The sequence below is a fragment of the Parasediminibacterium paludis genome (assembly GCF_042651445.1).
Taxonomy (GTDB): domain Bacteria; phylum Bacteroidota; class Bacteroidia; order Chitinophagales; family Chitinophagaceae; genus Parasediminibacterium; species Parasediminibacterium paludis.
In genome coordinates, this window is sequence record NZ_JBHSDC010000012.1 from 115,344 (window position 1) to 230,686 (window position 115,343).

A 115,343-nucleotide genomic window follows, 5' to 3' on the forward strand; every position below is an offset into this window, starting at 1 on the left:
GCTACAGGTTATATGGAAAGACGCCGCAACCTAAACTATGATGAAATCTATGACCAAGTAGTGTTAATTAATCAACAAAGCGAAGCCGCATATCAAAAAAAGCTCTCAAACATTGTATTTATGGGTATGGGCGAACCATTACTTAACTATAAAAATGTACTAAAAGCCATAGAACGCATCAGTGCAGATGATGGTTTAGCCATGAGCCCAAAACGTATTACAGTCTCTACCGCAGGTGTAGCTAAGCAAATAAAGCAACTTGGAGACGATAAAGTAAAGTTTAAATTGGCACTTTCTTTACACGCAGCTAATGATAAGAAGCGTAATGAAATTATGCCCATAAACGAAAGTAATAATATCAGTGTATTAATTGAAGCTTTAAATCATTTTTACAAGCAAACAGGTAACGAAATTACTTTTGAATATATTTTGTTTCAAAACTTCAACGATAGCCAGAAAGATGCTGAAGAACTAATCAAAATCTATCGCCAAGTACCAGCCGATTTAGTGAATATTATTGAATACAATCCTATCGACGCTTTCAAATTTCACAAGCCAGACGAAGACACCATAGACGCATTTATGACCATTTTAGAGAAAAATAGAGTAAATGCAAGGTTAAGACGTAGCCGTGGTAAAGATATTGATGCGGCTTGCGGGCAGTTGGCCAATAAAGGGTAAAAGCGTATTTAGAAGATTAACTTATACGAATAACAAAAAATAAAAAAGCGGTTGTAAAGATTTACAACCGCTTTTTTTTCACAAAATTTCTAGCATTATTAGTAGCCAGGATTTTGCTTCATATTAGGATTAGGATCCAACTCAGCTTGAGGAATTGGGAATAATCTTCTTGTATCAGAATAAGGCAATGATAATGCAATTGAAGAGAAATTTGAAGATCTATTAATATCTAATTTCAATCTATTCATATCACCGTAACGATCACCTTCAAAAGCAAGTTCTTTTCTTCTTTCTGTGATAATATCACTTAACAATTGTGCGCCAGTTGAAGTATAACCAGTAAAACTGGCATCTCTTCTTGTAGCCACATAGTTAAGATACATTCTTGCAGAGGTCTCATCCCCCGGTAAAGAAGCTTCAGCTGCAATTAAATAAACATCGCTTAAACGCATGATTTTAGTATCATCAGGGTCAGCTGATCCATTACCATTTTTATATTTCTGAACAAATGTAGCAGCAAGACCACCACGAGTACCTGTAGTAAAACCAGCTGTTTTGCGAATATCAGTAGCTGAATATAAATTGTATAAATCATCTGCACATAACAAATCGCCATAACCACTTTGGTTGTAGATATTAGTTAATGCGTCAAAACCATTGTTATTTAAGCCATCAGAAGATACTTCGAAGAGCGTTTCTAATTTATCTGTTCTAGCTACACCACTTCCCCAATAAGATGCCCAGTTTGAAGTTGTGATGGCTGTGAAACCACTATTGTTGATAACGTCAAGTGCTGCTGTTTTAGCATTTGCATAATCGCCTTTGTACAAGTATACTTTCGCTTGTAAAGCTCTTGCTGCGTATTTGCTGTAGAAAATTGAAGAACTAAACATTGTTATATTAGCATATGCCTTGTCTAAATCACTTAAAATTTGCGCATATACATCTGAAACTGTGCTTCTGGCGGCTTTTTGCGTAACATCAGCAGTTAAAATAATTGGTACACCCAAAGAAGTAGGTGCATCAGTATAAGGTTTAGCAAAGTATCTTACTAAATAAAAATAACAAGTAGCTCTGATGGCATAAGCCTCACCTTTATATTCTGCAATATTAGCTGATCCCGTTAAAGGAGAATTGATAATATTATTAGCTCTTAAAATGGTGTTATAGGCAGCAGTCCAAAAACCACCAACATTTGCATCGGCAACTGTAATAGCATATGTATTAAACTGAATATATCTACCAGAATTTTTTACTGATACATAGGCATTATCGGCATATTCATCACCAGCTACAGGTACTGTTCTACCGAATAAGTCTGTCGCACGCATACCTTGGTAAGCACCATTTAAAGCTACTTTTAAATCCGTTTCAGTTCCTAAGGCCTGTGCAGGAGACAAAGAAGTGTATGGTGTTAATGCTAGGAAGTCTTTTTTACAACTTGAGAATAACCCAAGGAATAATAAAAAGACTATAGATTTATTAATTATTTTTTTCATTGTGTATTTTTTTATGTTCTGATTAATGGTTATAAACTGATATTAAGACCCGCAACAACAGTTTTTGGTATAAATACTTCTAGGTTTGTAGCACTACCAACACCTTGTTCAGGATCGAAAGGCATTTTAGAATCCTTAACCCATGTCCATAAGTTTGAACCTCTTACATAAAAATGAACTGAACCAATGTGTAATTTTGTAGATACTGATTTTGGAATATCATAACCAACAGTAATATCTCTTAATCTAATGTAGTCACCTTTAGCTAAGTAGAACGTTGAGAAATTCTGAGCGTTTTTATTACCGCCGTATATGTATTTGGGAATATCTGTAATTTGACCAGGTGTAGTCCATCTATCAAGCACTCTTTGTACTTTATTAAAGCCACCACCGAAACCTGCACCATCATAATAGCTACCCCATGTATCACGCACGTAGTTACCAAAGTTAAAGTAGAAGTTGGCACTTAAACTAAATCCTTTATATTTAAATGTATTACCAAATCCACCAAAGAATTTAGGTGAGCCCGAGTTATACACTTGACGAAGTGCGTTGTTGTAAACATTAGTTTTAGTAGTTTTTGTACCATCTACATACCAAAGTGGATCACCATTTGTAGGATCTACGCCTGCATATAATCTAGTATAAAAACTTTGGAAATCATAACCTACACGACGAATAAAGTTACCAGACAAAATATCCGCACCACCTGGAAGTGCAGTAACAGTATTTTTGTTGTTTGCAATATTAAAAGTCACATCCCATTCAAAATTTTTGCTTTGTACTGGAATAGCATTCACAGCAAACTCAACACCCTTGTTTTCCATTGCACCAATGTTATCCGGGAATGAAAGATAACCTGTACTTGGTGGTACTGGAACATTCAACAACAAAGACGTTGTTTTACGATTATAATAATCAAAAGTTACAGTTAGTCTATTTTTCAAGAATCCAATATCAACACCAAAATCAAGTGGTTTGTTAACCTCCCAAGTTAAGTTTGGATTACCAGGTTGTGTAGTACTTGGCGCACTACCTGGGTTAGAATTATAGTTTGAACCGTAGCCATATAAAGGCAAAGCCAAGTAGTTGCCTATGCCAGCAGAGTTACCATTTAAACCATATGATGCTCTCAGTTTTAATTGACTGATGAATTTGACACTTTCCATAAATTTCTCACGATCAACATTCCAACTTCCACCGATTGACCAGAAATTACCGTACTTCTTGTTTACACCGAAAACTGAAGCACCGTCATTACGGAAACTACCAGAAATGTTATATTTTTCTTTGTAGCTTATGTTAGCTTGAGAAAATGCACCAACAATTGCATTATCAGAACCGGTAGAATTTGCAGTAATTGGTGTAGCACCGATAGATGCAACTGTTAATTGTGTTGTTGGAGGGAAATTAGAGTTACCTACTTGGGTAAAATAACCTTTATTTAATTGAGACTCATAACCAACTTTTACATTCACAGCTAGATCACCAGAGCGTAAGAATTTCTTCGAGTAAGCCAAAGTATTTGCCCAATCCCAGTTAGAATAGCGTGTATAATATGAGAAAGATCTACCATTTCTGCTAAAACCATCACCGTAGAATGGGTTATTATATTGCTCTTCTTCCAGAGTATTGTAGTCAAGACCAAATTGTGATCTGAAAGTTAAGGTTGGTAATATTTTATATTCACCAAACACAGAGCCTCTCAAGCTTAACCCTTTTAATTGTCTTTTGTCTAAAGCTGCAATTGCAATTGGATTGTATAAAGAACTAACACCAGTACTAGGATTAAAGTCAGATGTATTATAGTTCAATGTACCGTCAGGTTTGTATGGAGATAAACCAGGCAATAAGAAGAAAGAACTCAACACTGGATTACCAAAAGCACCACCATTTAAAGGCGTATTTTGTTTTGTAACACCACCATTTAAATTAAATCCAAGTGTTAATTTATCAGTAGCCTTATTTTCTAAACGTATATTACCTGACCATCTTTTAAAATCAGTTGCAATAACGGTACCGTCTTCTTGGTGATAACCGCCCGACATGAAGAATATAGTTTTATCATTACCACCACTGGCACTTAAATTATACTCATGTTGTTGGCCATTTCTTGTTACTGCACCCAACCAATCAGTATTTACCGGAGCAGGATAGGTAAGCGTAGTAGCAAAGTTCGAATTAAATAATGCATCAACTGTGGCAGAAGTTGCATAGCCTGCATTAATTAAACCTTCTTTGGTAATCGTTGCGTATTGGCTAGCATTTAAAGGTTGATAGGCATCGTTTTTATACGCTGTATTTGATTGTCCAGTATAAGCGTCTGCTCTAAACTTAGTAGCGCCAGATTTACCTTTTTTTGTTGTAACTAGAATGACACCATTAGCAGCACGGCTACCATAGATTGATGCAGAAGCCGCATCTTTCAATACAGTGATATCTTCGATATCATTTGGATTTAAAGTACTCAATAAATTAGAACTAGTAGCTAAGCTAGAAACTTGCCCAGTATTTACAACTACGCCATCCAATACCCATAAAGGATCATTATTTGCAGAAATAGACCCAAAACCTCTAATAACTATGTTTTGGTTAGATCCTGGCGCACCAGTGGTAGAAGATGATTGTAAACCAGCAACGGTACCTTGTAAAGCTTTGTCAACAGATGAGAATGGCTTATCCTCAATTTGAGCACTTTTAACTGTTGATTGAGACCCAGTTAAAGTAGTTTTCTTTTGTGTACCATAGGCTACTACAACTACCTCATCCAAAGTAGTATTTGTAGATTTTAATGATACAGAAAGAACGCCCGATTTAATCGCAACATCTTGCGAAAGAAAATTTACAGAAGAAATTACCAATGTTTTCGCAGTGGCAGGTACAGCTACCGAAAAACTACCATCTGAAGATGTGGTAACACCTTTTGTAGTTCCTTTTACAACAACAGATGCATTTGCAACTGGTGCACCTTTCTCGTCAGTTACTTTACCAGTAACTGTCTTGTTTTGAGCCATGGCTAGTGTTGTAAACACTACCATAACCAAAAGCGTCAGAAATTTTCTCATTTAAACTTGATTTTTGGTTAAAAAACTTGTTATATTATCAATTAGTTATTTGATTCTTAACGAAATGTTAAGAATGCCAAATATAAAAGGATAAGACAGAAATTGTTAACGAAATGTTGCAAACACTTACTTAGTAAAAAGCTTAGAAAAAAGCCATTTTAGATAAAATTTATTAAAGGCAATGATTATTATCAAAATCGTAGGCTTAGATGACCAAACTTAAAATATTTTCAAAAAATAGGGCAATAAAAATAATTACCCTTCACGATGCAATATTTTTTAATTTGATGGTCATTTATCATAAGCAAGGCTTAAATATGTTTATTATGTAAATCATAAGCAGATATATTAACAATTAGACTTAATAAAATATATTTTACATGCAATCTTAATACATTAAATATATTTTAATACAAATTATCTTTATTTAGTTATATTTATTGGTAATAATTGCTTTATAAAACGGACTAGGTTAAATTTGGTAAAAGATAAATACACTAAGATTTATATCATTCTCTTAACCCGCTTGAATCTTGGGTAATGAAACTTCTGTTTTCATTAATTAGATACAAATATTTCATTACGATATTAACAGATGCGATGCATTTTGTTTTATTAGTGGATCATAAGATTAGCCCAATCAGTATTACTAAATAAAAGATATAATTGTCTTGAGACTTACATATCTTGAAACGACTAATAAAAATAGGCTGTCTCATATTTTGAGACAGCCTATTATATTTAAGATAAAAAATATAAGCTATTTACTAATCTTTCTTTTGCCCATAGTTCTATTATGGAACTCAATCTGCTTAAAGATTTAAGATACGATTACTTTTTGAAAATCTCGGTTACATTACGTCCTGCACCAGAAGTATTTGTATACGAAAAATTAATCGTGTATATCTTGTTAATTGGATCAGCAACAATTGTTGGTCCACTTATTAAACTACCCAAACCAGCGTTACCGTAACTTGCAGGATCGATAGTTGCAGTAAAGTTACTTAACACCCCTCCATTATTGGTAAAGTCTATGATAAATACCAATCCATTTCCACCACTTTGCACCGACACTTCTGTTGGATTGTTTGCTGAGAATACATTAGAATAGAATCTATCATAAGATGGTGAACCAGAACCGGCCGCATTGTTAAAACGAATCCATTCTTCATTATAAGCACCTGCTATTGGATTCCCAATAAAATGGAAATAAATTGTACCAAAATTTCCACTAATATTATTCCCTTGAGCATCTGTAATGCTTATCGGTAACATATAGTTTTGCGTAGGATCTATTTTGCTTGGAAAAAATACCATAGGTATTAAAGACGAATAACTCTGACCAGCTTTAATAGTTACAGTTGTAGCCTTAAACGAATAGATACTGTCTGGACATTTTGTATATTTAACTGAACTTGTTGCATTGTAAGATGCAAGCGCAGCAGCATCATAAGCCAATGTAACTGTAATATCCTTTGGTGCAACATTTGTTGCTGCATAATTTGCATGAAAATAGAAGGTGTCAGAAGGGTCGGTAGAAGGATAACTCAATGCCAACTGACTGAAGTTCACTAGACCGCCTTCAAGAATTGATACCGTTGGTTGTAATCCATCAACAATTGTCCCTTTATTCACGTCTTTTACACAAGATGTGAAAGAAACAATCACCAAGACAACGACACTAAGCCATAAATTAATTGTATGTTTTTTCATTGTAAAGTATTTAAATATGAATTAGATTCGCCAACTTATGGCATCCAGAAAATTTTTGAAGTATGATGATTGATAGTGCCTTGGCTACCAACATTGGCGGCATTTGTTTGGTATTCACTAGCAGGGTATAGTATTCTTACAGGAATAGCTAACACATCTACATAAGGTGATACCGATAGGGGTACATCAGCAGGTAAACCTAATCTACGATAGTCTGCCCAAGCTTCAAATGGCGTTACAGTATTCATAGCCATCCATTTTTGTCTAATAATACAGGCCAATCTTTGCGCATCTGTGGTACATGCATCATAATTAGTATTTACATTACTTTGCGTGTAATAGCTTGCTGCACTACCTGCACCCAAATAACTAAATGATGATTGCACACCATTTTGAAATAATGCGGATGGTGAATTAGATATTAAACCTTTCAAACCTGCTTCTGCTTGTAGAAAAAAACTTTCAGCACCACTAATCAAAACTGCTGGTTGACTAGCTGATTTTAAAAGACCTGGACCAAAAGTAGAAGCTGAATTAGCCGCGTGGTTAGTAGCTGAACCGATTACGTTACCTTGATAAATACCTCCATTTGACGTAGGCGCGTATAAATATTGGTAGCGTGGGTCATTGTTGCTCATGCAAAAGCTAATTGGGTATTGGTTCGCACGCCAGAAATCACCGATATAAGTTCCTGCAGTATTAATACAGAAACCGTAAAATGGATTTTGTTGCCCACTATTATTAGCATATCCTGGATTCACAGCAGCATCAGAACTTAAAAAGCCACCACCATTTGCAGTAATTTTTGCAATTTGTGATTGGATATAGCTAGTTCTACCAGCCATTTGCGTTTGACGCATCAAAATTCTTAATTTTAATGTATTGGCAAATTGAATCCATTTACCATTATCGCCGTTAAACAAAACATCACTGTTAGAAGCGGCAACAGCATCTGCTCTTTTAAAAAGTGTTACAGCAGTGTCTAATCTAGCTGCAATATTTTCATAGATCGCTTGTGCACCGTCGTAACTAGGTTGAATAACATTTGTACCTTTAAATGCTTGGCTATAAGGTACATTATTAAACATATCTACCAATTGTTGAAAAACAAAAGACTTCATAACGATGGCCGTTCCTTGGTAAAAACTTTTACTTTGAGTTTTTGCAGCCTGTTCGATATAATCATAATCTTCTAAATTATGGTAAAAACTAGTCCAGATACCATCACCAAAACTGGTCGTTTGTCTGTAAGATGCCAAGTCAGATGAACTAATGGCATAGCTACCACTTGGACACCAATAACCCAACCATTCACTTACAAAAGTGTAATCAATAATTTGTCCAGAAGCGGTAGCGGTTAATGCTTGAGGCAGTACCAATTCAGGCGTTGTATTTGTAGCAGAGTTAGGGTTATTATTAATATCAAAATAACTTTTTGAACAACCTGCACCGACCATTATTATAAGAGCCGATAAACATATTGTGAGCAGTTTCTTTTTCATTGTTAAAATATTTAATGATTGTCAGTGTTAAAATTAGAATATTACAGTTAAATTAAATCCGTAGAACTTTGTTGGAGGCAATTGGTTGATATTTGTCAAACCAGTTGCATTGCCTGAGGTATTAGCAAATTCTGGATCCGACCATACATTACCTTTCGCTTTCCAAGTAGCCAAATTTCTACCTACCACTGATAAATTAATGCCATTCACTGCTTTCAAAGGTGCTAACCATTTTCTAGGGAAACTGTATGTTAATGAAATTTCTCTCAATTTCCAAAAATCAGCACTATTTACATAGTTGCTACCTGCTGTATTCCAAACGTTCGCCCAAAACAAGTTGTTACCATCTTGAGTAAGTATATTGGTATTTGCAACATATTTACCACCAGATAAATAACTGGAATTAGGAATCACAAATGGTTGACGACCAGATTGTGCTGAATAAGCAGACACGCCTGTAAAATCTAAACTAGAACCAAGGCTATTATAAATTACTGCACCAAATCTGCCGTCAGCTACTACATTTAATGTAAATCCTTTGTAACTAACGCTTGATGTAATACCTACTTTAGTTGGCGCATTAGCTGTTCCGAATAATTTTAGTTTTGGATCTAAAGTTGGGTAACCTGTAAGTGAACTTACAATAATTCTACCTTGATCATCGCGTTGCCAGTCGTTGGTTTGTACTTGTGCATAAGGTAAACCAACTTGTGCAATTGAATTACCACCTATTACTACTTGTGTAAGACCATATTGAGAACCTGCATCTACAACTGTGTTTTTGTTGTAAGAAAAGTTCATACCAACATCCCATCTAAATCCACTTTTCAATTGTACTAATGGGGTTACTTTCAAATCTAGTTCTATACCTTTATTATCCATTTCTCCTGAGTTAACAAAGGCTGAAGTATAACCAGTTGTTGAAGAAATACCAATTGGTATGGTTTGATTTTTAGTGACAGTACTGTAATAGCTACCAGAAAATTTAATTCTACTTTTAAAGAATTCTAATTGAAGATCAATTTCATTATCTGTACTAATTTCAGGTTTAATATTGGGGTTAGCATAAGAACCGTTTACTGAATAACCCGCTACACTACCGAAAGGAAATCCTGCACCAGGATTGAACGTATTTTGTAAAGCATACGCACCGATACTTACTTGAGCAGTTTGGCTATGTGCCACACTTATTTTACCAAAATTTAATAAATTTTGGTTTTTGAAAAAAGGAATAGCATCTGTAAATACAAAGGCCGCATCAACTGATGGGTACAGATAAGATCTGTTTGAAGCAGATAAAACACTGTTCCAATCGTTTCTCAAAGAACCGTGAACAAATAAATAATTCTTATAACCTAGTGTTAAATCCCCAAACACACCCAAAACACGTGTTTGTTGTATTTGCTCGCCAACCACAGGATTACCAAGACGGTTACTAATATTGTAAAAATCAGGTATTACTAAAGCACTTGCAGAGCCGCTGAAAAGTCTTAATGTTTTGTCAATTAAGGATGTACCAGCAATGAATTTTACATCAACGTTACCAAATTTTTTGTGTGCAGAGGCTAAGAAATCGCTAGTTAATCTTTGGTTGAAACTTACTGCATCACCTTGAGATGGTGATAATTTCTTAACACCAGAAGGGATATTACCAGAACCTAATGTATCTGCAATAGCCCAAGAAGCGAAGGTATAGCCAGCTTGCGTGTATTTATTATTATAATCATTACGAACAATACCCGCTTTGTAATTAAGTGTCAACCATTTAAATGGTGTAAGCGTTAAAGCAATATTACCTAAGATATCATTACTTTTTTCATCCAATCTTGTTTGATCAATCTGCCACCAAGGATTACCATAATAAGCGTTGAAGTAACCATCAGGTGAAGCAAATGGATTGTTTTGCCAATCTCTATATTTTCTAAGATCCACATTTGGAGGCGTATTGATAACTGTCCAATAAACAGGTCTATTTTGGAAATAAGAACCACCACCAGTATAACCGCCACCAATGCCAGAAGTACCATACGTAAATGGTACGTTTGTGCCAGGTGTTGTATTAGTGTGTGTTAAAGTATACCCTAATGTGTATTCAGCCTTGAAAATACCACTTTCTCTTGAACCATTAATACGGATAGTGTTTCTGTGATTTACATCTTTAGGCAAAACCCCCGATGTGTTTACATCTTGGAAAGACAAGTAAAATTTGCTCTTGTCATCACCAGCTGCATAAGAAATATCGTTAATAGTAGAAACGCCAGTATTGAAGAATTTTCTCTTAGCATCTGGAATAGCAGAATAAGTAGTTGAATCTTGTTGAATTGTATAAGAACCATCTGGTTTATATACTCTAATAGGGGCACCTATTGGCACTTTTTGACCATTAAAACGAGGACCATAGCTTTGATTTTCATAAGGTACATAATATACACCTGGTTGGCTACCAGGGATTGATATGATACCAGGGTAAGCATTAGGATCATTTTCACCGCCAAATTGACCAAATTCATTTTGCAATTCTGGCATGTAGGAAATAGATTCTAGGTTAACAGTGCTACTAAGCGTAACACGTGGTTTTCCTTTTGCACCTTTTTTGGTTGTCACAATAATTACACCATTCGATGCAGCAGAACCATATAAGGCAGATGCAGAAGCACCTTTTAGAACGGTAACATTTTCTACATCATTTGGGTTCAAAGAATTGATATAAGAAATTTCTGTTTGAATATCGTCCACAACCAATAATGCTTGGTTATTTCCTAAGAAAGATCTATTGCCTCTTAAAGTAATACGTGTATCAGGCTTTACACCATTGTTCACAAGGTTAATTTGTAGACCAGAAACTTTAGCCGCTAAACCAGTTGCGATATTCGTACCTTGCGCTTGGGTCAATTCACTTGCAGAAACCTTTGCTGTAGAATAACCTAATTCTTTAGGCTGCCTTTTTACACCCAAGGCTGTTACAACAACTTCTTCCATTACCGACTCACTCGCTGAAAGTGTTACCGAAATATTGCTACCTGATCCAACTTTAATGCTAATAGGTGTATAATTAACTGCTGACACTGTTAAAACATCCCCAGTTTTTGCCGACACTTTAAAATTACCATTTTCATCAGCCGATACACCCTTAGGAGTGCCTTTAACTAAAATTGTTGCAGAAGGAACAGGTTTGCCTACCTGATCAATCACCTTACCTGTGACGGTACGGATTTGTGCGAATGTGGCTGTTGCGCTAAGAATGATAGCCAACAGAGCTAAAATTTTTCTCATGTAAACTTGATTTTTGTTAATTAATGATTCAAATTGCCTGGCAGTTAACATATTATTAATAAATTATTAACGTTACAAATATATTAACTAATGGCAAAAATTGTTAAAAAAATGTTGCAGCAGTTTTAAAAAATAATATTTCACCTCTTAAAAGCCTTTGTTACCGATTAGCTATTTTAACAATAAAATAATGCAGGCTAGCTGAAAAATAAAAGCAAAAAAAATCATATACTAATAAATTATATGCATTTATTGGTGATATTAACTATTAATAAACGCTTGTTTGAATTGAACCAAACTTTTTAATCCTCTTTAAATATCTTTGCAACATGAAAATTTTAGATGGCAAACTAGCCGCAGCCTCGGTAAAGCAGATTTTAAAAGCAGAAGTTGATATATTACTACAAAATAATCAGCGTAAACCTCATCTTGCCGCTATTTTAATAGGAAATAATGGTGCTAGCGAAACTTATGTGGCTAGCAAAGTAAAAAACTGCGAAGAAGTTGGCTTCGAGTCGTCTCTTATACGCTTTGAAAATAATATTACTGAAGAACAATTGTTATCGAAAATAACAGAACTTAACAACGATAACACCGTTGATGGCATTTTGGTACAACTGCCTTTACCAAAACACATCAGCGAAGCTAAAGTGATAGAAGCCATCAGCCCTGCCAAAGATGTAGATGGCTTTCACCCCGTAAGTGTAGGCAAGTTGGTGCAAGGCTTACAAACATTTATTCCTGCTACACCTTATGGTATTATGTTAATGCTCGAACATTTTAATATTGAAACCAAAGGCAAGCACGCCGTGGTGATTGGTCGCAGCAATATTGTAGGCCGCCCAATGAGCATTTTACTCAGCAGTAATCACCCTCAAGGCAACAGTACGGTTACACTTTGCCATAGCCACACACCTAATTTGCAAGAAATTTGCTTACAAGCAGACATTATCGTAGCCGCCCTAGGCAAGCCTGGCTTTGTAAAAGCAGAAATGGTAAAAGACGGTGCTGTGATTATAGATGTGGGTATTACACGTGTGGAAGACGCTACAGCCAAAAAAGGTTTTCGCATTAAAGGCGATGTTGATTTTGATGAGGTTGCACCAAAATCATCTGCCATTACGCCTGTACCAGGTGGTGTAGGCCTTATGACCATTGCTGGTTTACTTAAAAATACGCTACAGGCTTACAAAAACAATAGTGTTAATTAATAATTAGCAATTGATTCCATCCATATAATCACATTAATAGAATTAGGTTAATTGCCGCAACTCTTAACATTTGGTAATTATTGATTTTTTTTAATTCGTGTGATAAGAATTATGTTACCAGCGTTCGCCTTAGTATTTGGCTTCGTTGCATAGCAATACCGATAGCTATCGGTATGCACGTTCATTTCTTTGTGCAGCAATGTATAACTTCGCGCCTTAAAGCGACCATTGACTATTGACTATTGACTATTCACCATTCACACTAATGCAATCACAAATTATCAATCATACCTCACAAATCTCAAATTCATTACCTGTAATGGAAAGCTTCTACACCATTCAAGGTGAAGGCTTTTACCAAGGCAGTGCAGCCTATTTTATTCGCTTAGGCGGCTGCGATGTGGGCTGTGTTTGGTGCGATGTAAAAGATAGTTGGGATGCTTCAAAACATCCACAACTAACTATTGATACGATTGTAAAAAAAGCAGTTGAAGAAGTCAACCAGCCAGCTACCAGTCACCAACAACTTGCAACGGTTAACTCGGTTCTCGCTGTAGTCACTGGCGGCGAGCCGCTTATGCACAATTTGGATGCATTAACTGAGGCTTTACATCAAAAAGGCTTTCATACCAATATAGAAACCTCAGGCTCTTCGCCCTTAAGTGGCAGTTGGGATTGGATTTGCCTCTCACCAAAAAAATTTAAAGCACCATTGCCAGAAGTAGTGCCTTTTGCCAATGAACTGAAAGTCGTCATCTTTAATAAACACGATTTTGCTTGGGCAGAAACTTATGCAGCGCAAGTATCGCCTACTTGTAAGCTATATCTGCAACCAGAATGGGACAAAGCCGCAACGGTTACACCTTTAATAATAGACTATATAAAAGCAAACCCAAAATGGGAATTGAGTTTGCAATTACACAAATACATCAACGTACCTTAAGCCTGTATTTATCAATTATAGCTGCTTGCATTAAGTATTTTACTGCATGCAAGCAGCTACAGCTTCTTGCAACAACCAAAATTATTCTTGCAAGCACCTACAGCCTCTTGCAAGCTATTGAATATGCTATATAATGTCTTTATACGCCTAAATAATGTAAAAAATCATCATTTATCAATCAAAATTCTTTTAACAAGCACAACTCATCTCTTTTTCCGAAATTGCTGCTTTATATAGTTATGAAGCCATTCTTTTTAATACTAGCCATCGCATTGTCATATACCAGTTTTTCGCAAACCTACAATCCAGATAAGGTTAATAAAAAGGCGCTGCTGGTTTACCAAAAAGCCATGGAACATCTTGGCTATGGCGAATACAAAGAAGCCATTCCAGACCTTGAAAAGTGCATTGCCATTGATAAAAATTATGTAGATGCTTATTTATCATTAGCAGGGGCTTATGGCGAGCTAAAAAACTACAAAGCCGCTATTGCCAATTACGAGCTTGCTAGAGAGAAGGATAGTATGTATTTCAAGTTATACAATTTGCCCTACTCTATTAATCTTGCTGGCGAAGGCAGATTTGAAGAAGCGTTAGCGGCCATCAATGCCTTTGCCACCACGCCAAACCTTGGTGAACGAAGCCTAAAAAGCTTAAAATACCGAAAAGACTGCTACACATTTGCCATTAACTATCAACAAAAACATCCCCCCAACAACTACATTTTTAATCCAATTAATCTTGGCGATAGTATTAATACCGAGCGCTCAGAATATTTTCCTTCATTAACTGTAAATGATAGCTTACTAGTATTTACCCGCAGAGAAGGCGGTGGCGAATATTTTTACAAAGCCAATATTACTAACCCTGAAGTGTTACCTAAAGCTGTAAAAATTGCTGGCGATATTAACGATGAGCCTTTTAAAGGTGCCATCAGTGTTTCTGCCGATGGCGAATGGATGATTTTTGCTGGCAATATTGGCAATAATTCGCACGATAATTTCGACTTATACATTTGCTATGCTACGCCCACTGGCTGGAGCGAACCACAAAATCTTGATTCTAATATCAACACAGGCTATTGGGAAAGTGCACCAAGCCTTAGCCCAGATAAACGTGCATTGTATTTTAGCAGTAATCGCCCTGGCGGCTACGGTGGCGCAGACTTGTATGTAAGCTACCGAGACGAAAAAGGCAATTGGAGTAAAGCCATTAATATGGGACCAGATGTAAACACCCTGGGCGACGAAACGGCGCCTTATATCCATGCAGATAACCAAACCTTATACTTTACCTCCAGCGGTTTGCCGGGCTATGGTGGCACAGATATTTTTATTATGCGCAAAGGGTTGGGAGGCGCTTGGAGCATACCTGAAAATTTGGGTTACCCAATTAATACTATAGAAAATGAAGGTAGCCTTGCCGTAGCGCCAAATGGCGTAAGTGCCTACTATGCTAGCGATAGAAGCGATTCTAGAGGCGGTTTAGACTTGTATAAATTTGACCTAAGAGCAGATGTGCAACCTTATAAAACCTTGTATGTAAAGGGTTTTGTGTACGATAAAAGTAGCAGCAAAGGCTTGCCAAGCAATGTAGAATTGATAGATAACAATACTGGTAAAACCTTGATGAATGTACAAACCGACGAAACTGGCTTTTATTTTGTAACCTTACCTGTAAAGAAAGATTACACATTTGCCGTAAATAGAAAAGGCTACTTATACTTTAGTAAACTGTACGAGCTTTCTAGCAAAATAGCAGACAGTATTTATAAAGAAGATATTTATCTACAACCGATAGAACTGAATAAAATTACAACGCTTAACAATATTCAGTTTGAAAACAACTCATACCAATTAAAAGCGGTAAGCAAGATTGAATTGGATAAATTATTACAATTATTAACCGATAATCCTACCATTAAAATTGAAGTAGATGGCCATACAGATAATGTGGGCAAAGCAGAAGATAATTTAAAACTTTCAACCAACAGAGCAAAAACGGTGGTGGATTATTTAATTGAAAAAGGTATTGCACCGCAACGCCTACAATACAAAGGTTTTGGCGCAACCAAACCACTTGCAGATAACGCTACTGAAGCAGGTAGAAGCACTAATAGAAGAACAGAATTTACAGTTGTTGGGATGTAAATAATTTGCCATTAATGATACTTATATTATCTTCATCATATTATGACGAATGATATTTTACACCAAATAGCGTTAACGCAGGTTATTGGTATTGGTGCAGTGCAGGCAAAACAATTGATAGACCATTTTGGTGATGCGAATTCAATTTTTAAAGCATCCAAAAAAACACTTAGTAGCATAGAAGGGATTGGTGAAGTAAGAGCTAAAGCCATTAAAGATTTTGATGATTTTAAATCTGCCGAAGCAGAAATTAACTTTTGCCACAAACACCATATCAATCCGCTGTTTTTAAAAGACATTGATTACCCGCAACGTTTGCTACACTGCTACGATGCACCTACCGTTTTGTATTACCGTGGTAACGCAAACTTAAACAATACCAAAATCGTCAGTATTATAGGTACAAGAAGCAACAGCGACTATGGCAAGCAAATAACAGAGCAAATAATAGAAGCGTTACAACCATTGAATGTATTAATAATCAGTGGTTTAGCTTTTGGCATTGATGCAATAGCGCATAAATCGGCAGTGCAAAACAACTTATCTACAGTAGGGGTTTTAGCGCATGGCTTAGATACCATCTACCCCGCACAACATAAATCATTAGCCAAAGACATACTGTTAAACGGTGGCTTATTAACAGAATTTCCCAAAAGTACAAAGCCCGACAAACACAATTTTCCACGCAGAAATCGGATTGTTGCAGGCATGGCAGATTGTACCATTGTTATTGAAACGCAAGCTAAAGGCGGTAGCATGATTACTGCAGAACTAGCATATAACTATAATAGAGATCTTTTTGCTGTACCTGGAAAAATTACTGATACTAAAAGTAGTGGTTGCCTAAAATTGATTCAACAAAACAAAGCAGCCATATTTACAGATGTCAATCATTTAATAGAAACGATGGGCTGGGAAACCAAAGCGCCAAAACCTAAAAAACAGCGTGAACTATTTGTAGCACTCACACAAGATGAACAAACAATTGTAAATATTTTGACTGCAAAAGAACTAGTAGGTATAGATGACATTTACCCACAATCCGGACTAAGTAGTAGTTCAGTTGCAGCTGCTATGTTGGGTTTAGAACTACAAGGCTTAATTATTTGCTTGCCAGGAAAAATGTATAAACTGGCGTGATAGTTACTGGTTGCCAGTTGCCAGTTAAGCCGTTATAATTTTATTAGTTCGATATAACAAACCAGTAACATGTAACCTGTAACTGAAAAAACTTCATTTGCCACATATTCTCTCTGCTTTTATCTTTGCCTATGGCAACAATAAAATCTCCCGCAAAAAGCAATAGCAGTTCTCGCTTATTTGGTGTTGGTTTAACTTTCGATGATGTTTTGCTTATGCCTGCTTACAGTCAGGTATTACCTCGTGAAGTTAATATCCAATCGCATCTTACCAAAGACATTTTGTTAAACGTACCAATGCTGTCAGCAGCTATGGACACCGTTACTGAAGCTAATTTAGCCATCGCATTGGCACGTGAAGGCGGCTTGGGTATTTTACACAAAAACATGTCTATCGAAAAACAAGCTGAACAAGTACGCAAGGTAAAACGAAGTGAAAGTGGTATGATTATCGACCCAATCACTTTACGTGAAACAGCTACTGTTGCCGATGCTTTGAAGTTAATGAGAGAAAACCGCATTGGTGGTATACCCATTGTTGATGCCAATCAAAAATTAGTTGGTATTCTTACTAACCGTGACTTACGTTTTGAGACCGCCAACCGCAGTAAAAAAATTAAGGAGGTTATGACCAAAGACAACCTTATAACTGCACCCGAAGGCACCGATTTAAGAAAAGCGGAAAAAATATTACAACAATATAAAATTGAAAAATTACCGGTTGTAACTAAGCAAGGTATTTTGGTAGGTTTAATTACTTACCGAGACATTTTGCAACTGAGCAACAACCCAAATGCTGTAAAAGACGGCTTTGGTAGATTGTTAGTAGGTGCAGCTTTAGGTATTACCAAAGATTTAATGGACCGTGCAGCAGCCCTACAAGCTGTAGGTGTAGATGTAGTCACTTTAGACAGTGCGCATGGTCACAGCAAAGGCGTTATAGATGCCTTAAAATCTTTAAGAAAAAACTTTAAAAAACTACAGATTATAGCAGGCAATATTGGTACTGCAGAAGGCGCTTTAGCCCTTGCAGCCGCTGGTGCAGATTGTGTGAAAGTTGGTATTGGCCCTGGTTCTATTTGTACCACACGTATTGTAGCTGGCGCAGGCGTACCGCAGCTCACAGCTATTATGGAAGCTTCTAATGCGTTAAAAGGTAAAAACATCCCTGTTATTGCCGATGGTGGGATTCGCTACACGGGCGACATGGTAAAAGCACTTGCTGCTGGTGCTAATATGGTAATGATGGGTAGCGTATTTGCAGGTGTAGAAGAAAGCCCTGGTGAAACCATTATTTACGAAGCACGTAAGTATAAAGAGTACCGTGGTATGGGCAGCTTAGGCGCTATGAGTCAAGGTAGTGGCGACCGCTATTTTCAAGATGTAGAAGACGATGTAAAGAAATTTGTACCAGAAGGAATTGAAGGTAGAATAGCTTATAAAGGGCCACTTAGTGAGGTTGTATACCAATATGTAGGCGGCTTACGTGCAGGTATGGGTTATTGTGGTGCGCAAGATATTAAGGCATTACAACAAGCTACTTTTGTTCAAATTACCAATGCAGGTATGCGTGAAAGCCATGCACACGATGTAGATATTACCAAAGAAGCACCAAACTATAGTAGAAAATAAATACGTCAAAAGTCAATCGTTAATAGTGAATATTTGTTGACCAGCAGTAGTATTTCAATTATACTAAGTTGCAAGTTTATACTGAGTTTACGAAGTACCTACTTGTACATTTAGATACTTTATTCAGCTTTCTTTATGTCATGTTGAGGAACGAAACATCTGCTAGCCAACGGTCAGATTCTTCGTTCCTCAGAATGACAAAAAAATATGCAAATACAACTTACAAATACAGGCAAGCGTTACAATCGGGATTGGATTTTCCGACAATGTACCTATACCTTTCATGCGGGTAATTCGTATGCTATTATTGGCCCAAATGGTAGTGGTAAAAGTACTTTGTTACAGACCATTGCAGGTGCCATCAATCCAAGTGAAGGCAGTATTGCATTTTCTGTGGACGGTCGACCGTTGACTGTTGACAATTTCTACCAACACATCGCCTTAGTAGCCCCCTATTTAGAAGTAATAGAAGAAATGACAGCTACTGAGTTTCTACAATTTCATGCAGCCTTTAAACCTTTATTACCAAACATCACCATCGCTGAAATTATTGCCATCATTGGCTTAGAGAAAAATGCCAATAAGCAAATTCGATATTATAGTAGCGGTATGAAACAGCGTATCAAGCTAGCGCAAGCTATTTTTTCAGATACAAATGTGCTATTGCTTGACGAGCCTTGTACCAACCTAGACGTTACAGGGTATAAGCTCTATAACGATCTTATTAGCACTTATTGCAGCCATAAACTCATCATTGTAAGTAGCAACGACTTAAAAGAATATGGCTTTTGCAAATCGCAGATTGCAATTGCAGACTATAAATAGACTACCTCAAAAACTTCCAATAAAACATAGGATTCAGCAGATGCGCTGTAATAGTCTTGGTATTTAACAATAACCCTAGTTGTGCTTCTGCATTTTTACGAGTCGTAATAAAGTTTAGCCACTTCAATATTAGTTTAGGAAAAAAGCGACTACCCATTGCAGGCGCCATTAGTCTGCTTAGTTTTAAACTATCATCTATCTTTTTATACACTTTGTGGTCGTATGCTTTTAACATGGCTGCGCTAAAATCATTTTGCGCTAGCGCAATAGCAGCTTGCTCTGCAGCAATTTTGCCACTAATCATCGCTTGTGGTATGCCATTCCCAGAAATCAAATCTATTAAGCCGCCAGCATCACCCGCAAGCATGTATCCTTCACCAGAAATAGGTCTTTTTTTTGTACCTAAGTGCAAGGCGCAGCCTTCTAATTTTCCTACCTGTTCGGCATGTTTAAAACGCTCTTTTAAAATAGGATGCGTGTTGACAGCATCCCAAAACAACGCATTTAAATTGTGCCCGGATTTCTTCACCATATCGCTACGCATCACAATGTTTACATTGGCCAATCCATTATTAAAAGGCCCTATATACAAGCCGCCCGGCATCAATTTTTCCATAAAAAACATTTCACCGTAATCTGGCATGGTACTGTTGGTTACATTGGTAAAATACCCACGAATACCCAGCGCAGTGTGTTTGTCGTCTCTTGCAAGATTGCCTACTGTAAACGGTAAAGAGGCTGAAGAACCTGTTGCAATAATCAACAACTTTGTTCTGATGATTGGCTCTTTTTTTACATCTAATAGTAACCATTCTTTGGTATTCACATCTTTTTGCCAATTAGAAATCGCAGTATTTGGCAAATAATCAATCATGCCTGTCGCCATAATTTTCTCGTGCAACACATTGTCAAATTCAATACGTGGCATCGCAATACAAGTAGGCAGATGTTCTATATTTTTCAGCTTTACAAAAGGAATATTTAGCGATCTACCATTGGGTGTATGCACCAATGTGCCTTTGATGGCTTGGTATTTACTGGCAAAATCAGTTTGCAACACCAATTCGGGATCAATTTCATGTAATATACGTACGGCTTGACCACCTACAATATCTGCACAGGCTTTTACTCTAGGATGTTCACCCTTATCTACCAGCAACGCTTTAATGCCCTTTTTTGCTAAAAAAAGACTAGCAACCTGCCCTGCTGGTCCAGCACCAATAATTGTAATTGCCGAATATTTTACCATACAAATACCTTTAAATAGATTGCTAACAAAAGCCCTACAGCTAGGTGAGCAGTTTCCAATAAAACATTGGGTTTATTAATGTAGCGGCTACATTTTTGGTATACAACAAGCTACTTAATTGCACTTGTGCCCCTTTACGAGTGGCAATAAAATTAATTGCGTTCGTAGCTCGGTTAAGTATAAAATCATTGCCCATAAATGGCGATAACAATTTACCCAACTTTAAATCTTTGTTTATTTTCTTGTAAACGTTTGCATCATATGCTTTTAAAGCCGCTGCGCTAAAATCGTTGCTAGCTAAGGCTTTAGCTGCTTGTAGCGCTGCAAACTTACCGCTAATCATTGCCTGAGGAATACCATTGCCTGACATCAAATCTATCAAACCACCAGCATCGCCGGCCAATATATAACCATCACCAGAAATAGGTCTCGTTTTGGTGCCTAAATGTAAAGCACCACCTTCTAATTTACCTATTTGTTCTGCATTTTTAAACCGTTCTTTTAAAGTTGGGTGCAATTCAATTGCCTCCCAAAATAACTGTTTTAAATCTATATGATTGCGCTTGGCTACATCGCTACGCATTACCACATTGACATTGGCTATACCATTGTTAAACGGCGCTATGTAAAAACCACCTGGCATCATTTTGCGGTGCAAAAACAACTCTGCATGATTGGGATAATCAGCATTACCAATATTTTTAAAATAACCACGAACACCTATCGCAAAATGCTTATCTTCTTTCGATAAATTACCAACAGTATATGCCAAAGATGCTGAGGAGCCAGTAGCAATAATCAGCAGTTTACTTTGCACTATAGCTTGTTTGTGTGCATTAAGAAGCGTCCATTCACCAGTAACGCTATCTTTTTCCCAACCTGTAATAACAGTATTATCTAGTGTTTCTATCAATGGGCTTGCAACTATTTTCTCATGCAGCCAATTGTCAAAATCTGCCCTAGGCATGGCTATACATGTAGGCAAATGTTCTAATTTATTTAATGGTAAGAAAGCAATATCTAACTGACTACCATTTGGGGTATGTAGCAATGTGCCATTTATCCTCAAATATTTATCAGTAAATACTTTCTCTAAAGGTAGATTTTCATCTAATTCGTATAAAACTCTGATAGCTTGACCGGTTACCACATCTGCACAAGGCTTAGATCTTGGGTGCGCTCCCTTGTCTATTAACAATGAGCCAACACCTTGTTTTGCCAAAAACAGTGCTGCCATCTGCCCCGCAGGACCTGCACCGATAATGGTTATAACTGATTTTTTGGCTGTGCTCATAATCTTATAGAAATTCCATCACTTCAATAAACGTTTATCCAATGCAATAAGTTTTGCATTTGTTCAAAATAATGGCAATTTCTTCAAATAAAGGTTATTCGTTGAATACATTTAAGTCTTTACCTGCGACTTGCTATCAACAAATTCAAGTCGGTGTATTTTAGGTCAAACTTTTGGCTAATGTAAAAATCTGTCAATGCGCCTTTGAACAAATAAATACCTTCTCGTAAATTAATATTGTGCCATATCATTTCATCAAGCCCGCCATTATCGCTAATGTCAAGCATTAACGGCATTAACACATTGCTAATAGCTTGGCTAGCTGTACGTGCAAAACCACTTGGAATATTGGGTACACAATAATGTATCACATCATGCTTTACAAATACCGGATTTTCGTGGCTTGTTAATTCACTCGTTTCAAAGCACCCACCTCTATCAATAGCCACATCTAAAATAATACTACCCGGTCGCATGGCGGCTACCATTTCTTCGGTTACTACAATCGGGGCTCTACCACTTTCGTTACTCAAGGCGCCAATAGCAACTTCACAGGTTTTTAATTGCTTTGCCAAGATACGTGGCTCTAAAACGCTCGTCCAAACTCGATGACCTAAATTGTCTTGCAGTTGTTTTAAACGATAGATATTATTATCAAATACTTTTACGCTAGCCCCTAATGCTAAGGCATTTCTAGTAGCTGTTTCGCCCACAATACCTGCTCCTACAACTACTACTTTGGTAGGTGGTATACCGCTAATACTTCCTAGCAATACACCTTTGCCTTTATTAAAACTACTTAAATATTGACCAGCAATAAGCATCAATGCACTACCTGCTATCTCGCTCATGCTGCGCACTATTGGGTAAGTGCCACTATCATCTTTTAAGTTTTCGAAACTGATGGCTGTAATTTTTTTCTCCATCATTTTCTCAATAATACAAGCTTTTAAAGCAGAGTGGTGTATAGGAGAAATGATGGTTTGATTCATTTGCAGTAAGCCCATATCTTCTTCTACAACTGGGGCGCTTTTTATTAACAACTGCGCCTTGTACACTTCTGCTTTATCATACACAATTTTTGCACCTGCCTCGCTATATTCATTGTCTTTATAATGACTAGCAAGCCCTGCATTGCTTTCAAGCATAACATGATGGCCATTACTTACCAATACGCCAACTGCTTCGGGAGTAAGTGCAATACGATTTTCTTGAAACGCAAATTCTTTTGGTATCCCAATATCTAGTTTTGCTCCTTGCGGTTTTACATCCAACGTTTCTTCTAGCGTCTCGTAACTAAAAGATGTAGAAATATATGGTTTGGTAGTAGCCATTGATAATAAAAAATTATATAAGTTCGAGCAAGTTACTATTGAAATTTGATTAATGCACCGCGCATGATAATAATTTAATGAATTGTCATTTGTCTAGTACCTACGTCTAGCAATTGAATGGTAATATTTAGTACATCATTAGGCAATAAATCAGGGGCTTTTTCGGGCCATTCCACAAAGCATAAATCGCCCTGTTGTAATGCATCTTCTACACCTGCATTAATGGCTTCTTCTTCACTTTTTAGACGATACCAATCCATGTGATAAATTGTAGCAAATTGAGGACTTTTATACGCATTTATAATGGCAAATGTTGGACTACTAACCATATCTGTTACTTGCAATACATCGCACAAAGCATGTATAAAAGTGGTTTTTCCAGCACCCATAGGTGCGTAAAAAGCCCAGACTTTTTTGTGACCAAATTGGGCTAATACTTGGCTTGCAACATCATGAATTTGTGAAATATTATAGACTACAACCATGTAGCGAAGATACAATGTAGGCCAAAAGTTACTAGTATAAAACTTGCTGATTGTCGATAACTGATAAATGTCATAATACTTACTGTAAACGCTTGGTAATATTGGGTAAATTTGTAGCACTTATTCGCTGCATAGTTATAGTAGGCACTTAGAAATATCAGCTAGTTCCGAAGATAACTATGTGAAAAAATTTAATATTATGGATAAAATATTGTGGAAAGTAGAAGGGATGACTTGCAGTAACTGCGCTTTAAGCGTTAGTAAAGTGCTGCAAAAACAAGGTATGCAGCAAGTGCAGGTAAATGCTATAACTGGCGATGTGAGTTTTGAAACCTTAGACGCAGCAAACATGCTTACAATAGCTAAGAAAAATATTAACGAGCTAGGCTATCATGTGGTTGATGATAGTGTGGTTGCGGTAGAAAAAAAGAAACCATTTTTAGGGACTTACTTAGAAAAATTTTGGTTTACACTACCTTTTACGCTGGTATTAATGACTGCGCATTGGGCAATGTATTTTCATGTTCATTTTTTACACAACGCATGGCTGCAAATGGCTATTTGCTTGCCCGTATTTATTGTGGGCATGAATTTCTTTGGACGCAGTGCTGTAAAGAGTTTGCGTAAAGGCATACCTAATATGAATGTACTGATTGCGCTAGGCTCATTAGCAGCTTTTGTGTACAGTTTTATTGGTACTATTAATGGTAATGAAACCCAAATATTTTACGAAACTGCTGCTTCAATTATTTCTTTAGTGTTTCTGGGCAATTGGATGGAAGACGCATCTGTTGAAAGTACCCGAAAAACAATTAAAGAACTCACAAAGCAACATAAGGTAATGGCTAATATGATTGCCTATGATGATGCCCATAACGAGAACATTTTTCCCATAGAAAATACCTTTTTAAAAACTGGTGATTTGGTATTAATAAAGTCTGGTGAGCAAGTACCGCAAGACTGTAAAATACTCAGCGGCGAGGCAGAAGTAAATGAGGCAATTATAACCGGTGAAAGCGTACCAGTATTTAAAAAGCAAGGTGATATTTTAATTGGTGGTAGTGTACTAGCTAACGGCAATGTAAAATGTTATGTTACTGCCACTGGTAAAGACACCATACTTAATGGTATTGTAGAACTGATGAAGCAAGCACAAGGCCAAAAGCCACCGATGCAATTATTGGCAGATAAAATAAGCGCCATTTTTGTGCCTACAGTGGTGAGTATTTCGGTGGTAACCATGGTGGTGAACTACTTCTTTTTACATATAGGTTTTGGAGATAGTTTAATGAGAAGTATTGCAGTATTGGTGATTAGTTGCCCTTGTGCGATGGGCATTGCAACGCCCGCTGCTATTGCAGTTGGGCTAGGTAGGGCTGCCAAACATGGTATTTTATATACCAAAACAGACAGTATGGAATTATTTGCACAGATTAAGCAAATAGTGTTTGACAAAACAGGTACTTTAACTTCTGGCAAATTTCAAATTTCAAATTTCAAGTCAGACATTGAGGAAACAGATTTTAAAAAGCTAGTCTATTCTTTAGAGAAATTTTCTAATCACCCAATTGCTAAAAGTATTGCTGCAGCATGGAAAACGCAAGAAGTTTTAAGGTGGCAAAACATTGAAGAAATAAAAGGGCTTGGCATGAAAGCTAGCGATAAAGAAGGCAATATTTATTGGATTGGTTCGGCTAAAATAGACGCACGAATTACAGATACAAGTCACCATTTATATGTAACCAAAAACAATACAGTAATTGGCTGGATAGATATAGCTGACGAAGTAAGACCTGAAGCAAAAGCAGTTATTAATTACTTTAAAAGCAAAGGCATTACTACCATTTTGTTAAGTGGCGACAGCCAAACCAAGTGCGAGCAAGTAGCTAAACAATTAGGTGTTGATAAAGTGATTGCGGAACAAACACCACAACAAAAACTAGATGTGGTAGAAGCATTATGCAAGACTGCCCCAACTGTGATGGTAGGTGATGGTATAAACGATGCGCCAGCATTGGCAAAAGCTACTATCAGTGTGAGTTTGAGTGCAGCTTCTCAATTAGCCATACAAAGTGCATCGGTAGTATTAATGAACAATGGCTTACAAAAATTACCGATTGCTATGCAACTTGGTGAGCATACACACAATACCATAAAAGGCAATTTGTTCTGGGCATTTTTCTACAATATTATTGCCATACCATTTGCAGCTATAGGTTTATTTACGCCTACTGTAGGTGCATTGCTTATGGGTCTAAGCGATGTAGTATTAGCATTAAATAGTTTAAGATTGAATTGGAAGAAAGTAGCTTCGATTTGAAATTTATGATTTGAATATCACCTTTTCACTTTTACTTTTCACTATTTGGCTACACCACATCATATATTACAACAATATTGGCAACACAGTAGTTTTCGGGGTGAGCAAGAAGCCATTATCACCGCTGTACTTGCGCAAAAAGATTGCCTAGCTTTACTACCTACAGGTGGCGGTAAATCTATTTGCTTTCAAGTACCAACGATTCTAATGGATGGGCTTTGCCTAGTAATCTCACCATTAATAGCTTTAATGAAAGATCAAGTTGAAAATCTAAAAAAGCGAGGCATTCAAGCGTTGGCGATACATAGTGGCATGAATTTTTACGAAGTAAAAGAAACACTTGAAAAAGCGGCAAGTAGGGAGTATAAATTTTTGTATGTATCGCCTGAAAGGCTAGAAACAAATTTGTTTAAAGACTTTGTACATGCGATGCAAATATGCTTGATAGCAGTAGATGAAGCGCATTGTATTAGCCAATGGGGTTATGATTTTAGACCATCTTATCTTAATATTCATAAGCTTCGTGAAGCTATTGATAAAGTTCCCATTATTGCGCTAACCGCTTCAGCAACGCCTACGGTACAAAAGGATATTATTTGTAAATTACAACTTACTAATGCACAAATTTTTAAACAAAGTTTTAATAGACCCAATTTATCTTACGCAGTATTTAATGTAGATAGTAAAATAAATAAAATAGTTACTATTTTAACCAATGTACCGGGCAGTAGTATTGTGTATTGTAGAAATAGAAGCCAAACCAAATTGGTGGCGAATTTACTATCACTGCAAAACATTTCGGCAGATTATTACCATGCAGGTTTAAGCAATAACGAACGAAACGAAAAGCAACAACTGTGGATTAGCAATAAAACAAGGGTCATGGTTTGTACCAACGCTTTTGGCATGGGTATAGATAAGCCCGATGTACGTACTGTAATTCATTATGATACACCTGACTGCTTAGAAAATTATTATCAGGAAGCTGGCCGTGCGGGTAGAGACGGCAAAAAATCTTACGCAGTTTTACTATACGATAATAAAGATATAAAACGCTTAGATGCATCGTCAGACAGCCGTTTTCCAATAATGGATAATATAAAACTTGTATATCAAGCGCTGGCGGATTTTTTACATATACCCGTAGGCGCTGGAGAAGGCATGTATTACAATTTTGATTTAATCAGCTTTGCTAGAAATTTTCAGTTGAACATTATTATGGTTATGGCAGTACTCAAAGCATTGGAACAAGAAGGTTATATCAGTTTTAATGAGTCCGTATTTTTACCATCCAAAGTACAGTTTGTTGCGCCTAAGGATATACTAAACGATATAGAAAAAAGTCACCCTAAGTTAGATCCTGTGGTAAAATGTTTATTGCGCAGTTATAGTGGCATCCTCGATAATCAAATATCTATCAGCGAGAAACAAATAGCAAAATTAATACACTTTTCAGAAACTGATGTGAGAGATACATTAGAACAACTGCAAGCCTTTGGTATTATACAATATATTCCACAAAAGGAAAGTCCACAACTTCATTATTTTACCAACCGAGCACCTGCTCAATATTTGGTATTTAATCAAGTTGCTTATCAGCAACGTAAGCAGATTTACCAGCAACGTGTAGATATGATGTTACAATATTTACAACTTACTAAGCAATGTAGAAGTGAATATATTTCAAAATATTTTGGTGATGGTGCGGCACAAGCTTGTGGTATTTGCGATATTTGCTTAGCTAATAAAAGCAATACGTTATCAACAAGAACTTTTATGAATATTCAACAGCAAATAATGCAGATATTGGATACTAATAAAAAAATCGATATAACGGTATTATTAACTCAATTGCATCAAATTAATAAGGATCATATTTGGCAAGTATTATCTTTTTTACAAGATCAAAAAATTATCAACATCAATACACAAAGTATTATACAAACAATTAAGCAGCCTTATCAATAATTTTACCGATATCAATACAACTGAATCGGGTATATTTTGTTAGGGAGTGCACAATTTTACCATTTCAAGTATCATTTATTAAACCTATAGCATTGATTCCTATCTACCATAATATGTCAAAAAAATGTTTTTTTTCGCTATTATTTATACTCACTACTGCTACCATTTGGGCACAGACGACTGCTACAGATACAATTAACTCAATAGATACTAAAGATTTGGGGGATGTATTTCATGGAATATTTCATAAAAATAAAATACACCCAAATGAAGGAAAACCAAAAAAGTATTATGCGTCTTTCATTCCTGCAGCTGGCTACTCACTACAAACTGGTTGGGCTGGTGTTGTGAGTGGTAATCTCGCATTTAAAACTTCAAACAGCGCTTCTCAAAAAGTATCGAGCATTACTACAAGTGTTACGTATTCGCAATATAACCAAACCATCATTCCGTTTATTGCAAATATCTGGACAAAAAATAACAACCTCAATTTCACCACAGACATTCGCTATATACAATACCCTTCTGATATTTATGGACTCGGCGGGCGTACAGATCCGAATCAAGGCTATACTATCAATTTTACAGGTTTAAAATTTCACCAAACCGTACAAAAAGAAGTTGCTAATAACTTGTATATAGGTTTGGGGTATTATTACGACCAATATTGGGATATTCAAGCATTAGATTCTCTTAGAAAAAACATTGCGCGTCGCCTATCTAACAAGTTGGGTACCTCAGAGATTAGTTCGGGTTTTGCTTTTAAATTATTATATGATTCTCGTCTTAATCAAATTAATCCGCAACAAGGTATTTTTGCCAATGTGGTTTACAGACCCAACTTTACTTTTATGGGCAGTGACGAGAACTGGCAATCATTATTAATTGACACGCGTACCTATACCACATTTCCTAAAAATTCGCACAACGTACTCGCATTTTGGGGGCTAGCATGGCTTACGGTTGGTGGCATTACCCCACCCTACTTAATGTTACCTAGTGTAGGTTGGGACGACAGTTACAACACAGGTCGTGGCTACATACAAGGCAGGTTTAGAGGATCAAATATGTTTTATGCCGAAACAGAATATCGTGCTAGACTTAGTAATAATGGCTTGTTGCATGGTGTACTATTTTGTAATCTAGAAAAATACTCTTCTGATTTATCGGCCACTTATGCCACCGTAAAACCTGGCTACGGATTAGGTATTCGCTTAAAACTTAACAAAACTTCTGGCACCAATGTCTGCCTAGATTATGGCTTTGGTAATAATGGCTCAAGAGGTTTTTTTGTCAATATTGGCGAGGTATTTTAAATCGAAAATTTGAGACATCGTTACTACATCATTTATCAATAAAAATTAACCGAAATTGACGCACTATTCAATCTCGGTTATTTATTGCAATCATCATTACTACTTGTGTTATACCTTTTCTGTTATAATAGATGGCGCTGCTTGGGTTGGCTTTACCAATGGCAAACCTTTTAAAGCCCTTACTAACATTACACTTACCAAAACAAAATAAATAGCCGATACCATGATAATACCACTTGACTTTCTAAAAATAAAATAACCCGCCAAAGGCAATAGCTGCAAAGCATGCATACCAAAGAAATGCGCAATACGTAAGTCGCCATACTGCTTACTCCAGTTAACAATGGGCAAGCCTTCGCTACCATCTGCAGCACCAATGGTATGGGATAATCTTGCACCCATCATACCACCTTCAAATGCAAAGATGACAAAGCAAATAATGCCTAAACGGATACCCCATAAATAGCCCAAAGGAATGGTTGCAGGTTGTATGGTAAAAAACTGATAGCCAATATAAAGCGTCCACGCAGTTAATACAGTAATAGCTATACCCATAAGCATAAACAAGCTTCTGTACAAAGCCGATGAGATATTGAAATGCGATAACCTACCATTGGCAGCTTGCCAAGTAATAATTATCAATTCAATGCTCATCACTATTACTACCATTAAGCTATAACTATTGGCAATACTAGGTTGCTGTAATTCAAATACAAGCCATCCCATAGTAAAGCAAAACAGCCACACGCTGAAAAAGAATTTCATGGGCTTTATAAAAGCATTGATATGATTAACCTGAATATTAGTTGTTTTAGTAAATAAGGCACATACAATACCGCCTACAAAACATAGTAAACCATACCAAAAAAGTAAGGCATTGCGCTGCTGTAATTCATAAATCCATTGCATATTATTACGTTTGGGTTGATGATAAATTTGTTAGAATTATATTTCGTACAATATGTCTTGCAACATCCAGTTTACTCGACTCTGTGCTTGTTTCTTTGAAATGCAAACATGCAGTAGTACAACTTATTTTTCGTTGATAAATATCAAGAAGAGTTTCTTGCAATATTTATTGATAAATATCAATAGACTTGGTCATCATTTTTTTACGAATGCGGCTAAGGTGTTCTGGCGTTACACCTATATAAGAAGCAAGCATGTATTGTGGCACTCGTTGCAGTAATTCTGGTTCATTTTTAATGATGTTCTCGTAGCGCTGTTCTGGGGTTAACAGCAATAATTCGTTGCTTCTATCTACTATCCATATAAACAATTGTTCGGCTATTACCCTACCAAACATTTGGTACACAGGATAGTGCTTGTACAAAAATTGCATATCATCATAACTTAAGCAATGCAATTCTGCATCTTCTAGTACTTCTAAGTTTTCGAATGCAGGTTGTCTTTTTAAAAAACTATCGTAAGAAGAGACATATTCACTAGCCCCAATAAAGCCTGTAGATATGTCTTTACCATCAATCAATTTGTAAAAGCGCAAAAAGCCCACATTAATAAAATATACATAGTTGCACACCTCACCTTGCTTGACTATGCAGTCGCCTTTTTTGTAGGTTTTAATAGTCAATCGCTCTTCCAATACTTGCCAATCCGCCTGAGTAAGATGCGGCATCATGCGATAATAGTAGGCTTTGATGTTGTGGAACATGACATTAAAGCTAGTGAATAAAATAATTAGTACAAGGAAATGGTTGGGCAAGTGTACCTATGGTTAAAGAAGTGTTGAGAAGGCGCTTTCGAGCAGATGTCACACCTATTCCTTATTGTTAGATAGTTTTTAATATTTATTACTTCAATAAGGTTACGCATTAGCACTTCCTAGATACTAGCGTTAGCGGAAAAGTGACTACCCTACTCACTCAAAGTGACTTCTTTGCTACTTAAAGTGGCTCCATCGTCACTCAAAGCGTCTCCTGAGAAACTAAAAGTGACTACCCTACTCACTCAAAGTGACTTCTTTGCTACTTAAAGTGTCTACCTCGTCACTCAAAGCGTCTCCTGAGATACTAAAAGTGACTATCCTACTCACTCAAAGCGTCTCCTGAGATACAAAATGTGACTATTGTACTCACTCAACGTTGCATCATAGCTGCAAATTATAATAGTTATGACAAAAAAGCCTATTCCCAGTGATGGTAATAGGCTTTTGTATAAAGTAATATCTATTTACACCAATGCTAAATCTAGCACTTGCTGCATGTTTTTTACATAATGAAACGTAACACCTTTAATAAACGCACTTTCTATTTCTTCTACGTCTTTCTGGTTTTGCCAGCACATAATTATTTCTTTTAGGCCAGCACGTTTAGCAGCCAATACTTTTTCTTTAATACCGCCTACTGGTAATACTTGCCCACGTAGGGTAATTTCACCAGTCATAGCAAGGTAAGGTTTTACTTTACGGCCAGTAAATGCAGAGGCCAAAGAGGTAAGCATGGTAATACCTGCGCTTGGGCCATCCTTTGGTGTAGCGCCTTCCGGCACATGCACATGAATGGTTTTCTTGCCAAAGTCTTCTACGTCTATGCCATATTTTTTAGCATTGGCTTGTAGTAGCGTCAAGGCAGTAATGGCACTTTCTTTCATCACGTTGCCAAGGTTGCCAGTAAGTTTTAGCTCGCCTTTACCACCATCGCTTAATACGGTTTCTATAAATAAAATATCGCCGCCTACATACGTCCAAGCCAAACCTACCACTACGCCCGGCATGTTTACCGTTTTGTAGATATCGTTACTATATCTGGCAGAACCTAAAATATTTTCTACATCATCGGCAGTAATGGGGCTTTTTACTTTCTCATTTAGTACCAATTCTTTGGCTTGGTAGCGCATAATGCTGGCCAATTGCCTATCTAGCTCACGTACACCGCTTTCTCTGGTATAGCTTTCTATTATTTTTTCTAATACTTTGTCGGCTAGTTTTAGGTTTACTTTACCCAAACCATGCGCTTCTTTTTGCTTAGGCACCAAGTGTCTTTTAGCAATTTCAACCTTCTCTTCTACTGCATAGCCGCTTAAGTCTATAATTTCTAAACGGTCACGCAAAGCTGGTTGTATGTTTTGCAAATTATTAGCGGTAGCAATAAACAGTACTTTACTCAAATCGTACTCAAGTTCTAGGTAGTTATCGTAAAAAGTGTTGTTTTGTTCTGGGTCTAGCACTTCTAGCAATGCAGATGAAGGGTCGCCTCGGTGGTCGTTACCTATTTTATCTATTTCATCCAAAATCATGACTGGGTTGCTGGTTTTGGTTTTGCGAATGTTCTGCAAAATTCTACCTGGCATGGCACCAATATAGGTTTTTCGATGACCACGAATCTCACTTTCATCGTGTAGGCCGCCCAAGCTTACACGTACATATTTGCGCCCAACTGCATGTGCAATGCTTTTACCCAACGATGTTTTACCAATACCTGGAGGGCCTACAAAGCATAAAATAGGGCTTTTCATATCGCCTTTTAGTTTTAATACGGCCAAGTATTCTAGGATGCGGTTTTTAATTTTCTGCATCCCATAATGGTCTGTATCAAGTACTTTTTTAGCATTATTTAAGTCGTAATTATCATCGGTATATTCTTCCCAAGGCAGGTCTAGCAATAGATCTAAGTGGTTGTACACAATAGAATAATCTGGTGTAGACGGGTGCATTCTTTCCAACTTTTGTACGTTGGTATTAAACAAGTTTTTGGCAGCTTCAGGCCATTTTTTGGCTTCAGCTTTCTTCTTCATGTCGGCTACTTCGCGTTCGTTGCTGTCGCCGCCAAGCTCATCTTTAATGCTTTTTAGTTGCTGTTGCAAAAAGTAGTCACGCTGTTGCTTGTCTATTTCTACACGGGCTTTGTTGGTTACTTTATCTTTTAGTTCGGCAAATTGTAGCTCTCGTTGCAGTAAATGCACCAATTTTTCGGCCCGCTCGGTCATATCGTGCATCTCAAGCAGGGTTTGCTTTTCAGTTAAATCTGCATTTAGGTTACTACTTACAAAGTTGATTAAAAAGCCTGCACTTTCTATATTTTTAAGAATAATACCTGCTTCGGTAGGCATATTTGGCGATAGCTGAATAATTTGCGTAGCCAAATCTTTAATACTGCTTAAATAAGCCTCAAAATTTTCGTTCTCGGGCTTTTCGTCATCCGCAAGTAGCTGTATACTCGCTTTAAAAAAAGGATCGTCGCTAAGCATTTTTACTAGCTCAAAACGCTTTTTACCTTGAATAATAATGGTAGTGCCGCCATCGGGCATTTTTATGAGCTTAATAATTTTTGCAACGGTACCAATGCTACACAAATCTTTCGCATCAGGATCTTCGATATTGGTATCTTTTTGAGAAATAACACCAATTAATTTATCACCTTTATATGCCTCATTTACAGCTTTAATACTTTTATCTCTGCCCACAGTTATTGGTAGTACCACACCTGGAAATAAAACGGTATTTCTTAATGGTAGTATCGGTAATTCATCAGGAATTATTAGGTTTTTATCTTCTGCATCGTTCTCATTTATAGGAATAATTGGCATAAAATCCGATTCATCTTCACCTGCAAAAAAGCGCTTGTTTTTAGTCATGTTCGTTTATGTTTCATAATAGGGTTGGTTAGTCAAGTTGTCACAAACCAAACGTATTATTATAAAAAAATTGAGAGTGCTAAGTAAAACAATATTAGTGCCACTGCAATATTATGTATAACGATGGTACAAAATGGCGGATAATGTTACAAGGCTGATGACACATTAAATTAGGTAAAAGCTTGTAAAAGAGACTAGCTTAGCTTTAAAATCATAGCACATTATTACATTAGTTTAATCTGCGACCAAAAAATGAAGGCATCGTGTAAAAACACAATGCCTTTGCCTGAAAAACCTAAAATCCAAAACCTAAACCTAAACCTATAGTTTAAAACCAACGCCTAATTGTAGTTGCTGGCTTTTCCATTTATTTTGATCACTTACATCGTTAATATTAGATAAGCCCACATTATATCTTCCATAAATACGCAATACACTAAAATTCAATTGTACACCACCTACCATACTGAAGTCGCCACTTTTGAAAGCTTGCTGACCATTTTGCAATACGGTATTGTCCTTATTCAATAAAATAGCAAATTGAGGGCCTAAATTCAAGGTTATCAACTTGCCTACATTGTATCGCAACAATACTGGTATAGACAAATAATTAAGTATAATATCTTGACCAGAAGGAAGATTCGTACCAATAGCACCAATACCGCTAACCGTTTTACTAGTAGATTGTCCGAATAATACTTCAGGTTGAATACCGAATTTCTTATTAAAATCAGCTTCTATAAATACACCGCCTTGGTACGATAATTTGTAGCCATCTTCAAAAGATTGACCATCTATTTTAGTACCATTAGCGCCAATTTTAATACCAGCTTTAAGACCTTGTGCATGTACCGATACTGATGCTAGAAACAAAGCAAGCATTGCAACGATTAACTTTTTCATGTGCTTATTTTTGATGTTTAACGGATATTTTCCAATGATTGTGCCAAAGCCCTTTAAAGCATTGTGAAAATATTTTTTTAATAAGCGGTCAACCGTTCAGCATATACGGTTGTTTGTTGAAAATAGATTTAAGTAAGATGAAAATTAATTTAACAACTGTAGATACTGACCGCATTATAGAAATGGCTTGGGAAGACCGCACCCCTTTTGAAGCTATTGAGTTTCAGTTTGGATTAAGCGAAAAAGAAGTGATTGCTTTTATGCGTGCTAACAGCAAGCCTAGCAGCTTTAAAATGTGGCGAAAACGTATGGCTGGTCGTAGTACCAAGCATAGAGAATTGCGCGTAGCTGGTGTAGATCGCTTTAAATGCACGATGCAAAAAGCAATCAGTATGAATAAGATAAGCAAACGATAAAATATCAATAGTCAATAGTGCATTACCAAATAAAAAGGAGAGCTAAAAAGTATTAACTTTAGTAATCCTAATTATTGACTATTGACTATTGACTATTGACTATTGACTATTGACTATTGACTATTGACTATTGACTATTGACTATTGACTATTGACTATTGACTATTGACTATTGACTATTGACTATTGACTATTGATTATTGACTATTGACTATTGACTATTTCTTCCCATTTTTAAACACAGGCACTTCTACACCAACGCTTAATTGCATATTTTTCCAAGTATCTCTATTGTCATAATTATTAATATTAGCTAATCCATAGTTATAACGTGCATAAAATAGAAGATCAACTAAATTTATTTTGACACCACCTACAACTGAATAGTCAAGTGTTTTAAAGCTTTTTGACCATTTCTAAATAATGCCTCATTACTATAAACAGCAGCGCTAATTTGTGGGCCAAAATCTAGTGAAAATGTACCATTTAGCTTATAGGTAGCTAAAAAAGGGACACTGATATAACTAATACTTGCTGTACCGTCGCTTACGGTGTTTTGTAAATTGTAATATATTTTATCAAAATCTGCAGATTTCTTTGCTGACACCTGATTGAGCAATAACTCGGTCTGGAAACCCCATTTGTCATTAATGCGTTTACTTAAAAAAGCACCTACTTGGTAAGCTGGCTTATACGATCCGCTAAAACTATTGGCATAAATATTGGTAAAATTGATACCACCTTTTACACCTACTACACTTTGGGCATTTACACATAACTGATTGGTTAACAGGAACACAAGCGTGGCTAATACTGTTTTTTTCATTGCTTATTTTTTGGCAAAAGAAGTAAAATAAATTTTTGTTAAAACGACTTTAACGGCTTTATAACAGTAATTTCTGTTAACGAAACCTTATAATAAAAACGCTGCATTGAGCAGCGGTTTTATTCCTGTAAAATAATATGATTCACCGATTTACACCAATTCAATTACCGTAATTTCTGGCAATATACCCACTCTACCAGGGTAACCAATAAATCCAAAACCTCGATTGACATATAATTTTTGTTGTCCTTCCTCGTATAAGCCTGCCCATTGCTTATACATCCATTTAACAGGACTCCATTTAAAATATGGGGTCTCCAAACCAAACTGCATACCATGTGTATGACCAGATAACATTAAATCAATATCTTTATACTCCTTAGTTACTTGATAATCCCAATGGCTGGGATCGTGGCTCATTAATATTTTAAAAGGAATTGCTTCTGTACCAGGATAGGCATCTTGCATTCTGCCATATTTTGGGAAACGACCTTTTGCACCAAAGTTTTCAATACCTAGTAATGCAATTTTTTCACCATCTTTCTCAAAAATGGTATGCTCATTCATCATCAATTTCCAGCCTAATTGCGCATGGACCCTTTTTAAATTCTCAAGGTTTTGTTTTTTGGCAGACTCACTAGGCCAAGCTACATAATCGCCATAATCATGATTGCCTAATGTACTAAACACACCCATTGGCGCTTTTAAGCGATCAAACACATCTATATAATCGTGCATTTCTTCATATCTATCATTTACCAAATCGCCAGTAAATAATATCAAATCAGGCTTTTCTTTTAGTATCATATCAACGCCATGGTTTACAGCCGCTTTATCATTAAAACTACCACTATGTATATCGCTGATATGTACAATTTTGAGCCCCTTAAACGCTTTTGGCAAATTACTAAACGCTATTGGCACACGCGTAACTTGGTATTTGTATTTATTGCTGAAACCGTATAACAAAGTACCAAACAAACCGCCACCAATACCTAAGCCTATCCAACTTAAAAAAGTAGAGCGTGGAATATTATTGTCTGACGCCGCAGTATCAACTTTTGAGGTTGAAACCTTGTTGAACACAAAAGCAAATAGCCTACGAATATCATCAATCAGAAAGAAAGTAGAACCGACCATTTTAGCCAAAAACAGGCCTACCATTATAGCAAAAACATAATTTCTGAAAATCTTATTGGTTTGTAAAGCCTGTATATATGGTAATGATAATAAGCACGCCAGTGTTGCTATAGAAATACCCCAATATGCGATTTGTATTATCCATTTTGCTCTGTCTGTTGAGTTTTGGCTAACAGTTTTTATAGCTTGATAGACATAAAAATCAAATAGTAACATTAAAAAAGCGATAATCCACCACGTACTTGCATTTCTCATAAAGACTATTGTTCAATTAAACGATTAAAATTGATGATAAATATTTTACAATGATACATCAACAGTTTGCCTAAAAGATTGTTGTTTTGTTATCATTGTTTTTAAAAACTATAAAATCAACATTGTATGACACTCACTTATTTTGGTCAATCTTGTTTTCAGGTAGACGTACAAGGCAAAAAAATATTGTTCGACCCATTTATTTCGGGTAATCCTTTAGCTACCAATATTTCAGCAGACAGCATTGAGGCTGATTTTATTTTCGTGTCGCATGGCCATAATGACCACGTTGCAGATTTAATTAGCATCGCACAACGCACCAAAGCTACAGTTGTTTGCGCAGCAGAAATTGCTGGTTGGCTAGGCGGAAAAGGCGTAGAAAACGTGTTGATGATGAACCACGGTGGTTATATCAATTTTCCTTTTGGTAAAGTGCGTGGTGTAAGTGCTATACATTCATCTACGATGCCCGACGGTGCTAGTGGTGGCAACCCAATGGGTTTTGTATTTAGCACACCTGAGGGCGATTTTTATTACGCAGGCGATACTGCACTGACAATGGATATGCAATTAATTCCGCTTTGGGCCAATTTAAAATTCTCTGTAATGCCAATTGGCGGCCATTTTACAATGGACGCAGTTGATGCCATTCATGCAACTGGATTTGTGAAATGTGACACTGTAGTGGGTGTACATTATGACACTTTCGGCTATATTACAATTGATAAAGCACAAGCTTTAGCAGATTTTGAGAAAGCAGGTAAAAAACTGTTGTTACCTGCCATTGGCGAGACAATTAGTTTGTAGGAACCTCTGTCAAACAAATACAATACAAAACGGGTACGAAACAACGTTTCGTACCCGTTTTGCTTTTAAGTTACCAACACCTTCACAATTACCTTCGCTTGAAGTTGCAAATAGCTGTGTAATCTTTTACATTTGCCACCTTGTGTTATTGTTTGTCACGGAAATTATCGGACATTGTGGGCTAAGTTTAGCTGAGAGACAACTGTGAAAGTCCTGTCTCAAGAGTGATGATGTCGGGGTGCCAACGAAAAAGGTAGGCATGCAACGTAACAAAAACCTAATAGATAACTAACTGTTGGTTAAAAAAATACAATCTGCGCAATGGCAAGAATTATTGGTGTAGCAAATCAAAAAGGCGGTGTAGGTAAAACCACATCAGCCATAAATGTAGCAGCAAGTTTTGCTGTACTAGAATATAAAACCTTATTGGTAGATGCGGATCCACAGGCCAATAGTACCACTGGTACTGGCTTTGACTTGCACAATATTACCAATAGCTTGTATGACTGTATGGTAAATAATACCAAAGCAGAAGATGTGATTTTAAAAAGCGAAATACCGCATTTAGATGTTTTACCCAGCCATATAGACTTGGTAGGCGCTGAAATTGAGATGATTAATTATCCTAACCGTGAAAATGTGATGAAAAACATTTTAGACGCTGTTAAGGATAAATATGATTTTATAGTGATTGATTGCTCTCCATCCTTGGGTTTAATTACAGTAAATGCTTTGGTGGCTTCTACTAGTGTTATTGTGCCAGTTCAGTGTGAGTTTTTTGCTTTGGAAGGCTTAGGCAAATTGTTGAATACTGTGAAAATTGTACAAAGTCGCTTAAACCCGGAATTACAAATTGAAGGTATTTTAATGACCATGTACGATGGTCGCTTGCGCTTGTGCAACCAAGTGGTAAGTGAGGTGCGTAGGCACTTTGATGATATGGTTTTTAGCACCATCATTCATAGAAATACCCGCCTTAGCGAAGCACCTAGTGTGGGCAAACCTGTTATTTTGTACGATGCAGAAAGTAAAGGCACAGTAAATTATTTAAACCTTGCCAAAGAAATTTTGCAAAAGAATGAAATGACGAAAATGACCAACGAAGAAAGAATACTTGAATAACCAGTAGACGGTTAACGGCCAACCGGTAACCGATAACGCGTAATTTATAAAAAAAGAATGGCTTCTCCGAAATTAAATAAAGATGCAATAGGTAAAGGCTTACGTAGCTTATTGCAAAATATAGATACCGACTTACAAACTACCGAAGGCAAATTAAAAACTGAAGTGGTGGAAAAAGTTACCACCTCCACTCGCGTTCCGCTTAGCGATATTAGTGTAAACCCTAAGCAACCGCGTAGAGATTTTGATGAAATAGCATTGAACGAATTAGCTGCTTCAATTAAAATACATGATATTATTCAACCATTAACGGTAACGAAACTTGCCGATGGAAAATATCAATTAATAGCTGGTGAACGTAGATTTAGAGCAAGTAAAATAGCTGGCTTGATTGACGTTCCTGTATATATCCGTCAGGCAAATGATACCGAGCTATTAGAATTAGCATTACTTGAAAATTTACAGCGTGAAAACCTAAATGCGGTAGAAATTGGTCTTAGCTACAAGCGCATGATGGAGGAGCTAAACTACACGCAAGAGCAAGTAGCGGAGCGTATGGGCAAAGAACGTAGTACGGTGACCAACTACATTCGTTTATTGAAATTACCGCCAGATATTTTAATGGCTGTACGTAATGGCAGTCTTAGCATGGGTCACGCGAGAGCTTTGATTAATATAGATACAATCGATAAGCAATTATTTGTATACAACGAGGTGAAAAACAAAAACCTTAGTGTAAGACAAACGGAGGAGTTGGTTCGTAAACTTTATAAAGATAAACCAATTGTTAAACCTACTGCAATTAACAGCTTACCGCCAGCTTATAAAAAAATTGAAGATAATTTAGCATCTCATTTTAGTACCAAAGTAACAATGGTACATAACAAAAACGGCTTTGGCAGCATTACATTAGAATATTTTTCGCTTGAAGAATTGAACAAAATTTTAGAGCAAATGAATGTTGTAATAAGCTAAACCATCATCAATTGTACTGATAAATATTTATGGGCAATAGTCAATGGTCAATAGTGAATAGTTCGTGGGCGATTGCAAGGTTTAGATGTCAACCTAGTAGCTATTGGGTTTTAAATCTAAAATTAGCAATTTTGGCTTGCTGTTTACTTATTGGCTTCCGTTCAGTGGCACAAACCGACAAGCAAATGCTGTCACAATCATCGATGTTTGGACAGCAAGATAGTACCTTAAAGATCACCGCTAAGCCAATAAAACTACCTAAAGATTCAACCAATATTTCAAAAGCCGATACACCAATAGTAAAAGCAAAACCAAAACACGATCCCCGCATTGCTACAAGACGCTCTTTAATTTTTCCAGGCTTAGGTCAAATATATAATAAGGAATATTGGAAATTGCCTATTGTGTATGGCGCAATAGCAATACCCACCTATACCTATATTTTCAACGACAATTATTACAAAGAATTACGTTTTGCCTACAATGCGAGATACAAAGCTGCTGTAGGTACTACTGCAGCAGATAGCACAGACTATAATGGTTTGGCTGCTATTTACAAAAAAGTAGACGTTGCAAGTATTCAATCTGCGCGTAACGCAGCTAGAAAAAATAGAGATTATTCTATCCTTTGGTTCTTTATTGTTTGGGGCTTAAACGTTGCAGATGCTACCGTTTTTGGTCATTTAAAAAACTTTGATGTAAGCGACGACCTTACTTTAAACATAAAACCAACACTTAATCCAACCACAAGAGGGCCAGGTGTAAGTTTGGTAGTAAGCTATAAAACGCCAACTCGTAAGATGAGTAGTGTGCTTCGTCAATAGTGAATGGCAAAAATTAAACAGTACAATCTCAACTTTCAAATTTCAAACTTAATTCCAATGAAAATTGCATTAATAGGATACGGTAAAATGGGGAAAGCCATTGAAGCTATAGCAGTAGAAAAAGGCCATACGATAGCTTTTAAGTTTGATATATCTAATCAAGAGGCGTTTACTATTGCAAACCTGCAACAATGTGATGTAGCTATTGAATTTACAAGCCCGCATAGTGCAGTTGATAATCTTAAGAAATGCTTTGAGGCGGGTGTACCAGTGGTTTGTGGTAGTACAGGCTGGCTGGCACAATGGGATGCCGTAACAACTGATTGTGAATCAAAAAACGCTGCATTGGTATATGCGAGTAATTTCAGCATTGGCGTTAATCTATTCTTTGAACTAAACAGCTATTTAGCCAAATTGATGCGTCATCATCCAAACTATGATGTGTCGCTTGAAGAAATACATCACACCGAGAAAAAAGATGCACCAAGTGGTACAGCGATTACTTTAGCAGAGCAAGTATTGGCACATATTACCCGCAAAAAAGCTTGGGTAAACCATATTAGCGATAATATTGAAGAACTTGAAATTATTAGTGAAAGAATAGACCCCGCACCCGGTACACATAAAATAAAATACCATTCTGCAATAGATGATATTGAAATTATTCATACCGCACACAACCGCCAAGGTTTTGCTAGTGGTGCCATTTTAGCTGCAGAATTTATTGTGGGCAAAAAAGGTATTTACAGTATAAAACAAGTACTTGGATTATAATATTTTTATCAAAAAAACATTAATATCATGCAAAATCGTCCATTAGGTAGTCAAGGTATCATTACATCGCAATTAGGTTTGGGTTGTATGGGTATGAGTGAATTTTATGGTAATAAAAACGATGCAGAGAGCTTGTTGGTATTGCAGCGTGCTGTAGAGTTAGGTATTATTTTTTGGGATACTGCGGATATGTACGGCCCATTTATTAATGAAGCATTAGTAGGTACAGCTTTAAAACTCGTAGGCCGACAAAACATCACGTTAGCGACCAAATTTGGTATTGTACGTGATGCCACTAACCCCACTGTTAGAGGCATAGATGGTAGTCCAGCCTACGTGCAATCGGCTTGTGAAGCAAGCCTAAAGCGATTAGATGTAGAGATGATTGATCTATATTATTTGCATAGAAAAGACCCTAACACTGCCATTGAAGATACCGTAGGTGCCATGGCGAAATTAGTAGCGCAAGGCAAAATACGTGGTATCGGCTTAAGTGAAGTTTCATCAGAAACCCTACGTAAAGCGCATGCCGTGCATCCTATTTCAGCAGTGCAAAGTGAATACTCATTATGGACAAGAGACCCCGAGGATGATGTGTTGGCCACTTGTAAAGAATTAGGAATTGCTTTTGTGGCCTATAGCCCACTAGGTCGTGGCTTTTTAACTGGTCAAATAAAACAATTTGAAGATTTTGGCGCAACAGATTACCGCCGTTTCTCACCGCGCTTTCAAGGCGAGAACTTTCATAAAAACCTAGCTTTAGTAGCTAAAATTGAGGAAATAGCTGCTACAAAAGGTTGTTCGCCTTCCCAATTAGCATTGGCTTGGGTAATGGCGCAAGGCGATTATATTTTCCCAATTCCTGGCACAAAACGCCTACAATATTTAGAAGAAAATGCAGGCGCTTTAACAGTCAACTTATCAGCGACTGACCTTGAGAATATTGATAGCATTTTTGGCAAAGATGCGGCTGTAGGTACACGATACCCGGAAGCAATGATGAAGAGTTTAAACGCATAGCTTAATAAACAAGTTACTTTAGTTAAAAACCAAAGTATTTATACCAACGTCCGAAGTTGAAAGACTCGGACGTTTTTGTTTAGTGTCTATGAGTACTACCGCAAAACCTACACAACTTCTTTTTTAGCGCATAGATAAGTGAAAAGACATGACTAATCCATGCATCTACATGGTTTGTTTAAATACATAACAAGATTCAGAATCTATTTACTATCTCAGAAAAGCTTGCGCCAATGCAGAGGACGGTTTTACTACCCTAGAAAAGCTCGCGCCGTTGCGGCGGACGCATTTACCATCTCAGAAAAGCTTGCGCCAATGCAGCGAACGGTTTTACTACTACAGAAAAGCTCGCGCCGATGCGGCGAACGGTTTCACTGTTCGCATAAAATGTGTTTTTATTTAATAAATAGCTAAAAACTTGTTAAATGTATATGCAATATTTATATACAAAAACAAATTGCATAACATTGCTATTCACTAAAAAATTATGATATGATTGCAGCCATTGACGTTAAGAAATTGCGTAACCCAGAGTATTTACAGTTTAGCAAAGACATGCTACAAATTATTAACAACAGCGGACCTGCCGCCCTTCAGGTAGTAGCACCTTACAATGCATTTGCTACGATTACCACTGAAATAGATAATTATTACAAGATAGCGCAGGGAAGCGAAATAACCGCGGAGATGTTGCTAATTGATGAGCGTCGTGATAAAGCCTTGGTAGGTATTTCTAAAATGGTAGATAGTATGACCTACTATTTTGATGAAGCCAAGCAAGCTGCTGCTACAACCCTATCAAAAGCGCTAGAACTATATGGCAAGGGTATTGCAAAACAGAATTATCAAGCAGAAACCGAAACCATTACCAGTATGGTACGCGATTTAACCACCAAACCCAATTTGGTGGCTGCGGTAACAAAGTTAGGCTTAACAGATTGGGTAACAGAAATGCAAACAGCTAACTCCCTCTTTAACACTACTTTTATAGCGAGAGCAGAAGAATTGGGAACGAACAAGGTGGAAAGTGTGAGCAGTAAACGTGCTGAAAGCACTGCGCTTTACTTTAAACTACGTGACAAAATAAATGCCCAATATATTATTAACGATGGTGCTGATCCTTTTAAAACGGCTATCAGCAAAATTAATAGCGTAATAAGCAGTTATCAAAACCTAATAACGCATAGAGCTACTAAACATTTTGATATTTCGGGTAAAGTAACAGATGCTGCTACTGGCAAGCCACTAACTGGTGTACAAGTAGCTGACGGCACGAATATTACTACTACCGATTACGATGGTAAATATGGGTTTGCCAAGTTGGCAAATGGGATATATGAGCTCACATTTGCTTTAGCGGGGTATAAAACAGCCTTCGCTTCACCTAAATTTATTGGTACACCACTAGTTGTAGACCAAATTCTAGAAAAGGTGTAGACCAACCTTGAAAATTAAATGATTAGTGTAGTTTCCTATTTACCATACCTAGTTTTTAAATGAGGATGGGGTTTCGTTAAAACAGCTATGTGTATTAACAAAAAAAACTGTGCAGTATTGCACAGTTTTTTTGTTAAGAACTATCGTAGTGATTGTATTGTCTTAAAAATAATAAAAGCCTAATAATGCTGTAGGGAAAATACCTAATAGAATAATAAGCGCTGCTACAGCAATTAAGCCCAATTTAAAACTGCCTTTTATTTCTGAGGTTTCAGCATTACCGTCTTTAAAATACATTGCTTGTATAACTCTGAAATAATAGTATACACTCACAGCGGCAAATAATACTGCGATGATCACTAATACCACAGAACCACCATTTTTAATAGCAGATGCTAGCATATAATATTTGGCAAAAAAGCCAGCCGTTAGAGGAATACCTGCTAGCGATAATAAGAAAATAGTATTGGTAGCTGCTAGAACAGGTTGTGTTTTTGCAAGACCATTGTATCCATCTAAGCTATAATCGTTCATTTTAACAAGTATAGCAAATATGCCAATTGTAGCGAAACTATAAGCTGCTGCATATAATAGGATACCTTCTCGCGCTAAATCGTTACTGCTATACAAAGCAAATAACATAAAACCGGCTTGCGCTATACTTGAGTAGGCCAACATACGTTTCACACTTTGCTGAAACACTGCTGTTATATTACCAATAAGTAAGGTAGCAGTAATAATTACAAATAGAATAATTTTCCATGATGGCCCTAAATCTTCAGCTTTAGCTTCAAACAATCGTATAAATGCTATAAAACCCGCCGCTTTAACGATAGTAGCCATGAAAGACGTAAACACACTTGGGGCACCGTCATATACATCAGGCGTCCAAAAATGAAAAGGTGCAGCTGATACCTTAAACGCCATTGAAATAAATAATAATAATAAACCTACTGGTGCTAAAATACCAGCATTGGTTAAGCCAAGGGTTGTTTTTACAGCAGAGCTTGCTAGACCAAAATTACCAGTAGCGCCATATAACAAAGTAATACCCATTAACATGATACCAGTAGAAAAAGAACCCATTAAAAAATATTTCAAAGAGGCTTCGTTGCTTTTTAAATTCTTTTTCTCAGCACCAGTTAAAATGTAAAGTGGTATAGATAGAATTTCGATACCAATGAAAAACATTAATAAGCCATTAAAGCTAGAAAGAATGCTTACGCCGCATAAAACAAAGAAAATCAAGGCAAAATATTCGGCAGCATTTTCACCTACTTTCGTAATATCATCGCCACTTAATATCAAATAAGCAAGTGTAGCAACAAAAGAAATAGTATTAAAAAATAATCCGAATTTGCTAAAACTCAATAGGTCTTTAGTGTCGATGGTAATGGCGTAAATACCGTAAGTTTCTAATAAATTGCCTAACAGTAATACTAATATTGCAGCAATAGCGACATTTTTAATGGCAGATTTATTTGTAGTAAAAATGCCGCTAAACATCATTACTATTCCACATAAAGCTGATAAAATAATTGCATTCATAATAAGTAACCCCAAACCCCTAAAGGGGCTTTTAAGCCTGATACCTAAAAGGTTTCGGCATATTATTAAAAATATATTTAAGCGCCTTTCTAAATTCTTATTAACTAAGGTGCAACTTTCGTTAATGCTATCATTGGCTGTGGATATACACCTAAGCCAATAATGACGAATACCAAGATAATCAATACTAATTGCACATTACCTTTGATATCAGTCGCATTTACAGTAATCTCTGTAGTATTACCATAAAATACTTTCTGTACCATATTTAAGGTATATACAGCTGCTAGAATAATACTAATACCAGCTACAGCAGCTATCCAAATATTATATTGGAACAAACCATTAAACATTAAAAATTCACCTACAAATGCATTGGTTAATGGTAACGCAACATTGGCAAAAGCCAACACAACTAACAAAATAGCTAGAGAAGGGGCTTTTTGCGCTAAACCACCTAAATCACTAAATTTTCTAGTACCTAAATGTTGCTCAATAACATCAGCAACAATCCATAAACCAATCACATTAATACCATGGTTAAACATTTGAATCATAACACCTTGCAAGCCAATACTCTTCATGGCGAAAATAGCGGCACACATTAACCCAATATGACCGATAGAAGAGTACGCAATCAAACGTTTAATGTCATCTTGTTTTATAGCAATAAATGATGCGTACAACATACCAACAACGCTCAATAAGATAATAACTAAACCAAATTTTTCCACTGCTAATGGAAATAAAGGTATTACCCAACGAATGACTGCATAAATACCCATTTTAACCATTACGCCACTCAATATCATTGTCACTGCTGTAGGCGATTGTTCATATGCATCTGGCTGCCAAGTATGTAGTGGGAAAATTGGCATTTTGATAGCAAACGCAATAAAAAACAACCAAAACCCTAAGTTTTGCTGGGTAGCGGTCAGTTTTAAAGCATAGAAAGATTTGATAGCAAATGAATGATCAGGCGTTAAATTGTATAAGTACAAGATACCTACTAACATCAATAACGAACCTATAAACGTATAAACGAAGAACTTAAACGTTACAGCAATCCTTTTTTCGCCACCCCAAATAGAGGATAAAAAATACACTGGGATTAAGGCTAATTCCCAAAAGAAATAAAATAATAAACAGTCACTAGCTAAAAATACACCTAGCAAACCTGCTTGTGTAAGTAACATTAGCCCATAAAATACATTCGCATTTTTATAGTCATTGTTATAAACAGCTGCAAAAACTACGGGAAGAGAAATAGTGGTTAAAAGCGCAAGCATTTTTGCCATGCCATCTAAATGCAATGAGAAGCTGCTACCCAATACAGGCAACCAATCAGCTTCGTAATTAAGTGCTTGCTTGGAAAATACAGACATTAATCCCACAACAAGTGTTGCAATAGAAGCGATTAAAGCGGTGTTTTTAGCAGTACTACCATTTCTCAATAAAAAGGTAAGTAAACCACTTACAACAGGGATGCATATTAATAATAAAGGAACCATATTTATTGAAAGAGTTAGTCTGCTGAATTAAAATAATTTATTTATAAAGGTGATGATGGTGGCATCATTAATCCAAATGAAAAGAATCACGATCATAGATAAAACCATCATTAAAATATAAGCACCTACTTGACCACTTTGTACCAAACGCAACTGGCGTGACGAATAATTAACCAGTTTACCGACACCATTTACAGCACCATCAATACCGCTCTTTTCAACTACATTTTTCAAAAAAGTAGAGAATTCGTTCAGAGGATTAACTATAATGGCATTGTACAATTCGTCTACATACCATTTATTTTCTAATATTTTTCCTAGACCAGTTTCTTCAGAGGTTGTTGCTTCGTACTTTCCAAACTTATTCCAAGCGAATACAATAGTAACTAGCACCAAAGCGGTAACTACACCCATCATTAATAATTCTTGTGAATGGTTGACAGCATGGGTTTCTACCAAAGCAGTTGATCCAGCAAATATTGGTGCTAAATAATGTTCCAACCAATGACTATTTTTTGCAAATACTTCTGGTATACCAATAAACCCACCAACTGTAGCTAGAATCGCTAATACGATTAAAGGGAACGTAATTGCCGATGGACTTTCATGCAAGTGATGTTCTTGATCATGCGTACCTCTGAATTTACCTAAGAAAGTCATTGCATATAATCTAAACATATAGAAGGTAGTCATTAAAGCGCCAGCTACACCTAGATAATATAAAATTGGATTTTTCTCGTAAGCTGCAGCTAAAATTTCATCTTTAGAAAAGAAACCTGAAAAAGGTGGCACACCAGCAATAGCCAAACAACCTAGTAAGAAAGTGATGTTAGTGATTGGCATAAACTTCTTCAAGCCGCCCATTTTTCTAATATCTTGCTCGTGGTGCATGGCATGAATAACCGAACCTGCACCTAAGAATAATAATGCTTTGAAAAAAGCGTGGGTCATTACGTGGAAAACCGCACCAGTATAAGCACCCACACCAAGACCTAAGAACATATAACCAAGCTGGCTAACTGTAGAATAAGCCAATACTTTTTTAATATCATTTTGTTTTAAAGCAATGGTAGCTGCAAACAAAGCAGTGGCTAAACCAATGACAGCAATAAATCCTTGTGTACCTGGTGCCATGGTATACAATATGTTGCTGCGAGCAATCATGTAAATCCCAGCTGTAACCATGGTAGCAGCGTGTATTAATGCCGATACGGGTGTAGGGCCAGCCATCGCATCTGGCAACCAAGTATATAGTGGCAATTGCGCACTTTTTCCCATAGCACCTACAAATAGCAGCGCAGTAATAATAGTGATATCTTGGACAGTTAATTTACTCACGTTTGCAAAAACGTCAACGTAAGTTACAGTACCTAGTTTATTTATTAAATAGAAAACCGCCAACAAAAAGCCCAAATCACCAATACGGTTCATGATGAAAGCCTTTTTTGCTGCGTAGTTATAATTATCGTTTTTAAACCAAAAACCAATTAATAGGTAAGAACATAAACCTACGCCTTCCCAACCAATGAACATGATAACATAGTTTGCACCCATTACCAATAACAACATTGAGAAAACGAACAAATTCAAGTAAGCAAAATATCTACCATAATGTTGATTCTCTTCTTCATGCATATAAGATGCAGAATAAACATGAATTAAGAAACCAATACCAGTTATAATTAGAAGAAATAAAGAAGATAATTGATCTATTTGAAATGCGAAAGGAATAGTTAGGTTAGCAACTTGAATAAAGTTGAAATAATTAGCTATGGTAGCAGTGCCAGAACTTTTAACTTGAAGAAATAATAATACACTTACAACAAATGACGCTAATATAGAACCACTACCAATGATTGCAATCAGTTGTTTTGACAAAGATTTTCTGCCTAAACCATTGATTAAAAAACCTAACAATGGCAATAATGGTACTAAAAATATTAAGTTGTTCATAAGCCCCTAAATCTCAAAAGAGAGATTTGATTTAAGTTGTTATTTCATTAATCTGCTAACAATCCATTTGTAAAACGTTGCTTGCAGTTTAGTTCTTCAGTCTATTTAAAAAATTGATATCAACAGAGTGTGTATTTCTATACATCATTACGATAATTGCCAAACCAACACTTACTTCCGCCGCCGCAACTACCATTATAAAAAATACAAACAATTGTCCATCAATACCTACCATACTTGCTTTGTCTGCTGCGTAAGCTATACCGTGGTGCATTTTTGAAAATGCGACCAATAGCAGATTCGTCGCATTTAACATTAACTCAATACACATAAATATGATAATGGCGTTACGGCGTGTTAATACGCCTACCACACCAATTGAAAATAACGCTAATGCTAAAAATATATAATACTGAATTGGCATAAAATCAATTTGATAATTTGATAATTTGCTGATATGCTAATTGTTTCCTTCATTATCGAATTATCACATTAGCTAACTAGCATATTTACTTCTTTCCTATCACTACAGCACCTACCATGGCACTTAAAAACAATACACTGCTTATTTCAAAAGGCACAACAAAATCACTAAATAATGCTTTACCCAAGTTACCAATAAGGCCGATATTACCGTCTTTAAGTAACGCTGTTTTACCTTTTATTTCATTGGCTTGTAGCACTAGTGAAATAAACATCATTAATAAAGAGCCACCGCCTACCACGCCTGTAATTATCATCATCCAATTTTTCTGAGGCTCAGTTTCTTTGTTCAGGTTCATCAACATAATTACAAAAAGAAACAATACCATAATAGCCCCTGCATATACAATCATATTTACTATGGCTAAAAATTGTGCATTCAACAAAATGTAATGACCCGAGATAGCAAAAAACACAGCAATCAACCACAATACACTAAATACAGGATTTTTACTTAACAATACCATCAAGGCACTTATTAAGGCTAAAGCAGTTAAAAACCAGAATAATATTTGTACGATACCCATGTTATACAGTTATGATTATGGATGAAAAATCCACAATTCTTAATTACTAATTTGATGATCTATTGCCTTTTGCAGCTGCGTATTCTACAGGATGCGTAACTGGATTTGGTATTAATAAATCTTGCTTACCATAAATAAAACCTTTTCGTGCATAGCTAGCAGGTGCAAAAGTTTCACTCAAATAAATCGCATCTTTAGGGCAAGCCTCTTCGCACAAACCACAAAAAATACAACGCAACATATTAATTTCATATTTAGCTGCATACTTCTCTTCTCTATATAATTTTTCTTCGCCTTCAAGTCTTTCTGCTGCTTCCATTGTAATGGCTTCAGCTGGGCAAGCCACCGCACATAAACCACACGCAGTACAATTTTCACGACCTTCTGCATCTCTATTTAATACGTGCAAGCCCCTAAAAACTGGGCTGAATTCACGCTTCACTTCAGGATATTGTACCGTAGGCTGTTTTTTAAACATATGTTTAAAAGTGATAGCCATGCCTTTAAAAATATTCCATAGGTAAATGCTCTCTAAAAAACTTAGAGGTTTGCGTTCTACCTGTTTTGCCCTTGTTGTTAATGCCTGCATATTGCGTATCCTTCAAAGGATTTTTAAATGTTCGCAAAAATATTTTTATTACCCATAGATACCAACTTTATCTCTCACCACACTTTTCTTGCCAATTCTTTCTTTTTTTGGTTACCAACTTTAGCCCATATTTCATATTCGTTCCGCCGTGGCGGATTACTTGTACGCCTTTTTCTCTATGTAACTGCACACAAAACTAATCGCAAATCAACTATTTACTTCTGCAACCACAAAATCACAGCACCAGTAATTAGCATATTAGCCAAAGCCAAAGGAATCATTTTTTTCCAACCTAAGTTCATCAATTGATCATATCTAAATCTTGGGATAGTCCATCTAATCCACATAAACACAAATATGAAAATGATCACTTTAAGCAATAAACTTACAATACCAATTACAGCCAGCCAATTTCCTAAATCTGCATGTGCAGCTTCATTGAAAAATGGCACATCATAACCACCAAAAAACATGGTAGCCATAATGGTACTACTAATAAACATATTAATGTATTCACTAAACAAGTAGAAACCCAATTTCATAGATGAATACTCTTGGTGGTAACCAAAGTTCAATTCGTTTTCAGCTTCAGGTAAGTCAAATGGTGTTCTGTTACATTCTGCCATTGCACAAATAAAGAATATCAAAAAGCCTAATGGTTGATATACAATATTCCAAAAACGACCTTCTGCCATTTGTTGTTCTACGATACTTTTTAAACTCAATGAGCCAGTTAGCATTAGCAAGGCTATCAGCGACAAACCCATTGCAAGTTCGTAACTAATTGCTTGACTAGCGCCCCGCAAAGCAGCCATTAAAGAAAACTTATTGTTACTAGCCCAACCACCAATCATTACCCCATAAACACCCATACTTACTACACCGAATACATATAAAATACCAATATTAATATCCGCAATTTGTAATGCAATGCTTCTACCAAACATTTCAACTTTATTACCCCAAGGTACTACAGCACATGTCATCAAAGCAGCCGTCATTGCAAGACCTGGGCCTAAAATGAATAAGGCTTTATTGGCATTATTTGGTATGATTTCTTCCTTGGTAATTAATTTCAAGCCATCTGCTAATGGCTGGAATAATCCAAAAGGACCAGCACGATTTGGACCTGGTCTATCTTGCAAAATAGCCGCCACCTTACGTTCAGCAAATGTTGTGTATAATGCAATACCCAAACTGGCGAAAATAATCACTGCAATGAGTACTAATTTCTCTATCAATAAAAACCAATCTAAAGCAAGTAGTGTCATGTTGATGTATTACAATTAGTCTTTAAAATTATTAGAATGTGAAGGACCATTAATCGCGCTCAAATGTACATCTGGGATATTTACCTTGCTCACATCATGTATATCCATTAATAAATGTGGCTGACGACCATCATTCACTGCTTCAAATGTTTCAGTAGGTAGTGTGGTACCTATTTTACCAGCATAATGACCTTGTGAAATAACTGAATGACGGCTGATTTCTCTTGGTCCTTCAATTATCCAATCGCTAGTTTGTTTCTTTTCAAAACGACATTCGTTGCAAATCCACTCTTCTACTTCGCCCCATTCGTCTTTACGAGCAGTCACTCTGTACACTTCGTCACCGCGGTTCCAAAGTGTTACTTTACCAGAACATTTAGGACAATCTCTATGTGCATTTAATGGTTTCAAGAACCATACACGGTTTTTAAAACGGAACGTTTTATCTGTTAATGCGCCTACCGGACATACATCAATAACGTTACCTATAAAATCGTTGTCTAAACTTTTTTCTATAAAAGTGGCTATTTCTGCATGGTCACCTCTATCAAGTACACCATGTTCACGTTTGCTGGTTAATTGGTCAGCGGTGTACACACAACGGAAACACATAATGCAACGTGTCATGTGTAATTGAATATAAGGCCCTAAATCATGCTTTTTAAATGTACGACGTTGAAACTCGTAACGCGTACCTTCTTTACCATGTTCGTAGCTTAAATCTTGTAAATGACATTCACCAGCTTGGTCACAAATAGGGCAATCTAATGGATGATTTAATAGCAAGAACTCCACCACGCCCGCTCTTGCATCTACCACTTTGGGACTCGTGATGTTTTTTACTTCCATGCCATCCATTACAGTAGTACGGCAACTTGCCACCAATTTTGGCATAGGTCTAGGATCTTTTTCAGAACCTTTACTTACCTCAACCAAGCAAGTTCTACATTTACCACCACTACCTTTAAGCTTGCTATAAAAGCACATTGCAGGTGGGGCAACATCACCGCCAATTTTACGGGCAGCTTCCAAAATAGAAGTTCCCGCAGGTACTTCTACCGTAATATTATCAATGGTTACTTTAAATAATTGTGTATCACTCATAGTCTAAGCTGTTACAGGCACATGTATTTCATCTGCATAATGCGCCAATCCAAAATTTCTTATTTGCGATTCCTCAGGGTTGTTTACATGCCATTCAAACTCATCTCTAAAATGTCTAATAGCTGCTGCTACCGGCCAAGCTGCAGCATCACCTAGTGGACAAATCGTGTTGCCCTCAATTTTCCGTTGAATATCCCACAACAAATCAATATCACTCATTTTACCCTTACCAGTCTCGATGTTTTTAAGGATTTTCTCCATCCAACCTGTGCCTTCACGGCAAGGGCTACATTGTCCACAGCTCTCATGACGGTAAAAACGAGCTAGTGTGTACGTATTTTTTACAATACACTGATCTTCATCTAAAACAATAAAACCACCACTACCAAGCATACTACCAGTAGCAAAACCACCATCGCTTAAACCTTCATAGTTCATTAAACGAGGTTCGCCTTTGGCCGTTTTAAGCAACAAATTAGCAGGTAAAATAGGTACAGAAGAACCACCTGGTATGCAGGCTTTTAAGCGTTTGCCATTAGCAATACCTCCGCAATATTCATCGCTATATATAAATTCTTCGACACTTATAGTCATGTCTATTTCATAAACCCCAGGTTTATTAATATTACCACAAGCAGAAATTAGTTTAGTACCAGTTGAACGACCAATACCAATTTTCGCATATTCTTCACCACCCATATTTATAATAGGTACTACAGCTGCTAAGGTTTCTACGTTGTTTACCACGGTTGGCCTTTGCCAAACACCCTGTATAGCAGGAAACGGTGGTTTAATTCTCGGATTTCCACGTTTACCTTCAAGGCTTTCAATCAATGCAGTTTCTTCACCACAGATGTAAGCACCAGCACCACGTTGCACATATATTTCACAATCAAACCCAGTACCTAAAATATTTTTACCTAAAAAACCAGCAGCTTTTGCCTCAGCAATAGCATGTTCTAGAATGTCTGGTATCCAAGCATATTCACCTCTTATGTAGATGTAAGTGGCATTTGAACCTAGTGCAAACGATGAAACAATTAAACCCTCAATTAATAAGTGAGGTAAGAATTCCATCAAGTAGCGGTCTTTAAAAGTACCTGGTTCACTTTCATCAGCATTACATACCAAGTGACGTGGCACACCTTCTGGTTTAGCAATAAAACTCCACTTCATACCAGCAGGAAAACCCGCACCACCACGACCACGCAACCCACTCTTCTTCACTTCTTCTACAATTGCCGCCGGATCCATTGTTGTCAATGCCTTCTCAACTGCACGGTAACCACCTTCTCTACGGTACACCTCGAAGCTACGAATACCTTCTACATGAGATTTTTCTAATAATAATTTTACTCCCATACACCTGACCTCGTTTGAGGATGATTGTGTTTTGTTATAAATATTTTGATACCAGCTTTCGCCTCAATTTTCAACTTCGTTGTGTCACTCACTGCAACGCCTTTCTATACCTCAACAACTATTCTAAGCTACTAATTTCACAGCCTGTCTTGCCAATAATTTCCAAGCCTTTTTCTCTTTTACCCATACCTGTAGCACTTGCAGTTTTAATAGCGAAACTTTACCATCAGTGTCTTTTTGCATTGCAGAAAGTACATGTCTTACAGCCACTGTTTTGCCACTAAAAACAATTGTACCTACTTCTGTTTTTACATCGCTATACACTTTTGTGTCATCCATTACGCCTTTCAGCATTTCTGTTCTTGTCTCAAGCTTACCATTAGAGTGACCATATGTAACTTCCGTAGCTAACAATTGACTTAAAACCGCTGTGTCTTTTACTATAAAAATAGCCTTATTAAAAGCTTGTACTTGCAATGCAATGAGTTTATCTGCTTTTGCTTGTGCTTCAGATGCAAGAGCCAATACTACAAATGCCAATAAAGCAAGTATTTTTTTCATAATTAATTATTTACAGCTGCGTTATTTCTGCACTCTTCAATAATCGCATCTACTTTTGCCTTGGTTAAATGTTCACGATAATGTTTACCTAATTGCATCATTGGTGCGTAACCACAAGCGCCTAAGCATTCAACCGTTTTCAAAGTAAATAAACCATCAGCCGTTGTTTCACCCGGCTTAATATTTAGTTTTTCACCTATATAGGTAATAATATCGTCGCAACCACTTACCATACAAGGCCCTGTTTGGCACACTTCAAACATGAATTTACCTACAGGTTTTGTATTATACATGCTGTAAAAAGTAGCCACTTCATATACTTCAATTGGCGTAAGATGTAGCAATTCAGCCACATAATCCATTGTTTCAGCGCTTAACCAGCCACCAAACTCTTCTTGAGCTAAATGCAAAACAGGCAACAAAGCACTTTTTTGTTTTCCCTCTGGATAGCGAGCTATAATCTCGCTCACCTTAGTCAATTTTTGTTCTGAAAATTTCACCATATACCCAAACCCTAGAGGGCTATTTAAAATATTATAATAAATCAATCGCCTTTCCTTACACCCTTTTAGGGGCTTGGGGGCTACGCATCCAATTCACCTGCAATCAAATTCAAGCTACTCATTGTAATGATAGCATCACTTAACATCGCACCTTTCGTTAATTCAGCATATGCTTGGTAATAAATAAAACATGGTCTGCGGAAATGCAAGCGATATGGTGTTCTACCGCCATCGCTAATAAAGTAAAAACCAAGCTCACCATTACCACCCTCAACACTTTGGTACACTTCACCTTTAGGTATCGCCGTTTCGCCCATGATGATTTTAAAATGCCAAATTAAGGCTTCCATTTTAGTGTATACATCTTCTTTCTTAGGCAAGTAAAACTCAGGCACTTCTGCGTGATAAACCTCAGCTTCTGCACCTTTAAATGCTTGTACTTTTCTATAAGCTTGCTCAATAATTGATAGCGACTGCCAAACTTCTTCACCTCTCACTAAGAATCTATCGTAATTATCACCAGTTTTACCTACAGGCACCGTAAATTCAAAATCTTCGTAGCTGCTATAAGGGCTGTGGACACGCACATCGTAATCTACACCAGCAGCACGTAAGTTAGGGCCAGTAAAACCATAATTCAACGCTCTTTCAGCACTTATTGCACCTGTATTTTGCAAACGATCCATAAATATTCTGTTGCGTAAAAACAGGTCTTCGAACTCTTTCCATACCTTAGGAAACTCTTTTAAAAATTTCTCAAGTTTATCAAAAGCAGTGGTGTTAAAGTTTCTTTCAAAACCACCTACACGACCAATATTGGTAGTTAAACGAGAGCCGCAAATTTCTTCGTAAATCTCATAAATCAATTCGCGATATTGCATTACATACAAAAAGCCAGAATATGCGCCACTATCTACACCCACAATTGAGTTACAGATTAGGTGGTCAGAGATTCTAGCTAATTCCATGATGATGACACGCAAATAATCAACACGCTTAGGTGTTTTTATTTGCATCAACTTTTCGCAGGTAATATGCCAGCCCATATTATTAATAGGGCTACTGCAGTAATTTAAACGGTCGGTAATTGGTGTAATTTGGTAAAGCGGTCTGCGTTCAGCCAACTTCTCAAAAGCACGGTGAATATAACCTACAGTTTGCTCTGAGCTTACAATACGTTCACCATCTAATTCTAATATATTTTGAAACACACCATGTGTAGCGGGGTGTGTTGGCCCCAAGTTTAGTGTGGTCGTTTGCTTTTCTATTGAGCCTTCCGGCAACGTAATATGATGTTGATGCTCCATAAGCCTCATCCCTATTTTGGGAGATATTTTTATTTGTTTATCAACTGTTGTTCTTTATTCAACTGTTGTTGCGTCGCACACTGCAACTACTGCACTAATTCAATCTTCCTCTACCAAACATTTCGTCATCTTTATCAATTCTTGTTTGGTCTTCTAATGGAAATTCTTTCCTTAATGGGAAATAATCCATTTCATCCACATTTAAAATACGCTTCAGATTATTGTGACCGACAAAATTGACCCCGTAAAAATCGTAAGTTTCACGCTCCATCCAATTTGCAGCAGAAAACAATTTTGACGCAGTAAATACATTTGGTGTATTAATATCCGTAAACACTTTAAAACGAATTCTCACATTTTCTACCAAGTTATGCAGATGATAAACTACTGCCAATTCCCTACCTGCATTATCAGGATAATGAACCGCACATAAATCGGTCATAAACTGGAATTGCAATGCTTCGTCATCGTACAAAAACTGTAGCACTTTTAAGTTCATTTCCTTGGGTGCTTCAAACGTAAGCATACCATAAGGCTCTTCAAAGTTGGTAACTTGCTCACCAAACTTTTCAGTTAGTTTTTGCTGTATTAATTCGTTTGTTAGTGCCATAATTATTGAATACCGTAACTGTTAAGTAAAGCTTTGTACTGTTCTCCATTCCTTCTTCTCACACTTTCTTGCCCCACTAAATCTTGAATACGCATAAAACCATCTATAATTGCCTCTGGCCTTGGTGGGCAGCCAGGCACGTATACATCTACAGGAATTACTTGGTCAATACCTTGTAAAACGCTATAAGTATCAAAAATACCACCGCTACTTGCACAAGCACCAACAGCTATTACCCAACGCGGTTCTGCCATTTGTAAATATACTTGACGTAAGACAGGCCCCATTTTTTTAGAAATAGTACCCATTACCATTAATAAATCGCACTGACGTGGTGAAAAACCTACACGTTCGCTACCAAATCTTGACAAATCGTAGTGCGAAGCCATTGTAGCCATAAACTCAATACCACAACAAGAAGTTGCAAAAGGTAAAGGCCATAAAGAATTTTTACGAGCCAAACCTACAACATCACTCATTTTAGTCGTAAAAAAACCTTCACCACCAAAACCTGGAGGCGCATCTACAGTTGCTACCGCATCTGCAATATTGGCTTCTTTAGCGTGAACATTAAAACGTACCGGACGCATATTTTTAATTTGATAATTTAATAACGTATTGCAATAATGTGATAATAACACCTAAACGTTTAAACAGTTCTAAAAGTATCGAATTATCACATTACCCAACTGCAAAATTGCTAGTCTTCCCAGTTTAAAGCACCTTTTTTAATGATATAAATAAAGCCTATCAAGAAAAAGCCTACAAACATTAATACCGATAAAAACCCATCCCAACCTAGCGCTCTAAAATTAACCGCATAAGGATAGAAGAAAATTACCTCCACATCAAACAACACAAATAATATTGCAACTAAAAAATATTTAATGGCCATTGGCTGGCGAGCATCACCGTGAGACTCGATACCACTAGCAAAGTTTTCTAACTTATCGCTGGTTTTACGCTTTGGCCCCACCAAAGCTGACAAACCAATCATAAAGGCTACGAAGCCTGCAGCGAATAATAATTGAATACCAATGGGGAAATAACTGGCTGCTGAGGTATCTGCAACATCTAACAAAAAAGGAAACCAATTCATAGAGTTGATTTTGTAAGTCGCAAAAATAAGGCTGTGATTGATACAAAAGAAAAACTCCTCTACGTAGAGGAGTTTATTTCTTAATTATTTTTATTTACCACCAGTTTTAGCAGGTGGATTTTTTGTTGCAGGCTTACCACTCAACGCTTTTGAAAGTGCGTCTCGAGTTTGTGTAGCAAAAGTATTTTCTTCTGTACCAGCTACTGGATAAAGTAAAAGCATTTTTTCAGCTATTTCTAATCCTTTTTGGTTTTCTTTTTGAACATCCACATAATATTTTAACAAATAATAATTATTTGAAAAGATTGTTTTCTTGTTCTTTTCTAAATTCACCGAATCTTTTTGTAAATAATCGTTTTGCAATAAAATCGGTTCTACTGCGGTTCCAAGCGTAGCTGAAGTGTCTATTGCTTTTGCAGCGCGAACGTTAAAAGAATATGGCTGTGGTTTTGTTGGGAAAGCTTCAATATATTTTTTAGCTAATTCCATTGTTAAACCATACTCTTTTGCACTATATGCGGTATTTGTTAGTCTAAAATAGTCGCTTTCGCTCATGGTACCACCTTTCAATTTTACCGCAGTTTGCAACCATTTAATTTGCTCGCTATATTGTTTAGCTTTACCCATTATTTCAGCAGCTTGATTAGCATACGCCACTTTGTTAGCTACTACGGTATCATTATCTATTGCTTTTTGCAAATAGCCAACTGCTACAGATTCACTTCCAGGAAATTTAGAAAATATTTTGACAGCAATGTCATAATTAGACGAAGTGATTTTTTCTTTAGGTGCGCTTGCAAAGTATTGCTCAATATATGATTTAGCTTTTACGCTATCACCCATACGATCGTAGTTGTAAGCGTACAATAAAGGCAATTGGTAGAAAGTTTTGCACTCACCACTTTCCATAGATTTGGTTTTGTCTAAACTTTCTTGGTATTTGCCAGCTCTAAACAAATAATCAGCATATAAGAAATCGGTATTGCATTCTTTGTCTGCATATTGAATATATTTCTCAATATTTTCTTTGGCTTTATTTACGTCTTTATTAGCATAATAATCGTACAAAGCAGCATATGTTAAAGGAAATGCAGGATCGGCAGTATTAGCATCGGTAAAAAATTGCTCAAACAATTGCTTGTTATCTTGGCTTTTGTAAACCATACCAATTTTATAGTTAGCCAATGCATTTTTAGGATCACGTGTAATCGCATCTTGAAAAGCTTTTACAGCTTCACCACCTTGATCGCCACCCAATTTTAGGTAGTTGACACCCATATTAATCATGATGTCAGGATTCGTAAGATCTAAAGCTGCAGCTTGTTTTAATTTGTCTATCGCATAAGTAGGATCACCTTGCTTGCTACCACCCTCAGCATTGGCACGGCCAATAGCATTTAAAATGGCTGCATTCGGCTTATTTTTATTTCTGCCTTTTGTTTCGGTGCTTTGGGTAATTGCTTGCTCAAATTTTTGTTTTATGGCATTCATATCGCCTTCTTCCTTAATTTCAACATGGCCCATACCTACTAAAATCCAAGCATCATTAACACCATCTTGTAAGGCTTTTTGGTACAAAGCTTTTGCGCCTTTTACATCATCAGTTGCAATTAACGATTGCCCATACCAATAAATATTTTGAGCATCTTTTGAATTGGCATCGTACAATTTCTTAAAGACATCAACTGCACTTTTGTTTTTCTTATAGTTTAAAAACTTAATACCATCGGCTAATGTTTGAGCCGTAATGCCGCTTACAGTAACAATAGCTGCAAAAAGCAAAGCAATTACCTTCTTCATGTGTCTTGTTTTAGAATTGTTAATCATCTGTTTTTATGTTGCTTGATCGTTTTTTAAAACTAATTTTTGACGGGGCTAAAAATGCTCTTCTAAATATCAGTTGCCCGCGTTCTGAACCCATAAAATTACCAAAGCCTGTACCAAGTTGTGTGGTATTTTCTTTTACAATGTAATACAAGGGGCGTGCCAATGGGTATTGTAAATAGGTGATGGTTGCTTGTGATGGTCTAGCAAATTCACCATCTTTACAAATGGTACACTCAACCAAAGCCAATTTTACAGTTTTTAGCTGTGCTTGTTGCTTTGCATCATAACCATTGCCTATCCAACTTAACCCTACAAAACCAATTGCATTATCTGTATTAGATACAATATTCACCACATCTTCACTATTTTTTGCGGCTACAACATTGGTTCCAAAAGCTTGCCCTTTCAACACACTATCTTGCAAATACCTTACCGTGCTTGTTGCATTTTTGCCATCCATTACTGCGGTAATATTTTTTTTCCCAGTAAGAATGTTTTTTAAATCAGCCATTGTAAACACACTATCGCTGCCTTTTCTATTAACTATTACCGCAATAGCATCGTATGCAATATCGGTATAATAAGGCATAAATTTCAAGGTGCTTTCGTAATACTGCCGCTCATTTTTATTTAATCCCCTCGCAACAATTATTAGTCTTGTACTATCGCTTTGAAAGTCTTTAAAACATTCAACTTCGGGTTTGTAACTAGCAATAATTTTGGTATTTGGGTAAGTAGATTCATAAACCTTAATCTGCTCTTCAATTACTGGCTTAAAGCTCTCGTCAACACTAATATTTATTTGCCCTTTGTCAAATGTATCTGCTGCAGCTTTTTGCTGCTTTGTGGCATCATTACAAGCCAGACAACCTACAAATACTAAAACCCATGCAAAAAACTGTTTCATAAATAGCTATCTCCCTTTATACCACGATACAATCTAAAACCGCCATACAATAAGCATATACTACCAAAAATATATTTCAAAATTGGATCTAGACCGACCATTATAGCAATGTTCATTTTATCACCCAAAAGGACCACTGCACCTATACCAATTATCAATAAAGCACGGGTAATATCAAATGCTTTTTTGGCAATTTTTCCGGCAGAATTTTGTCTAAATTCATTTTCCATAACACCTCTTTCAAAAACTGAGGTGGCAATATAATGATTTTTGATTTCGACGGGCATCTGAGTGGCTTTATTTGATAAAAGATTATTCATAAAATAATTTTTAATGAAGATGCAAGGGCTTGAAATTTCCATAAGTTCTAAAAAATTGCCAATTGCAAAAAGCCATTTTGACGAAGAACTTACTAAAAACCATCCTCCATTTATCTTTGCAGGATGAAAATTTTAATGGTGTGTTTGGGCAATATTTGTCGCAGCCCTTTGGCAGAAGGTATTCTACAATCAAAAGCGAATAAATTAGGTTTACCCATACATGTAGATAGTGCTGGAACGGCTAATTATCATGTAGGCGAAGCGCCACATCGTTCATCGCAATTGGTGGCCAAACAAAATGGTGTAGATATTAGCCACCAACAATGCCGGCAGTTTAAGAAAACCGACTTTGAAATATTTGACAAAATATACGTAATGGATAGCAGTAATTACGCTGATGTAAAGCGGATAGCTGGCCATTATTTTAATGCCAATAAAATAGATTTAATACTTAATGAGTTGTATCCACATGAAAACCGTGAAGTACCCGACCCTTGGTATGGCGGCCTGGAAGATTTTAAAAAAGTGTACAAAATGCTGGATGATACTTGTGAAGTAATTATAAAAAAATACCAAGCTGCGCAGCAACAGCAGCAATAAGCATTGTGTAGCAATTATATTTGCCGCATTATTCGTTTGTAGATAATGACAAATAAGTCATTTCAAATTCCAAATTTCAAATTATTATGGCTAAGCCAACCGTAAGTTTACCACAAGGCACTAGAGATTTTTCGGCAGAAGTGGTACGTAAACGTCAATATATTTTTTCTACCATTCGCTCTGTATTTGAGTTGTATGGCTTTGCGCCACTAGAAACACCTGCTATGGAAAACCTAGAAACCTTAATGGGTAAATATGGTGAAGAAGGTGATAAACTGATTTTTAAGATTTTAAATAACGGTTTAGACAATGTAGATAAGCTTGAACAAACAAAAGCTGAATTTGAGAAAGTATTAGCTGGCAAAAACACAAAAGGCATTACAGAAAGAGCCCTTCGCTACGACTTAACCATTCCTTTTGCTAGATATGTGGCGATGAATTATGGTCAATTAACCATGCCATTTAAACGCTACCAAATACAACCAGTATGGCGTGCTGATAGACCGCAACGTGGCCGCTACCGTGAGTTTTACCAATGCGATGCTGATGTGGTAGGTAGTAAAAGTTTATTAAATGAAGTAGAATTGGTAAATATTTATGCAACTGTTTTTGAGAAGCTTGGCATTGAAGTTGAAATACACATTAATAGTCGTAAAATACTAGCCGCACTAGCGGAGATATGCGGCGGTTCAGACAAAATGGTAGACATTACCGTAGCCATAGACAAACTTGATAAAATTGGCATCGAAAAAGTTAAAGAAGAATTAGCTACTCGTGGTCTTAGTGATGCGCAAATCAATACAATAGAACTTTATTTACAAATTGATGGCAGCAATACCGAAAAACTAAGTGCGCTTAAGAACTTATTAGGTGATAACGAAATTGGCAAAGCGGGTATTGATGAGCTAGAATACATTTTGAACTATCAACCTGCAACTAGCAACCAGCAACTAGTAACCGATTTCACCCTTGCTCGTGGCCTAAACTATTACACAGGTATCATCTTTGAAATAAAAGCCAAAGGCGTACAAATGGGCAGCATTGGTGGTGGTGGTAGATACGATGATTTAACAGGTTTGTTTGGTGTACCAAACGTGCCGGGTGTAGGCATCAGTTTTGGTGTAGATAGGATTTACGATGTAATGGAAGAGCTACAACTATTTCCTTCTGTGATAAAAGTTGGCACCAAAGTTTTGTTCTTTAATTTGGGCGAAGCCGAAAGCAAAGCTGCATTTGGTTTAATGCAACAACTAAGAGCCAAGGGTACTAGTTGCGAGCTATTTCACGAAACCACCAAATTTGATAAGCAATTTAAATATGCTGATAAAAAACAAATTCCTTACGCCATTATGCTTGGCAGTAAAGAACTTGAAGAAGGCACTTGTGTGGTAAAAAATTTAATAAATGGTACACAACAAAGCATTGCACAAAGCGCATTGCTTAACTTTTCGTTTGATGCTTAACATTAGCTTGTAACTTACTTTTCTTTTAACAACATACAATATGAAACGATTGCTTATCCTTAGCAGCTTCTTGCTACCACTTTTTGCATTGGCTCAAAAGCCAAAAACGACGCTTACTCCTGATATTATTTATGGTCAGCTATTTAAAGATGTACAGTTACAACGCATTTTTCCTGATAGCAAAACCTTTGTTGATTGTACACCAAAACGTAACCCAAAAGAGATAGTAGCTGACTACTTAACACTTAAAAACAATCCTTCAGCAAAATACACATTGGAAAGTTTTGTAAAAGCCAATTTTGATTTACCAATTAATCCTACGAACACCTATCAATCTAATACTAACGAAGATGTTGCTACCCATATTAAAAGCTTGTGGCAAGTGCTTAAACGCAACCCTGATAAGGCTGTGGAAGGCAGTTCTCTACTGGCTTTGCCAAATGCATATATCGTACCTGGTGGTAGGTTTAGAGAAATTTATTATTGGGACAGTTATTTTACGATGCTTGGCTTGCAAGAAAGCAACGAGTACGAGATGATGGAAAACATGATTAATAATTTTGCTTTTTTAATCAATACCTACGGACACATACCCAATGGTAATCGCAGCTATTATTTAAGCCGATCACAGCCACCATTTTTTGCGTTGATGGTAGGTTTATTAGCAGAGAAAAAGGGCAATGCTGTGTATACAAAATACCAATCTGCTTTACAAAAAGAATACAACTATTGGATGGACAAAACCGCCAATACCAAACACGCGGTAACCATGCCAGATGGTAGCGTTTTAAACCGCTATTACGATGCTGACAATGCCCCACGACAAGAAAGCTACAAAGAAGATTATACCCTTGCGAATATTGAAGCAGACAAAGTATCTACTGAGACAGTAAAAAAAGTATTTGCACAGAAAAGTAAAGAGTTACGTAGTGGTGCAGAAAGTGGTTGGGATTTCAGTACTCGCTGGTTTGCAGATGGTAAAAACATCAATACCATACAAACCACTAATTTAATTCCTGTTGACTTAAACGGCTTGTTGTATCAGCTAGAATTAACATTGGCAAAATGTTACCAATTATCTGGCAATGCTGCGCAGGCAAAAGCCTTTGAACAAGTTGCTGCCAAACGCAAACTGGCTATTAATAAATACTGCTACAATGCACAACGCAACTGGTATTTCGATTACAACATTGCTACTAAGCAACAAAGCACCATCATGACAGCGGCAGGGATTAGTCCTTTGTTTTTTAAAGTAGCCGATAAAGCCTATGCACAAGGCATGGCGAATACTTTGCGTGCCAACTTTTTAAAGCCAGGCGGCTTGGTGACTACCTTAACCACATCTGGGCAGCAATGGGATGCGCCAAATGGTTGGGCACCTTTGCAATGGATAGCGGTAAAAGGCTTGGAAAATTATCAGCAAACAGCACTTGCCAAAGACCTTGCACAGCGTTGGGTAGCCCTAAACATAAAAGTGTATAAAGAAACGGGCAAGCTGATGGAAAAATACAATGTGGTTGACATTAATCTGCCCGCAGGCGGTGGCGAATATGCGGGACAAGATGGCTTTGGGTGGACCAACGGTGTGTTACTTAAAATGATGGCTGTTTACAACTTAAAATAAGCTTGTCATGCTGAGGTACGAAGCATCTAAAAACGGCTGAAGCGTTGCTTCAGCCGTTTTTTATTTATTGAACCAGCAGTGGTATTGCTATTGAGCTACATAGGCGTCGCACACTGCGGCTGTAGAATGACTGTTGACCTTGCCAAAAACCCTCGGTTTGCTTTACTTGTGAATACTTTTTGTTAACAGTAGTTTTATTCTTTCATTCTATTTTTCAAATCCATGCTACCATGAAGAATTCTAGCAATTTCAATACTATTGTCTTTTGCTTTTCTATAAAAGATGATATGCAGTCCCGCTTTAAATCCTAAAATATCTGGCATCACTTCAGGATAATTTTTGCCAATAACTTTTTCATTAGCTATTTCTTGACAAGCATCTAACAGCATGTAGTAATACTTATCAGCCTGTGTTTCTGACCAGACTTCAAATGTATAATCCCAAATGTTTGATAAGTCTTCAACCGCCTTATTGGTAAGAGTATAGTTAGCCATTTTTGTGTTTGGCGGCTTTTAGTTTTTCAAGATGTTTTTCAGCATTAAAATTTGTAGCTAACCCACTTTCAAAACCTTCCTCAATAGCTTTTTTTAATGCTACAATCTTGCTTTCTTCCTCTTCCAGCAACCGTAAGCCAGCACGTATCACCTCACTTGCATTCTTAAATCTTCCAGTTGCTACCTTATCACCTATAAAATCTTCAAAATGATTGCCAAGTGATATAGAAGTATTGCGCCCCATAATTGTAAAGTTTCTTCAAAAGTACCTAAAATTGGTAACTTAGAAAACCCTCTGCTCACGGTTAAGAAAAAATTACGGCTAAGGGTTTAAACCATTAGAGATGCCGCAAGCTAACATCACGAATAGTGAAATTACAACTCGATTAATATTTTTTAGGCTATGTAGATTAACTATTTAATATTACAAATCCTAAGGAAACAGCAATAATTAGAACAATCAACTCTACTAAAAACAATTTGAAATTATTCTTAATTTTAGCTACGATAAAATTATCTGCTACAACTTATAGTGAGGAAAAACAAGCTGCTATAAATAACGCGTAATATTGCCATCCATAATGTTCTTCGTTTCGTTCAATCCAGAAAACGTCAATTAACATAAAAAGAAAGATAAGGACTGCTACAATATTTAAAAGTGTAAACTTTCGAGTCATGATGTAGTTTTTGCTTGCGCATAACTCAAAAATAAACAAAAGTCTGCTTATAAAGCTAACTGCTTCTTTTTTATTCCCTTTGCCCATATTGCACCTACAACCAACAATAAACTCTTTCAAAAAAATCCCCCAAAACACCCTCCACAATTTTGTTATATCCAATAGGCTTGCTACTTCTATATCACATTTCTATTGCACAATCAAAAAAAGCTTTTACCATGGATGACAAACAAACCAACCAATTAGGCCTGGTTGAAAAAGTGGCGACCTTTTTAACTTACTATGAAGATAATCTACTACTTAGTAACGTGGTTGCAGTCACGTGCATATTGGTAAAACTCACCTAAAGTATTATACAAGTCTATACACTAGTTATTACAAATTGGGGCAGTTGCTCAAAGCAAAAGACTTTATACGGCATTAAAAATATGGACGCTATACAATCTCAAATTGCTACTTATTAAAATAAAATCGATTCCGTGTGAACAGTAAAACCGCCAGCCGCATCGGCGCAAGCTGTTCTACAATCATAAAATCATCCGCTGGATCGGCGCAAGCTTTTCTGCAACCATAAAATCATCCGCCGCATCGGCGCAAGCTTTTCTACAACAATAAAATCATCCGCCACATCGGCGTAAGCTTTTCTACAACTGGAAAACCGCCCGCCGCATCGGCGCAAGCTTTTCTACAACCATAAAATCACCCGCCGCATCGGCGCAAGCCCGCTCTTTCACTTTTTTCCTGATTGTGGTAAGTAACATTGCAAATAACGGATAGACTTATCCAAACTAAAAAAGGTAGTCAACTTGCAAATAGTTGACTACCTTAAAAAATAATTTTAAGTGTTGAAGATGAATGCTTAATTAATAGCTCAATTTATATACCCTTGCTTCGTAGGGTTTCAGTACATAATTATGTCTTGTTTGCTCATCTTTATCAACCTTGTAATTACTAATTTTCAATTCAGGTGTATTCTTGGGAGCAATCCATTCATTAACATCAAAGGAAATATTATTCTTAGAGAAGTTTAATAGAACCAACCATTTTTCTGTACCCAATGTTCTTGTATAAGCATATATGTTAGGATTATTCTTATCTAGCAACTCGTATTTACCATACACCAATACTTTATTGTCTTTACGCAATTTGGTTAATGCTCTAAAATAATTTAGGGTGCTGTTGGGGTCTTTATCCTGCGCAGCTGCATTAATAGTAGTGTAATTAGGATTAATTTTTAGCCAAGGCTTACCCGTGGTAAAACCTGCATTCGTACTATTATCCCACTGAAAAGGTGTACGACCATTATCTCTGCAACTGAACTTAATATTATCCATAAACTGAGGAATATTGCCACCTGTAGCTACTAGATGTTTATACTCGTTTAGTGTAGCCACATCGTTATAGTCTTCTATTTTATCCATACGAATATTGGTCATACCTAGTTCATCACCATTGTAATAATAAGGCGTACCTCGCATCGTCATTATAAAGGTGCTAAGCATTTTAGAAGATACTTCTCTAAACGCGGGACTATCATCACCAAAACGGGTTACAAGCCTCGCTTGGTCGTGGTTTGCTAAGAAAATAGATAGCCAGCCATTGGTAGCAAAAGCGCTATCCCACTTGGTAAAAATTTCTTTCAATTTTATTACACTATAGCCATCTTTTTTAGCCAAGTCTACCGCATCAAAAGCATAAGCCATGTTCAATTCTTTACGGCTTGCATCTACCATATCATGCGCATCTTTAAACGAATTGCCTGCACCTTCAGCGACACTCATGACATGGTATTTGCTCAATACTTCTGTGTTTATTTCTTTTAAATAATTGTGTAAATGCGGGCCTACAGCATAATATAAAGAAAAATTCTTTTCGTAGCCAACAGGAAAAGCAGGCCATGTGGTGTCTTTAGCTGCAAACTGAAACGCATCTAATCTAAAACCATCAATGCCTTTATCAGCCCAAAACTTCATAATGCCATATACCTCTTTTCGTACCTCAGGATTTTCCCAATTCAAGTCAGGCTGCTTTCTTGAGAAATAATGCAAGTAATAGGCATTGGTGACACTATCATACATCCAAGCATCGTGATTCACATCAAACAAGCTATACCGTGGTGTAGGCTTGCCTTTTTCAGCAGGCCACCAATGGTAATAGTTACGGTATTTATTGGTACGAGAACTGCGGCTTTGCTTAAACCATTCGTGTTCGTCGCTACTATGATTGACCACCAAATCCATTATCACTTTAATACCACGTTCGTGCATCCCTTTTAGCAAAGCATCAAAATCTTCCATTGTACCAAACTGTTTCATGATTGCACGATAGTTACTAATATCGTAGCCATTATCATCATTAGGTGATTCGTAAATAGGGTTAAGCCAAACAGCCGTAACACCCAGACTTTTTAAATAATCCAGCTTAGAAATAATACCTTTTAAATCGCCCACACCATCACCATCACTATCCTTAAAACTGCGTGGGTACAATTGGTACACAACTGCTTCTTTCCACCATTGCGCCTCAGTATCAGCTGTTGTTTGCTTTTCTTTTTTCTCGCTGTTACAAGCTGCAAAAACTACTCCCATTAGCAATACAGCCAAAAGCCATTTATACATATTATTTGTATTTAAAAAAATTAACAACACTACTTAACAGTAAAGGTTTTTCGTTCAACACCAATACCTGTTAGTGTAAGACCTTTCCAAGTTGGGGGCAAAGCAGATGCAACTTGTGTAATACCTTTAGACGTGATTTCTAAGCCCCCAAAACCCATTAATACACTTTGCAAAATACCACCCGCACCTGTAGCAAAATAAGGGTTGGTACCACCTTTCGTTTCAGCAATTACGCGAAGTGGTGGTAATAAATTTGGCTCGTACGCATCTTTAAAAAAATGATACGCTTTAGCGCCTTCCCCAAGTCGTGCATAAAGCAGAGTAAAAATGGCTTGCGTCATAGCGGGTGTACCTTCATTGGGTACACGTGTTTCATAATAGGCAAGGTCTTTTCGTATTTGGGCAGTATTTGTAATTTCTTTTAAAGGATACGCTAAAAGGTTAACATCCGCTTGCTTAATACCTTCCCCATGATAGGTAGCATGTTCTTTGGTTACGCCATTTTCCATTACTAACACGGGAATATTATTGGCTACATGCAACCAATCTGCATCAGGGGTAATACCTAGTATAATTGCAGCGTCTGTAGCATTTTGCAATACTGCTTTTGCAGCGGCATTGGTAAACGCATCGTTATCTACATTTTCCGCCCACTCATCGGAAGCAACTACATTTTTAATATCGTATTTACCAGGTCCGTTGCGCTCTACCCTACTAGCCCAAAATGCAGCTGTTTCTTTTAATATTGGATAACCTTTTTCACGCAACCATTCTTTGTCTTGTGTAACACAATAATAATTCCACGCAGCGATACCAACACAGGCTGTAATGTGCTGTTCAAACGGACCGCTTAAAGCCCAAACAGGCGTTTCTTCTACACCTGTACCTGCGCTTTCCCAAGGGAACATTGCCCCTTTAAAACCATGATTAAAGGCATTTTGCTTAGCAGCACCTAATCGCTGAAAGCGGTATTCAACCATACTTTTTGCCATTTCTGGATGTAGAACCAACATGGCAGGATACATCCATAGTTCGGTATCCCAAAATACGTGACCATTATATCCTAAGCCACTTAAACCCATTGGGGATGGGCTCATTGCTGATCCTTCACGTACAAATGAATATAAGTGATACATCATGCTATGAATATCTTGCTGAGCTTGTGCATCGCCATTAATCACAATATCACTTTTCCAAAGATTATCCCAAGCTGTATTGTGAAAAGCAATCAACCTATCTCTACCTTCTAGCTTAGCGGTAATAGTCATACGCTCAGCTTCGTTTAAAGGATCATCATGGTGTGCAGAAGTAATAGAAGAACCTGCAATTGAGAAACTGTATTTTTCGCCAGCTTTTAATTGCTTACCGAACTTCATTAAATGCATATTATTATCCCACATTTCATGAATAACTCTAGGTTCGCTCCCATGCTTTTCGCTAAATAAAAACGTATTAGAAGCACACATTAATAATTTGCCTGTAGGGCTTTTAGCCGAAGACGTTAATAGACTTATAACAACGTGTGGCCTATCTATTTCATTGTAATAATTCTGTACATCTTTCAATGCATCGGGTGCTTCCATAACGCTTGCTGCACCAATATTGATATCTTTTTTAGCTGAAATAGTAACATCCATTAGTACTGTAAAGGGTAATTGACGAAGCGAGTAGTAGGTATAACTGATATCAGCCTTATCGCTATAACTAAAGGTAGTTGTAAAACTAGCATGATGCATATCTAGTTCTTGCTGCATGTTTGTGGCATCGCTACCGCCAATGCGCCTACCATCAACCTCTAAATACATATTTAGCAGATTGAAGCTTTTTAAAAAATTGCTTACTCTACCACGCCCATACAAATCGTAGGCACCTGCTAGCACCACATCTTTTACCTTAAAAGGTTCTGGGGAGGACACCACACCAATCATACCATTAGCTACGGTAATACCATAATAATTTGAAGGGTCAATTTTAGTGGAAGTAATTTTCCATGGATCTTGCGCAAAAGCGCAAATTGTAGATAACATAGCTACACTAAAAGTGAGCAAAAACAACCTTTTTTGAAACATAATTTTCGTATTAGCAAGCATGAAAAAGAATTTCTAAAATTAAACAGAATGGGCAAAAGAAACTGTGCAATTGTGATGAATACAAAGGAATTAGTTGGCAAAATTATCCCCTGCAAACGGTTTAAAATAATTTCTAAAAATGATAAAAACCGAATACTAGATTATACACTATTTTGCACCACTATTTCAAAAGTTACTTATCGCGTTTGTATATGAAAAAATGGTTGATTATTCTAGTGGCATTTATAGCCATCGCTATTGCAAGTGTTTATATTATTATTCCAAGAAATTTAGTGGTATCAAGTATTACACCCATGTATACGAATTATACAAGTGCAGTAGAATATGCATCTAACGAAGAAAATTGGACAAAATGGTGGCCCGGGAAGTTGGAAAAAGTTGGAGATAGAACAATAGCTACTTATAAAGATATCACGTACCACATTGTTAGTAAATCATATAACAATACACAAATAGCGCTTGACTATAATAAAAAAACAACTATCGTAAACCTTGCTGTTGCTGGCTTTAGCCACGATTCGATAAGAGTGATTTGTCAATATAATGACACAGCTAGCATGAATCCATTTACTAGAATTAATCATTATAACAGAGCCGTATATATTAAACAAAATATCAAAGAGGTGATGCAGCAACTAGAGCGTTTTTTAGAAAAACCATCTAATATTTATGGTTTTAACGTTATTAGTACGATTGTAAAAGATACCGCATTAATGAGTACTAAAACCTATTTAAATCATACCCCTTCAACAATAGAAGTGTACAAACTTGTTAATGAACTCAGAAGGCATATACAACAACAAGGTGCTACTATTATAAACGCGCCTATGCTTAATGTAACAAAAGAAACGGAAACTTCGTATAAGGTAATGGTGGCAATACCTGTAAATCATACGGTAGCAGAAACTAATACTATTCAACTTAGACGCATGGTGATAGGTAGAATTCTAGAAAGTGATAGTATCAAGGGTGGCCCATCAACAGTAGAACAATCCTTTAAAATGTTTGAAAAATACTTTGCCGATTTTAAGCACTCATCCCCTGCCATTCCTTATCAGCAATTGATTACAGATAGAGAAAAAGAAACTGACACAACGAAATGGATAACTAGATTTTACTATCCTATTTTTTAGTTTGCTGCTGAATAACTAACACACTATCATTATTTTTAACTAATACAAAAGCCTGTTGCTTATTAATAACAATGGGCTTTATTTTTCGTACTTGGCCTTTTAATTGTAAGGCATTAATTGTAGATACTTCAAACTGATTATTGCCTTTGTTGATGAGAATCGTACCAAAATCGGCATCGTATCTACCCATCTGAATATTATTCTCGTAAAAATTGCCTACTAATAAAATGTCTTGCAAATTATCGTGATTGGCATCAATAATAACAGCATCTTTAAAGCTTGTAAACTGTGCTTCGTAAGGCAAAGCTTGAGTGGTAAAATTGCCTTTACCATCATTAATCAAAATCGCGTTGGCAAAATAATTAGCTTGCCATTTATCAGCATTATTCAATTTTTCTTCTGTAAATATTTCTTGTAACGTTGCTTTTGCAAAATCGTGTGCATACAAAAAATTCTTCTTTAGCAAAGGCATTTGCTTTTCTAATTCTGCCTTATTAGCAAAAGGTAATTCTCGCCCGTTTAAGAAATACGTGAGTACTTGCTCTTTTTTGCCATTACCATCAAAGTCATTATAATAAAGCGTTACAGGTGTTTTATCGCTTGCGGTTAAACGACTATTTAAACCAAGATTACCAACTACAAAATCTATGTTACCATCGTTGTTAATATCACATGGCAAGGTGAAATTCCACCATCCTTTTTTATCAGTTAGCTGTTGTTTGGTAAACGAACCTTTCCCATTTACGAATGCACAAATACCATCCCACTCTAGGCTTAATACCAAATCTTTTTTACCATCTTTATTAATATCTACCCAAATAGCATTTTGCACAAACCCTACTTTTGATAAATCCTTACAGTATTGTTCTGTTACGTTTTTAAAATGACCTTTACCATCATTCTGTAACAGATACGATTGCGGCACTTCGCCATAAGCCCAAGGCACGGCTCTTGCACCAATAAATAAATCGATAGCGCCATCATTGTTAAAATCGTAAGGCACTACACAAGAAGCCGTGAGAAATAAATTATCAAAAGCATGGGTTAGTTTAGTAAAATTACCCTTACCGTCGTTGATATACACTTGCGGCTGCTGATGTTCATCAGCACCATAATATTCGTTTCCACCTGTGGCTATTACAAGGTCTAAAGCCTTATCGCCATTTACATCTACAAAGCAAGCATCTACATTTTCGTTGGTACTATCAGCATCAATACTCGGCTGATTGGTTTTAATAAACTTACCATTAGCAAGTTGTGTAAAAATTGCAGGCTTACCACCTTTAGATGAACCAATAAATACATCTTCTAAACCATCGCCATTGATATCTCCAACTGCTAATGCTGGTCCTTCACGAGACACCATGTGTGGTATCAATGGCTCTCTATCAAACTCATTAAATGGATTTTCCTCATGTTTCCAAAGTAAGTTTGTTTGCTTCGTAATATCAACCATTGGTGTGGTTGTATTTATGTAATGCTTAGTAATTACATTGTAATCAAACTTTGGCAATCCTTTTTTATAAATGACTGTAAGCTTTGCTGTGCCTGCTTTGTAAGCGATATGTTCGTATGTATTATCTGGCCATACTAGTAGTAAACTATCCACTTTTGTATTGTCTAGCCCAATGTGAACAGGCATTTGCATGCTGCTTTGAAACCCTTTCACTGGATAATTTTCATATGTGCGAATCTCTTGTTTGCTAAACAATAATAATTTGGCACCAATGGCATTGATATTCTTCTCATTACCCTTCAAAGCAATATCAACCGAAGCTTTTGGCTTCATATCATTACTTTTATTTTGATATATCAATACTGCATCATCAATATTATTAACTACCACATCTAAGTCGCCATCATTATCCAAATCAGCATAAATAGCACCATTGGAAAACGTCTGTTTATCATTTGTTATTTGTGTGGCGATATCTTTAAAAGTGACATCCCCATTATTTCTGAAGAATTTGTTAGGCAGTTTTATTTGCGGGAATGACTCAATAATTTTCTTTTCTTTCTCAGCAATTTTATTATTACGTATCTGGTCTTGCACTTCGCTATTAGATACAAAATTTACATAGTCAATATCATTCAAACGCTTGGGTATGCCATTACTAATAAACAAGTCTTTTAAACCATCATTATCAAAATCTAACCACAATGGGCTCCAACTCCAATCTGTAGCCGCAACACCAGCATATAAACCTACTTCACTAAACATACCGTTACGCCTGTTTAATTGTAGATTATTTCTAGTATATTGGTAATTATAACCATACCCAATTTTCATGTAAAAAGTGTTGTATTCATCTTCACCTAATGAGCGTTTTAAGATGTACGGATCAGATGGCAGCATGTCCATCGAAATAATATCAGGATACGCATCATTATTGATATCTGCCACATCTACACCCATCGAAAATTGGCTCGTATGCATGATTCTATTTTGCAAATCATCTTTAAACGTGCCATTTTTTTGATTGATATATAAGTAGTCATTTTCGTGAAAATCGTTACCAATATATAAGTCGGGATAACCATCTAAATCTATATCAGACACACAAATACCCAAGCCGTAGCCTATAGCCGAACTGTTGATACCGCATTGCCTTGTAACATCTGTAAAATGTTTGCCATCATTGCGATACAGCCTATCACCTGTTAACGGATGATAGGTACCAAGAAACATTTTTCTTTCAGCAAACGTACCATTTTGATGCACCGAATGGTTCAACAAAAACATATCCAAATCACCATCACCATCATAATCAAAAAATACCGCTTGCGTACTAAACCCACTAAAATCCAAGCCATATTCAGCAGCTTTATCGGTATAACTTGGCACACCATTTTTATCAATACCATTGCATACGAGCAATTGGTTTTTACCGTGCAAGCTTTCAAACTGCCCAACCCTACATACATATAAATCCAGTAGCCCATCATTATTAATATCCACCACACTTACACCCGTACTCCAGCCGCCATCATTAGGAATATTGGCTTTTGCAGTCACATTCTCAAAGTGCATGCTACCTTTATTCAGGTACAAAGTATTTTGCCCCTGATTACTACAAAAAAATAAATCTATCAAGCCATCATTATTAAAATCGCCCGCACTAACGCCTGCACCATTGTAGAAATACATGTACTTAAACATGTTAAAGCTATCTGTAGGATTCAAATGGTTATTAAAATTCAAACCAGTTTGTTTGGCTTCAAGTACTTCAAATAATGGTTGTTCTATCACAGCAGGCTTAGATTTACAGCCTTGTATTAAAATAGCTAATAAAATAAAATATACTACTGTTTTCATTTTCGTTGTTTGTTAGCAGACTTTTGTACTACTATGATACTTCTGTTGTGTCACTCACTTGTACATTCTTATCGCTACGCAGCATACACCAAAGTATATTGAAACGCTCTTACTGTAAGGGCTTTTCAAGCTTATACAGCAATGGCATGTCATTATTTTGCAGCACCAATATCTGCTTCCTTTGCTTTACATTAATCACCTTAATATCCCTAACTTGACCATTTATAGATATACCTGTTTTAGAGTTATTCACCCACTCAAAATTACCTTTGCCCTTATTTATTAATACATGTCCATAACTGGCATCTATCCTAGAAAATTGAGGTAAAAAGTCAAATCTATTACCACCAAGAACTAAGTCAATCAGACCATCACTATTTACATCTATTGGCAAAATGGCATTAACACTCGACAATTGTACTTGCATTGGCAAAGGCTTTATCGTAAACTTACCATTGCCTTCATTAATAGCTACTACGGTGGTAGCATATGTAAACTGCTTAATATCACTAGAAGCAGTAATCGATTTACCAAATAAATCTTCTATGCTTTTATCTGCATAGTCGGCATGCTTTAAGTTTTGCTTTTTTAAAGATGGAATTTGCTCGGTTAAATCGCGCTTCATAAATACTGGCTTATCCTTACCATCAATCGTTCTTGTCAATATCTTTTTTACAGACCCCGAAGCATCAAAATCATTCATAAATAATTTCACAGGGCTTATATCAGATGGCTGCAAATAGAAATTCTCACCTATATTACCCAATATCAAATCTTGGTCGCCGTCATTGTCTACATCAGCAACAGACACCGTTTTCCACCAACCAAACAACTTATCCAAATTAGTTGTCACTGGTTCAAAATGGTGATTTCTATAAGTGAATATTGTAGGATGCATCCAATCGCCTACCACAATTAATTCTTTCTGCTTATCGCCCAAAATATCAGCCCACACTGCATTTGATACCATCCCTACATTACTAATGATAGATGGGGTAATATCTCTAAAATTTCCTTTACCATCATTTTCTAACAAATAACTTTTGGGCGTTTCGCCATAGCTTGAGGAGACATTTTTGCTGCCTACAAACAAGTCTAAGTCGCTATCACCATCAAAGTCATTAGCAATTACAACTGATGTATTGCCTGCATTAATTGGTAATGATTTTGTGTCAATTGTAAAATGACCTTTACCATCATTTTTATACAATCTGTTTTGCATTTGCCTAGTACCCGCTGGCGCATTGTTGCCGCCTGAACCCACAAACAGATCTAAATCGCCATCATTATCGCAGTCAAAAAATAGTGTCGCTACATCTTCAAAATCAGCAAATTGTTGAAAAACAGGCTCGTTCTGTTTTATAAACTTTCCGTCTTTTTGTTGCAAATACAACTGTCCAGCATGGTTGGTAGCCCCACCAATATAAATGTCTTCTAAGCCATCACCATTTACATCGCCAACTGCCGCCCGTGGCCCTTCTTTAGACAACATTTCTGGAATATTTCTTTCGTAAAAAAAATCATCATAATCATCCTCTATGTGTTTCTCAAACTGTGCCTGCACCGTTGTAAACATAGGTGCTTGTAAGGTATTCGGCGCTTGATAAATATGGTCAGATGCTACTTGCTGTATTTGATATAATTGGTTAATGGCTGGCTTAATCATTTTTACAAAAGTTCTATTAGGCCAAATGATAATCATTGAATCTACTGCTTTTTCGCCTAAACCTATCACTGCCTTATAATCCATCGAAGATTGAAACCCACGGCTTGGTATTATTTCTTTCGTAAATACCTCTGTGCCTCGGTACACTTTTATTTTACTTCCTATTGCGAAAGAATTGTTATCGTTACCTTTTAAATTAACAGCGATATAATTGTTGTGATTAGTTTCTCGACTGTTGTTTTTATAAATAAACGCTGGTTCGTTGGTATTATTGACCACTAAATCAAGGTCACCATCATTATCTAAATCCCCATAAGCACAGCCACTAGAAAACGACGGTTGAGTAACGCCCATTGCCTCACCATCGTCACTAAATTTCAAGTTGCCTTTATTGTGAAAAAATTTATTCACAAGCTTCTGCGAGGACATTTTTTTTATCAATTCCCCCACTTGTTCTTTCTCGCCAGTGGCAGCCATTTTTTGCAACACATCGTTGGCAAAAAAGTCTATAAAATCTTGGTCAGTTATATCATGGTAAATGCCATTTGACACGTAAATATCATTTTTCCCATCGTTATCTGCATCAAATATCAAACCGCCCCAGCTCCAATCGCTAGCTGCTACACCGCTGTAATAAGCAGTTTCTACAAAATGGCCATCACCATTATTTACTTGCAAACAATTTTGCATATATTGGTAATAAAAGCCAGATTTTATTTTTAAATTATTAACATCCGAACTTTCGAAAGCAGTGGTAGTTTTTAAGCGTTTGTCGTCCTTGGGTAACATATCGGTCGTAAAAATATCAATATTGCCATCGTTATTGATGTCACCTAAGTCTGCACCCATAGAAAAATGACCAGTATGTTGCAAATGCTGTTCTAGCTCCTCTTTGAAAGTGCCATTTTTTTGATTGATATACAGATAGTCTTTCTCGAAAAAATCGTTACAAATATATAAGTCAGGATAACCGTCATTATTGATATCGCCCACGTTTACACCTAGCCCAAAGCCAATTAAACTACCGTAGATGTGGGCTTCCTCACTTACATCTGTAAAGTGCCCATTATCGTTTCGCATTAACTTGTCGCCACCACCTTTGTAATAGTCGGCAACGGGCCAGTCTTTTGCGCGTAATTCTCGTTTGTTAGAATAGTTTAATGTATTGGCTGAAATGAAACTATTGTTCAAAATGTAGCAATCTAAATCACCATCTAGGTCATAATCAAAAAAGGCAACTTGCGTACAATAACCGCCTTTATTGGTTAAGCCATATTGTTCTGCCTCCTCGGTAAATGTATTGTTATGATTATTGATATACAACCTATTTTGTGGCTCTTGACCAGGTTTGTAGCCTGCGTTCGACACATAAATATCCAACCATCCGTCATGGTTGATATCTACCATGACCACACCTGTACTCCAATCATTTTGCTTGGTAATACCAGAGGTAAGAGTAATATCCTCAAACTTAAAATTACCTTTATTAAGGTACAATTTGTTACTACCCATATTAGCTGTAAAAAAAATATCAGCTAACCCATCATTGTTAACATCCCCAATCGCAACTCCACCACCGTTATAAAAGTTACGATAATTAAAAATATTAAAATCCTTAGTATCCTCAACCTTATTTACAAAGTCAACACCAGTATGATCAACTAATTCAAACAATTTTGCAGAGGCTTCCTTTTGATTGCACGAAAAGCCTATAACACTGAATGCAGTTGCAACAAATAATATTTTCACATACAACAATCTCATTATTTATGGCTATGTGTTTGATACAAAACTGGCTTTTCATTATTTTGTAGTATCAATAAACATGACTTTTTATTAATTAATACTTGCTTAATATCTTTTATTTCTCCCCGCTCTAAAATACCAGTGGATATTGGGTCTGCAAGCGAAAAGTGCCCTTTACCATCATTAAGTAAAACACCGCCTAAGCTCGCATCTAATCTGCCAAACTGTGGTACCAAATCAAAATCGTTACCGCCATAGACAATGTCTTTAAAACCATCCTCGTTTACATCTACCACCTTCATCGCATTTATACACGACAATTGAGCCATAAATGGCAAAGCTTGTATTTCAAACTGTCCTTTACCTTTATTAATAGCCACAATAGAACTGGTGTAGTTGAATTTTTTTACTAAACTTGTACTTAATACTTTTCCAGGAAATAAGGCTTGAATGGCTTTTCTAGAAAACACTTCGTGCAGCAAATTTTGCTTCTTTAAGATAGGTAACTGCGCTTCTAATTCATGTTTCAAGAACACAGTCATGTCTTTGCCATCCACCGTATGCGTCATTATTTTATCGAGCGTGCCATTTTGGTCGAAATCGTTTACCCAAAGCTTTACGGGATTTTTCTCATCTGGATGTAAATAAAAATTATGACCGATATTGCCTATTACTAAATCCGTTTTGCCATCGCCATTTACGTCTGTGGCTACAATACTTCGCCACCAACCAAATAAGTTAGTGAGATTACTATTTACTTCTTGAAAATGCTGATTTTTATAAGTAAAAATTCGTGGCGCCATCCATTCACCTACTATAATTAGTTCTGGTTTAGCATCGCCCGAAACATCAGCCCACACCGCACTAGTAACCATTCCAATATTAGCAATCCCCCCTAATCTATCTTGTGGCAAATCCGTAAAATGACCTTTGCCATCATTTACATAAATATGGCTTGTTGGATCTACGCCATACTTTAGGGGCACGCTTCTACTCCCTACAAATAAGTCTAAATCGCCATCATTATCAAAATCGCAAGCAGTAGCTACTGCAATATTGGTATTATTCAATGGAAAAGCCGAAGCATCTAAACTAAAATTGCCTTTACCGTCATTTTTATACAAACGATGTTGCAATTCTCTACTATTCGCATCGGTTGTATTATTACCACCTGCTCCTACAAATAAATCCAAATCACCGTCACCATCACTATCAAAAAATAATGTTGCCACATCTTCAAAATCAGCAAACTGCGCAAATACATTTTCATTTTTTTTAGTAAAAGTGCCGTTGGCATTCTGCAAATACAGCTGTCCAGCTTGGTTTGTAGCTCCACCAATAAAAATATCATCTCTACCATCACCATTAACATCACCTATAGCTGCTTGAGGCCCTTCTCGAGATAACATTTCAGGAATATTTTGTTCAGCGTAAAAATCTACTACATCATCCTCTTGATGTTTCTCAAAATTGCTATTTAATTTTTGAAATAATGTTGACGGATTTACAGTTGCATCCTTACGACTAATTCCTTTTTTTGCATCGGTTTGCAATAAAGTATATGACTTATTAAGCGGTGGTTTTATATAAGTTGAAGTGGATAAATCAGGCCAAGTAATTACCAATGAATCTACACTTGCAAGTTTGCCTAAACCAATGGTTTGCTTATAATCAACAGACGATTGAAAGCCACGAACAGGCTCAATTTCTCTTGATAAAATTTCCTTGCCTTGATAAATTTTAATAATAGTGCCTATGGCGAAAGTGTTGCTGCCATTACCTTTTAGCGATACACTGATAAAGTTATTGTGACTGAGTTGACGTGCATTATTCTTGTAAACAAATGCAGGTTGGTTCTCATTATTAACAATCATGTCAAGGTCGCCATCATTATCTAAATCGGCATAAGCCACCGTGTTAGAAAACGAAGGTTTTGTAAAGCCCCATTGTTCGCCAATATCCTCAAATTGCAAATTGCCTTTGTTACGGTAAGCTTTATTGAGTAAAGGTGTTTGAGGAATTTTCTTGATTAAACTATCTGCAATATTTTCTTTGCTACCTGTCACCAAAATACGTTGGTACATATCGCTTGAAAAAAAGTCTAAAAAGTCTAGATTACTCAAGTCTCGGTTAATACCATTGCATACATAAATATCATTATACCCATCATTATCCGCATCAAACATTACCAATCCCCAGCTCCAATCCGTTGCTGAAACCCCTGTAGCATTTGCAATATCTATAAACTTGCCGTTTCTATTATTAAGTTGTAAACAATTACGAACATATTGGTGGTAAAAGCCTGCTTTTATTTTGCTTCGATATAAATCGACGTTGTCAAAAGTGCCAGTGGTTTTTAAGCGGTAATCATCGGGCGGCAGCATATCTGTGGTATAAATATCAGGGTAACCATCGTTGTTAATATCTACAATATCTGTACCCATAGATGACATACTGATGTGTTGCATCCAGGTTTCAAGTTCATCTTTAAACGTGCCATTTTTTTGGTTAATATATAGATAGTCTCTTTCTAAAAAGTCGTTACCAACATAAATATCAGGATAACCATCGCCATTTACATCGGCAACAGACACACCTAAACCAAAGCTTAGTAAGCTTGAATGTATACCAGCCTGTTGAGACACTTCCTCAAAATGTTGATTGGTATTTCTATACAAATGATTACCACCGCCTTTATACTGTTCAGGCACTTTCCAAGCTGACAATGCTGAGTCACGCATACCTTGATAATTAAGCGTTCCAAAAGGTATAGGGCTATTATCAATAATAAAACAGTCTAAATCGCCATCCTTATCGTAGTCAAAAAATACAGCTTGTGTGCTATAGCCAGAATGGTCCAAACCATATTGCTTGGCAGATTCAGTAAATGTGTTATCGTGATTATTAATATACAACTGATTGAGGCGGTTATTTTTACCCACATGACCAGAACTACAGATGTAAATATCTAACCAGCCATCTGCATTAATATCTACAAATGTTACACCTGTACTCCATTGCCCATTCTGTTGAAAGCCAGATGTGGCGGTAATATCATCGAATTTAAAGTTGCCTTTATTGAGATAAATTTTGTTATTGCCCAGGTTTGACGTCAATACCACATCGGGCAAGCCATCATTATTAATATCACCTAAAGCTACACCGCCACCATTGTAGAAATTACGAAACTGAAAACTATTTTCGTCTTTATTATCTATAACTGTATTTTCAAAGTGAATGCCTGTACTATCGTTATCCATTAATTGAAAAAGTGTCTCTTTTTCTTTTTTTGGATGGCAAGACACAAAGGATACAGCACAAGCAATTAGAACCACCAATTGGCAATAATTTCTAAACAACAACTTATCAACTATTACACAAATTTTCATTAATTAATTCTCTTTTCTGTAATCACACAATCAGTAACATTGCGCTAATTAGCGATTTACCTTATAAAGCACAGGGTATTCATTGTTTTGTAATAGCAATAAATATTTACCATTTTTTGCAGGAATTTCAACAATGTCTTTTATATCGCCACGCTGTAAAATACCAGATTGATTTGAGCCTACCCATTTAAAATTACCCTTACCATCATTTAATAATACATCGCCAAAACTTGCATCTAATCTTTCAAACTGCGGTAAGAAACAGGACAGATTTCCACCTGCAACAATATCTACTTTGCCATCGTGGTTAATATCGGTACACAGCATCGTATTGATAGAAGATAACTGCATTCGTGGCGGTAATTTCTGAATAATAAACTGCCCATTTCCTTGATTGATTGCTACGCAAGAGCTTGTATAATTAAATGTTTTTTGTAGAGCAGTCGTAATTAATTCTGGGCTAAATAATTCCTGAATAGATTTTAAAGCATATACTTCGTGCTTTAAATTTTTCTTCTTCAAAGGAGGCACTTGTTCTTCCATTTCGTGCTTTAATAGCAATGGCAAATCTTTCCCATCAATAGCACTGGTTAATATTTTGTGTTGAGAACCGTTCTGACTGAAATCGTTTACCCAAAGCTTTACAGGATGTGAGCTATCAGGTTTTAAATAACAGTTTTCACCTACGTTACCCAGTACCAAATCTATTTTTCCATCACCATTCACATCTGTGGCTATTACACTTTGCCACCAACCATTCATAGTATTTAAGTTGGAAGTTATTTCTTCAAAATGATCTTTCTTAAAACTATAAATATGAGGTGCCATCCATTCACCAACGATGATTAATTCTTTATCTGCATCGCCAGAAACATCAGCCCATAAGGCATCTGTTACCATGCCAATATGACTAATACCAGCCATTTTTGAAGCATCCATATCTGTAAAAACACCTTTACCGTTGTTAATATAAATGTGGCTTTGTGGATTATTACCATAAATCTGAGTAACATTTCTTGCTCCAACAAATAAGTCTAAATCACCATCATGGTCAAAATCATAAGGTATGGCTACCGATATATTATCTTGGTTTAAAGGAAATGCATTCGTATTTATTGAAAAATTACCCTTGCCGTCGTTAATATATAGCCGATGCTGTAACTCTCTAGTTGCTGGGCTCGCATTATTACCACCAGCGCCAACAAATAAATCAAGATCGCCATCACCATCACAATCAAACATTACACAAGCCACATCTTCAAAGTCAGCATATTGTTTAAAAACAGGCTCTTGTTTTTCTACAAAGCCCTGATCTGTTTGCATGTACAAATGCCCCGTTTGACCTTTTGCACCGCCAATATATACATCCGCAAGCCCGTCGCCATTTACGTCCCCAACCGCAGCCTTAGGTCCTTCTGTAGATAGCATTCTAGGAATACCTCTTTCGTAATAAAAATCTATATGCTCGTCCTCCGTATGCTTTTGAAAAACGCTCGTTGGTATTTTTGTATAAAAAGTTGCTGCCTCAACTTTTTTTAAATCATCAATGCTATTTTTTATCTCTTTTTGTTGAATAGTGTGCACTTGGTTTATAGCTGGGTGATATATCTTTTCATATGATCTGTCTGGCCAAGTAATCTGCATAGAATCAATCGCACTTGCCTTACCCAAACCAATAATGGCTTTATAATCAACAGATGATTGGAAGCCGCGGCTAGGCACAATTTCACGTGTTAAAATTTGGTCGCCAACAAATAAAGTAATTTTACTGCCTATGGCGAATGTATTTTGACCTTTACCTTTTAGGGAGATACCGATATAATTGTTTTTATTTTGTTCCCTAGCATTGTTTTTATAAACGAAGCAAGGTTGGTTTTCATTATTGACAATTAAATCGAGATCACCATCATTATCTAAATCTGCGTAGGCAGCACCATTAGAAAAACTTGGTTGCGTGAAGCCCCATTCCATACCAATATCTGTAAAACCAAGGTTTTTATCGTTGCGATACACCTTGTTTTGTAATGGTGTTCTTGGTATATTTTGTAACAATTGGTCTATTTCTTTTTTCTTGCCACCAAGTGCCATTTTATGGTATGTTTCGTCTGCGAAAAAATCCATAAAATCTAAATTTGTAACATCTCTATTTACACCGTTACATACATACAAATCGTTCCACCCATCATTATCCATATCAAACATTAAAGCGCCCCAGCTCCAATCGGTCGCTGATACGCCACTATAATTGGCAATGTCTGAAAACTTGCCATTTTGATTATTTAAATGCAAGCAATTTTTAATATACTGGTAATAAAAACCTGCCTTCAATTTACTATTAAATAAGTCAATATTATCAAAAGAACCTGTTGTTTTTAAGCGCAAATCATTTACCGGCAACATATCTGTTGTAAATAAATCCGGGTAACCATCATTGTTAATATCTGCAATATCTGCCCCCATAGATGAGAAACTTGTATGCTGCATCCAGTTTTCAAGTTCATCCTTGAATGTACCATTTTTTTGGTTAATGTATAAATAATCACGCTCGTACGAATCGTTTGATACAAAAACATCAGGGTACCCATCGTTGTTAATATCGCCAACAGAAACACCTAAACCAAAACTGATTAATGTACCATGAATACCAGCCTGCCTAGTCACTTCTTTAAAATGTCCATTATCGTTACGAAATAAATGATCACCACCACCTTTTAAAAAAGCACCAACCGACCACTCACTTTCTTGCAAATCTCTGCGGTTTGCAAAATCTAACTGGTTGACAGGTATAGGACTATTGTTTATCATAAAACAATCTAAGTCGCCATCCATATCGTAATCAAAAAAAGATACTTGGGTAGTGTATGCAGAAATATCCAAACCATATTTTGCCGCTGATTCTGTAAATGTTAGATCATGATTATTGATATACAGTTTATTCTTGCGATTACCAGTGCTCATATGACCAGACGACGATACATAAATATCCAACCAACCATCGTTATTAACATCTGCAAATACTACACCTGTATTCCATTTGTCATCCACTATAATGCCTGCTTTTGAACTGATGTCATCAAACTTAAAATTACCTTTATTTAAGTACAATTTATTGGCACCAGCATTAGACGTTAAGAACACGTCTGGTAAACCATCATTATTAATATCCCCAATTGCAACACCCCCACCATTGTAAAAATTGCGAAATAAAAAGCTGTTTTCAATTCTACCATCTTCTACATTATTGGTAAAATTTATCCCCGTGCTATCCATTAATTGGAACAAAGCTGGGGACTCTACTTTGGCATTTTTACAAGCAAATAATAGAATAACAGTAAGAGGCAAACAAAGATTTTGAAGTACTTTTTTCATCATTGCAAACATCGTGTAATCTACATAAAAAGAGAGGTCATTTTTCAATGACCTCTCGTAAAAATATAACAAATTTAAAAACGCTTTGTTAAATTAGTAACCAGGGTTTTGCTTCAAATTTGGATTTGCAGCCAATGCCTGGTTAGGTATTGGGAAATACAAGTTTTTAGCATCATCTGTAGGTTTTAAACCCCATGGTTTAAGATACACATTGAAACGTAATAAGTCAGTTCTTCTGTGACTTTCCCAATATAATTCTCTACCTCTTTCTGCCAACAATGTATTAGGATCATCAACATTCGAAGGATTAACTAATGGTAGCGTTACAAATGGTGCAGCACCACGCGCAGCTCTTAGACCATTTACTAGAGTTAAACCAGCAGCAGTTGCACCAGTTCTCATTTGCGCTTCAGCAACCATCAATACAACATCTGGATAGCGGAAAATCATTAAATCATTACCCGCTGGACCACCATAGTATTGATTATTTCCTGCACCAGTATAATCAGGTACATATTTTACTACACGTATACCAGTTTGCTCAAGGTTAGCACCAGTTTCAATCATATTTGCAGCAATTGCTGGTGTGTAAGCTAAAGGTGCGCCTTTACGATCTAGTATTTTAGCGCCTTTTTCGTTGTATTGCTGACCTACTAAGAGGCCTGGACGTAAACCAGAAATATCTGTAGCAGATTTATAATAGCGTCCTCCCAATCTAGTATCAAACAAGGTATCTGCAGGTCCGAAGGCAGTTGTTGTAGTAGTTGTGTTGAAGCTATTATAGAAATCACTAATAGTTGAGAAACCATTCCAACCCGCGTTAGGGTTGTTTGGAGTATATGAGTTGTAGTGTAACGTCATATTCCAACGAGCTTCAATACCACCATGATTTGCAGCAACACCAGAAGTATTCATATATGTAAATATGCCTTCTTTAGTAGAGTCATTAGCAACATTGAAGTTATCAAAATAATTTTTAGTGTAACTGTATTTACCACTATTAATAATGGCATTACCCAAAGTAATTACTTGTGCCATGTCAGCAGGATCAAAAGTAGGTGCAGCTCTATTAATGTACATACCTTTATTCAAATAGCACTTCATTAATAAAGTTCTACAAGCATCAGGGTTAGCAAGGTTAACACCATTTGAAGCTGGTAAATCAGGTAAGGCAGCTGTTAATTCGCTGATGATGAAATTTATACCATCTGCGCCAGATTTTACAACTGGTGCATTCAATAAATTATCACCTGGATTTCTAAATGGATACTGACCATATAAATCTAGTAAGTAATATAGAGATAAAGCTCTTAAAAATCTCGCTTCTGCAGCTTGAGACTTACTAGGATTGAATCCTAATACGTTAGTAGCATCAAAGTTTAATTTGTTTAAGTTATTAAATACACTTAAAATTTGACCATGATCTGCATTCCAAGTATGGCTATGTAATACTCGCCATACGCCATTATCGTCCCAGTCACCCCCTCTTGTAGGAACTAGAGATTCATCAGTTGTGTTTTCTTCTAATGAAAATACTTGATCCTGACCATGAAACGGACCTGCCAGATCAGAATAAGCAGCAGATAAAAGTAAGCCAGTTCCAGCAGTACCTAGAGAAGAAGAAACTTGACTGCTGGTAAGTGTAGAATTTAATCCCTCGTCTAGCTTGGTACAAGCAGACAACGCAATTACTGCAAAAACAGGCAGTGCGATTTTTTTTAAATTTTTATAAGATTTCATACGTTTATATTTATAATTGACTATAAAGAGAAATTAAAACCGAAACTGATAGTTCTTGGTGTTGGATATGGTACATACTCAATAGATCTCGAAGGATATGAATTGTTGCTCTTATCGATGTTAACCTCTGGATCGAAACCAGTGAATTTAGTAATAACAAATAAATTGCTACCGCTAACAAATGCACTTAAGTTTTTGATGTATTTACCAGTATTACCTAGATTATAACGTATGGTAGCGTTTCTTAGTTTAAAATAATCACCTTTTTCTAAGAATCTTGTAGATGCACCTACACCGCTAGATGGTTTTTCTGCTGAATTATAAGCAGCAACATCTATATTTCTACCTTGTGCAATACCTGAAATATTAGTAACTGAAGTAGCAGTATTGTTATAAATCAAGAATCCGAAAGCACCACCCATATTCAAACTAAATGTGAATTTTTGGTAACGCAATGACGTACTAAAACCCGCTAATACATGTGGATTTGGATCACCAGCAAATTGAGGATTAGCACCGATTATTTGATTACCACTAGCATCAAAACCTTGGAACGGTTTTAAATAATAAGCGTTAACAGGTTGGTTATTTGTGATTACTTGAGCAAGTGTACCAGACACACCTTGACCATTGATTTGACCAGTTTGTACAAAATTATCTAAACCAGTATTTGGATCTGTAAATTTCTTAATGTTATTTTTATTGTAAGCAACATTAAAGTTAACATCCCAACTTAAATCCTTTTTGTCAACCACACTAGCACCTAAAGCCAACTCAAAGCCAGAGTTAATTAACTGTGCATTTTTTAGATTCACAAAAGTGATAGAAGAAGGCGCTGGTTGGATCGCATTAGTTTGGAATAAGATATCAGTAGTTGTTTTATTGTAGTAGTCAAATGAACCATAGATTCTACCTTTAGCAAAAGCAAAGTCAGCACCAATGTTTACTGATTTACTAGACTCCCATTTCAAATTAGGATTACCATTCACAACTTGCGGTGCATTGTTATATGAATTTAAACCAAATTGCTCTTGAGAAGCACCTGCAGGAAATTCTTGGTTACCAGTTAAACCATAAGAAGCTCTCAAACTTAAGTTAGAGAAAATTTTATTATTCTTCATAAAGCTTTGGTTACTTACGTTCCACTTAGCACCAACTGCTGGGAAATAACCATACTTATTGTTTTTACCAAATTTACTTGATCCATCAGATCTCAAACTAGCATTTAAAACAAGTTTGTCATCGAAACTAAATATTGCTCTTGCAAAATAAGATTGTAGCTCTGCTGTTGGGTTAGCAAATGATGTATAAGGGTTTTGCGTTTTGGCATTCTGCATATAGCTTGTATAAGGAATGTTAATACGAGTTGATTGATCTAAATTGGTATTAAAACCACTTGCATTAATTGAACCACCAGAGAAATCAGTTTTAAAATACTCGTAACCAGCTATTGCATTTAAAGAAATAGTTTTAGTTAAAGGTGTTAAGTAATTTAAAGTGTGTGTAAATGTTTGAGATAATAAAGTTGCATCACCGATAGCTGCATAACCTTGACCAGATAAACCTGGAAAACCTTGTAACCAGCCATCAATATTCATTTTTCTACTACCAGCGCCATGATTTACACCATATAAGAATTTGTACTCCAATTTATCAGTAATTTTATAAGCAGCCGAGATATTTGCTAAATATGAATTTACTGTACTTTTATCATTGTAAGCATCGTTAAATGCTAGTGGATTACCAGAACCATTAGTAGGGTAATTATAGATACCATTTGCACCTACAAGCGCTGTAGTTGGATTCCAACTTAATGCAGAAGAAATAATATTACCAGTAGAACCAGCAGTATTAGAAACGCTTGTAAGCTGCTCACCGTAGTTACCTGTAATTAAGTTAAAATCTATTGTTAAACGCTTGTCTAAAAACTTGTATGTACCACCAAAAGTTCCTAAATATTTATCCAAAGCAGATTTTTTAAGGAAGCCATTTGTATGAGACCCAAGAAAAGAAGCTCTGTATTTGCCAATATCACTACCACCGCTAAATGCTACAGAATAATTCTGTGAGAAACCATTTTGAGTAATAGCTTTTAAAGCATCTTCGTTTGTACCACCATCTAAAGAAGAGGGTTGACCATATTTAGTAAGTGCAGATCTGTATTGAGAAGGACTCAAAACACCGAATTTCTTCATGTAACCTACATTCACACCGAAGTTTGTACCAACATCTACTTTCATTACACCAGCAGATCCTTTTTTGGTGGTAATAACAATAACGCCATTAGCACCTCTAGCACCATAAATCGCTGCAGAAGAAGCATCTTTTAAAACTTCTACTTGTGCAATACTATTTGGATCAATAAATAATAACGGGTTTGAATTTGGTGTGCTACCAAAAGTATTTCCCAAGTTTGGTCTAGCAGAAGTACCGTCTAATGGTACACCATCAACTACAAATAAAGGATTGTTACTTGAACGAATAGATGAGTTACCTCTAATTTGAATTGTAGAAGCCACACCTGGTTGTCCACTAGTATTTGTAACTTCCAAACCAGCTACTTTATTTTGTAACAATTGGTCTGGCGCTAAAATTGCACCTTGGTTAAAATCTTTAGCTTTTACTGATGTAACCGCACCAGTAACTTCTCTTTTACTAGGAGTAGCATAACCAGATACTACAACTTCAGTTAATACATCAGATGCACTAGCTTTTAAAGCCACATCTACAGTTGTTTTACCTACAACACTAACTTCCATTTTTTCGAAGCCAATAGATGAGATAACAAGTTTTGTTGTACCTGACGGAACAGTAATTTTAAAAGTTCCATCAGCCGCAGTTTGAGTACCAGCTTTTCCACTTCCACCAGTAGCAAGTACAGATGCGTTTGGTACGGCACTGCCGTCTTTTGAATCGGTAACCTTACCAGTTACCACTTTGGTTTGGGCTAAAGCCGCTGTTGAAAACAAAAGAAAGCACACGTAGAAGATGCTTTTCACAAGTTTTTTGAGGTTCATAATCGTCATTTGGTTTAAAGTGTTAATAGTACACAATTTAAAATGTCGATAAGATTAAAGTCAGAAAGCGTAACAGAGAATATCTGTGGAAAATACTATTGGTGCGAAAGTATTATTGAAAAGATATTTCAAATGGCTACATAATTATGTCTTTAAGCAAATCGTAAGATAAAACTAAACGTTAAAGAAACACTAATAGCAATCGAAAAAAAATAGGTTTATCGCAAACGTTTGCGAAAATATTTGCAGGGGAAAAGTTGATTAACAAAATGCGAACACATAGCACTAAATAAAAATACAAAAGCAATAATGTTAACCTTCGCTTTTTATTGCTTGAAATAATAGAAACTCGATAGTCAACACTCCTTTACAAGTGTAAAAAATACAATAATTATTCGCCAAGAGAGAATTTCAATTTTAGAATCTACAGATATCGCGCTTGCCGACAAATAAATTGTTAAGTAGCCCTTTTTTGTTACACATCAAATTTCAAATTAGCATTGAAACCTTATACAAGAAAATGACAATTTAGCGTGTTAACTTATTATTAAGAAAAAACTTCACTGTTCGATTACGAGGTATAACTCTATTTTTGTCTGAAATAACCTAACGACAAATGGGATTAAATAGCATTGGCAAATTGTTTATGCCAAAGAACAAAGTGTTCTACGAATTATTTGAGCAAGTAGCAGATACAGTGTATGATATGGGGGTTCAATTAAAAAAAGTAGTGTCTGAACCAGATAGAGACAAACGCGCACCGCTTATTAAGCAAGTAGAAGATTTAGAACACAAAAACGACGATCACACACACAGAATTTTTACCGAACTTGGTAGAAATTTTATTACACCATTCGATAGAGAAGATATTCATTATTTAGCTACAGCTCTTGATGATATTTGCGATTATATCTACAGTTCAGCCAAAAAAATTAATTTCTATAATCTTAACCCTAATGACTCTGGTATTCAAAAAATGGCAGATTTGATAGAACAAGGTTGTAAAGAAATAAAAATTGCAGTATATGGTTTGAGAGATATGAACAATTTACGCCAAATGACAGAAGCTTTGGTAAAGGTAAATAGCATTGAAAACCAAGCTGACGATGTTTTCGACATGAGTATCGAACTACTTTTTGATACAGAAAACGACGCAAAAGAAGTGATTAAAAAACGTGAAATTTATCAGGTAATGGAAGTAGCCACCGATAAATGTGAAGACGCAGCCAATGTTATTGAAAGCATCATTATTAAATATGCGTAATAACATAATTTGCTAATTAGCAAATATGCTGCTGCGCTATTTCAATATTCTATTTAGCATAGCAGTACATTAGCACATCATCTAATTAAAACATGCTTACCCTACTCGTCATCATTATTGTATTTGCCTTTGTATTCGATTATATCAATGGCTTTCACGACTCTGCAAACTCTATTGCAACGATCGTTTCTACTAAGGTGCTAACGCCTTTTCAAGCGGTTTTATGGGCAGCAGTTTTTAATTTTGTGGCTTTCTTTATTTCTAAATATTTAATTGGTGGCTTTGGTATTGCCAATACTGTGGCCAAATGGATAAATCCCGAATTCATTAACTTACAAGTTATATTAGCAGGTATTATTGCAGCTATTTGTTGGAACTTAATTACTTGGTGGTTTGGTATTCCATCTAGTTCGTCTCATACACTGATGGGAGGCTTTATCGGCGCCGCTTTGGCACATGCCCATGGCTTTAGTAATGGACACATAGATGTTATTAATTATTCAAAAGTAGTACCAACATTCTTATTCATTTTTCTAGCACCATTTATTGGTATGGTGATTGCCTTTTTTATTACCATACTTATTGTGCACTTATTTAAAAAATCAAATCCATATAAGGCTGACGGCTGGTTTAAAAGGTTACAATTATTATCATCGGCCGCTTTTAGTATTGGTCATGGTGGCAACGATGCACAAAAAGTAATGGGCTTAATTGGCGCTGCAGTGATTTATTACGAAAACAGCAAGGGCAACCATTTAGATTTTAAACAATTTGTAGCTGATTATAGCTGGGTACCTTTTACAAGTTTCTTATGTATAGCGCTTGGTACATTAAGCGGTGGCTGGAAAATTGTAAAAACAATGGGTACTAAAATTACTAAAGTAACGCCACTAGAAGGTGTGGCTGCTGAAACAGCAGGTGCCATTACATTATTTTTAACAGAGCATTTTAAAATACCAGTTTCTACCACACACACTATCACAGGTTCTATCATTGGCGTAGGCGCTACCAAACGTTTAAGCGCTGTGAGATGGGGTGTAACTGTCAATTTAATGTGGGCTTGGGTGGTTACGATTCCTGTGTCCGCAGCTATGGCAGCAATATTTTATTACATCACAATGCTCTTTTTTTAAGCGCATTTTTTTGTTAGCCATCGCCAGTACTATTATTGGGCAGTTGTTGCGTCGCACACTGCAACGGTTTATTCGCTAATGAGCAAATTACACCAAGTAGCTATACATTTTTTTCTTATTTTTCCATCTCAATGAAAAAACTATGGCAAAGATTTTAGTCACTGGCGGTTGCGGCTTTATTGGCTCGCACACCATTGTAGATTTATTAGAAAATGGCTTTGAGGTAATATCTGTTGACGACAATTCGCGTTCTACAAAATATGCTTTATCAGGTATTGAAAAAATAACTGGCAAAAAGATTACAAACTACGAAGTTGATTTAAAAAACTTCGACACCACAGAAACCATTTTTAAAGAAAATACAGACATACTAGGTATCATACATTTTGCCGCATTTAAAGCCGTTGGCGAATCTGTAGACAAACCCTTGGAATATTACGAAAACAACTTATACTCACTTATCAACCTGCTTAAATGCGTCAAAAAATATAATGTTGCGCATTTTGTATTTTCGTCATCTTGTACTGTTTATGGCAATCCTGATGCCATTCCCGTAACAGAACAAACACCCGAAAAAAGGGCTGAAAGCCCCTATGGAGCTACAAAACAAATGGGCGAAAGAATTATAACAGACTTTGCAAAAGTTGAAAATGCATCTAGTATTTTATTAAGATATTTTAATCCAGTTGGTGCGCATCCTAGCAATTTAATTGGCGAATTACCTCTAGGTAAGCCGATGAATCTAGTACCGGTAATTACGCAAACTGCCATAGGTAAATTACCAAAAATGATGGTACACGGTAGCGATTACGATACAAGAGATGGCAGTTGCGTAAGAGACTATATTCACGTATGCGACATTGCACATGCACACACATTGGCTTTGCAATATTTAATGGCTGGTAAAAACAAAACCAAATGTGATGTCTTTAATCTTGGCTCTGGTGACGGCACTACAGTTTTAGAAGCCATCAACACCTTTGAAGCTATTAGCAATGTAAAATTAAACTACGAAATGGGACCACGTAGAAATGGTGATGTTGTAGCTATTTATGCCAATAATGAGCAGGCTGTTACAGGCTTGGGTTGGCAGTTAAAATATGATATTAAAGATATGATGCGAACCGCTTGGGCTTGGGAACAAAAGGTAAAAGCAGAGAACGTTTTAAGATAATAAATAGCAACACTGATGACACAGACTTTAAAGGATAGAGCAGATTAAAAGCAAATCCGTTATAACTGTGTCATCAGTGTTCCAATCTTCTACAAATCATTGTACACTTGCTTTGCAAAAGTATCTAAACTTGGGTCTCTTGCACCCATTAACAACAACACACAATCATCGGTAAAATGCTGCACTAATGCTGCCACCAAATGGTTTCTATCTTCTACAAAAAAGGCATTTTTTCCGAGCATTTGTAAATCTATAATTAAGTCATTGGCGCTAATATCTTTTACAGCAGTACCACCAGCATAAAAAATTTCACTCATCCATATTTCATCTTGTGGTCTTAAAGTTTTACTAATTGCTTCTACAAAATCTTTGCGCAAAAAACGTGTTGGCCCATAACCATGCGGCTGAAACCATGCCACCACTTTTGAAGCCAATGGCTGAACACCAGCAATTGCCGCAGCTACTTTCGCAGGATTATGTGCATAATCATCAATCACCCAAATATTGCGCTTTTTACCAAGCACTTGATTACGCCTATAAATGCCTTTGTATTGCACAATAGCTTTACTACAAGTTTCTAAGTCAACGCCCAATTGATTAGCAACTGTTACTGCTGCCAAAGCATTTTCCATATTGTGCCTACCAATTGCCTGTAGCCTAAAATCGATATTGTTTATCTTAAAACGAATGCTCAGTCCTTCTTGCAAAAAATCTGTTGCTTTATATCCTGCATCTGCCTTTGAAGAAGAAAAATCTTGTGCTGTTTTTTGTGAAAAAGGCGCAGCCAACTCATGCGAAGCATTTACTATAAAACGTTGCGAATGGCTTTTAAATGTCTGAAAAATAGTTTGCAGTTCACTTATTTCTTTATGGTCTTTATCAAGGTTTAATAACAACCCAACTTCGGGATGATAATTCACAATAGAACCATCACTTTCATCAGCTTCTATTACCAATAAATCGCCATTACCCACAAAAGCATTACCTATTTTTCCTTGTTCTTGTAAGCGTACCAAACCTGCACCACTAATAATACTTGGCTGCAAACCTGCCACTTCTAAAATATCAAACAACATGGCAGAAGTCGTGCTTTTACCACTTGTTCCCCCTACCGCTATTGTCCGTTTCTCGTTACTAATTAGCGTTAGCAATTGTGACCTAGTGATTATGGGAATATTTAAGCTTCTAGCCTTTTGAATTTCTACATTCGTTTCTTCTACCGCAGTAGAAATTACAATCAACTGAGTTGTTTCATTTATGCCACTACCATCTTGCAAAAAACATTTTATACCTTCAACTTCTAGCTTTTCTTTTGTGTCATTTGGCTCACCTGGATGAAAATATCTATCACTACCTGTTACTTTTTTGCCAATACCAGATAAATATTGCGCTATAGCGCTCATGCCTGTACCCGCAACACCAATCAAGTGAAAGCAATCAAGTGCCTTTAAATCGTATTTTTCTTCTGTCATAATCGAATTTTATCGTCCACTTAATCATCCTAAAATAGCAGTTACTTCTTCAACCCGCCTACTAAAATGGTTATCATATTTTCTTCTAGCTCTTTGCCATTAATTTTCACTTTACTTCTGTGCCAGCTTTCTATACCACTAACTGCATGTAGCAAAATCAAAACAGCCGTGGGAGCATCTATTTTTTTTATTTCTTTTTTGGCAATACCTTGCTCTATTATGGCCGCAAAACGTTTTCGAAATGTGCGTCTTTGGCTCTGAAAATTAGACAAATAAGGCTCACTTAAATGCTTCCATTCTCTATCGCTCACATACACTTCATCATAATGCAATACCATACCAGTGATTAAAAAACGCAAAAGTGTTTCTATTTTTTGAATACTATTTGTGGGTTCTGCCTCTATTTGATCCATCGTTTGCATATACCTATTGGCCACTTCAAAGCAAATAATATGTAACAATTCACTTTTACTGTGAATATGGTTGTACAAACTAGCTGCCTCTACGCCTACCACATCTGCCAGTTCACGCATACTTGCTGCTTTAAACCCTTTCTCTTTAAATAAGGCCGCAGCACTAGTAATAATCACCTCTTTCCTTGTGTGATTGTTATCGGTTTTTATTCGTCCCATAAGGTCAAAAATACACTAACAGCCGTTAGTAGTATGCATGTTCTACGTTAGTTCTAAAATTTTAGGGTAAATGGTATAGTTTCGCCGCGTAAAAAATCAATATAAACATAACAAATAAACAACTTATGTCTTTAGTAGTAGTAGGTTCAATGGCTTTTGATGCAATAGAAACGCCATTTGGAAAGAGTGATAAAATTATAGGCGGGGCAGGAACTTTCATTGCTTGGTGTGCTTCCAACTTTGTACCTGTTAAACAAATAAGCGTAGTTGGTGGCGATTTTCCACAGGAAGAATTAGACCTTTTAACCGCTCGAAACGTAGTATTAGAAGGCGTTCAGATAAAGAAAGATGAAAAAACTTTTTTTTGGAGCGGCCGCTACCACATGGATATGAATTCTCGTGACACCTTAGTAACCGAACTAAATGTGTTGGCAGATTTTCAACCAGTTGTGCCTGAAAGCTACCAAGATTGTGAGTTTTTAATGCTAGGTAATTTAGCACCATCAGTACAGTTGAGTGTAATCAATCAATTGAAAAATAAGCCAAAATTAGTGGTACTTGATACCATGAACTTTTGGATGGATATCGCTTTAGACGATTTAAAAGCAGTGTTAAAACACGTAGATGTTTTAATGGTAAACGATAGCGAAGCAAGACAACTTAGTGGTGATTATTCTTTGGTACGTGCTGCGCAAAAAATCCATGAACTAGGACCAAAATTCGTTATCATCAAAAAAGGTGAACATGGTGCCTTGTTATTCCATGAAGATAAAGTTTTTGCTGCGCCAGCATTGCCTTTGGAAGAAGTATTTGACCCAACAGGCGCCGGCGACACCTTTGCAGGTGGCTTTATTGCACATATTGCAAAAACCAAAGACATCAGCTTTGAAAACATGAAAACTGCCATCATTGTAGGTAGTGCCATGGCAAGTTTTGCTGTAGAAAAATTTGGTACCCAACGCTTACGCGAAATTTCTGTGAGCGATATTCACGACCGTTTACAGCAATTTGTACAGCTAGCTACTTTTGATATTAGCCTAGTATAATTTTTTATAAAATAATTGTTACTAAAAACACTTACCGAGGTAAGTGTTTTTTGGTTTAAGCTAGTTTATCTGCGTTTATGTAATTAATAGCTGCTACGTTAGTTAAGTTACTATATTTATCAAAACATCAAACCTCTTATTGCATGAAAAAAATACAATGGTTACTTGCATTGCCGCTAGTTTTTGCAGCAATAAATGGCTGCAAAGACAAAGCCACAACTACGCAAAAATTTATTGAAACAGCTAATATGGATAGTTCAGTAAAGCCTAGTGATGATTTCTTTTTATTTGTAAATGGGAAATGGATAAAAAACAATGAAATACCTTCAACAGAATCTGGTATTGGCTCTTTTTTAGATTTGTATAATCGAACAAAAGCCAACCTTAAAACCATTTTAGAAGATGTATCAAAAGGCGGTCACAATGCTGGTAGTATAGAGCAAAAAGTAGGCGATTTTTATGCTTCGGGTATGGATTCTGCTACTATAGAAAAACTAGGTTACGAACCTTTAAAACCAACATTTGCAAGCATTGCGGCTATCAAAGATGCCAAAGGTGTAATGGGTTTTCTTGGTTCTCAACTTACTGAAAACAATGGCTTATTGTTTCAACCATTTGTAGCCGCCGATGACAAAAATAGTAGTAGAAATATCTTAGTATTTTATCAAGGTGGTTTAGGTATGCCTGATAGGGATTATTATATAAAATCTGACCCAGCAACTATTGCAATACAAAAAGCTTATCAAACATATATACAGAAAGTATTACATTTAACTGGTAGCAATTCAGCAACTGCTATCAGGCAAATGCAAGCCATTTACAACTTAGAAAAGCAAATAGCGCTAAGCCATAAAACCAATGTAGAACTAAGAGATCCGCAAAGCAATTACAATAAAAAAGCGATTGCAGATTTACAAAAAGCAATGCCTACCTTTGATTGGGTTACATTAACCAAAACACTAGGTGTAAAAGTTGACTCGGTTAATGTAAGTCAGCCAGCTTTTTACGCCAAAGTAAACGAGCTTTTAAATAGTACACCTATTGATGTATGGCAAGCTTACCTTAAATTTCACACCATTAGTAATGCAGCAGCGGCTTTAAGTAGCAGCTTTGTCAATGCACGATTTGACTATCAAAAAGCACTTACTGGGCAGCAAAAAATAAAGCCACGCTGGGATAGAATGTATCGTATTACCGATGCTAATCTTGGCGAAGCTTTAGGCCAATTATACGTAAAAAAATACTTTACTGAAGATGCTAAAAAAAGGATGCTTGATCTAGTAAACAATCTGAGTCTAGCTTTTGAAAAAAGGATTAACGACCTAGATTGGATGAGCGATACGACCAAGCAAAAAGCAAAAGACAAACTGCATGCTTTTTTAAAGAAGATTGGGTATCCAGAAAAATGGCGCGACTACAGTAAAGTAAATATTGATAGAAGTAAATTCTTTGAAAACCTAATTGCTTGTGCTAAAAATGAATTTGCATACCAAATGAGTAAAGTAGGTAAACCTGTAGATAAAACAGAATGGGGCATGACACCGCCAACCATCAATGCCTACTACAATCCTACGTTTAATGAAATTGTTTTTCCAGCAGGTATTTTGCAGTTTCCTTTCTTCGATCCTAATGCTGATGATGCTATTAACTATGGTGGTATTGGTATGGTAATAGGTCACGAAATGACGCATGGCTTTGATGACCAAGGTGCGCAATACGATAAAGATGGCAATTTAAAAAACTGGTGGGCTAAAAGTGATAGTGTACAATTTGTTGCTAAAAGCAAACGTGTAATTGACTTGTACAACGGCTTTACGGTGCTAGATTCTGTACATGTAAATGGTGCATTAACTACTGGTGAAAACATGGCTGATATTGGTGGTATTGCCATTGCTTACAGTGCCTTTAAAATGACTAAACAAGGCCAAGACACCACAAAAATTGACGGCTTCACACCAGACCAACGTTTCTTTATTTCATTTGCCCAAATATGGCGCAGCAAAGAAAAAGACGAAACCGTAAGACAGCTAATTAACACGGATCCGCATTCGCCACCATCATGGAGAGTTTTAGGACCGTTGATGAATTTTACACCTTTTTATACAGCATTTAATGTAAAAGAAGGCGACAAAATGTATAAAGCAGAAAAAGAAAGAATAAAAATTTGGTAAAATAATTTTTGGCATAACCCATTTTACCTTATACATTCGCACCACAAATGATATCAATAAAGAACATAAAGAGCATTAAGAAACACATCCTAAATGGGAAGTAGCTTATCTTTTATGTACATCTAAAACATACTAAGAGCCTTCCCAAAACGGGAAGGTTTTTTTATGTCCTCGTCCCTAAAAGGATGAAATTAAACACCTTTAATTATTTTAATAACAAAAAAACAAAACAAAATGAAAGTAGCAGTAGTTGGTGCCACAGGCTTGGTAGGTACCAAAATGTTGCAGGTTTTAGCAGAAAGAAATTTTCCAGTAACGGAGTTAGTACCAGTTGCATCTGAACGTTCTGTAGGTAAAGAAGTAGAATTTAAAGGCAATAAATACAAGGTGGTAAGCATGGCCGACGGTATTGCTGCAAAGCCAGCTGTTGCTATATTTTCTGCTGGTGGTGGTACGAGTTTAGAATGGGCGCCACAATATGCTGCTGCTGGCATCACAGTAATTGACAATAGTAGCGCATGGCGAATGGATCCCACTAAAAAATTGGTAGTACCAGAAGTAAATTCTGACGTATTAACTGCTGAAGATAAAATTATTGCCAACCCTAACTGTAGCACTATTCAAATGGTGGTGGCGCTGCAACCCTTGCACAAAAAATACAATATTAAACGTGTGGTAGTGAGTACTTATCAAAGTGTTACTGGTACTGGTAAAGCTGCCGTAGACCAATTGTTTAATGAGCGCAAAGGTGTTGAAGGTTCTATGGCTTATAAGTATCAAATAGACTTGAACGTGATACCACAAATTGATGTTTTCTTAGAAAATGGCTACACCAAAGAGGAAATGAAAATGGTGAAAGAAACTTGTAAAATAATGCAGGACGACAACATTAAAGTAACCGCTACTACAGTACGTATTCCTGTAATAGGTGGCCACAGCGAAAGCGTGAATGTAGAGTTTGAAAACGAGTTTGAGCTTGAAGAAGTAAAAGCATTGTTAAGCACAGCAACAGGCGTGGTATTGCAACAAGATGATGCAGCACAATTTTATCCAATGCCATTGTGGGCACACGAAAAAGATGAAGTATTTGTAGGCCGCTTGCGTAGAGATGAAAGCCAACCAAAAACACTAAATATGTGGATTGTGAGTGATAACTTACGTAAAGGTGCTGCTACCAACGCAGTGCAAATTGCTGAGTATTTAACTACTAAAGGCTTATTATAGGATGTTTTTTTATAGTGAATAATAAACGTCGGTAGTAAATTTGCTATCGACGTTTTTATTTATAAAAAAAACTAAAATATAATATACTATTAACTAGTCTATATTGATTCCGATAAAAGTCTCCTCAAGTTAATTGATATACTCATGCGACGCTAGAAGCGACGATAAGAATTACTAGCGTATATAACCTACATATCTCCTTTAACTTACACTACCTTTATGCGACCATGTTAGCAGCTAATACATTGCCATTACAAAAAGCCACAGCATTAACGCATGCATTTATTGCCCGTTTGGTACAACCAAGAGATACATTTGCACACAAAGGCAACTTTGGTCATGCCTTATTAATCGCAGGTAATACTGGTAAAATGGGTGCGGCATTGTTGGCAGCCAAAGCTTGCTTGCGTAGTGGTGCAGGATTGGTAACGGTTCAAGCTTTGGCAGACACTTTTACTATTGTTCAAGTAGCGATACCAGAAGCAATGTGCGTAGCCAGAAACGCCGAAATAGCATATGAGAAATATACTGCCATAGGCATTGGTCCAGGCTTAGGAACTGATACTATTAGTTCAAAATTGGTAAATAAGGTATTAAACAATGCCACACAACCATTGGTATTAGATGCGGATGCACTCAATATCATTGCAGCTAATCATTTATTAGAACATATTCCATCAAATGCTATTATAACACCACACGCCATTGAATTCGATAGATTATTCGGTAACCACCATAACGATGCGGAACGATGGTTAACAGCTATTGAAGCCTCTACAAAATACCCTTTTGTAATAGTGTTGAAAGGCCATCACACGCTAATAGCGCAACATGGCAAAGCTTGGTATAATACTACAGGTAATGCAGGTATGGCCAAAGGTGGCAGCGGTGATGTATTAACTGGCATCATCACGGCTTTATTAGCACAGCGATATACATTGGAACATACAGCGATACTTGGCGTGTATTTGCATGGTTTGGCAGGTGATTTAATGCTTACAAATGAGGCTATGGAAAGTGTGCTACCAACCGACTTGATAGCACATATTGGGAAAGCATATTTGTATTTAAGAAGCTAGCCTACCCTTCTATCCCTCTATTTATAAAATGAACAAGTGGCTGTAATTTAGCACAAGCGTCTACAATGGTTTGAACTAATTTTGGGCTAGTTAAGTCTTCATCGCCAATGGGCGTAGAGGCAATAAAACTTTTAAGCTTTAGAAAGTCTATAGCAGGATTGTCTTCTTCATAACCTTTTGGCGCACGCTTCAATAATACATCTTCGCCTTGTTCCAAAGCACCAAAAGTATTTACAAATGTTTTACTGGTAACAATCTCTTTAAATTCATTGAAGCAATAATCTATTTCTTGACGCACTTTTTTAAGTTCAGGTGCCATTGGCATCCATATGCCGCCAGCGATAAAACTTGAGCCGGGTTCGCAATGAAAATAATACCCTGCTAATTGCATTTTTTTACCTCCTTTGCTAAAACCTGCGCCCATATTGGTTTTATAAGGATCTTTATTTTTACTAAAACGCACATCTCTATTAATTCGAAACGTACAATCTTTAGGTTGTAACAATGCTAGGGTTTCGTCATTAGCTACTAGACCTTTTAAAACATGACTAACTAATTGCAAATAATCGGCTTTTGCAGCTTCATATGTTTTTCTATTGGCATCAAACCAATCTTTATGGTTATTAAGTTTTAAGTCTTTTAAAAACTGTAGAGTGGTTTTTTGAATCATAATCTAGTACATTGTGTGTATGCAAGAACAATAATAACACAAAAGGCTACAAAAAGTTAGTTATTGGCGTAATAAGCAACAAGCAACCGGCAATTGTAAGTTAACAACAAAACAAACTAGTTGGCGTGATGTTACATCTTGAAACAAATAGAGAATTTATGAAAAAAATACGTTTAATCAAAAGATGGCCTTACACCATAGGATTACTAGGCATGTTATTAGTATTGTTCTCTGTGAGTAAAGCAAACGCACAAACAAATTATACTGCCAGCAGTATTAGTATCAAAGTATCTGGTAATTCTAATTTGCATAATTGGGATGTAAAATCAGCTACCGCCGCTGTGTCTGCCACTATTATTACCGGCCCTGCTGGCACTATTACGGCGTTGTCTGCGCTCAATTTTTCCACGCCAGTTATTACTTTAAAAGGCGAACATAGCGGAATGGAGAAAAATATTTACAAAGCATTGAAGAAAGATACCTACCCCAATATTAGCTTTGTTTTAAAGGCTGCCACAATTGCTAATAATACCATTAAATGCCTAGGCACACTGACAATTGCTGGTAAAAGTACAGAAACAGAACTTCTTGTTTTCTATACAATAAATACAGACAAAACCATCACCGTTACAGGAACTAAAAAAATCAATATGCTAGATTATGGTATAGAACCCCCTACGGCCTTATTTGGAACCATTAAAACTGGTAAAGATGTTGTTTTAAGCTTCACTGTAGTGATGAAATAGGCAACCTATCAATTAAATTATGAAACACTAGCAGATTAAAAACTTAATAAATAGTTATTTTATAAAATTTATATTTGTATATTATTAACTAATATTAAAAATTCATCCTCACTAATTATTTTTATAGTATTAATTTTCTTTGCTTTTTCTAGTTTACTACCAGCATCTTCACCAACTACTAAATAGTTGAGTTTACTACTTACGCCGCTCACTATTTTACCACCTTGCTGTTCGGCCAAAGCCTCGGCTTCGCTGCGTTTTAACTTATTAAGCGTACCTGTAAATAGAAAGGTTTGCCCTGCTAAACCACCTTCTATAACAGCATCTTTTTTAGTATTTACAAGTTGTAAACCAAGTACTTCTAATTGCCTAAGCATGGCAATATTTTTATCATTACTAAAGTATTCAAAAATACTCTTTGCAACTTTGATACCTACATCATCTAACTGTTGTAAATCTTCTTCTGTTTTTGTGGCAAATTCAAAAATATTACTCACATAATTGGCCAATACTTTAGCCGTTGTTTCACCCACAAAACGAATACCTAAGCCATAAATTAACCGATACAAAGGCTGCGTTTTTGATGCTTCTATAGCAGTTTTTAAGTTATCAATACTTTTAGCGCCAATCCCCTTTTGGTTAGCCAATTTTTCAAAATCAAGTGTGTAAACGCTAGGTATATCTGTCAGTAAGCCCATTTCATAAAAGCGTCTCACATTAGCTTCGCCAAAGCTTTTGATGTCCATGGCATCTTTACTTACAAAATGGATAATTGCAAGCATTAACTGTTCTGTACAATTAATATTTACACAGCGCCACACTGCTTCTGCCTCATCTTTAATTAATGGTTGTTTACATGATGGACATTCTTTTACAAATACAATAGACGCTTGAGAACCATCACGCAACTCGGGTAAGCTTTTTACAATTTGCGGTATCACATCGCCAGCACGTTCTATTACAACCGTATCATTTATCTGTAAATCTTTTTCTTTAATATACTCTTCGTTATGCACCGAAATACTACTTACTGTTACACCACCTACTTGTACGGGCTCTAACTTAGCAACAGGGGTAACAGCACCCGTTCTACCTACCTGAAACTCAATTGCACGCAACTTTGTAGTGGCTTGCCGAGCTTTAAACTTAAAGGCAATGGCCCAACGCGGATGGTGGGTTGTCATGCCCAATTTATCTTGCAGGGCAAAATTATTAACCTTAATTACCATACCATCTATCTCGTAAGGCAAAGTATCTCTTAAAGCTTCAAACTCGTTTACATATTGTATCACAGCTGCAATGCCTTGTACTACTTTCTTTTCTTTTTGGGGCGAACGAAAACCCAAATTCCAAAGTAGTTGTAATGAACTAGAGTGGGTTGTGAGTGGTGAATCGGTTGTAACTGCAACAGTCGATTCTCGGTTTACGAAGCTAACATGATACAAAAACGCTTCTAAATTTCTCCTTGCCACTTCTTTCGGGTCTTTCATGCGTAAGCTACCGCTAGCGGCATTACGAGGGTTGGCTAAAGGGCTTAAACCTTGCGCCACTAATCCTTCGTTGTAGGTATCAAAAGCTGCTTTTGTCATTACTACTTCGCCTCTAATTTCTATTTGTTGAATACCAAATTGCGAGAAATTAGCCGATAAAGGAATCGAACGAATTTGCTTGATATTATTCGTTATATCATCGCCAGCCACACCATCACCACGGGTGGCAGCACGTACTAGCATGTCATGCTCATATATCAACGAAATGCTCGCCCCATCAAACTTTGGCTCTACACAGTACTCAATATTATCTAAACCCGCCAATTCTTTCACTTTTCTATCCCAATCAAGTAAATCATCAGCGTTATAACTGTTATCAAGGCTGAGCATTGGCACTAAATGTTGTACAGTTTCAAAACCACTGTTTAAGCTTGTACCTACCCTTTGCGTTGGAGAATCTTTCGTAATTATTTCTGGATGCGCTTTTTCTAAAGCCTCTAATAGCTTGTACAATTGATCGTACGCATAGTCGCCAATAAGCGGCTCGCTAAGTACATAATAACGGTATTCATGAAAACGGAGCACATTACGTAATTCATCTACTTTAGGTAATACGGCTTCAGTATTGGTAAGCATTTGCAAGAATTGCTGTGTGCTTGCTTGATAATTGATAACGTCAGTATTGCTGTACATAGTTGCAAATAAAACATAAAGATAATTGTAGCAAAGCTTATCACATATTTTATATAAAGCTTTCTGAATAGTTTACTAAAAGCTACTTATTTTTACGGCAATCAAAACCCTGTCCATCATTAAATGTCTGTTGAATTTTCTGCATGAAAAAAACGAATACCAACCAACATCTAAAATCGAAAGAAGAATTATTGAAGAACGCACAGGCGCTTGTAGAAACGTACGACAGCGTACCTGTATCGGTTGACTGTGTAATATTTGGTTTTGATGAAAACGAATTAAAAGTATTGCTAATTAGAGCCGATTTGGAATATTTTAAAGGCATGTGGAGCTTATTAGGTGAATTGATGTTGCCCCATGAAAACTTGGATGAAGCTGCTTACAGAATTTTAAAGGAAAGAACAGGCATGGACGATGTGTATTTAGACCAAGTTAAAACCTTTGGTGGCATCCATCGTCACCCAGGTGGTAGAGTGCTTACAGTAGCCTATTGCTCCTTGCTTAATATCAATCATCACCAACTAAAAATTACCGACCACGAATTACACTGGCATAGTTTTCAAAGCATTACAGAATTATCCTTTGACCACAAAGAAATATTAGACGAATGCTATAAATGGTTACAAAAGCGTATTCAAGAACATCCATTAGGTTTTAATTTATTGCCGGATAAATTTTCATTAAGAGAATTACAAAACTTGTACGAAGCCATCTTAAATACCAAATTAGATAGGCGCAATTTTAGAAAGAAATTTGCCTCTATGGATTTGCTAATAGATGTAGGAGAAATGGAAGCCGATGTACCACACAGACCTGGCAAGTTGTATAAATTTGACTTTGACAAGTATGAAAAAAGTAACCGCAAATGGATTGGTATTGATTTTTAAACCAGTGACCATTGCTAATTTCTAATCTCTAATTTCTATTCAATTGTATTCTTTAATAAGAGATATTTTATTCAAGTTCGATCCCGAAGACGTGCACCATTTTAGCATGCATCAACTGAAACTTGTGTGTAGTACTAGAATTGGCAAGCAGCTAATTAGCGCCAGTTTTACGCCAAAAAATTCGGATTTAAAAAAAGAAGTATTTGGTTTAACTTTTAATAACCCAATAGGTTTAGGGGCTGGCTTTGATAAAAATGCTTTATACCTAAATGAACTAGAAGCGCTTGGTTTTGGCTTTGTAGAAATAGGTACTGTAACGCCTAAAGCACAAGCTGGCAATGATAAACCCAGATTATTTCGCCTGCCAAAAGATAAAGCACTTATTAATAGAATGGGCTTTAATAATGATGGTGTAGATGTTGTAAAAAGAAGATTGGGCAATTGGAATGAACGAGCATCGAAATTGATAATTGGAGGCAATATTGGTAAAAATAAAGTGACTGCCAATGAAGACGCTTGGAAAGATTATGAGATTTGCTTTACCGAATTATTTGATTACGCAGATTATTTTGTGGTTAATGTGAGTAGCCCAAACACGCCTGGCTTGCGCGAATTACAAGAAAAAGCTTCCTTACAAAAAATATTATCCCAGCTTCAGAATATCAATCAGGGTAAAGCAAAACCTAAGCCCTTATTATTAAAAATTGCACCCGATTTAACCATCGAACAATTGGATGATATCGTTGCGCTTGCTTTTGAAGTTAATCTAGCAGGTTTGGTGGCTACCAACACCACCATTAGTAGAGCGCATTTAATGACCTCAACAAACGATATACAGAATATTGGTGCAGGTGGCTTAAGCGGCAAACCCATAACGCAAAGAAGTACAGAAGTTGTTAGCTATTTACACAAACAAACCAATGGTAAAATACCAATAATTGCCAGTGGTGGTATATTTACTGGAACGGATGCAAAAAAGAAACTTGCCGCAGGCGCAAGCTTATTACAAGTATGGACGGGCTTTGTATACGAAGGTCTTGGGATTGTAAAGAAGATTTGCGCTAATTTATAAAATATGGATTAACGTATTTTAAAAAAGAAACGATGCTCTTACGTGAAACGTTATAAAACAATTTTTGCACAAGCAAGATATTTGCACATGATAAAGTTGTTATTCCATGAAAACTCATCGCATACTTTTTAAAATATATTTTAGACTTATTTCTAAATCGATATAATTATTCAGCAACATAACACCTTTTCCAAATAACAATTTCTACAGAAAGTGCTTAAAAGCGCTAAAATACCCTGTTTGATTGTTTATTAAGATTGATTATTTCGAGATAAAACATATAAATAAATTTATATTGTTTGGTGATAACTCGTTGCTAAAGGACCAAAAAATAATTTGCCAATCTCACCCATTTTTGTATTTTAGCAGTAGAATTTAATGGGTTAGTAACTAAGAGGGTCAGCAGTCTTGTTGACCTTCTACTTTTTATACAACAGATGATATAACTAGAATGAGCATCAAATTGCTTAGGATAAATCAACAAAAAAAGAAACATGTTGCGCTGTTTCCTAACATCATCATCGACTTTATTTATTCCTATTTCTTCAACCCTATCTCTCTTAAGCGTTCATCTAAATATTCACCCGCAGTTGTATCTTCATAAGCTTTTGGGTGGTTGTCATCTATACAACTTTCTAAACAAGCCAAACTCATTTCACTTCGTGGATGCAAGAAGAATGGCATCGAGAAACGAGAGGTATGCCAATATTCTTTTTTGGGATTAACAACACGGTGTGTGGTACTCTTTAATTTATTGTTGGTAAGACGTTGCAGCATATCACCAACATTTACTACGATCTGCTCTGGCAGCGATGTTACCGCTACCCACTCGCCTTGCTTAGTTAAAATTTCCAAACCATCGGCAGAAGCACCTACGAGCAAGGTAATAAGGTTGATATCTTCATGTTGTTCAGCTCTTATTGCACTCTTTGGTTCTACCGTAATAGGTGGGTAATGAATGCAACGTAGTATTGAATTACCGTTATAAATATGGCTATCAAAATAGTGTTCATCTAAACCAAGGTACAAAGCAATAGCTTGTAACAAAGCCTTCCCACTTTTCTCATAATTTCTGTATGCTTCTTCTAGCGTAGGATTAAATGTTAGTATCTCTTTCACCTGTACATTATCAGGGTACGCTTCTTTAATTGCGTCTGTATCGGTTACCATCTGCCCAAACTGAAAAAACTCTTTCAAATCTGGCGCTTCAGAGCCTTTGGCATGCTCTCTACCAAAGCTTGTATAACCTCTCTGGCCAGCTAAATTGGGTATTTCGTAAGCCAACTTTTTATCTAACGGTAAAGAAAAAAACTGCTGCACATACTCGTACAATTCACCAATTAAATGGTCAGGTATACCATGATTTTTTACTGCCACAAAACCAACCGTTTCATAAGCCTGCCCTAACTGCTGTACAAAGGCTTCTTTTTTCTGTTGCTCACCACTCATAAAATCTGACAAATCAACTACTGGTATTGACATAATCTCCTTAATTTAATGGCTAAAATTACAAAAAATATTACTGATGAAATGATTAAAAATGATAGCAATGACATTTACATGCAGTCTACTATTATCTTCATTGTCACTATTCAAACAACAAATCGATATTTTTAAACCATGAAGTACCATCATATCTATTTTTACTTAACCCTATTTTTTTTAGTTGGCTGCGCCAATAAATACCACCGTTTTGCCAGCAATTATCAATTTAAGGCTATCAATGGCAAACCAGATTATAGTCAGTTGAACTTTTGGGCTGCACACCCTTATAAGCATGACCCAAGCGACAGTATACCTAAGCCTTTGGTAGCTATTAGTACTGTTGATAGCTCCGTAGATGTGTTCTTTATTCATCCAACAACTTATACGTCTGCAAACAAAGAATTTGGGAACAATGCGCCTGTAGATAACGCTGACTTAAATGCTAAAACTGATTATTCAACTATCTTGTATCAAGCTAGTGTTTTTAATCAAGCGGGTAGAATTTTTGCCCCGAGATATCGCCAAGCTAATATCCAAGCTTATTACCCCATAACAAATACAGATACAACAGAAGCGATCGCTGCTTTTGAACTCGCTTATCAAGATATCAAAACAGCATTTAATTACTACTTAGAGCACTTCAATAATGGTAGGCCAATTATCATCGCTTCACATAGCCAAGGTACTACCCATGCCAAACGATTATTAAAAGAATTTTTTGATACCACCGCATTAAAAAATAAACTAGTAGCTGCTTATTTAGTAGGCATACCTGTAGAAACCAATTGGCTCACAAATATTAAACCTTGCGAAACACCTACGCAAACTGGCTGTGTGTGCAGTTGGCGTACTTTCAAAGATGGTTATCAGCCAAATTATGTTGCCAAAGAGACGCCAGTAATTGTAACCAATCCTTTAACATGGGATAGCGCAAAACCTTTGGCATCTAGGGCTATCAACAAAGGTTCTATATTACTCAACTTTAATAAACTAGTACCCAAAGTTGCAGATGCCAATATTACTGGCAATATTCTTTGGACTCGAAAGCCACATTTTTTTGGTAATATTTTCTATACCAGTAAAAATTATCACATAGCAGATTACAACTTGTATTACATTAATATAAGAGAAAATGCAAATGAGCGGATTAAAGCTTTTTTCAAGCATTAGTCGCTTGCCGCAGAAACAATAAGGTCTTTATAAATAGTGTGTTCCTAACTTTTTAGTAGAGAATATTACTTTCCTTTCATCCAAAAAAATTAAAGTCAATAATTAGCTGTCTTATCTTCAAACCTTAACCAAATAACTATGCGTAAACAATTTCTTTTGGCTATAGCCCTTGGCTTTACTAGTATTCTTTCTGCACAAACCATCATCAATAGAGATATTGAGATTGACAAAATGGTAAAAGAAGTATCGGCAGATTCGCTACAATCTTACATTAAACAAATGGTAGCTTTTGGTACACGTAACACTTTAAGTACACAAACAAATCCTAAGCGGGGCATTGGTGCTGCAAGAGTATGGGTGCTGAATAAATTTAATGAATTTGCGAAGCAAAGTAATGGTAGATTAACAGCCGTAATAGATACTACCAACTACAAAGCAGATGGCAAACGTGTAGATAGCAACATTATTTTAGGTAATGTTGTGGCTACGCTAAAAGGCACAGATCCTAATGATAAACGCATCTTTCTTATAAGTGGCCATTTAGACAATATGCGCACCAACGTCATGGATAGAGTGAACGACGCACCTGGTGCAAACGATGATGGTAGCGGTAGTGCTGCCGTAATTGAATGTGCAAGAATTATGAGTAAGCACAGTTTTCCAGCCACGATAATTTTTATAACAGTCAGTGGCGAAGAACAAGGTTTATTGGGTGCAGCTTATATGGCTAACAAAATGAAAGCTGCTAATGTCAATATTGAAGCCGTATTAAATAATGACATTATGGGTAGTAATAATACAAGCGAAACCAATATTATCGATAACACACGCATTCGTGTTTTTAGCGAAGGCTTATCTGTGTTAGATACAGGCAGAATTGCTAGAAATATTCGCCAGCTTGGTTTAGAGAATGATGGCAAAGCCAGACAATTAGCCCGATACATAAAAGAAGTAGGTGAGCGTTATGTAGAAAATATAGAAGTAATGATGGTGTACAGAAATGACCGATTTTTACGTGGTGGCGACCATACACCTTATGTGGAAAATGGCTATGCGGCTGTACGCTTTACAGAAATGAATGAAAACTATTACCATCAACACCAAGATGTACGTTTAGAAAAAGGTATTCAATATGGCGATTTACCAGAATTTATGGACTTTGAATATCTGCGTAAAAATACGGCTATTAATTTATCTAATTTGGCCAACCTAGCTAAAGCGCCAGCAATGCCAGAGGAAGTAAAAATTGATGTGAAAAAATTAACCAATTACAGTTATTTGTACTGGAAGCAACCAAAAACTGGTATAGCGAAAGGCTATTATATACTAATGCGCGAAACAACCAGTGCAGTATGGCAAAAGAAATTTTTTACAACCGAACTTGAATTCAAACTGCCCTATAGTAAAGACAACTACTTTTTTGCAGTACAAAGCGTAGGTAATGACGGCAACGAGAGCTTGCCAGTTGTACCAGGTGTAGGCAGATAAATAATATTTTTTTATTCTAAATTTTAGGGTTTATCTCGTTTGATAAACCCTTTTTTATGTACTAATTTTATAAAGATTGAAAAAGATAATATCTGTATTCAAATATGTATTACATTAGTACTATTAACATACAAATCAACCTTTATCATAAACATAAATAAAAACAACAATGATTCAAAAACCATCAACTGCTTTTATAGGGGCATCTTGGGTAGCTTTAGGGGTAGGCTTTGTAGGCTATATTGTAGGCCTTTGGCGTGCTGATATGCAATTAAACGAGAAAGGTTATTATTTTACAGTTATTATGTTTGGGCTTTTTGCGGTGATATCGCTACAAAAAAGCGTGAGAGACCGCTTAGAAAGTTTGCCAGTAACGGATATATACTATGGCATCTGTTGGTTTAGTACTATTTTATCTATTGTATTATTAGCAGTAGGTTTATGGAACGCAACTATATTACCCAGCGAAAAAGGGTTCTACGCATTTGCATTTTTGCTAAGCTTATTTGGTGCCATTACTGTACAGAAAAACACAAGGGATAGTCTAGCAGCTGATAAGGAAAATAATAAATAAACATATCAGCGAATTAAAACGCTTGTACCTCTTTTCGCAACTATTTTACCGGTATAATCAATACCCTGAGCAACAAAAATGTAGGTACCTGACGGTTGGGCTGTACCATTATACGTACCATCCCAGCCTTTGCCAAACTCTTTTGTGGTGAATAATAATTGCCCATAACGGTTATACACATTAAAAAATTGAATGCTAGAAATACCAACTGCGATAGGTTTTAGCATATCATTTTTGCCATCGCCATTGGGTGTAAAACCTGTAGGTATAAAGAAGTCAGGCTGGGTTTTAAATACAGTTACCCTTACAGCATCTTCACCTGTACAGCCTTCTGGCGTGGTAGCTTTTACAGTGTATACAATAGTATTTACTGCATTTGTAACTGTTGCTATAGGGTTGATGATGGCAGAATTGTTTAAATAATTAGCTGGCTGCCACAAATAGCTTAAATTAATACTATCTATGAAACTTGTAGAAGCTTTCAATTGTAATGGTTGATTAAGTACCACCATAGTATCTCTACCCGCATTAACAATTACAGGTGGAATTACATTAATATAAAATGTATCTATAAGTAAATTAGGGCAATTACCATTCTTGATGCTTAATATATAGGCAGTAGATCTAGGTGGTGCAGCTTTAGCATTGATATTAAAAGGCAAATTATTAATTTGTCCATCACCTGCATTGTAAATGCTAGATAAATTGCTCCAAGTATAATTTGTACCTATTGTAATATTTGCCCTTAAATTACTACTCGTACCAAAACAAATAGTAGTGTCGCTAGGGCTTACGGTAGCACTAGGAAAACGTTCATTAAAAATACCAACATTAGATATGGTACTAGTATCGGCATCACAAACCCCATTTTTTACAATTACTCTAAACTTAGTGGGCGCTAGTACGCCTGTTATATTATAGAAAGTATCGGTTTTAGCAGGCGCAAAGTTGGTCCAATTAATGGCATCAGACGATAACTGCCAGTTTATGATAGCACCATTATGGTCAACTAATTTTAAAACGGCATCCTTATTTTGGTCTTGGCAAATTTGCAAATCATTAGGTGTTAAAGTACCGCCTAAACTTTTAGTATCTACCACCACCGTAGCACCTTTTGCGCTATCAATACTACAAGAAGGACCATTTTGTACCAATGCGACGAATTGAGTAGTCGTGTTTAAATTTTGGGCAAGATAAGTATTAGTTGTATTAGCAATATCTGTCCAAGCAACACCATCAGTGGAGGATAGCCATTTTAACACATTGCCAGTATTGCCAGATAATGTAATAGCACTTGTATTAGCACCAGCACAAACAATGTTACCACCACTAAGATTACCTGCAATTGTTGGTGGTGAAGTGGTTACTTGAATAGTTGCTTCAAGATTAGCACAGCTATTTTGCTCATGTGCGCTTATAGCACCGCTTTGAGAACCAGGAATTACGGTAATAATATTTGAATTAGAGTCAGAAGTAATTTTCCATCCGTTTGGCACTGTCCACTGATACGTAGCGCCAGTAAGCTCAGGTATGGAATAAGTAGTAGAGCCATTAACACAAGGGGTTTTAGGACCACTTATCATTAAACCGTTACAGTCGTTGCGTAATGCAATATAAGCATATGCAAAATGCCCTTTAGGCACGCAGTTTTCAGCTGTAAACGTGAGCGTTACTTTTTGGCCTCTATATTGTTCTAAATCAAATGTTACTTCGGTCCAATCTTTTGTCCACACACGATAAGGCGTTTCATTTGCTCTTACACTGTTTGGTGTAGGTACGTTACTTAATCTAAAACCATTTTTTGTTGCGGTAGCTACATCAAGTGCACCAGCAATAGTAGGAAGAAAATATTTTGGAGAAGCACAAGTGATGACGCTATCGTTGGTCATTAATGTTGCGGAAGCAAGTGGTTGCTGAATAGACGCATGACTACCGTTTTCCAAAACCATGGCATAGGCATAAGTCATGGTATAAGGTCCAGTACCAGCGGGCACATCAACTACATAACCTATACCCCGCACATAACCGCCAGGATCGGAGTTTACATTTGTGGATCCTAAGAGTATTGAATAGCTATACTGATAACCATTAATATTTGGTATGATAGAAAAGCCACCAAATACGTCAGTTGCATTAGATGTATTAACTTGAATACCAGGTACTGAAGTACCAAATTCTGCAATACTTACCGCACCCATTGTGCCTTGCGGATAAGGCAGTGTAGCATCATAATTTTGTTGAAATGCAATATTTCTGTTTGAACCAGCTGCGAAAGTACCTGTGTACGCAAACCAATTGTTCAAGGTTTTATCACTAAAATTAAAATTAGCGGGACATTGCCCATATGCCACCTGCCCGCTAAACAAAACGGCAAAAAAAGCAATATATGGTGTCCATTTTTTAAACATCTTTTGTTGATACTTGCAAATTGGTGGATGGCTACAGAAAACTATCTTTTAAAAACACATGAATAAAACCAGCTATCATATTGGGATTTTCAATCATATTCATATGGCCACCATTTTCCAACACATGAATATACGTACAATTTGGCATGTGCGTTTGTTCTAAACTATCTTTTAGAGGTATCGCCACATCGTCAGTTCCTATGATGAACAATACAGGCACATTGCTGCTTACTAAAACAGCCGTTTTATCTAATCTGTTCATCATGGCTCGATAATAATTTTGCAAAGCAACCACTTCAAAGTTTTTACCTGCATATATCAGTGCATCAATGACTTCACTTTTCGTTTGT

General features: G+C 36.5%; 85 protein-coding genes (2 of these 85 cut by a window edge). 35 read left to right on the top strand and 50 right to left on the bottom strand.

All coding sequences use genetic code 11. From position 1 onward, the window contains the following. Window positions 1-681 carry the 3' portion of a 23S rRNA (adenine(2503)-C(2))-methyltransferase RlmN gene (rlmN, locus tag ACFOW1_RS07335; protein ID WP_379013272.1) on the top strand. It extends 360 nt beyond the left edge of the window, so the window shows 681 of its 1,041 coding nt (coding positions 361-1,041); its start codon lies beyond the left edge, outside the window; its stop codon occupies window positions 679-681. A 98-nt stretch (window positions 682-779) separates the two neighbouring features. On the opposite strand, the gene ACFOW1_RS07340 is transcribed toward rlmN, so the two are convergent. The 5 genes from ACFOW1_RS07340 to ACFOW1_RS07360 form a co-directional block, all read right to left on the bottom strand. Then, complete coding sequence (locus ACFOW1_RS07340) at window positions 780-2,180, bottom strand: RagB/SusD family nutrient uptake outer membrane protein (RefSeq protein WP_379013274.1); 1,401 nt, start codon at window positions 2,178-2,180, stop codon at window positions 780-782. A 29-nt stretch (window positions 2,181-2,209) separates the two neighbouring features. Continuing rightward, window positions 2,210-5,245 carry a SusC/RagA family TonB-linked outer membrane protein gene (locus ACFOW1_RS07345; protein WP_379013275.1) on the bottom strand — a complete coding sequence of 1,012 codons (3,036 nt, stop codon included), beginning with the start codon at window positions 5,243-5,245 and terminating at the stop codon, window positions 2,210-2,212. An 831-nt stretch (window positions 5,246-6,076) separates the two neighbouring features. Continuing rightward, window positions 6,077-6,958 (bottom strand): DUF1735 domain-containing protein, encoded by an 882-nt coding sequence (locus ACFOW1_RS07350; RefSeq protein ID WP_379013276.1) that lies wholly within the window; start codon window positions 6,956-6,958, stop codon window positions 6,077-6,079. 35 nt (window positions 6,959-6,993) lie between these two features. Then, complete coding sequence (locus ACFOW1_RS07355; RefSeq protein ID WP_379013277.1) at window positions 6,994-8,460, bottom strand: SusD/RagB family nutrient-binding outer membrane lipoprotein; 1,467 nt, start codon at window positions 8,458-8,460, stop codon at window positions 6,994-6,996. A 33-nt stretch (window positions 8,461-8,493) separates the two neighbouring features. After that, on the bottom strand, window positions 8,494-11,733 hold the full coding sequence (locus ACFOW1_RS07360; protein ID WP_379013278.1) for a SusC/RagA family TonB-linked outer membrane protein: 3,240 nt from the start codon (window positions 11,731-11,733) through the stop codon (window positions 8,494-8,496). A gap of 329 nt (window positions 11,734-12,062) precedes the next feature. On the opposite strand from ACFOW1_RS07360, the gene ACFOW1_RS07365 reads away from it, so the two are divergent. The 6 genes from ACFOW1_RS07365 to ACFOW1_RS07390 all read left to right on the top strand — a co-directional run bounded on the left by ACFOW1_RS07365 (window position 12,063) and on the right by ACFOW1_RS07390 (window position 19,633). Beyond that, window positions 12,063-12,944, top strand: a complete 882-nt coding sequence (locus ACFOW1_RS07365; RefSeq protein ID WP_379013280.1) for a bifunctional 5,10-methylenetetrahydrofolate dehydrogenase/5,10-methenyltetrahydrofolate cyclohydrolase — start codon at window positions 12,063-12,065, stop codon at window positions 12,942-12,944. Between the two features lie 265 nt (window positions 12,945-13,209). After that, the gene (locus ACFOW1_RS07370; protein WP_379013282.1) at window positions 13,210-13,887 is read left to right on the top strand and encodes a 7-carboxy-7-deazaguanine synthase QueE; all 678 of its coding nucleotides are present in this window, start codon (window positions 13,210-13,212) and stop codon (window positions 13,885-13,887) included. A 239-nt stretch (window positions 13,888-14,126) separates the two neighbouring features. Beyond that, entirely contained in the window at window positions 14,127-16,037 is a 1,911-nt protein-coding gene (locus ACFOW1_RS07375; RefSeq protein WP_379013283.1) for an OmpA family protein, read from the top strand. A gap of 42 nt (window positions 16,038-16,079) precedes the next feature. After that, the gene (dprA, locus tag ACFOW1_RS07380) at window positions 16,080-17,177 is read left to right on the top strand and encodes a DNA-processing protein DprA (RefSeq protein ID WP_379013284.1); all 1,098 of its coding nucleotides are present in this window, start codon (window positions 16,080-16,082) and stop codon (window positions 17,175-17,177) included. Between the two features lie 131 nt (window positions 17,178-17,308). Beyond that, on the top strand, window positions 17,309-18,808 hold the full coding sequence (guaB, locus tag ACFOW1_RS07385; RefSeq protein ID WP_379013285.1) for an IMP dehydrogenase: 1,500 nt from the start codon (window positions 17,309-17,311) through the stop codon (window positions 18,806-18,808). 207 nt (window positions 18,809-19,015) lie between these two features. Next, window positions 19,016-19,633, top strand: coding sequence for an ABC transporter ATP-binding protein (locus ACFOW1_RS07390; RefSeq protein WP_379013286.1), 618 nt, complete (start codon window positions 19,016-19,018; stop codon window positions 19,631-19,633). 1 nt (window position 19,634) lies between these two features. Here ACFOW1_RS07390 and ACFOW1_RS07395 read toward each other — a convergent pair whose 3' ends face one another. From ACFOW1_RS07395 to tsaE, 4 genes are all read right to left on the bottom strand, one after another. Next, window positions 19,635-20,882, bottom strand: a complete 1,248-nt coding sequence (locus ACFOW1_RS07395) for an FAD-dependent monooxygenase (protein WP_379013287.1) — start codon at window positions 20,880-20,882, stop codon at window positions 19,635-19,637. Window positions 20,883-20,922: 40 nt separating this feature from the next. Beyond that, entirely contained in the window at window positions 20,923-22,176 is a 1,254-nt protein-coding gene (locus tag ACFOW1_RS07400; protein WP_379013289.1) for an FAD-dependent monooxygenase, read from the bottom strand. A 119-nt stretch (window positions 22,177-22,295) separates the two neighbouring features. Then, the gene (locus tag ACFOW1_RS07405) at window positions 22,296-23,510 is read right to left on the bottom strand and encodes an alanine dehydrogenase (protein WP_379013290.1); all 1,215 of its coding nucleotides are present in this window, start codon (window positions 23,508-23,510) and stop codon (window positions 22,296-22,298) included. 74 nt (window positions 23,511-23,584) lie between these two features. After that, the gene (gene tsaE, locus ACFOW1_RS07410; protein ID WP_379013291.1) at window positions 23,585-23,995 is read right to left on the bottom strand and encodes a tRNA (adenosine(37)-N6)-threonylcarbamoyltransferase complex ATPase subunit type 1 TsaE; all 411 of its coding nucleotides are present in this window, start codon (window positions 23,993-23,995) and stop codon (window positions 23,585-23,587) included. A 199-nt stretch (window positions 23,996-24,194) separates the two neighbouring features. On the opposite strand from tsaE, the gene ACFOW1_RS07415 reads away from it, so the two are divergent. From ACFOW1_RS07415 to ACFOW1_RS07425, 3 genes are all read left to right on the top strand, one after another. Then, window positions 24,195-26,315, top strand: a complete 2,121-nt coding sequence (locus tag ACFOW1_RS07415; RefSeq protein WP_379013292.1) for a heavy metal translocating P-type ATPase — start codon at window positions 24,195-24,197, stop codon at window positions 26,313-26,315. Window positions 26,316-26,360: 45 nt separating this feature from the next. After that, window positions 26,361-28,283 (top strand): RecQ family ATP-dependent DNA helicase, encoded by a 1,923-nt coding sequence (locus tag ACFOW1_RS07420; protein ID WP_379013293.1) that lies wholly within the window; start codon window positions 26,361-26,363, stop codon window positions 28,281-28,283. A gap of 113 nt (window positions 28,284-28,396) precedes the next feature. Further along, on the top strand, window positions 28,397-29,599 hold the full coding sequence (locus tag ACFOW1_RS07425) for a BamA/TamA family outer membrane protein (RefSeq protein WP_379013294.1): 1,203 nt from the start codon (window positions 28,397-28,399) through the stop codon (window positions 29,597-29,599). A 108-nt stretch (window positions 29,600-29,707) separates the two neighbouring features. Here the strand turns inward: ACFOW1_RS07425 and ACFOW1_RS07430 are convergent, their stop codons facing one another. The 4 genes from ACFOW1_RS07430 to ACFOW1_RS07445 all read right to left on the bottom strand — a co-directional run bounded on the left by ACFOW1_RS07430 (window position 29,708) and on the right by ACFOW1_RS07445 (window position 35,095). After that, window positions 29,708-30,508, bottom strand: coding sequence for a hypothetical protein (locus ACFOW1_RS07430; protein ID WP_379013296.1), 801 nt, complete (start codon window positions 30,506-30,508; stop codon window positions 29,708-29,710). A gap of 166 nt (window positions 30,509-30,674) precedes the next feature. After that, window positions 30,675-31,271 carry a Crp/Fnr family transcriptional regulator gene (locus ACFOW1_RS07435; RefSeq protein WP_379013298.1) on the bottom strand — a complete coding sequence of 199 codons (597 nt, stop codon included), beginning with the start codon at window positions 31,269-31,271 and terminating at the stop codon, window positions 30,675-30,677. A 518-nt stretch (window positions 31,272-31,789) separates the two neighbouring features. Beyond that, a complete protein-coding gene (lon, locus tag ACFOW1_RS07440; RefSeq protein ID WP_379013299.1) occupies window positions 31,790-34,192 on the bottom strand; it encodes an endopeptidase La in 2,403 nt (800 codons plus the stop codon). A gap of 321 nt (window positions 34,193-34,513) precedes the next feature. Continuing rightward, on the bottom strand, window positions 34,514-35,095 hold the full coding sequence (locus ACFOW1_RS07445; protein ID WP_379013301.1) for a porin family protein: 582 nt from the start codon (window positions 35,093-35,095) through the stop codon (window positions 34,514-34,516). Between the two features lie 137 nt (window positions 35,096-35,232). On the opposite strand from ACFOW1_RS07445, the gene ACFOW1_RS07450 reads away from it, so the two are divergent. Next, window positions 35,233-35,511: a TIGR03643 family protein gene (locus tag ACFOW1_RS07450; RefSeq protein ID WP_379013303.1), complete on the top strand. Its 279-nt coding sequence runs from the start codon at window positions 35,233-35,235 to the stop codon at window positions 35,509-35,511. 373 nt (window positions 35,512-35,884) lie between these two features. Here the strand turns inward: ACFOW1_RS07450 and ACFOW1_RS07455 are convergent, their stop codons facing one another. After that, on the bottom strand, window positions 35,885-36,337 hold the full coding sequence (locus ACFOW1_RS07455; protein WP_379013304.1) for a porin family protein: 453 nt from the start codon (window positions 36,335-36,337) through the stop codon (window positions 35,885-35,887). A gap of 150 nt (window positions 36,338-36,487) precedes the next feature. Continuing rightward, window positions 36,488-37,732, bottom strand: a complete 1,245-nt coding sequence (locus ACFOW1_RS07460; protein WP_379013306.1) for a metallophosphoesterase — start codon at window positions 37,730-37,732, stop codon at window positions 36,488-36,490. Between the two features lie 126 nt (window positions 37,733-37,858). Between ACFOW1_RS07460 and ACFOW1_RS07465 the strand changes: the two genes are divergently transcribed. The 7 genes from ACFOW1_RS07465 (at window position 37,859) to ACFOW1_RS07495 (ending at window position 44,691) form a co-directional block, all read left to right on the top strand. Further along, the gene (locus tag ACFOW1_RS07465; protein ID WP_379013307.1) at window positions 37,859-38,539 is read left to right on the top strand and encodes a metal-dependent hydrolase; all 681 of its coding nucleotides are present in this window, start codon (window positions 37,859-37,861) and stop codon (window positions 38,537-38,539) included. A gap of 321 nt (window positions 38,540-38,860) precedes the next feature. Next, the gene (locus ACFOW1_RS07470) at window positions 38,861-39,661 is read left to right on the top strand and encodes a ParA family protein (protein WP_379013308.1); all 801 of its coding nucleotides are present in this window, start codon (window positions 38,861-38,863) and stop codon (window positions 39,659-39,661) included. Between the two features lie 57 nt (window positions 39,662-39,718). Continuing rightward, window positions 39,719-40,636 (top strand): ParB/RepB/Spo0J family partition protein, encoded by a 918-nt coding sequence (locus ACFOW1_RS07475; RefSeq protein ID WP_379013310.1) that lies wholly within the window; start codon window positions 39,719-39,721, stop codon window positions 40,634-40,636. A gap of 131 nt (window positions 40,637-40,767) precedes the next feature. Then, the gene (locus ACFOW1_RS07480; RefSeq protein ID WP_379013312.1) at window positions 40,768-41,460 is read left to right on the top strand and encodes a DUF5683 domain-containing protein; all 693 of its coding nucleotides are present in this window, start codon (window positions 40,768-40,770) and stop codon (window positions 41,458-41,460) included. 57 nt (window positions 41,461-41,517) lie between these two features. Beyond that, window positions 41,518-42,234 carry a 4-hydroxy-tetrahydrodipicolinate reductase gene (gene dapB, locus ACFOW1_RS07485; RefSeq protein WP_379013313.1) on the top strand — a complete coding sequence of 239 codons (717 nt, stop codon included), beginning with the start codon at window positions 41,518-41,520 and terminating at the stop codon, window positions 42,232-42,234. 27 nt (window positions 42,235-42,261) lie between these two features. Beyond that, window positions 42,262-43,254 carry an aldo/keto reductase gene (locus ACFOW1_RS07490; RefSeq protein ID WP_379013314.1) on the top strand — a complete coding sequence of 331 codons (993 nt, stop codon included), beginning with the start codon at window positions 42,262-42,264 and terminating at the stop codon, window positions 43,252-43,254. Window positions 43,255-43,746: 492 nt separating this feature from the next. Further along, window positions 43,747-44,691 (top strand): DUF6261 family protein, encoded by a 945-nt coding sequence (locus tag ACFOW1_RS07495; protein ID WP_379013315.1) that lies wholly within the window; start codon window positions 43,747-43,749, stop codon window positions 44,689-44,691. A gap of 162 nt (window positions 44,692-44,853) precedes the next feature. Here the strand turns inward: ACFOW1_RS07495 and ACFOW1_RS07500 are convergent, their stop codons facing one another. The 18 genes from ACFOW1_RS07500 to ACFOW1_RS07585 form a co-directional block, all read right to left on the bottom strand. Continuing rightward, window positions 44,854-46,239, bottom strand: coding sequence for an NADH-quinone oxidoreductase subunit N (locus ACFOW1_RS07500; protein ID WP_379013317.1), 1,386 nt, complete (start codon window positions 46,237-46,239; stop codon window positions 44,854-44,856). Between the two features lie 104 nt (window positions 46,240-46,343). Then, complete coding sequence (locus ACFOW1_RS07505) at window positions 46,344-47,750, bottom strand: complex I subunit 4 family protein (protein ID WP_379013319.1); 1,407 nt, start codon at window positions 47,748-47,750, stop codon at window positions 46,344-46,346. Window positions 47,751-47,777: 27 nt separating this feature from the next. Continuing rightward, window positions 47,778-49,703, bottom strand: coding sequence for an NADH-quinone oxidoreductase subunit L (nuoL, locus tag ACFOW1_RS07510; RefSeq protein WP_379013321.1), 1,926 nt, complete (start codon window positions 49,701-49,703; stop codon window positions 47,778-47,780). A gap of 88 nt (window positions 49,704-49,791) precedes the next feature. Further along, a complete protein-coding gene (gene nuoK, locus ACFOW1_RS07515; RefSeq protein WP_379013322.1) occupies window positions 49,792-50,127 on the bottom strand; it encodes an NADH-quinone oxidoreductase subunit NuoK in 336 nt (111 codons plus the stop codon). An 85-nt stretch (window positions 50,128-50,212) separates the two neighbouring features. Continuing rightward, the gene (locus ACFOW1_RS07520; RefSeq protein WP_379013324.1) at window positions 50,213-50,713 is read right to left on the bottom strand and encodes an NADH-quinone oxidoreductase subunit J family protein; all 501 of its coding nucleotides are present in this window, start codon (window positions 50,711-50,713) and stop codon (window positions 50,213-50,215) included. Window positions 50,714-50,759: 46 nt separating this feature from the next. Then, a complete protein-coding gene (gene nuoI, locus ACFOW1_RS07525) occupies window positions 50,760-51,302 on the bottom strand; it encodes an NADH-quinone oxidoreductase subunit NuoI (RefSeq protein ID WP_379013325.1) in 543 nt (180 codons plus the stop codon). Between the two features lie 215 nt (window positions 51,303-51,517). Further along, window positions 51,518-52,573, bottom strand: coding sequence for an NADH-quinone oxidoreductase subunit NuoH (nuoH, locus tag ACFOW1_RS07530; RefSeq protein ID WP_379013327.1), 1,056 nt, complete (start codon window positions 52,571-52,573; stop codon window positions 51,518-51,520). A 15-nt stretch (window positions 52,574-52,588) separates the two neighbouring features. Then, a complete protein-coding gene (locus tag ACFOW1_RS07535) occupies window positions 52,589-53,677 on the bottom strand; it encodes a 2Fe-2S iron-sulfur cluster-binding protein (protein ID WP_379013328.1) in 1,089 nt (362 codons plus the stop codon). A gap of 3 nt (window positions 53,678-53,680) precedes the next feature. Then, a complete protein-coding gene (gene nuoF, locus ACFOW1_RS07540; protein ID WP_379013329.1) occupies window positions 53,681-55,039 on the bottom strand; it encodes an NADH-quinone oxidoreductase subunit NuoF in 1,359 nt (452 codons plus the stop codon). Window positions 55,040-55,162: 123 nt separating this feature from the next. After that, window positions 55,163-55,600 (bottom strand): nuclear transport factor 2 family protein, encoded by a 438-nt coding sequence (locus ACFOW1_RS07545; RefSeq protein WP_379013330.1) that lies wholly within the window; start codon window positions 55,598-55,600, stop codon window positions 55,163-55,165. 2 nt (window positions 55,601-55,602) lie between these two features. Next, the gene (locus ACFOW1_RS07550; protein WP_379013331.1) at window positions 55,603-56,070 is read right to left on the bottom strand and encodes a complex I 24 kDa subunit family protein; all 468 of its coding nucleotides are present in this window, start codon (window positions 56,068-56,070) and stop codon (window positions 55,603-55,605) included. Between the two features lie 113 nt (window positions 56,071-56,183). Continuing rightward, window positions 56,184-57,410, bottom strand: a complete 1,227-nt coding sequence (locus ACFOW1_RS07555) for an NADH-quinone oxidoreductase subunit D (RefSeq protein WP_379013332.1) — start codon at window positions 57,408-57,410, stop codon at window positions 56,184-56,186. A 94-nt stretch (window positions 57,411-57,504) separates the two neighbouring features. Then, window positions 57,505-58,020 carry an NADH-quinone oxidoreductase subunit C gene (locus ACFOW1_RS07560; protein ID WP_379013333.1) on the bottom strand — a complete coding sequence of 172 codons (516 nt, stop codon included), beginning with the start codon at window positions 58,018-58,020 and terminating at the stop codon, window positions 57,505-57,507. A gap of 2 nt (window positions 58,021-58,022) precedes the next feature. Next, window positions 58,023-58,610 carry an NADH-quinone oxidoreductase subunit B gene (locus tag ACFOW1_RS07565; RefSeq protein ID WP_449302620.1) on the bottom strand — a complete coding sequence of 196 codons (588 nt, stop codon included), beginning with the start codon at window positions 58,608-58,610 and terminating at the stop codon, window positions 58,023-58,025. A gap of 110 nt (window positions 58,611-58,720) precedes the next feature. Next, window positions 58,721-59,119, bottom strand: a complete 399-nt coding sequence (locus ACFOW1_RS07570) for an NADH-quinone oxidoreductase subunit A (RefSeq protein WP_379013334.1) — start codon at window positions 59,117-59,119, stop codon at window positions 58,721-58,723. A 90-nt stretch (window positions 59,120-59,209) separates the two neighbouring features. Further along, window positions 59,210-60,919 carry a tetratricopeptide repeat protein gene (locus tag ACFOW1_RS07575; RefSeq protein WP_379013336.1) on the bottom strand — a complete coding sequence of 570 codons (1,710 nt, stop codon included), beginning with the start codon at window positions 60,917-60,919 and terminating at the stop codon, window positions 59,210-59,212. Between the two features lie 19 nt (window positions 60,920-60,938). Then, complete coding sequence (locus ACFOW1_RS07580; RefSeq protein ID WP_379013337.1) at window positions 60,939-61,853, bottom strand: PstS family phosphate ABC transporter substrate-binding protein; 915 nt, start codon at window positions 61,851-61,853, stop codon at window positions 60,939-60,941. Further along, complete coding sequence (locus ACFOW1_RS07585) at window positions 61,850-62,173, bottom strand: hypothetical protein (protein ID WP_379013338.1); 324 nt, start codon at window positions 62,171-62,173, stop codon at window positions 61,850-61,852. The genes ACFOW1_RS07580 and ACFOW1_RS07585 overlap by 4 nt, the downstream gene beginning before the upstream one ends. Window positions 62,174-62,296: 123 nt before the next feature. On the opposite strand from ACFOW1_RS07585, the gene ACFOW1_RS07590 reads away from it, so the two are divergent. From ACFOW1_RS07590 to treA, 3 genes are all read left to right on the top strand, one after another. Beyond that, entirely contained in the window at window positions 62,297-62,773 is a 477-nt protein-coding gene (locus ACFOW1_RS07590) for a low molecular weight protein-tyrosine-phosphatase (protein WP_379013339.1), read from the top strand. A gap of 86 nt (window positions 62,774-62,859) precedes the next feature. Then, on the top strand, window positions 62,860-64,236 hold the full coding sequence (gene hisS / locus ACFOW1_RS07595) for a histidine--tRNA ligase (RefSeq protein WP_379013340.1): 1,377 nt from the start codon (window positions 62,860-62,862) through the stop codon (window positions 64,234-64,236). A 40-nt stretch (window positions 64,237-64,276) separates the two neighbouring features. Next, window positions 64,277-65,860 carry an alpha,alpha-trehalase TreA gene (gene treA, locus ACFOW1_RS07600; RefSeq protein ID WP_379013341.1) on the top strand — a complete coding sequence of 528 codons (1,584 nt, stop codon included), beginning with the start codon at window positions 64,277-64,279 and terminating at the stop codon, window positions 65,858-65,860. A gap of 194 nt (window positions 65,861-66,054) precedes the next feature. Here the strand turns inward: treA and ACFOW1_RS07605 are convergent, their stop codons facing one another. From ACFOW1_RS07605 to ACFOW1_RS07620, 4 genes are all read right to left on the bottom strand, one after another. After that, on the bottom strand, window positions 66,055-66,354 hold the full coding sequence (locus ACFOW1_RS07605) for a type II toxin-antitoxin system RelE/ParE family toxin (protein WP_379013343.1): 300 nt from the start codon (window positions 66,352-66,354) through the stop codon (window positions 66,055-66,057). Next, on the bottom strand, window positions 66,347-66,598 hold the full coding sequence (locus tag ACFOW1_RS07610) for a type II toxin-antitoxin system ParD family antitoxin (protein WP_379013344.1): 252 nt from the start codon (window positions 66,596-66,598) through the stop codon (window positions 66,347-66,349). The genes ACFOW1_RS07605 and ACFOW1_RS07610 overlap by 8 nt, the downstream gene beginning before the upstream one ends. A 1,296-nt stretch (window positions 66,599-67,894) precedes the next feature. Beyond that, window positions 67,895-69,649, bottom strand: a complete 1,755-nt coding sequence (locus ACFOW1_RS07615) for a glycoside hydrolase family 13 protein (protein WP_379013345.1) — start codon at window positions 69,647-69,649, stop codon at window positions 67,895-67,897. 29 nt (window positions 69,650-69,678) lie between these two features. Continuing rightward, entirely contained in the window at window positions 69,679-71,676 is a 1,998-nt protein-coding gene (locus ACFOW1_RS07620; RefSeq protein ID WP_379013346.1) for a glycosyl hydrolase family 95 catalytic domain-containing protein, read from the bottom strand. Between the two features lie 254 nt (window positions 71,677-71,930). Here ACFOW1_RS07620 and ACFOW1_RS07625 point away from each other — a divergent pair, with 254 nt between their 5' ends. Further along, the gene (locus tag ACFOW1_RS07625; RefSeq protein WP_379013348.1) at window positions 71,931-72,872 is read left to right on the top strand and encodes a hypothetical protein; all 942 of its coding nucleotides are present in this window, start codon (window positions 71,931-71,933) and stop codon (window positions 72,870-72,872) included. Here the strand turns inward: ACFOW1_RS07625 and ACFOW1_RS07630 are convergent. The 6 genes from ACFOW1_RS07630 to ACFOW1_RS07655 form a co-directional block, all read right to left on the bottom strand. Continuing rightward, window positions 72,862-76,188 carry a VCBS repeat-containing protein gene (locus ACFOW1_RS07630; protein WP_379013350.1) on the bottom strand — a complete coding sequence of 1,109 codons (3,327 nt, stop codon included), beginning with the start codon at window positions 76,186-76,188 and terminating at the stop codon, window positions 72,862-72,864. The two genes, ACFOW1_RS07625 and ACFOW1_RS07630, sit on opposite strands and share 11 nt — an antisense overlap. A gap of 109 nt (window positions 76,189-76,297) precedes the next feature. Next, window positions 76,298-79,618, bottom strand: coding sequence for a VCBS repeat-containing protein (locus ACFOW1_RS07635; protein ID WP_379013351.1), 3,321 nt, complete (start codon window positions 79,616-79,618; stop codon window positions 76,298-76,300). Further along, a complete protein-coding gene (locus ACFOW1_RS07640) occupies window positions 79,618-82,989 on the bottom strand; it encodes a VCBS repeat-containing protein (RefSeq protein WP_379013352.1) in 3,372 nt (1,123 codons plus the stop codon). Before ACFOW1_RS07640 ends, ACFOW1_RS07635 begins: the two co-directional genes overlap by 1 nt. A 48-nt stretch (window positions 82,990-83,037) precedes the next feature. Then, complete coding sequence (locus tag ACFOW1_RS07645) at window positions 83,038-86,361, bottom strand: VCBS repeat-containing protein (RefSeq protein ID WP_379013353.1); 3,324 nt, start codon at window positions 86,359-86,361, stop codon at window positions 83,038-83,040. Window positions 86,362-86,451: 90 nt separating this feature from the next. Beyond that, complete coding sequence (locus ACFOW1_RS07650) at window positions 86,452-88,098, bottom strand: RagB/SusD family nutrient uptake outer membrane protein (protein WP_379013354.1); 1,647 nt, start codon at window positions 88,096-88,098, stop codon at window positions 86,452-86,454. A 20-nt stretch (window positions 88,099-88,118) separates the two neighbouring features. Further along, window positions 88,119-91,115 (bottom strand): SusC/RagA family TonB-linked outer membrane protein, encoded by a 2,997-nt coding sequence (locus ACFOW1_RS07655; protein ID WP_379013355.1) that lies wholly within the window; start codon window positions 91,113-91,115, stop codon window positions 88,119-88,121. Between the two features lie 646 nt (window positions 91,116-91,761). On the opposite strand from ACFOW1_RS07655, the gene ACFOW1_RS07660 reads away from it, so the two are divergent. The 3 genes from ACFOW1_RS07660 (at window position 91,762) to galE (ending at window position 94,686) form a co-directional block, all read left to right on the top strand. After that, window positions 91,762-92,379 carry a DUF47 domain-containing protein gene (locus ACFOW1_RS07660; protein ID WP_379013356.1) on the top strand — a complete coding sequence of 206 codons (618 nt, stop codon included), beginning with the start codon at window positions 91,762-91,764 and terminating at the stop codon, window positions 92,377-92,379. A gap of 92 nt (window positions 92,380-92,471) precedes the next feature. Beyond that, window positions 92,472-93,512, top strand: a complete 1,041-nt coding sequence (locus tag ACFOW1_RS07665) for an inorganic phosphate transporter (RefSeq protein WP_379013357.1) — start codon at window positions 92,472-92,474, stop codon at window positions 93,510-93,512. A 142-nt stretch (window positions 93,513-93,654) separates the two neighbouring features. Next, window positions 93,655-94,686, top strand: a complete 1,032-nt coding sequence (gene galE, locus ACFOW1_RS07670) for a UDP-glucose 4-epimerase GalE (protein WP_379013359.1) — start codon at window positions 93,655-93,657, stop codon at window positions 94,684-94,686. Window positions 94,687-94,775: 89 nt separating this feature from the next. On the opposite strand, the gene ACFOW1_RS07675 is transcribed toward galE, so the two are convergent. After that, window positions 94,776-96,158, bottom strand: a complete 1,383-nt coding sequence (locus tag ACFOW1_RS07675) for a UDP-N-acetylmuramate--L-alanine ligase (protein ID WP_379013361.1) — start codon at window positions 96,156-96,158, stop codon at window positions 94,776-94,778. A 41-nt stretch (window positions 96,159-96,199) separates the two neighbouring features. After that, complete coding sequence (locus ACFOW1_RS07680; RefSeq protein WP_379013362.1) at window positions 96,200-96,790, bottom strand: TetR/AcrR family transcriptional regulator; 591 nt, start codon at window positions 96,788-96,790, stop codon at window positions 96,200-96,202. Between the two features lie 125 nt (window positions 96,791-96,915). Here ACFOW1_RS07680 and ACFOW1_RS07685 point away from each other — a divergent pair, with 125 nt between their 5' ends. The 4 genes from ACFOW1_RS07685 to ACFOW1_RS07700 all read left to right on the top strand — a co-directional run bounded on the left by ACFOW1_RS07685 (window position 96,916) and on the right by ACFOW1_RS07700 (window position 102,310). Further along, window positions 96,916-97,836 carry a PfkB family carbohydrate kinase gene (locus ACFOW1_RS07685; RefSeq protein ID WP_379013363.1) on the top strand — a complete coding sequence of 307 codons (921 nt, stop codon included), beginning with the start codon at window positions 96,916-96,918 and terminating at the stop codon, window positions 97,834-97,836. 143 nt (window positions 97,837-97,979) lie between these two features. Continuing rightward, entirely contained in the window at window positions 97,980-100,007 is a 2,028-nt protein-coding gene (locus ACFOW1_RS07690; RefSeq protein ID WP_379013364.1) for a M13 family metallopeptidase, read from the top strand. A gap of 234 nt (window positions 100,008-100,241) precedes the next feature. Beyond that, on the top strand, window positions 100,242-101,231 hold the full coding sequence (locus ACFOW1_RS07695) for an aspartate-semialdehyde dehydrogenase (RefSeq protein WP_379013365.1): 990 nt from the start codon (window positions 100,242-100,244) through the stop codon (window positions 101,229-101,231). Between the two features lie 227 nt (window positions 101,232-101,458). Continuing rightward, on the top strand, window positions 101,459-102,310 hold the full coding sequence (locus ACFOW1_RS07700; RefSeq protein WP_379013366.1) for an NAD(P)H-hydrate dehydratase: 852 nt from the start codon (window positions 101,459-101,461) through the stop codon (window positions 102,308-102,310). Window position 102,311: 1 nt separating this feature from the next. Here ACFOW1_RS07700 and ACFOW1_RS07705 read toward each other — a convergent pair whose 3' ends face one another. After that, window positions 102,312-102,980 (bottom strand): DUF2461 domain-containing protein, encoded by a 669-nt coding sequence (locus tag ACFOW1_RS07705; protein WP_379013367.1) that lies wholly within the window; start codon window positions 102,978-102,980, stop codon window positions 102,312-102,314. Between the two features lie 158 nt (window positions 102,981-103,138). Between ACFOW1_RS07705 and ACFOW1_RS07710 the strand changes: the two genes are divergently transcribed. Next, entirely contained in the window at window positions 103,139-103,726 is a 588-nt protein-coding gene (locus ACFOW1_RS07710; RefSeq protein ID WP_379013368.1) for a YceI family protein, read from the top strand. 68 nt (window positions 103,727-103,794) lie between these two features. Here the strand turns inward: ACFOW1_RS07710 and ligA are convergent, their stop codons facing one another. Continuing rightward, the gene (gene ligA / locus ACFOW1_RS07715) at window positions 103,795-105,909 is read right to left on the bottom strand and encodes an NAD-dependent DNA ligase LigA (RefSeq protein ID WP_379013369.1); all 2,115 of its coding nucleotides are present in this window, start codon (window positions 105,907-105,909) and stop codon (window positions 103,795-103,797) included. A gap of 143 nt (window positions 105,910-106,052) precedes the next feature. Between ligA and ACFOW1_RS07720 the strand changes: the two genes are divergently transcribed. Both ACFOW1_RS07720 and ACFOW1_RS07725 read left to right on the top strand, forming a co-directional pair. Continuing rightward, a complete protein-coding gene (locus tag ACFOW1_RS07720; RefSeq protein ID WP_379013370.1) occupies window positions 106,053-106,796 on the top strand; it encodes an NUDIX hydrolase in 744 nt (247 codons plus the stop codon). A gap of 43 nt (window positions 106,797-106,839) precedes the next feature. Beyond that, window positions 106,840-107,868: a quinone-dependent dihydroorotate dehydrogenase gene (locus ACFOW1_RS07725; RefSeq protein WP_379013371.1), complete on the top strand. Its 1,029-nt coding sequence runs from the start codon at window positions 106,840-106,842 to the stop codon at window positions 107,866-107,868. A 537-nt stretch (window positions 107,869-108,405) separates the two neighbouring features. Here the strand turns inward: ACFOW1_RS07725 and ACFOW1_RS07730 are convergent. Then, on the bottom strand, window positions 108,406-109,350 hold the full coding sequence (locus ACFOW1_RS07730) for an isopenicillin N synthase family dioxygenase (protein ID WP_379013372.1): 945 nt from the start codon (window positions 109,348-109,350) through the stop codon (window positions 108,406-108,408). Between the two features lie 138 nt (window positions 109,351-109,488). Here ACFOW1_RS07730 and ACFOW1_RS07735 point away from each other — a divergent pair, with 138 nt between their 5' ends. The 3 genes from ACFOW1_RS07735 (at window position 109,489) to yiaA (ending at window position 112,585) form a co-directional block, all read left to right on the top strand. Beyond that, window positions 109,489-110,523, top strand: a complete 1,035-nt coding sequence (locus ACFOW1_RS07735; RefSeq protein WP_379013373.1) for a DUF3089 domain-containing protein — start codon at window positions 109,489-109,491, stop codon at window positions 110,521-110,523. A 138-nt stretch (window positions 110,524-110,661) separates the two neighbouring features. Then, window positions 110,662-112,011, top strand: a complete 1,350-nt coding sequence (locus tag ACFOW1_RS07740; RefSeq protein WP_379013374.1) for a M20/M25/M40 family metallo-hydrolase — start codon at window positions 110,662-110,664, stop codon at window positions 112,009-112,011. Window positions 112,012-112,180: 169 nt separating this feature from the next. Next, window positions 112,181-112,585: an inner membrane protein YiaA gene (yiaA, locus tag ACFOW1_RS07745; protein WP_379013375.1), complete on the top strand. Its 405-nt coding sequence runs from the start codon at window positions 112,181-112,183 to the stop codon at window positions 112,583-112,585. Window positions 112,586-112,590: 5 nt separating this feature from the next. Here yiaA and ACFOW1_RS07750 read toward each other — a convergent pair whose 3' ends face one another. Then, window positions 112,591-114,993 (bottom strand): T9SS type B sorting domain-containing protein, encoded by a 2,403-nt coding sequence (locus ACFOW1_RS07750; RefSeq protein ID WP_379013376.1) that lies wholly within the window; start codon window positions 114,991-114,993, stop codon window positions 112,591-112,593. 31 nt (window positions 114,994-115,024) lie between these two features. Beyond that, window positions 115,025-115,343, bottom strand: the end of a protein-coding gene (locus tag ACFOW1_RS07755) for an alpha/beta fold hydrolase (protein WP_379013377.1). It continues 500 nt past the right edge of the window; 319 of the gene's 819 nt are visible here — the last part of the coding sequence; its start codon lies off the right edge, out of view — the gene reads right to left on this strand; the stop codon is at window positions 115,025-115,027.

What these genes read in the sequence shown, in the direction of transcription:
- ACFOW1_RS07740 (WP_379013374.1), top strand. Translation starts at nt 110,662, where the DNA reads ATGCGTAAACAATTTCTTTTGGCTATAGCCCTTGGCTTTACTAGTATT.
- ACFOW1_RS07685 (WP_379013363.1), top strand. Translation starts at nt 96,916, where the DNA reads ATGTCTTTAGTAGTAGTAGGTTCAATGGCTTTTGATGCAATAGAAACG.
- ACFOW1_RS07610 (WP_379013344.1), bottom strand. Translation starts at nt 66,598, where the DNA reads ATGGGGCGCAATACTTCTATATCACTTGGCAATCATTTTGAAGATTTT.
- ACFOW1_RS07535 (WP_379013328.1), bottom strand. Translation starts at nt 53,677, where the DNA reads ATGAGTGATACACAATTATTTAAAGTAACCATTGATAATATTACGGTA.
- ACFOW1_RS07650 (WP_379013354.1), bottom strand. Translation starts at nt 88,098, where the DNA reads ATGAAATCTTATAAAAATTTAAAAAAAATCGCACTGCCTGTTTTTGCA.
- ACFOW1_RS07570 (WP_379013334.1), bottom strand. Translation starts at nt 59,119, where the DNA reads ATGAATTGGTTTCCTTTTTTGTTAGATGTTGCAGATACCTCAGCAGCC.
- ACFOW1_RS07620 (WP_379013346.1), bottom strand. Translation starts at nt 71,676, where the DNA reads ATGTTATCTACAATTTGCGCTTTTGCGCAAGATCCATGGAAAATTACT.
- ACFOW1_RS07355 (WP_379013277.1), bottom strand. Translation starts at nt 8,460, where the DNA reads ATGAAAAAGAAACTGCTCACAATATGTTTATCGGCTCTTATAATAATG.
- ACFOW1_RS07710 (WP_379013368.1), top strand. Translation starts at nt 103,139, where the DNA reads ATGAAAAAAATACGTTTAATCAAAAGATGGCCTTACACCATAGGATTA.
- dprA (WP_379013284.1), top strand. Translation starts at nt 16,080, where the DNA reads ATGACGAATGATATTTTACACCAAATAGCGTTAACGCAGGTTATTGGT.
- ACFOW1_RS07700 (WP_379013366.1), top strand. Translation starts at nt 101,459, where the DNA reads ATGTTAGCAGCTAATACATTGCCATTACAAAAAGCCACAGCATTAACG.
- ACFOW1_RS07565 (WP_449302620.1), bottom strand. Translation starts at nt 58,610, where the DNA reads ATGCGTCCGGTACGTTTTAATGTTCACGCTAAAGAAGCCAATATTGCA.
- ACFOW1_RS07340 (WP_379013274.1), bottom strand. Translation starts at nt 2,180, where the DNA reads ATGAAAAAAATAATTAATAAATCTATAGTCTTTTTATTATTCCTTGGG.
- ACFOW1_RS07655 (WP_379013355.1), bottom strand. Translation starts at nt 91,115, where the DNA reads ATGAACCTCAAAAAACTTGTGAAAAGCATCTTCTACGTGTGCTTTCTT.
- ACFOW1_RS07580 (WP_379013337.1), bottom strand. Translation starts at nt 61,853, where the DNA reads ATGAAACAGTTTTTTGCATGGGTTTTAGTATTTGTAGGTTGTCTGGCT.
- ACFOW1_RS07365 (WP_379013280.1), top strand. Translation starts at nt 12,063, where the DNA reads ATGAAAATTTTAGATGGCAAACTAGCCGCAGCCTCGGTAAAGCAGATT.
- ACFOW1_RS07730 (WP_379013372.1), bottom strand. Translation starts at nt 109,350, where the DNA reads ATGTCAATACCAGTAGTTGATTTGTCAGATTTTATGAGTGGTGAGCAA.
- tsaE (WP_379013291.1), bottom strand. Translation starts at nt 23,995, where the DNA reads ATGGTTGTAGTCTATAATATTTCACAAATTCATGATGTTGCAAGCCAA.
- ACFOW1_RS07495 (WP_379013315.1), top strand. Translation starts at nt 43,747, where the DNA reads ATGATTGCAGCCATTGACGTTAAGAAATTGCGTAACCCAGAGTATTTA.
- ACFOW1_RS07400 (WP_379013289.1), bottom strand. Translation starts at nt 22,176, where the DNA reads ATGAGCACAGCCAAAAAATCAGTTATAACCATTATCGGTGCAGGTCCT.
- ACFOW1_RS07390 (WP_379013286.1), top strand. Translation starts at nt 19,016, where the DNA reads ATGCAAATACAACTTACAAATACAGGCAAGCGTTACAATCGGGATTGG.
- ACFOW1_RS07630 (WP_379013350.1), bottom strand. Translation starts at nt 76,188, where the DNA reads ATGAAAACAGTAGTATATTTTATTTTATTAGCTATTTTAATACAAGGC.
- ACFOW1_RS07370 (WP_379013282.1), top strand. Translation starts at nt 13,210, where the DNA reads ATGCAATCACAAATTATCAATCATACCTCACAAATCTCAAATTCATTA.
- ACFOW1_RS07750 (WP_379013376.1), bottom strand. Translation starts at nt 114,993, where the DNA reads ATGTTTAAAAAATGGACACCATATATTGCTTTTTTTGCCGTTTTGTTT.
- treA (WP_379013341.1), top strand. Translation starts at nt 64,277, where the DNA reads ATGAAACGATTGCTTATCCTTAGCAGCTTCTTGCTACCACTTTTTGCA.
- nuoF (WP_379013329.1), bottom strand. Translation starts at nt 55,039, where the DNA reads ATGGGAGTAAAATTATTATTAGAAAAATCTCATGTAGAAGGTATTCGT.
- ACFOW1_RS07435 (WP_379013298.1), bottom strand. Translation starts at nt 31,271, where the DNA reads ATGTTCCACAACATCAAAGCCTACTATTATCGCATGATGCCGCATCTT.
- ACFOW1_RS07490 (WP_379013314.1), top strand. Translation starts at nt 42,262, where the DNA reads ATGCAAAATCGTCCATTAGGTAGTCAAGGTATCATTACATCGCAATTA.
- ACFOW1_RS07475 (WP_379013310.1), top strand. Translation starts at nt 39,719, where the DNA reads ATGGCTTCTCCGAAATTAAATAAAGATGCAATAGGTAAAGGCTTACGT.
- ACFOW1_RS07425 (WP_379013294.1), top strand. Translation starts at nt 28,397, where the DNA reads ATGTCAAAAAAATGTTTTTTTTCGCTATTATTTATACTCACTACTGCT.
- ACFOW1_RS07350 (WP_379013276.1), bottom strand. Translation starts at nt 6,958, where the DNA reads ATGAAAAAACATACAATTAATTTATGGCTTAGTGTCGTTGTCTTGGTG.
- ACFOW1_RS07345 (WP_379013275.1), bottom strand. Translation starts at nt 5,245, where the DNA reads ATGAGAAAATTTCTGACGCTTTTGGTTATGGTAGTGTTTACAACACTA.
- nuoL (WP_379013321.1), bottom strand. Translation starts at nt 49,703, where the DNA reads ATGAACAACTTAATATTTTTAGTACCATTATTGCCATTGTTAGGTTTT.
- ACFOW1_RS07615 (WP_379013345.1), bottom strand. Translation starts at nt 69,649, where the DNA reads ATGTATAAATGGCTTTTGGCTGTATTGCTAATGGGAGTAGTTTTTGCA.
- ACFOW1_RS07590 (WP_379013339.1), top strand. Translation starts at nt 62,297, where the DNA reads ATGAAAATTTTAATGGTGTGTTTGGGCAATATTTGTCGCAGCCCTTTG.
- ACFOW1_RS07585 (WP_379013338.1), bottom strand. Translation starts at nt 62,173, where the DNA reads ATGAATAATCTTTTATCAAATAAAGCCACTCAGATGCCCGTCGAAATC.
- ACFOW1_RS07445 (WP_379013301.1), bottom strand. Translation starts at nt 35,095, where the DNA reads ATGAAAAAGTTAATCGTTGCAATGCTTGCTTTGTTTCTAGCATCAGTA.
- ACFOW1_RS07645 (WP_379013353.1), bottom strand. Translation starts at nt 86,361, where the DNA reads ATGATGAAAAAAGTACTTCAAAATCTTTGTTTGCCTCTTACTGTTATT.
- ACFOW1_RS07605 (WP_379013343.1), bottom strand. Translation starts at nt 66,354, where the DNA reads ATGGCTAACTATACTCTTACCAATAAGGCGGTTGAAGACTTATCAAAC.
- ACFOW1_RS07660 (WP_379013356.1), top strand. Translation starts at nt 91,762, where the DNA reads ATGCCAAAGAACAAAGTGTTCTACGAATTATTTGAGCAAGTAGCAGAT.
- ACFOW1_RS07735 (WP_379013373.1), top strand. Translation starts at nt 109,489, where the DNA reads ATGAAGTACCATCATATCTATTTTTACTTAACCCTATTTTTTTTAGTT.
- ACFOW1_RS07555 (WP_379013332.1), bottom strand. Translation starts at nt 57,410, where the DNA reads ATGGAGCATCAACATCATATTACGTTGCCGGAAGGCTCAATAGAAAAG.
- nuoK (WP_379013322.1), bottom strand. Translation starts at nt 50,127, where the DNA reads ATGCCAATTCAGTATTATATATTTTTAGCATTAGCGTTATTTTCAATT.
- ACFOW1_RS07635 (WP_379013351.1), bottom strand. Translation starts at nt 79,618, where the DNA reads ATGAGATTGTTGTATGTGAAAATATTATTTGTTGCAACTGCATTCAGT.
- ACFOW1_RS07470 (WP_379013308.1), top strand. Translation starts at nt 38,861, where the DNA reads ATGGCAAGAATTATTGGTGTAGCAAATCAAAAAGGCGGTGTAGGTAAA.
- yiaA (WP_379013375.1), top strand. Translation starts at nt 112,181, where the DNA reads ATGATTCAAAAACCATCAACTGCTTTTATAGGGGCATCTTGGGTAGCT.
- ACFOW1_RS07415 (WP_379013292.1), top strand. Translation starts at nt 24,195, where the DNA reads ATGGATAAAATATTGTGGAAAGTAGAAGGGATGACTTGCAGTAACTGC.
- ACFOW1_RS07460 (WP_379013306.1), bottom strand. Translation starts at nt 37,732, where the DNA reads ATGAGAAATGCAAGTACGTGGTGGATTATCGCTTTTTTAATGTTACTA.
- ACFOW1_RS07465 (WP_379013307.1), top strand. Translation starts at nt 37,859, where the DNA reads ATGACACTCACTTATTTTGGTCAATCTTGTTTTCAGGTAGACGTACAA.
- ACFOW1_RS07405 (WP_379013290.1), bottom strand. Translation starts at nt 23,510, where the DNA reads ATGGCTACTACCAAACCATATATTTCTACATCTTTTAGTTACGAGACG.
- ACFOW1_RS07455 (WP_379013304.1), bottom strand. Translation starts at nt 36,337, where the DNA reads ATGAAAAAAACAGTATTAGCCACGCTTGTGTTCCTGTTAACCAATCAG.
- ACFOW1_RS07375 (WP_379013283.1), top strand. Translation starts at nt 14,127, where the DNA reads ATGAAGCCATTCTTTTTAATACTAGCCATCGCATTGTCATATACCAGT.
- nuoI (WP_379013325.1), bottom strand. Translation starts at nt 51,302, where the DNA reads ATGCAGGCATTAACAACAAGGGCAAAACAGGTAGAACGCAAACCTCTA.
- ACFOW1_RS07690 (WP_379013364.1), top strand. Translation starts at nt 97,980, where the DNA reads ATGAAAAAAATACAATGGTTACTTGCATTGCCGCTAGTTTTTGCAGCA.
- ACFOW1_RS07720 (WP_379013370.1), top strand. Translation starts at nt 106,053, where the DNA reads ATGAAAAAAACGAATACCAACCAACATCTAAAATCGAAAGAAGAATTA.
- ACFOW1_RS07640 (WP_379013352.1), bottom strand. Translation starts at nt 82,989, where the DNA reads ATGAAAATTTGTGTAATAGTTGATAAGTTGTTGTTTAGAAATTATTGC.
- ACFOW1_RS07695 (WP_379013365.1), top strand. Translation starts at nt 100,242, where the DNA reads ATGAAAGTAGCAGTAGTTGGTGCCACAGGCTTGGTAGGTACCAAAATG.
- hisS (WP_379013340.1), top strand. Translation starts at nt 62,860, where the DNA reads ATGGCTAAGCCAACCGTAAGTTTACCACAAGGCACTAGAGATTTTTCG.
- ACFOW1_RS07575 (WP_379013336.1), bottom strand. Translation starts at nt 60,919, where the DNA reads ATGAAGAAGGTAATTGCTTTGCTTTTTGCAGCTATTGTTACTGTAAGC.
- ACFOW1_RS07360 (WP_379013278.1), bottom strand. Translation starts at nt 11,733, where the DNA reads ATGAGAAAAATTTTAGCTCTGTTGGCTATCATTCTTAGCGCAACAGCC.
- ACFOW1_RS07545 (WP_379013330.1), bottom strand. Translation starts at nt 55,600, where the DNA reads ATGAAAAAAATACTTGCTTTATTGGCATTTGTAGTATTGGCTCTTGCA.
- ACFOW1_RS07625 (WP_379013348.1), top strand. Translation starts at nt 71,931, where the DNA reads ATGAAAAAATGGTTGATTATTCTAGTGGCATTTATAGCCATCGCTATT.
- ACFOW1_RS07705 (WP_379013367.1), bottom strand. Translation starts at nt 102,980, where the DNA reads ATGATTCAAAAAACCACTCTACAGTTTTTAAAAGACTTAAAACTTAAT.
- galE (WP_379013359.1), top strand. Translation starts at nt 93,655, where the DNA reads ATGGCAAAGATTTTAGTCACTGGCGGTTGCGGCTTTATTGGCTCGCAC.
- ACFOW1_RS07560 (WP_379013333.1), bottom strand. Translation starts at nt 58,020, where the DNA reads ATGGCACTAACAAACGAATTAATACAGCAAAAACTAACTGAAAAGTTT.
- ACFOW1_RS07450 (WP_379013303.1), top strand. Translation starts at nt 35,233, where the DNA reads ATGAAAATTAATTTAACAACTGTAGATACTGACCGCATTATAGAAATG.
- ACFOW1_RS07520 (WP_379013324.1), bottom strand. Translation starts at nt 50,713, where the DNA reads ATGGGTATCGTACAAATATTATTCTGGTTTTTAACTGCTTTAGCCTTA.
- lon (WP_379013299.1), bottom strand. Translation starts at nt 34,192, where the DNA reads ATGACTAAAAACAAGCGCTTTTTTGCAGGTGAAGATGAATCGGATTTT.
- ACFOW1_RS07665 (WP_379013357.1), top strand. Translation starts at nt 92,472, where the DNA reads ATGCTTACCCTACTCGTCATCATTATTGTATTTGCCTTTGTATTCGAT.
- ACFOW1_RS07505 (WP_379013319.1), bottom strand. Translation starts at nt 47,750, where the DNA reads ATGGTTCCTTTATTATTAATATGCATCCCTGTTGTAAGTGGTTTACTT.
- ACFOW1_RS07500 (WP_379013317.1), bottom strand. Translation starts at nt 46,239, where the DNA reads ATGAATGCAATTATTTTATCAGCTTTATGTGGAATAGTAATGATGTTT.
- ACFOW1_RS07680 (WP_379013362.1), bottom strand. Translation starts at nt 96,790, where the DNA reads ATGGGACGAATAAAAACCGATAACAATCACACAAGGAAAGAGGTGATT.
- ligA (WP_379013369.1), bottom strand. Translation starts at nt 105,909, where the DNA reads ATGTACAGCAATACTGACGTTATCAATTATCAAGCAAGCACACAGCAA.
- ACFOW1_RS07430 (WP_379013296.1), bottom strand. Translation starts at nt 30,508, where the DNA reads ATGCAATGGATTTATGAATTACAGCAGCGCAATGCCTTACTTTTTTGG.
- dapB (WP_379013313.1), top strand. Translation starts at nt 41,518, where the DNA reads ATGAAAATTGCATTAATAGGATACGGTAAAATGGGGAAAGCCATTGAA.
- guaB (WP_379013285.1), top strand. Translation starts at nt 17,309, where the DNA reads ATGGCAACAATAAAATCTCCCGCAAAAAGCAATAGCAGTTCTCGCTTA.
- ACFOW1_RS07675 (WP_379013361.1), bottom strand. Translation starts at nt 96,158, where the DNA reads ATGACAGAAGAAAAATACGATTTAAAGGCACTTGATTGCTTTCACTTG.
- nuoH (WP_379013327.1), bottom strand. Translation starts at nt 52,573, where the DNA reads ATGACACTACTTGCTTTAGATTGGTTTTTATTGATAGAGAAATTAGTA.
- ACFOW1_RS07395 (WP_379013287.1), bottom strand. Translation starts at nt 20,882, where the DNA reads ATGGTAAAATATTCGGCAATTACAATTATTGGTGCTGGACCAGCAGGG.